Source organism: Alteromonas sp., assembly GCF_984505615.1.
On sequence record NZ_CFHOXV010000010.1, the window covers coordinates 1 to 109996 of the forward strand.

General features: G+C 48.4%; 91 protein-coding genes and 1 tRNA gene. 59 read left to right on the top strand and 33 right to left on the bottom strand.

What is annotated here, in order from left to right; genetic code table 11:
* Positions 1-187 precede the first annotated feature (187 nt).
* The 6 genes from AC4PME_RS08280 to AC4PME_RS08305 all read left to right on the top strand — a co-directional run bounded on the left by AC4PME_RS08280 (position 188) and on the right by AC4PME_RS08305 (position 6794).
* On the top strand, positions 188-1315 hold the full coding sequence (locus AC4PME_RS08280; RefSeq protein WP_491045381.1) for a M14 family metallopeptidase: 1128 nt from the start codon (positions 188-190) through the stop codon (positions 1313-1315).
* Positions 1316-1359: 44 nt separating this feature from the next.
* Positions 1360-3024, top strand: a complete 1665-nt coding sequence (locus tag AC4PME_RS08285) for an alanine/glycine:cation symporter family protein (RefSeq protein WP_491045380.1) — start codon at positions 1360-1362, stop codon at positions 3022-3024.
* Between the two features lie 144 nt (positions 3025-3168).
* Positions 3169-3498 (top strand): hypothetical protein, encoded by a 330-nt coding sequence (locus AC4PME_RS08290; protein ID WP_119501104.1) that lies wholly within the window; start codon positions 3169-3171, stop codon positions 3496-3498.
* Positions 3495-3785, top strand: coding sequence for a YeaC family protein (locus AC4PME_RS08295; RefSeq protein ID WP_491045379.1), 291 nt, complete (start codon positions 3495-3497; stop codon positions 3783-3785). Before AC4PME_RS08290 ends, AC4PME_RS08295 begins: the two co-directional genes overlap by 4 nt.
* Positions 3775-6573: a DUF349 domain-containing protein gene (locus AC4PME_RS08300; RefSeq protein WP_491045378.1), complete on the top strand. Its 2799-nt coding sequence runs from the start codon at positions 3775-3777 to the stop codon at positions 6571-6573. The genes AC4PME_RS08295 and AC4PME_RS08300 overlap by 11 nt, the downstream gene beginning before the upstream one ends.
* The gene (locus tag AC4PME_RS08305) at positions 6573-6794 is read left to right on the top strand and encodes a hypothetical protein (protein WP_491045377.1); all 222 of its coding nucleotides are present in this window, start codon (positions 6573-6575) and stop codon (positions 6792-6794) included. Before AC4PME_RS08300 ends, AC4PME_RS08305 begins: the two co-directional genes overlap by 1 nt.
* A gap of 88 nt (positions 6795-6882) precedes the next feature.
* Here AC4PME_RS08305 and AC4PME_RS08310 read toward each other — a convergent pair whose 3' ends face one another.
* Positions 6883-7719: a DUF2797 domain-containing protein gene (locus AC4PME_RS08310; RefSeq protein WP_303574262.1), complete on the bottom strand. Its 837-nt coding sequence runs from the start codon at positions 7717-7719 to the stop codon at positions 6883-6885.
* 13 nt (positions 7720-7732) lie between these two features.
* Entirely contained in the window at positions 7733-8740 is a 1008-nt protein-coding gene (gene ansA, locus AC4PME_RS08315) for an asparaginase (protein ID WP_119501109.1), read from the bottom strand.
* Between the two features lie 260 nt (positions 8741-9000).
* Here ansA and AC4PME_RS08320 point away from each other — a divergent pair, with 260 nt between their 5' ends.
* The 3 genes from AC4PME_RS08320 to AC4PME_RS08330 are packed head-to-tail and all read left to right on the top strand — an operon-like array spanning position 9001 to position 11765.
* Positions 9001-9807 carry an SAM-dependent methyltransferase gene (locus AC4PME_RS08320; RefSeq protein WP_491045376.1) on the top strand — a complete coding sequence of 269 codons (807 nt, stop codon included), beginning with the start codon at positions 9001-9003 and terminating at the stop codon, positions 9805-9807.
* Positions 9804-10016 (top strand): hypothetical protein, encoded by a 213-nt coding sequence (locus AC4PME_RS08325; protein WP_491045375.1) that lies wholly within the window; start codon positions 9804-9806, stop codon positions 10014-10016. The genes AC4PME_RS08320 and AC4PME_RS08325 overlap by 4 nt, the downstream gene beginning before the upstream one ends.
* 39 nt (positions 10017-10055) lie before the next feature.
* Positions 10056-11765 (top strand): GGDEF domain-containing protein, encoded by a 1710-nt coding sequence (locus tag AC4PME_RS08330; RefSeq protein WP_491045374.1) that lies wholly within the window; start codon positions 10056-10058, stop codon positions 11763-11765.
* Positions 11766-11809: 44 nt separating this feature from the next.
* Here AC4PME_RS08330 and lipA read toward each other — a convergent pair whose 3' ends face one another.
* The 13 genes from lipA to AC4PME_RS08395 all read right to left on the bottom strand — a co-directional run bounded on the left by lipA (position 11810) and on the right by AC4PME_RS08395 (position 24827).
* Positions 11810-12772, bottom strand: coding sequence for a lipoyl synthase (lipA, locus tag AC4PME_RS08335; RefSeq protein ID WP_119501113.1), 963 nt, complete (start codon positions 12770-12772; stop codon positions 11810-11812).
* Positions 12765-13349 carry a lipoyl(octanoyl) transferase LipB gene (lipB, locus tag AC4PME_RS08340; protein ID WP_491045387.1) on the bottom strand — a complete coding sequence of 195 codons (585 nt, stop codon included), beginning with the start codon at positions 13347-13349 and terminating at the stop codon, positions 12765-12767. The genes lipA and lipB overlap by 8 nt, the downstream gene beginning before the upstream one ends.
* A 72-nt stretch (positions 13350-13421) precedes the next feature.
* A complete protein-coding gene (ybeD, locus tag AC4PME_RS08345; protein ID WP_491045373.1) occupies positions 13422-13685 on the bottom strand; it encodes a DUF493 family protein YbeD in 264 nt (87 codons plus the stop codon).
* 82 nt (positions 13686-13767) lie between these two features.
* The gene (locus AC4PME_RS08350) at positions 13768-14916 is read right to left on the bottom strand and encodes a D-alanyl-D-alanine carboxypeptidase family protein (RefSeq protein ID WP_232373553.1); all 1149 of its coding nucleotides are present in this window, start codon (positions 14914-14916) and stop codon (positions 13768-13770) included.
* Between the two features lie 247 nt (positions 14917-15163).
* On the bottom strand, positions 15164-16018 hold the full coding sequence (locus tag AC4PME_RS08355) for a septal ring lytic transglycosylase RlpA family protein (protein ID WP_491045372.1): 855 nt from the start codon (positions 16016-16018) through the stop codon (positions 15164-15166).
* A 6-nt stretch (positions 16019-16024) separates the two neighbouring features.
* Positions 16025-17140 carry a rod shape-determining protein RodA gene (gene rodA, locus AC4PME_RS08360; protein ID WP_119501118.1) on the bottom strand — a complete coding sequence of 372 codons (1116 nt, stop codon included), beginning with the start codon at positions 17138-17140 and terminating at the stop codon, positions 16025-16027.
* On the bottom strand, positions 17137-19050 hold the full coding sequence (gene mrdA / locus AC4PME_RS08365) for a penicillin-binding protein 2 (RefSeq protein ID WP_491045371.1): 1914 nt from the start codon (positions 19048-19050) through the stop codon (positions 17137-17139). The genes rodA and mrdA overlap by 4 nt, the downstream gene beginning before the upstream one ends.
* Positions 19051-19052: 2 nt before the next feature.
* Entirely contained in the window at positions 19053-19523 is a 471-nt protein-coding gene (gene rlmH / locus AC4PME_RS08370; RefSeq protein WP_303574249.1) for a 23S rRNA (pseudouridine(1915)-N(3))-methyltransferase RlmH, read from the bottom strand.
* 93 nt (positions 19524-19616) lie between these two features.
* Entirely contained in the window at positions 19617-19934 is a 318-nt protein-coding gene (rsfS, locus tag AC4PME_RS08375; protein WP_119501121.1) for a ribosome silencing factor, read from the bottom strand.
* 79 nt (positions 19935-20013) lie between these two features.
* Entirely contained in the window at positions 20014-21048 is a 1035-nt protein-coding gene (gene holA, locus AC4PME_RS08380) for a DNA polymerase III subunit delta (protein WP_491045370.1), read from the bottom strand.
* A gap of 9 nt (positions 21049-21057) precedes the next feature.
* A complete protein-coding gene (locus tag AC4PME_RS08385; RefSeq protein WP_491045369.1) occupies positions 21058-21576 on the bottom strand; it encodes an LPS-assembly lipoprotein LptE in 519 nt (172 codons plus the stop codon).
* Positions 21576-24182: a leucine--tRNA ligase gene (leuS, locus tag AC4PME_RS08390; RefSeq protein ID WP_491045386.1), complete on the bottom strand. Its 2607-nt coding sequence runs from the start codon at positions 24180-24182 to the stop codon at positions 21576-21578. The genes AC4PME_RS08385 and leuS overlap by 1 nt, the downstream gene beginning before the upstream one ends.
* Positions 24183-24299: 117 nt before the next feature.
* Positions 24300-24827 carry an SRPBCC family protein gene (locus AC4PME_RS08395; RefSeq protein ID WP_491045368.1) on the bottom strand — a complete coding sequence of 176 codons (528 nt, stop codon included), beginning with the start codon at positions 24825-24827 and terminating at the stop codon, positions 24300-24302.
* Between the two features lie 231 nt (positions 24828-25058).
* On the opposite strand from AC4PME_RS08395, the gene AC4PME_RS08400 reads away from it, so the two are divergent.
* Positions 25059-27464, top strand: coding sequence for a Lon protease family protein (locus tag AC4PME_RS08400; RefSeq protein WP_474845781.1), 2406 nt, complete (start codon positions 25059-25061; stop codon positions 27462-27464).
* Between the two features lie 37 nt (positions 27465-27501).
* On the top strand, positions 27502-28629 hold the full coding sequence (locus tag AC4PME_RS08405; protein ID WP_491045367.1) for a DUF2891 domain-containing protein: 1128 nt from the start codon (positions 27502-27504) through the stop codon (positions 28627-28629).
* 5 nt (positions 28630-28634) lie between these two features.
* Here AC4PME_RS08405 and AC4PME_RS08410 read toward each other — a convergent pair whose 3' ends face one another.
* Both AC4PME_RS08410 and yhbY read right to left on the bottom strand, forming a co-directional pair.
* Positions 28635-29426 carry an SDR family NAD(P)-dependent oxidoreductase gene (locus AC4PME_RS08410; protein WP_491045366.1) on the bottom strand — a complete coding sequence of 264 codons (792 nt, stop codon included), beginning with the start codon at positions 29424-29426 and terminating at the stop codon, positions 28635-28637.
* Between the two features lie 92 nt (positions 29427-29518).
* The gene (gene yhbY, locus AC4PME_RS08415; RefSeq protein WP_119501126.1) at positions 29519-29815 is read right to left on the bottom strand and encodes a ribosome assembly RNA-binding protein YhbY; all 297 of its coding nucleotides are present in this window, start codon (positions 29813-29815) and stop codon (positions 29519-29521) included.
* A gap of 457 nt (positions 29816-30272) precedes the next feature.
* Between yhbY and ftsH the strand changes: the two genes are divergently transcribed.
* From ftsH to AC4PME_RS08450, 7 genes are all read left to right on the top strand, one after another.
* On the top strand, positions 30273-32222 hold the full coding sequence (gene ftsH / locus AC4PME_RS08420) for an ATP-dependent zinc metalloprotease FtsH (RefSeq protein ID WP_119501127.1): 1950 nt from the start codon (positions 30273-30275) through the stop codon (positions 32220-32222).
* A gap of 91 nt (positions 32223-32313) precedes the next feature.
* Positions 32314-33156 (top strand): dihydropteroate synthase, encoded by an 843-nt coding sequence (gene folP / locus AC4PME_RS08425; RefSeq protein WP_491045365.1) that lies wholly within the window; start codon positions 32314-32316, stop codon positions 33154-33156.
* A 1-nt stretch (position 33157) separates the two neighbouring features.
* Positions 33158-34501 carry a phosphoglucosamine mutase gene (gene glmM / locus AC4PME_RS08430; protein ID WP_119501129.1) on the top strand — a complete coding sequence of 448 codons (1344 nt, stop codon included), beginning with the start codon at positions 33158-33160 and terminating at the stop codon, positions 34499-34501.
* Positions 34502-34595: 94 nt separating this feature from the next.
* Positions 34596-35342, top strand: a complete 747-nt coding sequence (gene tpiA / locus AC4PME_RS08435) for a triose-phosphate isomerase (RefSeq protein ID WP_491045364.1) — start codon at positions 34596-34598, stop codon at positions 35340-35342.
* A 10-nt stretch (positions 35343-35352) separates the two neighbouring features.
* A complete protein-coding gene (secG, locus tag AC4PME_RS08440) occupies positions 35353-35739 on the top strand; it encodes a preprotein translocase subunit SecG (RefSeq protein WP_119501131.1) in 387 nt (128 codons plus the stop codon).
* A 7-nt stretch (positions 35740-35746) separates the two neighbouring features.
* A tRNA-Leu gene (locus tag AC4PME_RS08445) sits at positions 35747-35831 on the top strand.
* A gap of 184 nt (positions 35832-36015) precedes the next feature.
* A complete protein-coding gene (locus tag AC4PME_RS08450; RefSeq protein ID WP_119501215.1) occupies positions 36016-36174 on the top strand; it encodes a YqaE/Pmp3 family membrane protein in 159 nt (52 codons plus the stop codon).
* Positions 36175-36176: 2 nt separating this feature from the next.
* On the opposite strand, the gene AC4PME_RS08455 is transcribed toward AC4PME_RS08450, so the two are convergent.
* A complete protein-coding gene (locus AC4PME_RS08455; RefSeq protein WP_491045363.1) occupies positions 36177-37481 on the bottom strand; it encodes a DUF2254 domain-containing protein in 1305 nt (434 codons plus the stop codon).
* A gap of 29 nt (positions 37482-37510) precedes the next feature.
* A complete protein-coding gene (locus tag AC4PME_RS08460; RefSeq protein WP_491045362.1) occupies positions 37511-39130 on the bottom strand; it encodes a diacylglycerol kinase family protein in 1620 nt (539 codons plus the stop codon).
* 148 nt (positions 39131-39278) lie between these two features.
* Here AC4PME_RS08460 and AC4PME_RS08465 point away from each other — a divergent pair, with 148 nt between their 5' ends.
* Positions 39279-39803, top strand: coding sequence for a DUF2878 domain-containing protein (locus AC4PME_RS08465; RefSeq protein WP_491045361.1), 525 nt, complete (start codon positions 39279-39281; stop codon positions 39801-39803).
* 64 nt (positions 39804-39867) lie between these two features.
* On the opposite strand, the gene AC4PME_RS08470 is transcribed toward AC4PME_RS08465, so the two are convergent.
* Positions 39868-40419, bottom strand: coding sequence for a hypothetical protein (locus AC4PME_RS08470; RefSeq protein WP_491045360.1), 552 nt, complete (start codon positions 40417-40419; stop codon positions 39868-39870).
* A 402-nt stretch (positions 40420-40821) separates the two neighbouring features.
* Between AC4PME_RS08470 and AC4PME_RS08475 the strand changes: the two genes are divergently transcribed.
* The 5 genes from AC4PME_RS08475 to AC4PME_RS08495 all read left to right on the top strand — a co-directional run bounded on the left by AC4PME_RS08475 (position 40822) and on the right by AC4PME_RS08495 (position 47031).
* On the top strand, positions 40822-41820 hold the full coding sequence (locus tag AC4PME_RS08475) for a DNA topoisomerase IB (RefSeq protein WP_491045359.1): 999 nt from the start codon (positions 40822-40824) through the stop codon (positions 41818-41820).
* A gap of 345 nt (positions 41821-42165) precedes the next feature.
* Positions 42166-43665 carry a sodium/proline symporter PutP gene (gene putP, locus AC4PME_RS08480; protein WP_491045358.1) on the top strand — a complete coding sequence of 500 codons (1500 nt, stop codon included), beginning with the start codon at positions 42166-42168 and terminating at the stop codon, positions 43663-43665.
* Positions 43666-43679: 14 nt separating this feature from the next.
* The gene (proB, locus tag AC4PME_RS08485) at positions 43680-44789 is read left to right on the top strand and encodes a glutamate 5-kinase (RefSeq protein ID WP_119501222.1); all 1110 of its coding nucleotides are present in this window, start codon (positions 43680-43682) and stop codon (positions 44787-44789) included.
* A complete protein-coding gene (locus AC4PME_RS08490; protein WP_491045357.1) occupies positions 44786-46033 on the top strand; it encodes a glutamate-5-semialdehyde dehydrogenase in 1248 nt (415 codons plus the stop codon). Before proB ends, AC4PME_RS08490 begins: the two co-directional genes overlap by 4 nt.
* A gap of 110 nt (positions 46034-46143) precedes the next feature.
* Entirely contained in the window at positions 46144-47031 is an 888-nt protein-coding gene (locus AC4PME_RS08495) for a mechanosensitive ion channel family protein (protein WP_442858461.1), read from the top strand.
* 2 nt (positions 47032-47033) lie between these two features.
* Here AC4PME_RS08495 and AC4PME_RS08500 read toward each other — a convergent pair whose 3' ends face one another.
* Positions 47034-47588 carry an HNH endonuclease gene (locus AC4PME_RS08500; protein WP_491045356.1) on the bottom strand — a complete coding sequence of 185 codons (555 nt, stop codon included), beginning with the start codon at positions 47586-47588 and terminating at the stop codon, positions 47034-47036.
* 261 nt (positions 47589-47849) lie between these two features.
* On the opposite strand from AC4PME_RS08500, the gene pnp reads away from it, so the two are divergent.
* Together pnp and AC4PME_RS08510 are read left to right on the top strand one after the other, a co-directional pair.
* Positions 47850-49970: a polyribonucleotide nucleotidyltransferase gene (gene pnp / locus AC4PME_RS08505; protein ID WP_119501226.1), complete on the top strand. Its 2121-nt coding sequence runs from the start codon at positions 47850-47852 to the stop codon at positions 49968-49970.
* Between the two features lie 107 nt (positions 49971-50077).
* A complete protein-coding gene (locus tag AC4PME_RS08510) occupies positions 50078-50368 on the top strand; it encodes a DUF1244 domain-containing protein (RefSeq protein WP_119501227.1) in 291 nt (96 codons plus the stop codon).
* A gap of 23 nt (positions 50369-50391) precedes the next feature.
* On the opposite strand, the gene cdd is transcribed toward AC4PME_RS08510, so the two are convergent.
* Complete coding sequence (cdd, locus tag AC4PME_RS08515) at positions 50392-50835, bottom strand: cytidine deaminase (RefSeq protein ID WP_491045385.1); 444 nt, start codon at positions 50833-50835, stop codon at positions 50392-50394.
* A gap of 109 nt (positions 50836-50944) precedes the next feature.
* Between cdd and nlpI the strand changes: the two genes are divergently transcribed.
* Both nlpI and AC4PME_RS08525 read left to right on the top strand, forming a co-directional pair.
* Positions 50945-51835: a lipoprotein NlpI gene (gene nlpI / locus AC4PME_RS08520; protein WP_119501229.1), complete on the top strand. Its 891-nt coding sequence runs from the start codon at positions 50945-50947 to the stop codon at positions 51833-51835.
* A gap of 12 nt (positions 51836-51847) precedes the next feature.
* Complete coding sequence (locus tag AC4PME_RS08525) at positions 51848-53332, top strand: SEL1-like repeat protein (RefSeq protein WP_491045355.1); 1485 nt, start codon at positions 51848-51850, stop codon at positions 53330-53332.
* A gap of 8 nt (positions 53333-53340) precedes the next feature.
* Here the strand turns inward: AC4PME_RS08525 and cysZ are convergent, their stop codons facing one another.
* Positions 53341-54084, bottom strand: a complete 744-nt coding sequence (gene cysZ, locus AC4PME_RS08530; RefSeq protein ID WP_491045354.1) for a sulfate transporter CysZ — start codon at positions 54082-54084, stop codon at positions 53341-53343.
* A gap of 260 nt (positions 54085-54344) precedes the next feature.
* Between cysZ and smc the strand changes: the two genes are divergently transcribed.
* The 4 genes from smc to ligA are packed head-to-tail and all read left to right on the top strand — an operon-like array spanning position 54345 to position 61092.
* Positions 54345-57428, top strand: a complete 3084-nt coding sequence (gene smc / locus AC4PME_RS08535) for a chromosome segregation protein SMC (RefSeq protein WP_491529559.1) — start codon at positions 54345-54347, stop codon at positions 57426-57428.
* 28 nt (positions 57429-57456) lie between these two features.
* Positions 57457-57798 carry a hypothetical protein gene (locus AC4PME_RS08540; protein ID WP_491529560.1) on the top strand — a complete coding sequence of 114 codons (342 nt, stop codon included), beginning with the start codon at positions 57457-57459 and terminating at the stop codon, positions 57796-57798.
* A 19-nt stretch (positions 57799-57817) separates the two neighbouring features.
* Entirely contained in the window at positions 57818-58996 is a 1179-nt protein-coding gene (zipA, locus tag AC4PME_RS08545; protein WP_491045352.1) for a cell division protein ZipA, read from the top strand.
* A gap of 50 nt (positions 58997-59046) precedes the next feature.
* Entirely contained in the window at positions 59047-61092 is a 2046-nt protein-coding gene (ligA, locus tag AC4PME_RS08550; protein ID WP_491045351.1) for an NAD-dependent DNA ligase LigA, read from the top strand.
* Between the two features lie 111 nt (positions 61093-61203).
* Here the strand turns inward: ligA and AC4PME_RS08555 are convergent, their stop codons facing one another.
* On the bottom strand, positions 61204-61737 hold the full coding sequence (locus tag AC4PME_RS08555) for a DUF2062 domain-containing protein (protein ID WP_119501235.1): 534 nt from the start codon (positions 61735-61737) through the stop codon (positions 61204-61206).
* Between the two features lie 35 nt (positions 61738-61772).
* On the opposite strand from AC4PME_RS08555, the gene AC4PME_RS08560 reads away from it, so the two are divergent.
* From AC4PME_RS08560 to AC4PME_RS08590, 7 genes are all read left to right on the top strand, one after another.
* A complete protein-coding gene (locus tag AC4PME_RS08560; RefSeq protein ID WP_491045350.1) occupies positions 61773-64148 on the top strand; it encodes a DNA internalization-related competence protein ComEC/Rec2 in 2376 nt (791 codons plus the stop codon).
* A 110-nt stretch (positions 64149-64258) separates the two neighbouring features.
* Positions 64259-66007: a lipid A export permease/ATP-binding protein MsbA gene (gene msbA, locus AC4PME_RS08565; RefSeq protein ID WP_491045349.1), complete on the top strand. Its 1749-nt coding sequence runs from the start codon at positions 64259-64261 to the stop codon at positions 66005-66007.
* 2 nt (positions 66008-66009) lie between these two features.
* Entirely contained in the window at positions 66010-67026 is a 1017-nt protein-coding gene (gene lpxK / locus AC4PME_RS08570; RefSeq protein ID WP_491045348.1) for a tetraacyldisaccharide 4'-kinase, read from the top strand.
* Positions 67016-67210: a Trm112 family protein gene (locus AC4PME_RS08575; protein ID WP_491045347.1), complete on the top strand. Its 195-nt coding sequence runs from the start codon at positions 67016-67018 to the stop codon at positions 67208-67210. The genes lpxK and AC4PME_RS08575 overlap by 11 nt, the downstream gene beginning before the upstream one ends.
* The gene (gene kdsB / locus AC4PME_RS08580) at positions 67210-67968 is read left to right on the top strand and encodes a 3-deoxy-manno-octulosonate cytidylyltransferase (protein ID WP_491045346.1); all 759 of its coding nucleotides are present in this window, start codon (positions 67210-67212) and stop codon (positions 67966-67968) included. The genes AC4PME_RS08575 and kdsB overlap by 1 nt, the downstream gene beginning before the upstream one ends.
* Before the next feature lie 3 nt (positions 67969-67971).
* A complete protein-coding gene (locus AC4PME_RS08585; RefSeq protein ID WP_119501241.1) occupies positions 67972-68631 on the top strand; it encodes an SDR family oxidoreductase in 660 nt (219 codons plus the stop codon).
* Positions 68628-69623 (top strand): Kelch repeat-containing protein, encoded by a 996-nt coding sequence (locus AC4PME_RS08590; RefSeq protein ID WP_491045384.1) that lies wholly within the window; start codon positions 68628-68630, stop codon positions 69621-69623. The genes AC4PME_RS08585 and AC4PME_RS08590 overlap by 4 nt, the downstream gene beginning before the upstream one ends.
* Positions 69624-69640: 17 nt before the next feature.
* Here AC4PME_RS08590 and rimO read toward each other — a convergent pair whose 3' ends face one another.
* Positions 69641-71086: a 30S ribosomal protein S12 methylthiotransferase RimO gene (rimO, locus tag AC4PME_RS08595; protein ID WP_491045345.1), complete on the bottom strand. Its 1446-nt coding sequence runs from the start codon at positions 71084-71086 to the stop codon at positions 69641-69643.
* A gap of 174 nt (positions 71087-71260) precedes the next feature.
* Between rimO and AC4PME_RS08600 the strand changes: the two genes are divergently transcribed.
* Positions 71261-71806, top strand: coding sequence for a DUF2919 family protein (locus tag AC4PME_RS08600; protein WP_491045344.1), 546 nt, complete (start codon positions 71261-71263; stop codon positions 71804-71806).
* Here the strand turns inward: AC4PME_RS08600 and AC4PME_RS08605 are convergent.
* On the bottom strand, positions 71757-72164 hold the full coding sequence (locus AC4PME_RS08605; protein ID WP_119501245.1) for a hypothetical protein: 408 nt from the start codon (positions 72162-72164) through the stop codon (positions 71757-71759). The two genes, AC4PME_RS08600 and AC4PME_RS08605, sit on opposite strands and share 50 nt — an antisense overlap.
* Positions 72165-72210: 46 nt before the next feature.
* Positions 72211-72984, bottom strand: coding sequence for a tRNA cyclic N6-threonylcarbamoyladenosine(37) synthase TcdA (gene tcdA, locus AC4PME_RS08610; protein ID WP_119501246.1), 774 nt, complete (start codon positions 72982-72984; stop codon positions 72211-72213).
* 211 nt (positions 72985-73195) lie between these two features.
* Here tcdA and AC4PME_RS08615 point away from each other — a divergent pair, with 211 nt between their 5' ends.
* From AC4PME_RS08615 to AC4PME_RS08630, 4 genes are all read left to right on the top strand, one after another.
* The gene (locus tag AC4PME_RS08615; protein WP_491045343.1) at positions 73196-74155 is read left to right on the top strand and encodes a glutathione S-transferase family protein; all 960 of its coding nucleotides are present in this window, start codon (positions 73196-73198) and stop codon (positions 74153-74155) included.
* Positions 74155-74988: a pirin family protein gene (locus AC4PME_RS08620; protein WP_491045342.1), complete on the top strand. Its 834-nt coding sequence runs from the start codon at positions 74155-74157 to the stop codon at positions 74986-74988. The genes AC4PME_RS08615 and AC4PME_RS08620 overlap by 1 nt, the downstream gene beginning before the upstream one ends.
* Positions 74989-75142: 154 nt before the next feature.
* Positions 75143-76564, top strand: coding sequence for a mannose-1-phosphate guanylyltransferase/mannose-6-phosphate isomerase (locus AC4PME_RS08625; protein WP_349586044.1), 1422 nt, complete (start codon positions 75143-75145; stop codon positions 76562-76564).
* The gene (locus tag AC4PME_RS08630; protein ID WP_119501250.1) at positions 76561-78021 is read left to right on the top strand and encodes a phosphohexomutase domain-containing protein; all 1461 of its coding nucleotides are present in this window, start codon (positions 76561-76563) and stop codon (positions 78019-78021) included. The genes AC4PME_RS08625 and AC4PME_RS08630 overlap by 4 nt, the downstream gene beginning before the upstream one ends.
* A gap of 63 nt (positions 78022-78084) precedes the next feature.
* On the opposite strand, the gene AC4PME_RS08635 is transcribed toward AC4PME_RS08630, so the two are convergent.
* Positions 78085-78504, bottom strand: a complete 420-nt coding sequence (locus AC4PME_RS08635) for a DUF3429 domain-containing protein (protein WP_491045341.1) — start codon at positions 78502-78504, stop codon at positions 78085-78087.
* A 60-nt stretch (positions 78505-78564) separates the two neighbouring features.
* Positions 78565-79845, bottom strand: coding sequence for a citrate synthase (locus AC4PME_RS08640; protein WP_119501252.1), 1281 nt, complete (start codon positions 79843-79845; stop codon positions 78565-78567).
* A gap of 667 nt (positions 79846-80512) precedes the next feature.
* Between AC4PME_RS08640 and sdhC the strand changes: the two genes are divergently transcribed.
* From sdhC to AC4PME_RS08710, 14 genes are all read left to right on the top strand, one after another.
* Positions 80513-80887: a succinate dehydrogenase, cytochrome b556 subunit gene (gene sdhC, locus AC4PME_RS08645; RefSeq protein WP_119501253.1), complete on the top strand. Its 375-nt coding sequence runs from the start codon at positions 80513-80515 to the stop codon at positions 80885-80887.
* Complete coding sequence (sdhD, locus tag AC4PME_RS08650) at positions 80881-81228, top strand: succinate dehydrogenase, hydrophobic membrane anchor protein (RefSeq protein ID WP_119501254.1); 348 nt, start codon at positions 80881-80883, stop codon at positions 81226-81228. The genes sdhC and sdhD overlap by 7 nt, the downstream gene beginning before the upstream one ends.
* 1 nt (position 81229) lies before the next feature.
* The gene (gene sdhA / locus AC4PME_RS08655) at positions 81230-83002 is read left to right on the top strand and encodes a succinate dehydrogenase flavoprotein subunit (RefSeq protein ID WP_119501255.1); all 1773 of its coding nucleotides are present in this window, start codon (positions 81230-81232) and stop codon (positions 83000-83002) included.
* Between the two features lie 14 nt (positions 83003-83016).
* Positions 83017-83727, top strand: coding sequence for a succinate dehydrogenase iron-sulfur subunit (locus AC4PME_RS08660; protein ID WP_119501256.1), 711 nt, complete (start codon positions 83017-83019; stop codon positions 83725-83727).
* Positions 83728-83929: 202 nt separating this feature from the next.
* Positions 83930-86752, top strand: coding sequence for a 2-oxoglutarate dehydrogenase E1 component (locus tag AC4PME_RS08665; RefSeq protein WP_491045340.1), 2823 nt, complete (start codon positions 83930-83932; stop codon positions 86750-86752).
* 10 nt (positions 86753-86762) lie between these two features.
* Entirely contained in the window at positions 86763-88265 is a 1503-nt protein-coding gene (gene odhB, locus AC4PME_RS08670) for a 2-oxoglutarate dehydrogenase complex dihydrolipoyllysine-residue succinyltransferase (protein WP_474845852.1), read from the top strand.
* A gap of 136 nt (positions 88266-88401) precedes the next feature.
* Entirely contained in the window at positions 88402-89568 is a 1167-nt protein-coding gene (gene sucC, locus AC4PME_RS08675; RefSeq protein WP_119501259.1) for an ADP-forming succinate--CoA ligase subunit beta, read from the top strand.
* Positions 89568-90440: a succinate--CoA ligase subunit alpha gene (gene sucD / locus AC4PME_RS08680; RefSeq protein ID WP_491045339.1), complete on the top strand. Its 873-nt coding sequence runs from the start codon at positions 89568-89570 to the stop codon at positions 90438-90440. Before sucC ends, sucD begins: the two co-directional genes overlap by 1 nt.
* A 139-nt stretch (positions 90441-90579) precedes the next feature.
* The gene (locus tag AC4PME_RS08685) at positions 90580-92577 is read left to right on the top strand and encodes a methyl-accepting chemotaxis protein (RefSeq protein ID WP_491529563.1); all 1998 of its coding nucleotides are present in this window, start codon (positions 90580-90582) and stop codon (positions 92575-92577) included.
* Between the two features lie 425 nt (positions 92578-93002).
* A complete protein-coding gene (locus AC4PME_RS08690) occupies positions 93003-95807 on the top strand; it encodes a TonB-dependent receptor (protein WP_119501261.1) in 2805 nt (934 codons plus the stop codon).
* A gap of 303 nt (positions 95808-96110) precedes the next feature.
* On the top strand, positions 96111-96950 hold the full coding sequence (locus AC4PME_RS08695; protein WP_491045383.1) for a patatin-like phospholipase family protein: 840 nt from the start codon (positions 96111-96113) through the stop codon (positions 96948-96950).
* An 81-nt stretch (positions 96951-97031) separates the two neighbouring features.
* Positions 97032-97544 carry an RNA methyltransferase gene (locus AC4PME_RS08700; RefSeq protein ID WP_491045337.1) on the top strand — a complete coding sequence of 171 codons (513 nt, stop codon included), beginning with the start codon at positions 97032-97034 and terminating at the stop codon, positions 97542-97544.
* Between the two features lie 663 nt (positions 97545-98207).
* Positions 98208-99041 (top strand): PEP-CTERM/exosortase system-associated acyltransferase, encoded by an 834-nt coding sequence (locus tag AC4PME_RS08705; protein WP_119501263.1) that lies wholly within the window; start codon positions 98208-98210, stop codon positions 99039-99041.
* Positions 99042-99219: 178 nt separating this feature from the next.
* Positions 99220-101016, top strand: a complete 1797-nt coding sequence (locus AC4PME_RS08710) for an alpha-amylase family protein (protein ID WP_491045336.1) — start codon at positions 99220-99222, stop codon at positions 101014-101016.
* Positions 101017-101111: 95 nt separating this feature from the next.
* On the opposite strand, the gene AC4PME_RS08715 is transcribed toward AC4PME_RS08710, so the two are convergent.
* The 4 genes from AC4PME_RS08715 to AC4PME_RS08730 all read right to left on the bottom strand — a co-directional run bounded on the left by AC4PME_RS08715 (position 101112) and on the right by AC4PME_RS08730 (position 109185).
* Complete coding sequence (locus tag AC4PME_RS08715; protein ID WP_491045335.1) at positions 101112-103112, bottom strand: glycoside hydrolase family 97 protein; 2001 nt, start codon at positions 103110-103112, stop codon at positions 101112-101114.
* 20 nt (positions 103113-103132) lie between these two features.
* Positions 103133-104656, bottom strand: a complete 1524-nt coding sequence (locus tag AC4PME_RS08720) for a tryptophan halogenase family protein (protein WP_491045334.1) — start codon at positions 104654-104656, stop codon at positions 103133-103135.
* A complete protein-coding gene (locus AC4PME_RS08725; RefSeq protein WP_491045333.1) occupies positions 104656-106143 on the bottom strand; it encodes a tryptophan halogenase family protein in 1488 nt (495 codons plus the stop codon). The genes AC4PME_RS08720 and AC4PME_RS08725 overlap by 1 nt, the downstream gene beginning before the upstream one ends.
* A 126-nt stretch (positions 106144-106269) precedes the next feature.
* The gene (locus AC4PME_RS08730; protein ID WP_491045332.1) at positions 106270-109185 is read right to left on the bottom strand and encodes a TonB-dependent receptor; all 2916 of its coding nucleotides are present in this window, start codon (positions 109183-109185) and stop codon (positions 106270-106272) included.
* Between the two features lie 403 nt (positions 109186-109588).
* On the opposite strand from AC4PME_RS08730, the gene AC4PME_RS08735 reads away from it, so the two are divergent.
* Positions 109589-109996, top strand: a 408-nt coding sequence (locus AC4PME_RS08735) for a cyclomaltodextrinase N-terminal domain-containing protein (protein WP_491529564.1), incomplete at its 3' end; no start/stop codon positions are given.

Consider the following 109996-nt stretch of genomic DNA (forward strand, 5'->3'; position numbering starts at 1 on the left):
CCAACCCCGTTATCGACATTTACTGTTGCAATAACGAGGCGGACCATACATTTTTATGTCTGCAGAAATGTAAACCTTCGTACTGTTCATTTCCCGGGCATAACCACCGGACGGATGTGTTAAACATGGTATTTACATTCCCGACTATGTTAAATTAGCGGCAAAAATAGAAGGACACGACAGATCCATGCATATCTCAGCACAGTTTGACAGCGGAAATATCCGTGTCATCGAAGCCGCCTCTCCGCAAAAAATCGTTCTTGGCATCAACAAAGACAATCAGTCAGATTTTTATCAGTGGTTCCATTTCCGTTTATTCGGGGAAGTATTCGAAACCCATCACATCACGCTCACTGATTTGGCTAAATCTGCGTATCCCGATGGGTGGAAAGATTACAATGTACTGGCTTCTTATGACCGCCAGAACTGGTTTCGCGTAGACAGCGAATTTGATGGTGATAATCTTTCATTCAGCTTCACACCGGAACAGCCAGCCGTCTATTTTGCCTATTTCATCCCTTACAGCTATGAACGGCATCTGGATCTGGTTCACGATGCACAAATGTCTCTGCGCTGCGAACACCGCCTGTTAGGCGAAACGCTGGACGGTCGTGACATTAACCTGTTAGTTATCGGTGATGAAGAGCCGGCTAAAAAGAAAATCTGGATCACTGCCAGACAACACCCCGGCGAAACCATGGCCGAATGGTGTGCTGAAGGACTGCTTTACCGCCTGCTGGATGAACAGGACGGTCTGTCCAGACAGTTACTGGAAGACGCTGTTTTCTATATTGTGCCGAACATGAATCCGGATGGTGCGGCACGGGGCCATTTACGAACGAACGCGGCAGGTACTAACCTGAACCGTGAGTGGGCAGAACCCAGCGCAGAGAAAAGCCCGGAAGTCTTGCATGTATTAAATGCCATGACAGACACCGGTGTAGACATGTATCTTGATATTCACGGTGACGAAGCATTACCGTACAATTTTGTCGCAGGCAGCGAGGGGATCCCTTGTTATTCTGCACGCCTGAAAGATCTGGAGGACACGTTCAAAGCAGCATTACTGTCTGCAACGCCGGAATTTCAGGACGAATATGGCTATCCTAAGGACAAGCCGGGTGAAGCAAACCTGACTGTGGCATCCAATGCTGTTGGTCAGAAATTTGATTGCCTTGCCTACACGCTGGAAATGCCGTTTAAAGATAATAATAATTTACCTGATCCTGTGTATGGATGGTCAGTGCAACGCTGCCGCCAGCTGGGAGAAGACCTTTTGATTGCCGTGCGTGCGGTAGTGTCAAAACTACGATAATAAAAACACGCAAAATAACAACAAAGTATTGAGGGGAACTCGTCTTGGAAGGCTTGTATAATTTTCTTGTGTCAATAGATGGCATGCTCGGGGGAGCACCTTGGTTCCCCTTCGTTCTGCTGGGTGTCGGTTTGTTCTTCACCGTGTACCTTAAATTTCCGCAAATCCGCTTCTTTAAGCATGCCTGGCTGGTCGTCACCGGTAAGTATGACAAAGAAGGCGAGGAAGGAGATACCACTCACTTCCGCGCGTTAACCACTGCACTTTCCGGCACAGTAGGTACAGGTAATATCAGTGGTGTTGCTTTTGCAATCTTTCTTGGCGGTCCGGCGGCGTTATTCTGGATGTGGGCAACAGCCTTTCTGGGTATGACCACTAAATTTGTAGAAGTGACACTTTCACACAAGTACCGTGTTAAAACGGAAGACGGCACCATGGCCGGTGGTCCCATGTACTACATGGACCGTCGTCTGAACATGAAATGGTTAGCCGTAGCCTTTGCTATTGCCACGGTGATCAGTTCATTCGGTACCGGGAACTTGCCACAAAGCAATGGTATTGCACAGAGTATCGAAGCCACTTTCGGTATTGATCCGGTTATCGTCGGTAGCGTGCTGGGTATTCTGCTGGCACTGGTTATCTTAGGCGGTATTCAACGTATTGCAGCATTTACGGCCAGAATTGTTCCTATTATGGCAATGGTGTATCTGATTGGTGCGCTGGCGGTAATTTTTGCTAACCTGGAAAATATCGGGCCGTCATTCGCTGCTGTTATCGGAGATGCATTTACCGGTTCCGCTGCTGCAGGCGGATTCCTTGGTGCATCACTGGCTTATGCATTTAACCGTGGTGTAAACCGGGGCCTGTTCTCTAACGAAGCTGGTCAGGGTTCTGCACCAATTGCTCACGCCGCTGCGAAAACCAGTGAACCGGCATCTGAGGGCATGGTATCTCTGCTTGAACCTTTCATCGACACCATCTTGATTTGTACAGTAACCGGTCTGGTTATCCTGTCTTCAGGTGTATGGAAAGAAAAGCATGAAAACGTGTTTGACCGCGCAGATATGTATTTTGTACAGGGCGTATATTCTGATGAACAGCCGCAGGATCGTGAAGCACTTTACAAATACTTAAACGGTGTCGACGGCAGTGGCGTTGAGGCTTATACCGGCCCGATTTCAGTGGTTAACGGTACGGCAGTCAGTGAGGGCTTCACCCTGATTAACTCCCGTTCTATTGCGGAAGACGTAACCTATTCACTGGGTGACGACGACGCTTACACCGGCACGCTGCAAATTAAGAATGGTAAACCGGTTAAAGACAACCTGGAAGTGCAGGGCAAGTCGCTGGTGCATTCTGCCGCACTGACGACCATTGCTTTCACCCGTGGCTATTTCGGTGACTTCGGGCAGTACATTGTATCTATTGGTCTGATGTTATTCGCTTTCTCCACCGCTATTGCCTGGTCGTATTACGGTGACAGGGCAATGACATATTTGTTAGGTCCCCGTTCTGTTATGCCTTACCGGGTGATTTACGTGGCTGGTTTTATCTGGGCTTCGTTTTCAGATACCACGCTGGTGTGGGCTTTATCGGCGGTCGCAATAGTTGTTATGACACTGCCTAACCTGTTTGGTATTATGATGCTGAGCAAGGAAATGAAGCAGACGGTGAACGAGTACTGGGCCAAAGTCCGGGACGATAAGTAAACCGTCAGCGTATTCCGGCTGACACTTATGTCAGCCGTCGAATTGAAAAGGACACATTGGTGTCCTTTTTTGTATAAGCGGGCCACATGCAGGGTTCCGCAATGAAACTTATTTAAGTACCAGTAAAACAATCCGGGAGCAATAATGGCATTAACAGATTGTCCGTCATGCAATAAAAAAATATCCGATAAGTCTGAAGAGTGCCCCCATTGCCAGTTCAGAGTGGGTGATGCTTCAGCTGAAGATGTGTTGAGAAAGCAGAGTTTGCAGCGCTACAAGAAAAAACAAAGTATACAGAATCAGTCACTGCTGGCTGTGCTGTTGTTTGTTGCCGGTTTCGGCTTTATGTACTGGGGCGGCACAAAGCCCGGTGATATTCAGCATAACCTGGCGATTTTAGCCGCTGTGGCCGGCTTTATGTGGTATGTTGTGAACCGTGTCAGATTAGTCATTATTAAACGTTTTTCCTCATGAATATAGATGCATTACTTGCCGCTATGACGCCGGATGTGTACGCACGTCTGCGTCAGGCAGTTGAAACCGGCAAATGGCCTGATGGCACTGTACTGTCTGAAGAGCAGCGGGACAGTTGCATGCAGGCGGTATTGTTGTACCAGTCCAAAATCGAAAAATCCTCCGAGCACATGACAATAAATGCGCAGGGAGAGATCGTGCAAAAAAATAAAAGAGAATTCCGTGATGCGTTGCAGGCGGAACAGGATGAAAACACCATAGCGCGGTTCAAACAGGATGATATTTAGTCGATTTTTTTCCCCGGCGCACACCAGTTCAGACCCGCAAAAACGACTTCAGGCCATTGCCGGATTATCGGTAAGTAAACCAGCAGAACGCTCGGCGTTGCATGAACTGGCTTTCAACGACAGTAACAGCGACGTGAGTCTGGCCGCACTGGAAAAACTGGATTCCTTTCCCTTGTGGATGAAAATGTCACAGACAGCCCGTGATGAAAAAATCCGGCGCCGTGCGGTTGCACGGGTGGAATCCGCCATTATTGATGCTGACAGTGCGGATATTTCTGCTGATGACCAGTATGAGTATGTACTGAAGCAGGCTCCTGCTGAACTGGCACGGAAGTTATTGGAATCTCCCCGCCGGGAAACGCTGACGGACGCTCAAATTTTTGCGTTACTGGAAAAAATCGGCCGCAGTGACTACACACGGGAGTTCTTTGGTGTATTTGCATCTGTGCCCATGCAAATGCGTATCGCAGAACAATGCGATGATGCAGTATTGCTGGGCCGTTTATTGAAAAAGACGGACGATGCGCAGGTACAGACGTTTATTCAGGATAAGCTGAGCGCCTTACAGGAAGCGGCAGAAAAGCCGGCCAGAACTGAGCAGGCTTATACGCTGGTGTTGTCAAAGCTGCAGGCAGTCACTGACCGTTTTGATTATGAAGATGTGGATGCACGTTTGCAGGCCTGTGCTGAAGAGTTAGATGCGCTGTCAGCGGATTTACCGGTTCTCGCTGAAAATGTTGTTGCAACGATCACTGAAAAGCAAACCCGTTTACTTGCACGCGCGGAGCAACACCGTGATCGTCTGAAGGTCGACTGGGATGCGCAACAAGCAGAAAGGGCATTGCAGCAGGAGTGGTTGTCATTCAAGGCTGCATTGTCTGCAGCGGAAGAAAAGGTTGCCTGGCTGTTTAATGAGCGTTTGTCAGAAGCAACACTCTCTGATGTTGAATCTGTCAATGATGCGGTAAGGGAACTGGAAGGCAAAGCTGACAGCTTCGCACAGTTAAAGCCTGCCGGGGAACGACAGGCACTGGCAGATACAATTAATGAGCTTGCCGGTAAACTGGATGCATTCTCAGCACAACAACAAATCGCCATACGGCTCAATGCGGTTATCAGTGATGCTGAGCGTGCCGCCGCGGATGCCGGTGGCGCAGAAAACATCGACGATGAAATGTGGCGTTCGCTGGCAGGCCGCTGGGCAGAACACAAAGAGTTATTGTTCCCTGTCGCGGATGCGTTAAAGCAACGCTGGAATGTACTGTCGAAAGCGAAGAAGCGTGAACAGACTCAGCGTCGTGTGGCTCAGGATAATACGCTTAAGCAGGTCCGGAGATTATCATCTGTTGTCAGTAATCTTATTGAAACCGGACGTTTCAGAGCTGCCATGGCGCGGTTCACGGAACTTCAGGCTTTATATGATGCACTCGGTGAGACCAACCGGCTCTCCGTTGAGCGCAAATACGGGCAGCTCACTGAAGAGATAGCCCGTCTTGAGGGCTGGCAAACCTATCTGGCTGCGCCGCGCAAACCGGCCATGCTGGAAGAAGCACGACAGCTCGCAGCTACAGCTCCGTCTGATATTGCTGCCAGAGCGGCAGCTATCAAACAACTGCGTAAACAATGGCAGTCGCTGGCAACCTCTCAGGATAAGGATGAAGCAGACATCGCCTTTGACGAAGCGCTGGAACAGGCTTTTGCGCCGTGTCGTGCCCACTATGCTGAACAGGAACAGCAGCGACTCGCTGCCCAGCAAAAGCGGGAAGGGTTGATCAGCGAGTTATCATCACTCACACCGGCTTGTAATGACCCCGCGTCACTGGCTAAACAGCTGGATAAATTGCGTCAGCGCTGGCGCGATGCCGGTGCTGTAGACAAGCCCGTGTATGAGGCGCTCAAGAAACGTTGGGATACTGCGCTGGCGCCACTCAGTGACAGCGTCAATCAGTGGTTTAATGACAACCGCGTGCGCAAGCAGGCCATTATTGAACAGGCCCGTTCTCTGGCGTCTCAGGAAGACAGTGCTTCTGTGTCTGAACAGGCTAAAGCTCTGCAAGTAGAATGGAAAAATACCGGTCATGCCGGCAAGCGTCATGAAAGTCGTTTGTGGCAAACCTTTAAAAGCATCAATGATGAGCTGTTCGCCCGAGTCAAAGAGCAGCGGGAGGCCGTTGCGCAGGAAGAAAATGCACAGCTGAATACATTGCTTGAACAGGTTAAAGTAGCTGGCAAATCAGTGAAACAACACCCGGAAGAAATGGATGCGGCACTGGTACCTGTGGTCGAAGCGATGCAGACCCTTGACGCAAAGAAACAGGCGGTGGTGCAGCAGCGTATTGACCGGCTTCGCAAAAACGCGCAGCAGCAGGTTCAGGAGCAGGCGCTGGATGATCGTAAAACAGCCATGTTGTCATTGCATGATGTGCTGAAAAGCTGGCTGGCGAATGATGCTCTACCGGTGGATAGTGATGCCTGGGCTTCATTACCAAAAGCATGGCGTAATGCACTGACAGGTCAGTCTGTTGCAGATAAATCCCGCGACTGGTACACCCATGTGCTTGAGCTTAAATTAAATATTGATGCAGCACCGTCTTTGCAGGCGGAGCGTCGTAACGTGCAGCTTGCGCTGATGACAGCGAAGCTGGAAAAGGGCGATGATATCAGTTTCAGTGAGGCCCTTTGTGCATGGCTTGGTCACGGAAAACCCGGTGATGCTGAGTTCCGGCGGTTACTGAATATCATCGGTAAGGTGCAGGAAAATGCCGTGTTACTGAAAGAGGTCGTGTAGTGCAGGTGCAACTGGAATTTGTGTTCGATACGGAACCGGACGCTTACCGTTTCTTAAATACAGCGAAGCATTTTGCTGCAAAAGATCTCATCGTTAAACGGGGCAGGTCTTCACAGCATGTGTTGATCCGCTACCGTTATGCTGACGGAGAATTTGATGATACGGCAGCAAAGCTTGACGATTTGGCCCGTGACATGGGCGGTGAAGAGTTTTCCGGCTGATAAAGTACCCGGATAAAACAGGGAGCCGGATTTTCCGGCTCCCTTTTATCTTAATACGTTTTCTTACCTGCCAGCTTGCCGGCAAGCATTAAAAAGATAATGTTGCCCGGTAACCCGCATATTTGCGGATGTTTATGACCCTGTCACCATCGAGCATAAGATACTGGCCCTTAATGCCATGCAACGTGCCCGTGAATGCAGGGGTTTTGTCCAGATTAATTGATTTGATTTTTACCGGATAGTTATCCACCGGATAGTGGATAGAGACCGCTTCTGCAGTGGTTTCGCTTACCGCATCAAGCCCGTGTTCACGGCGTATATCTTCCAGACCATCAGCGATTTTCTCCATCAGACTGGCTTTCAGAGCCGGTAAATCTGCCGCTTCCGCTTCGCCTTTCAGCATTGTCCGCCAGTTGGTTTTATCCCCGATGTGGGCTTTACATAAGGTTTCCACCAGACCACTGGTCAGGCGGTCTTTGACACGAAGAAAAACCATAGCCTGACTGGCGCCCTGGTCCATCCAGCGGCTGGACACCTGATCAGATACATGACGGGTAATGCCAACCTTCAGATTGCCGGTATTCGCCAGATAAACAAAGTGGTCACTCAGACAATGGCTTTCTCCCCATTCCGGCTCCCTGCAGGTGCCTTCTTTGTAATGGCAAAGTTCAGGTTTGATAATACAACTGTCGCATTGAGCCAGGGTGATCAGGCAACGGTAGCAGTAACCCTGATTGAAACTTTTTTTGGTTTTCGCATCACAATGAACACAGCGGATTTCACCTTCTGTGGTCAGCGTAATTTCTTTCCCGATGAGACTGTTCATATCTACCGTCTCATCACCCAGCGGTAATGTGTAGTGGACAAGATGACTGGTATTAACGGTTACCTTCATCTTGCCAAGTGCGCCTGTAAATGATTGCATGTTTACTCTTTTTTTATTCGCTTAGCTCACCACGTAAACTGGTCGTCAGCTTTGATTTAATCTCTTCATAACTTAATGACTGGCTGAGCAGATAGTGCAATTTGGCAAGGGCTGCTTCCGGCGTCATGTCACTGCCGGACAGTACGCCGGCTTCTTTTAAACTGTTGCCCGTTGCATAGCCACCCATATTCACCCGCCCCCGGAGACACTGTGTGCAGTTAAGTACAACGATTTCCCGGTCTGCCGCGTACTTGAGTTGTTGTAACAGAGCAGGCTGTTGTGGTGCGTTGCCTACGCCGTAACTTAACAGAATGAGTGCATTAACCGGCTGCTGCAGCGTGTTTTTAATTACTTCCGGTGAAATCCCGGGGTACAGGCTCACCAGACCGATGGGTTGTGATTTAACACGGCAGACTTTCAGTGGTGTTGCTGCCGGTTTGGCCAGTTCTCCGGCTTTGACACGGATATTAATACCGGCTTCCAGTAACGGCGGGAAGTTCGGTGAGTCAAACGCATTAAAACCGTCAGCATCGACTTTACGGCTCCGGTTTCCTCTTAAAAGGCGGTTGTTGAAGAACAGGCTGACTTCCGCAATGGGATAGTTCGCCGCGACGTAAAGGGCATTGAGCAGATTAACCTGACCGTCAGAGCGCAGTTCTGCCAGCGGAATTTGTGAGCCGGTAACGATAACCGGTTTACTCAGATCCTCCAGCATAAAGCTGAGGGCAGATGCCGTGTAAGCCATGGTATCCGTACCGTGGAGAATAATGAATCCGTCATATTTATCGTAATTATCTGCGATATCATCAGCGATACGCTGCCAGTCTGACGGATTCATATCAGAAGAATCAATCAGGTTGTCATACTCATGCAGAGTATATAAAGGCATTTCAGGACGATGAAACTCAGGCATGTTGGCGAGGGTGTTGCCAAGGAATCCCGCTGCGGGCACATAGCCTTGTCTGGAAGGTTTCATCCCGATAGTACCGCCGGTATAGGCAATGTAAATATGTTTTCTCATAGGGACTCCTGTTTTTAGCGGCGTATTGTAACAGGCTGGCAGGGCAAGTCATCATGTGCCGCCGCGAATAGAGGCGGCCAGGGTGATTGATTTGTCTCACATGTCTGATTAATAAAGGTAAGACGGACATAATTCATGCTTGCTCCGCAAAATTATCAGGGCATAATTAGAATAGATCGCTCAGACAATATACAGCCTTTAACGGGCCGGTCTGAAACCGTTTATAAAATCATAAAAAATACAGCAGTACGGTTATTACTATGCAAAGTAACACAGGAAGTTTGGTCTGCGTGGGGCCGGGAATGACCCTTGGTGCTCATATGCCGCTGCGCTGCCGCAGTCACATCGAAAACGCTGATGTGGTCTTTACCAATTGTCACCCTCTGATGGAGCAATGGGTCAGCACCATGAACAAAGATACCCGTTCTTTACAGCCACTTTATGCGGAAGGTAAAGATCGCCGTGACACTTATCGCGAAATGGTCGCAGCGATGATGGCGGAAGTGACTTCGGGCAAACGGGTGTGCGGTGTCTTCTACGGGCATCCGGGGGTATTTGCTCAGGTGCCGCATACGGCTATCGCTCAGGCAAAGCAGGCAGGCTTTCGTGCGCACATGGAGCCGGGCATTTCTGCTGAAGACTGCCTGTATGCTGATATGGGCATCGATCCCGGTGCCTATGGCAGTCAGCATTTTGAAACCACTCAATTCATGATGTTCTCACGTAATATCGATACTACCGCGTATCTCTTCCTCTGGCAGGTCGGTCTGGCAGGGGACTTATCCATCACAAAAAAATCAACGTCGGTGGCTCAGCGAAAAGTACTTACTGATCTGTTAATTGATGATTATGGCTATCCGCCGGAGCACCGTGTTGCGTTGTATGAATGTCCTGTGGTGATAACGGATAAAACCAGAATTGAATGGCTGCCTTTGAATACGTTACACGAAGCCGCGTTGTCCTTGATTACCACCCTGGTGATACCACCATGCAAGCGATTAATTAAAAACGAAAAGATACTAAATAAACTCAACTCACTCTCATCTGACAAGGAAGCAACATCATGAATAAGACCATAGAAATACTCGCTGCACTGGCAGAGGATGTCACCCGTTCTGTAGATCAGTTATCACCGGAAGAAATGGCAGATATCGCACGTTTAAAAGCAGAAACTGTTAGAATGAACCCGCTGATGGCTATCGTGGAGCCTACTGATCCCGACGAGCCTTCACGGGAACCGGAGCGTGAGCCCGACAGAAACCCGATTGTGGCGTAACTGCTGCAACGGATAGTTGTTTAATACTGAGATTGCTGAATGCGCTGTTATCTTTTCATTTTGTTGTTTTTTCCTTTCGTCTGCACAGCAGCGGATGATCATGAAAGACTGCAGCGCATAGAATCCCTCGCTTTGTCTGACTGGGATACGGCAAAAATCCTCCTGAAAGAAGTTAACCCGGAGGTGCTTGCACCGGCAGACAAACATTTTTACCGCTATTTATCCATTTATCTTTCTACGAAAGATACGCCTCTTGAAACTGTTGTCGGTCAGTACAAAGGGCTTTACCGCACGCTGCCGGATGAGGCGGTAAAAGTTAAAGTCGCTAAATCACTGCTGGCACTGGAAGCCTACCTGAACGAATGGGACCATGCGTTCGGCCTGGCAAAAGATCTTGAAGCACAAATCAGCCGGCTTAATGACGTACAGAGTAATTTGTCCGCCTGGAAGGGTATGGTGGTGTTTTACAGCCAGGCCGGTTTGTATGATATGGCGTCTGATATGGTGGGGAAAATCCTTGCAACAAAAGAGGCTGGAGATGATTTGCGTTGTTTCGCACTGTCGCTGGGTGAAGAAATAAACCTCCATAACAACACGGCGTCTGAAAAAGGCTTTAATCATGCGATTGATGTCTGCAGACGGGCAGGGCAAAACTACTACATCGCTTTCAATTACGTCCATCTGCTTGATTTATATGTAAAGGAAGAGGCTTTTAACAAAGCACGCATTATTGAGAAGGAAGCTACCTGGCGGGTAAACGAGAGTCAGTTTCATCATTTGATGGCCGGTTTCAGTTTATCGCTGGCAGAGATGCGCCTAAGCGAAGGTAAAGTAGAAGATGCTGAAGCACTGGCACTGGGTGTGATTCAAAAGGATATCCGTGAGGAATTTAAAGAGGCTCTGCGGGATGCATACCGTATCCTCGTCGGGATAGCCGTTGAAAAGCAGCAATATCAGAAAGCGTTTGATTACATCAGCAATAAACAACGCATGGAAGACGCGTTGCATTCAGAACAAAGCATTAAAGAGCTGGCATTTCAGAAAGCCATGTTTGATTTATCCAGTAAAGAAAACGAAATTCTCCTGCTGGACAAACAAAACAAGTTACTTCAGGCGGAAGCGAAATACAGCAGCCAGAAAATGAAGACCACGGTACTGGCCCTCTCGCTGGTGTCAGTAATGGGTGTTGCTTTGCTACTGTGGAGCTACCGCAGCCGCAGGCTTGCCAGACGCCTGCGCTACCTGGCAACCCGCGACAGTCTTACAGGTGTTTATAACCGGGGTTACTTCACTGACCTTGCTGCAGAAATACTAAAACGCTGCCAGAAAAATGAAACGTCTGTGGTGATGTTACTGCTGGATCTGGATTTATTTAAAGGTCTTAACGACACCTACGGTCATCAGGTGGGAGACTGGGTTTTGCGGGAAGTGGCCCGTGTTCTTAAAAATTGCTGTCCGGAGAAAGGTCTGGTCACCCGCATGGGCGGAGAAGAATTTGGAATTCTGGCCGAAGGAATGACAACAGAGCAGGGATTCGAACTGGCGGAACGCTGCAGGCAGGCCATTGAAGAAATTGATTCCGGGATATCCGGTCATAAGTTTACTGTATCAGCCAGTTTCGGGGTCAGCAGTTCATCGCAGGTAGGATATGGTCTGGATAACCTGTTTTCGGCTTCGGATCTTGCGCTTTATCAGTCTAAACGCTTCGGCCGCAATCAGGTTTATGAGTACAGTCATTCAATGAATTAAAAAACCCGGCATTTGCCGGGTTTTATATAATACTTAGCTGAGAGTTACTTCACTTCTTTACCGGCTGCCTGCTGGTCTGCATGGTAGCTTGAGCGAACCATAGGACCGCATGCTGCGTGCACGAAGCCGATATCTTTCGCGTAGTCGCCAAGAGCATCAAATTCGTTCGGGTGCACATAACGTTTCACCGGATAATGGTGACGGGAAGGCTGCAGGTATTGACCCAGAGTCAGCATGTCCACATCGTGAGCACGTAAATCACGCAATACGCCTTCAATCTCTTCGTTCTCTTCACCCATGCCCATCATCAGGCCGGACTTGGTTTTCACGTCAGGGTGCTGAGCTTTAAACTTCTTCAGCAGATCCAGAGACCACTGATAGTTCGCGCCCGGACGGCATTCGCGGTAAAGGCGTGGAATGGTTTCAAGGTTATGGTTGAATACATCCGGTACACCGCTTTTGAAAATCTCCAGTGCACGATCCATACGGCCACGGAAATCCGGTACCAGTACTTCAATGGTGGTTGACGGACTGTGTTCACGTATTGCATTAATACAATCAACAAAGTGCTGAGCACCACCGTCTCTGAGATCATCACGGTCTACTGAAGTAATCACCACGTATTTCAACTTCATTTCCGCAATGGTCTTAGCCAGTTTTTCCGGTTCTTCGGCACTGGGCGGTAATGGTTTTCCGTGAGCGACATCGCAGAAAGGGCAACGACGGGTACAAATATCACCTAAAATCATGAAGGTGGCAGTTCCGTGGTTAAAACACTCAGCCAGGTTAGGGCAGGAGGCTTCTTCACATACGGAATGCAGTTTGTTTTTACGCAGCGTCTGTTTGATTTCGTCAATACGATCAGTTGTACGGGGAAGCTTAATCTTGATCCATGACGGTTTACGAAGCATCTCCTCTTTTTCGGTAGGGACGATCGTAATCGGAATATGTTTTACTTTCTCATCATCGCGGAGTTTTACCCCGGCTTTAGGACGTGCGTTACTCATCAAAACCTTCTTTGTTTATGACTTCCTGAATATTTAGAATATTCAGAAGGTGTTGCGTGAGAGCCGGGCCTGCAATTTCCAGCGAATCAGGCCCTGCTAACCGCGCAGTATCAATCATCTCCATGCCGGCATAGCCGCAGGGATTAATCCGGTTGAACGGAGCTAAGTCCATATTAACATTGAGTGCGAGTCCATGGAATGAACAACCTTTACGGATCCGTAATCCTAAAGAACACACCTTCCGTTCATCAACATACACACCGGGGGCATCTTTCTTAGCACGGGCTTCTACACCGAAGTCTGCCAGTAATGCAATCACGGCATCTTCCATCGCCGTCACCAGTTCCCGCACACCCAGTTTTCGGCGCTTAATATTCAGCATCAGGTAAATAACCTGCTGACCGGGACCGTGGTAGGTAACCTGACCGCCTCGGTCTACATTGACCACAGGAATATCTCCCGGCATCAATATGTGTTCGGCTTTACCTGCCTGACCCTGGGTAAACACAGCGTCATGCTCTACCAGCCAGATTTCATCGGTTGTGTCTGCGTCACGCTCATCGGTGAACGACTGCATTTTTTGCCACACCGGCAAATAAGACTGGCGGGCTAACTGACGGACTATTACGGGATGATGTGTTGCGGTCACTTACAATACAACCCTGACCAGTTCAATTTTAGCCAGCTCGGTATAAATGGTTTCCATGTGCTCTTTACTGGTCACACGGACACTCACCGACACAGAATGGTAATTACCTTTAGCACTGGGCTTAACGGTAGGCGTGTAATCTCCCGGCGAATGCTGCTGCAGACAGGTAATTACCTGCTGCGGTAAATCTTCATGGGCTACACCCATTACTTTAAATGTCTGGAAACAGGGAAAATCCAGCAACTCATCGAAACGGGTATCCATTACGATATCCTTACTTCTTTATATAAACAAAACGGCCAGATTATAACAATCTGGCCGCTGATCAACTAGCACTACTGACCGGTTATTCGTCCCAGCCAAGCTGCAGCATGACATAATCAACCATACGATCGAAGAAACCACCTTCATTCACTTCCTGCAAAGCAACAAGGGGATAGTTGGCAACGTCTTCGCCGTCCAGTTGCAGGTAAAGTGTGCCAACCACCTGGCCTTTTGCCAGTGGCGCTTCCAGTTTCTTATCTAACTCAAAGCTGGCTTCCAGGTTACCTGCCTGGCCACGGGGAATGGTAATGGGGGTAGATTGATTAATTCCAAGGTCTACAGTTTCACGGTCACCCATATAAATGCGGTGAGCAACGAAGCTTTCACCGGCTTTATAAGGGGTTACAGTTTCATAGAAACGGAAACCGTAACGTAATAATTTTTTGTTTTCTTCTTTTCGGGCGCGTTCACTGTCTGTGCCCATCACTACAGAAATTAAACGCATATCACCTTGTTTGGCCGAGGTAATGAGGCTGTAGCCGGCATCAGAAGTGTGACCGGTTTTAATGCCATCCACATTCAGGCTCTGATCCCACAGCAAGCTGTTACGGTTGTACTGTTTGATACCGTTGTAGGTGTACTCTTTTTCGCTGTAAATCGCGTAGATTTCCGGCGTCTCAGCGACCAGCGCCTGAGACAACAGTGCCATATCCCGTGGTGTTACATAGTGATCGGGGTCGTGCAGGCCGTGGCTGTTCACAAAATGTGAAGAAGACATACCCAGTGCCTGCGCGTGGGCATTCATCATGCTGGCAAAAGCACTTTCAGAACCGGCAATATGTTCAGCCATAGCAACACAGGCATCGTTACCGGACTGAATGATGATACCGCGAACCAGGTCGGCCACTTTTACCTGTGTACCCACTTCAATGAACATTTTTGATGATTCCGGAAAATTCTTTGCCCATGCATTCTCAGAAATGGTTACTTCATCGTCCATGCTGATATTGCCGGCTTCCAGCTCTTTTCCGATGACATACGTCGTCATCATTTTAGTCAGACTCGCAGGCGGCAACTGCATGTCTGCATTTTTCTCTGCGATAACCTGGCCCGTTTCGTTATCCATCAGCACGAAGCCTTCAGCGGCAACACTTGGCGGCGGCGGGATCACGACGTTGGCGTGGACTTTGGCAACATAAGACATGCACATCATGATAAACATGGTGAGCATGAAAGACGGTTTAGCGCGATTTATAATTTTATGCATGGGAATATCAATTACCGTTTTTTATTTAAGACAAACTGTTTTGAATTTTAACGTAAGCAACAAGCATGGACCAGAGTCAGTGCAGCTTTGTTCCTTATATAAAGAGCAAAGTGATTCAGATGCTGATTTGTACCTTAAAAGTCTACCGGATTACAGTGTTGCTGACCGATTTACCCGGCAAATCCACAAGTTCGGCAGATGAATGCCATATTTACAGGTTGCCGCCCACAGTATAAGCACCGGGATAGCCATTTTTCTGCAAATCATCTAACAGCATTTTTGCCTGAAAGCGGTCAGCCAGCGGGCCCAGCCGTAATTTGTAGATATTATTAATCAGCGGTATTTCAGCAGGCACCTGATAAAGTTGGGACAGGACGGTAGATACTGATTTTGCACGTTCAGGATCACTTACTGCGGCGACCTGAATATAAAGCCCGTTGTCATCTGCAGAAACCGGCTCAGCTTCCGGCTCTTCAGGCAGTGGAACAATACCGGCATATTGTTCATAGCTGACAGTAGGCTGATTGCCCACCGTCACCTGATTGTTCTCATCAAAATGAATGACTTCCAGCTTCACCTTTGCCGTGCCGTGCTGCTGGTAATCCAGCTTTTTCGCTGCGGCATAAGACAAGTCGATAATCCGGCTGGAATGAAAGGGACCACGATCATTTACCCGCACAATGGCTGTTTTGCCATTACTCAGGTTAGTCACTTTAACAAATGAGGGCAGCGGCAAGGTTTTATGTGCCGCTGTCATTGCAAACATATTGTAGGTTTCACCGTTAGAAGTGAGGTGCCCGTGAAACTTCTGGCCGTACCAGGAAGCCAGCCCGGTTTCCACAAAACCTTTACCGGATTGCAACGGAAAATATCGTTTACCCAATACTTCGTAGGGGCGGCTGTTCCATTCACGGTAAGGTTCGTATTGCGGATCTGCGTCTGTGTAATCCGGCTCGTCATACACAAACGTGGGGGCTGAATCGCTATGCTGGGCATAGCGACCTGAAGACTGGCAGCCGCATAACACGACTGCACATAGCAGTAAGATACAGTATTTAGCGCACATAACCGGTTATCGGGATAAGAATCTTTTTTGTGTTCCGATTGCCATCAGAATGCCAAAACCTGCCATCAATGTCACCATTGACGTACCGCCAAAACTAACCAGTGGCAGTGGCACTCCTACTACGGGCAGTAAGCCTGACACCATACCCATATTTACAAACACGTAAACAAAGAAGGTCAGGGTTATCGAACCCGCCAGTAACTTACTGTAGGCGTCCTGAGCACGGTTGGCAATGATCAGGCCGCGAATAATGATAAACAGGTAAATCGCGAGCAATCCTATGACGCCGGTCAGACCGAATTCTTCACTGAAAACTGCAAAAATAAAATCGGTGTGACGTTCCGGCAGAAACTCAAGCTGTGACTGGGTTCCCTGCAACCAGCCTTTGCCCTGAAGGCCGCCGGAACCAATGGCAATTTTAGACTGGATAATGTGATATCCGGCGCCCAGAGGATCGGATTCAGGGTTTAGAAATGTGATTACCCGCTGTTTCTGATATTCCTGCATCAGAAAAAACCACATTACCGGTGCAAACGCACCACCCATGGCGGCAACAATACCAATAAGACGCCAGCTCATGCCTGCCAGAAAAATAGCAAAAATACCCGAACTGGCAATGAGTAGTGACGTCCCTAAATCCGGTTGTTTAGCGATGAGGATTGTGGGTACGATAACCAGAGTAAAGCCGATACCAATCTGAATAAGACGGGGGGGCAGGGTAAATTTACTGATATACCACGCCACCATCATGGGCACGGCAAGCTTCATCAGTTCCGATGGCTGAAAACGAACAAATTTGAGGTCAAGCCACCGCTGGGCGCCTTTACCCACGTCGCCGAATAAAAGCACAGCAATCAGCATCAGTAAGCCTGCAATGTACGCATAAGTGGATAACCGCCGGTAGGCCATAGGCGGCACCTGCGCCATAACGCACATTACACCCATGGCAATACCGAGACGGGCAAACTGCCGTTCCATCTGGCCGGGATCCTGACCGGAGGCCGAATAAAGGGTATACAGGCCGACCACCATTAAAACCAGCAATCCCAACAACAGCCAGCCGTCAATATGAAGCCGTTCGAGCAGAGTAGACTGATTTTGCTTTATCGTTGTACGTTTCATTCAGCCTGTTCCTTTGACGCTTGCTCCGGCGGTACGTAATCAGGCTGCATAAAGTCCCGTTCGCGGAAGAAAAAGTCCATAACCTGACGGGCTACCGGCGCGGCATTGGAACTGCCGCCACCGGCATTCTCAACCACAACCGCCACAGAGACTTCAGGTTGCTCGTAAGGGGCGAATGCCACATACATGGCATTATCACGAAGATGTTCAGAAACCTCTTCTTCATTGTAAGATTCGTTCTGGCCAACTGAAAAAAGTTGTGCTGTACCGGATTTACCTCCGGACTGGTAAGGGGCATCAGAGAACGACTTACGGCCGGTACCTTCATCGGAATGATTAACATCGTGCATGGCACTGAGCATTAGATCCCAGTTTTTTCTTTCTTTCACCATAATCGGACGCATGGTTTTTAAAGGCTCCTGCGTGACCTCGCCATTTTCATTCATGAATCCCATCATAATTTGCGGAACAAACCGTTCGCCGTGGTTTATCAGTGTATTTATTGCCTGATTCAGCTGGATCGGTGTCGCGGTCCAGTAACTCTGGCCAATCCCTACAGGAATCGTATCACCGATGTACCAGGGCTGATTAAAACGGGCACGTTTCCAGCCCCGGCTTGGCATATTGGCGTCGGATTCTTCGTATAAGTCTACGCCGGTGTAATCGCCGAAACCGAATTCAGACATCGCATCACTGATGCGGTCAATGCCGAGCTTGTAGGCAAGGTCGTAGTAGAAAGTATCGCAGGACATCATAATGGCCCGCTCAACATTCACTTTCCCGTGCCCCCATTTTTTCCAGTCTCGCCATACATGGCTTACGTTGGGGAGCTTGTAACGTCCGGTGTCATTAATCGTGGTCTTCGGTGTAATGACACCGTCCTCAAGGCCCACCAGACCAAGCAGAGGCTTGATAGTGGAAGCCGGCGGATACTGTCCCTGCGTAGCGCGGTTAATCAGAGGGCGGTCAGGGGAATTCAGTAAGGCACTGTAGTTCTTGCTGCTGATCCCGTGGACAAACAGGTTAGGGTCGTAACTCGGACTGGAATACATGGCCAGTACACCGCCGGTATCAGGCGCAGAAACGACCACAGTGCCCCGCTTACCATCCAGCGCTTTTTTTGCAGCCAGCTGCAGGGCAAGATCAATATTCAGCACAATGTCTTTACCGGGCACTGGCGGATCAACACTCAACGTACGGATTATCCGTCCCTGACTGTTCACTTCTACCTGCTGATAACCGACCTGGCCGTGTAATTCTTCTTCATGGTATTTTTCGATACCCAATTTACCGATGTCGTAGGTCGCAGCGTAGTTATCTTCCTGACCGGCTTCCTGCAATTTCTGTAAATCTTTCTTATTAATTTTTGCTACGTAACCAAGTACGTGAGTCAGCGTTTCACCGTAGGGATAGTAGCGCGAAAGACGGGCTTCCACAGAAACACCCGGAAAACGGTGTTGCTGAGCAGAAAACAATGCCACTTCTTCTTCGTTTAGCTGGGTGCGCAGAGCGATGGGCTTAAACCGTCGTTGTCCGCGGTATATTTTAAGAAAGTTGTCACGCTCTTCCTGCGTGATCCCCATGAGATCAGACAGGCTGTCCAGGGTGTCGTCCAGACTGTCGACTTCTTCAGGAATAACTTCCAGGCTGAATACCGGCCGGTTTTCAGCCAGCAAAATACCGTTGCGGTCGTAAATCAATCCCCGGTTAGGCGCAATGGGCAGTACTTTAATGCGGTTACCGTTGGAGCGGGTCTGATAAGCATCGTGCTGTTCCACTTGCAGTACGTAGAGGTTACTCACCACGATACCGAGCATGGCAAACACAATAAGCAGTGAAACAGCGGCGCGGCGGGCAAACAGGTTCGCTTCCGCTGTATGGTCACGAATCGCCTGACGTTTACGGGCCATGACTATTCCCGGTGATACGGATGGTTCTGGGTAACAGACCAGGCGCGATATAAGCTTTCCGCCACAATAATGCGCACCAGAGGGTGGGGTAATGTAAGATTAGAAAGTGACCAGCGCTGTTCCGATGCGGCAATACACTCAGGGGCGAGTCCTTCCGGGCCCCCGATGAGTAAACTTACGTCACGCCCGTCCATCTTCCAGGCATCAAGTTGTCTGGCAAGTTGGGGCGTGTCCCAGGGCTTACCGGTAACTTCCAGTGTGACAATGCGGTTTCCCTTCGGGATTGCCGCCAGCGTTGCTTCTCCTTCCTTTTGAAGGATGCGCGGAATATCTGCATTTTTGCCACGCTTTCCCGCGGCAATTTCAGTAAAGCTGACAGGCATGTCAGCGGGAAAACGGCGCACAAACTCATCAACACCTCTGGCAACCCAGTCAGGCATTTTAGTTCCTACCGCAACGATTTGAATTTTCACCGTTTTACAACTTCCCGGTTGAGCGATTTGAAGTGATAAGTCTTGCCGGAACGCCGCTGACAGGCAACGCCGTGGCATACTGATGGCTGATGTTCAGCCCCAGAGCTTTTCAAGCTGATAGAAATCTCTGGCTTCATCCTGCATGACGTGCACGATGATGTCACCGAGATCAACAAGAACCCATTCACCGGTCTCTTTGCCTTCAATGCTCAGAGGCGGATGTCCGGCCTGTTTCATTTCTACATGCAGATTATCCGCGATAGACACCACGTGTCGCTTGGAATTTCCCGAGCAGATAATCATCAGGTCAGTAATTGTCGACTTACCTTTAACGTCCAGTTGAATGACATCACGGGCTTTCATGTCGTCGATTTTATCTAACACGAATTGTTTGAACTGGTTACTGTCCAAAAGTTCTCCTCAAATACACAAAAAATTAACGTACAACATTTTAACTATAGCGAATTTTACCGCAATTCCCACACCAGTGTCAGTGCAGGTCCGGCATCAAAGTTAATCCGTTAAGCTCTATGCCCATGAACAACATACAAAGGTGTGCAAGCTTGATATAAGGCCTTTCCACCGTATTTTGTTTAAAAGCAAAGTCGGCCTGTTCCAGCGCCTCTCTGATATGGTCAAGTTGGGCAGCGCTGAGCCGGCTCAGTGCAGACTGATAACAGCCCTGACGATTCTTCCAGATCCCGAACTTCATCCACTGGACAGGTTGTCCGGAAGACCTGACTTCATGTAACTGGCTTAAGGTCTGCCATTCACGAATTAATGCCCAGATCAGGATATTGGGTTCAATGCCTTCACTTTCCAGACGGTACAACATACGGATACAGCGCTGCCGGTCTCCGTTCAGCATGACATCAACCAGTTGAAATACATTGAATCTGGATTGATCGACAATGGCCGCTTCTACCTGTTCCGGTGTAATGGCCTGTCCGGCATAAACCAGTGATAACTTCTGGATTTCCTGATGAGCGGCCAGCATATTGCCCTCACACATATCAGCAATCATCCGGACACAGGCTGTATCGCCGTTAAGTCCGGCTTTTTGCATAGTCTGCTGGATCCATGTGTGAAGATTATTACCTTCCAGTGCATAGCAAATGGAATGAATGCCGGTATCGTCAAGAACCTTAAACCATTTGGCTTTTTGCACATCTTTACCAATACGGGGACCGTGGATCAGTAGCAGAATGTCGTTACCCAGATTCGCTGCTACCGATTGCAGGGTCTGACTACCATCAGTACCGGGTTTACCGGTAGGTAGTTCCAGTTCAATGATTTGTTGCGAAGCAAATAAAGACAGAGATTGAGTGGCCTCAATTAACTGACTCCAGTTAAAACCGCTGTCGGCAACAAATACTTTCCGCTCGGTGAAACCCTGAGCTCTGGCTTTTTCCCGCACCGCTTCGATCATGGAAAATTTTTGCTGTGGCTCATCACCAAACAGCAAATAACAAGGCTTAAGGCCTTTATCAAGTTCCGCTTCAAAACGGTTCGGATAGATTTGCATGGCAGTTGTTTATTCCGCCACTGCCTGAGAAGACTGGCTGGCTATACGACGGATAATTTTGTCTGCCGCTTCATCCCGCATTTCGCTGAGAACCAGTTCCAGTTCCCGGGATTTAGCCAGCACCTGTTCAGGATCATCCTGATAATCCCGCAATACTTCAAAATACGCGGGCAGGGGAGCCTTGTCAGGGAAGGTCACTGTATAACGGACACCGTAAATCAGCTCGTATTCAGCTACCTGACCGGTAGAAAACACGGACAGTAAACGCCGTTCCAGTTGCTCCGGCTGAATGTTGATAAGAACTGACATGTCCGGAGACGGGCTGTCTGCCAGTGTACCACCGCGCAGATCGTACACTGCCAGTTTTTTCTTCAATGCTCTGGCCAGGGGCGCATGGGCCTGAGCTGACGTAACCGCAACGTAATTAACCGAGGGCGGCAACGCTTCATTACCGCGCAAATGAAAGCCGCAACCGGTAAGAACCAGTGCGGCTGCGCCTGCTGTTAACAGCCGGAAGAACGTCTTCATCAGTTAGCTACAATGTTAACCAGCTTACCGGGTACAACGATGATTTTGCGCACCGTTTTACCTTCGATAAACTGTTGAACATTGGCCTGGGCAAGGGCGTCTGCTTCGACGGCTTCTTTCGCCGCATCTGCTGCCACGGTCATTTTAGCGCGCACTTTACCGTTAACCTGCACCACAATCAGCTTCTCATCTTCTACCAGGGCTGCAGGATCAGCTTCCGGCCAGCCGGCATATTCTACCGGTGTATCATGGCCAAGTGCCTGCCACAGGTGATGACAGATATGCGGCGTGATGGGGTTTAGCAAACGCAGCACGCCTTCAACCGCTTCACGCATAATAGCGTGGTCGGTTTCAGACTCCTGAGGTGCCTTTTGCAGATGATTCAGCAATTCCATTACCGCAGCTACGGCAGTGTTGAAGGTCTGACGACGACCCAGGTCATCACTGACCTTGGCAATTGTCTTATGCACTTCACGACGTAAGGCTTGCTGATCTTTATTCAGTGCTTTTGCATCAACCTTGCCCGGTGTGCCGGAAACATCAATGTGCTCACTGACCAGTTTCCAGATACGTTTCAGGAAGCGGTTTGCCCCTTCCACGCCGGAATCAACCCACTCAAGGGTTTGTTCAGGTGGCGCGGCGAACATTGTAAACAGGCGTACAGTATCTGCACCGTACTGATCGATAACCGCCTGAGGATCGATACCATTATTTTTCGACTTTGACATTTTAGTCATGCCGCCGTGTTCCACCGGCGTACCGTCGCTGGTCAGCCAGGCTTTCGTGATCCGGCCTTTATCGTCTTTCTCAGTGGAAACAGCCAGCGGCGAATACCAGGTTTTCTTGCCGTTTTCATCTTCACTGAAATAGGAATCTGCCAGCACCATACCCTGACATAACAGGCGTTTAAACGGCTCATCTGACTCTACCAGACCTTCATCACGCAGCAATTTGTGGAAGAAACGGGAGTAGAGCAGGTGAAGAATGGCGTGTTCAATACCGCCGATGTACTGATCTACCGGCAGCCAGTAATTCGCCTGAGATGGATCAAGCATGGCATCGCCATTTTGTGCGCAGCTGTAACGGGCATAATACCAGGAAGATTCCATAAAGGTATCGAAGGTGTCGGTCTCACGCAGGGCCGGTTCACCGTTAAAGGTCGTTTTTGCCCATTCAGGATCAGCTTTGATTGGCGAAGTTACACCATTCATTTCCACGTCTTCCGGTAACACTACCGGTAATTCACTGGCGGGAACCGGCACAGACTCGCCGTTTTCCAGATTCAGCATTGGAATAGGAGCGCCCCAGTAACGCTGACGGCTTACGCCCCAGTCACGAAGACGGTAATTAACTTTCTTAGTACCCACACCTGCGGCAGATAATTTTTCTGCTATTGCATTGAAAGCGACGTCGAAGGCTAAGCCATCAAACTCACCGGAATTAATTAAGGTGCCTTTTTCAGTATACGCAGACGCAGTTAAGTCACAGGCTTCACTGTTACCATCTGCAGGTGTAATGACCTGCTTAACCGGCAAATTGTATTTGGTAGCAAATTCCCAGTCACGCTGGTCATGGCCGGGGACGGCCATCACAGCACCGGAGCCATAGCCCATCAATACGAAATTGGCAGCCCAAACCGGTACTTCCTCGCCGGTGAGCGGGTGAATCGCTGTTAATCCGGTATCACACCCTTTCTTTTCCATGGTGGCCAGTTCTGCTTCAGCCACTTTCGTGTTCTTACATTCTTCGATAAAAGTTGCAAGAGCAGGGTTATGTCTGGCAGCAAATTCTGCCACAGGATGCTGGGCAGCAACGCCCAGGTATGTAACCCCAAAGAATGTATCAGGGCGTGTGGTGTAGACGGTCAGGGTTTCCACATCACCGGCAGGTGTTTTCAGTTTAAAGGTAATATCTACACCTTCTGAACGGCCAATCCAGTTTGCCTGCATGGCGCGAACCTGATCAGGCCAGTCTTCCAGCTGATCCAGGTCAGATAACAATTCTTCAGCGTAGTCAGTAATTTTAATAAACCACTGAGGGATTTCTTTTTGTTCTACCAGCGCACCAGATCGCCAGCCACGACCGTCGATAACCTGTTCGTTGGCCAGTACTGTCTGGTCCACCGGATCCCAGTTAACGGTGGCGTTTTTCTTATAAACCAGCCCTTTTTCGTACATGCGGGTGAAAAACCACTGTTCCCAGCGATAATAGTCAGGTTTGCAGGTAGCAACTTCCCGATCCCAGTCATAACCGAAACCCAGCGACTTCAACTGTCCTTTCATATATTCAATGTTTGAATAAGTCCAGTTTGCCGGAGCCGTATTGTTATTGATGGCTGCGTTCTCAGCAGGTAACCCGAATGCGTCCCAACCCATTGGCTGCAGAACATTTTTACCCTGCATGCGCTGGAAACGGCTGATTACGTCACCGATGGTGTAGTTACGTACGTGTCCCATATGGAGACGGCCGCTGGGGTAAGGGAACATTGAAAGGCAGTAGAATTTTTCTTTAGACGCGTCTTCTTCTGCTTTGAAAGACTGATTGGATTCCCAGTACTGCTGGACATCCTGCTCGATTTGTTTCGGGTTGTACTGATTTTCGGCCATCGTGAATAAGGCTTCCGCGTTGGTATTAATTACTTCGTGATTAGCCGCATAGAATACCCCGGCGCGCAGTGCACTCACAATAGGCGGGGGCTACTTTTATCCTTATCTGGCGGGATTTTAGTCAGTTTTGGCAGTGGTTAAAAAATCTGCCAGTGCTTTAAGTTGTAATCCCTGGACATGGTCGACAACAGGCGCGAGGTCTTTGTATCCGCTTTCACTGTATCCCTGAACGTGATACCGAAGCGATATTCTTGTATCTGCGCCGGTTTGTTCCAGTTGCCAGTCCAGAGCGCCGGTCATGCCCATGGCTTGTAACGGCCCCAGTCCGCCCGTCATGACCAGCTGCTTTGCAGGGTCAACAAAACTTATCCGCATGTGTTCAGCACTACGCTCACCGGCCCGTTCGCAAAAGCATCCGCCGGCACGGGCATCAATACTGAAGGTGCCCGTCCACCATGAGTGATCTTTGGGCCACCACTGGTCAACGTCGTTTACCAGCGCTTGCCAGACAGTGTCAGCCGCTGCGTTCACCGAAACGGTATTAAGAACAATAAAGCCGCCGTTACCACTGCTTTCCACTTTGGCGGAGGTGTTAAAGGATAAAATTAAACTCAGGAGGGCGAGTGCAGCAGTGGTTTTAGTCATGGACGCTCATAATCCTTAAAATTTTGCTGGCAATACGGTTAATAATGCCCATTAAACCGTAATGTGGTGCTTTTTGATACAATTTATCAAAACAAGTGGAGAAAAATGGCTGATACAGCCTTTTTATGGTTTGACAGTGGGAATTTTTCGCGTTTCACTTGATCTTATCTCCACAAAATCAAACCTGCCGGCTAACGGAGCAGTTTGATGATATAAGGTAAACAGGCAGTTATGACCGACCTTTCCGTTCTGCGCGCTAAATATGCTCTATCTCCCGCAGCACTGACACCGTCGCTGAACCGGCGGCAAATAAACCAGGCTTTAAAAGATGAAGAAGCCGTTAATGCGACCTTTATTGGCCAGGAGCGTGCCCGTGAAGCATTGTCATTTGGCCTTGGCGTACGCAACCGCGGATATAACCTCTATGTGATGGGGGAACCGGCCACCGGACGGTTCTCGCTGGTAAAAGATTACATTGAGCGTCAGGTAGCATCATTGCCATCACCGGAAGACTGGGTCTATCTGAATAACTTTGATGAAGAACGTGAACCCTTTGTACTGCGCATGGCGCCGGGTGAAGGCAAAGATCTGGTTAAAGATATAAACGGTCTGATTGACGACTTGCTTGATACATTTCCTGCTGCTTTTGACAACCCGGGCTATCAGCGTCAGAAGTCAGCCATTTCCAGAGAATTTGAGCGCCGTTATGATGAAGCCATTGATGCAGTGGAACGCTACGCGCAGGCTCATGATGTAGCGCTTTATGATGAATCTAACGCCATTACCTTCGCCCCGATAGTAAACGGTAAACCCGTTACCGATGAAGAATTTGCCGTACTCGATGATGACAAGCGTCAGTATTTTTATGACTTGATTGCTGAACTTGAAAACCGTCTCAGTGAAAGTTTACTCGGGCTGCCGGTATGGAAACGTGAAAGTTCTGAGCGTATCAGGCAACTGAATAAGAAAACCGCAGAGCAGGGGATCAGACCCTTACTTAAAGTACTGGAACATAAATATGCCGGCCATCTCGGCGTACTGAAAACCCTGCGGCGCATGCGTTCCCATCTGGTAGACACCATCGTGTCACTGCTGGCAGAGGAGTCAAAAGAGGACAAGCCCGACGAACTCGACAGACGGCTTTATCTGGAAGAACTTTACTTGCCTAATGTGCTGGTGGGTCATCAGTTACAGGACGGCGCGCCGGTGGTGTATGAGCCGAACCCTACTTATCAGAACCTGTTTGGTAAAATTGAGTACACCAACCTGCACGGCAGTGTGTATACCAATTACAGAATGATAAGAGCAGGGGCTTTGCACCGTGCTAACGGTGGCTATCTGTTACTGGATGTTGATCAGGTCATAGAGCAGCCCTTCGTGTGGGATGCACTGAAACTGGCGATAAAATCCGGTTCATTGAAAATGGATCTTCCCCAGCAGGATGTGGGTATGGTGAACGCCATCACATTAAACCCGCAACCGGTGGACCTGGATGTGAAAGTGATACTGCTGGGCTCACGGGATCTCTATTATACCCTGCAGGATTATGATGATGAATTTGACGAACTGTTCAGAGTGCTGGTGGATTTCGATTACGAAATACCGGTAACCCGTCAGTCTACTTTTGATTTTACGGGAAAGGTGCGTCATCACCTCAGCGAATGCGGCTTAAGCGGGATTTCCTCTAAAGCCATGCAGCGGCTAGTGGAATATTCCCTGCGGATGGCTGAACATCAGCAAAAGTTCTCAGCTCATTTTGCCGAAGTCATAGAGCTTATCAATGAGGCCCGGTATTTTGCGGCTCAGCAACAAAGCACTCACCTTGAACTGGAGCACATAGAAATTGCTCTGAGTGCGAAAAAACGCCGCACCGGCCGGGTGAGTCATGCACTGCTGAACGACATTAAAGAAGGTCATGTCCTTATCGCTACAGAGGGTAAATCGGTGGGCACCGTTAATGGCCTGACCGTACTGGAAGTCGGGGGGACGGCATTCGGTACGCCGGCCCGAATTACTTCTACCGTGTATGCCGGTGCCAATGGCGTGGTGGATATTGAACGGGAAGTTGAACTGGGACAACCCATTCACTCTAAAGGAGTTATGCTGTTAACCGGTTATCTTGGAAACAAATATGCCCAGCATTTCCCGTTAACCTTATCAGCCAACATAGCGCTGGAACAATCCTATGGACACATTGATGGTGACAGTGCCTCGCTGGCAGAACTTATTGCACTGATATCTGCATTGACGGAAATTCCTGCTACTCAGTCTCTGGCAGTCACCGGCTCTATTAACCAGTACGGTGAGGTACAGGCAGTAGGCGGCGTGAACGAAAAAATTGAAGGCTTTTTCGATTTATGCCAGCACCGCGGGCTTACCGGCAGTCAGGGGGTGATTATCCCCAAATCCAATGCTATTAACCTGGTACTGGATAAAGCTGTCATTGATGCAGTGAAAAAAGGGCTTTTCCATATTTACACTGCTGAAACCGTGGATGATGCCATTTCACTGCTGATGGAAAAAGAAGCCGGCAACATGACGTCCCGCGGGCGTTATCCGAAAAATTCGGTGAACTATCATGCCGTGAACCGCCTTTATAACATTGCACTGATTGTTAACGGAGGCGACGATGAATAAACACATAATAAGAAAACGTCAAAAGGTGGCAGAAAAGATGAAAAAGTTATTTGCGGGGAGTGTAATTACCGGAATGGTAGCGGGCAGAAAACTAACAGCTTTAGTTGCTCTTACGCTATTCAGCACGGGCGCATTCAGTGCACCTGAAACTCCGGAGTTATCTCTGCAGGAGGCTGAGCGGTTGTCAGAGATGCCGCTGCATTGTGTAACGACAGAGTACCCGAATAAGTTAAATCAAACGTTATCCGGGCCACAGGATTTGCAGGGACCGGCTTCACTGCACCCCGCCTTTTACGGGTGTTTTGACTGGCACTCCAGCGTACACGGTCACTGGATGCTGGTAAATCTGCTCCGCCATTTTCCTGATCTGGCCAAAGCGACAGAAATCAAAGCAAAACTTAAGGAAGACCTGACCACTGATAAAATTCTTCAGGAAGTGGCATATTTTGAAAAACCACAAAATGCCAGTTTTGAACGCACTTATGGCTGGGCGTGGTTACTGGCTCTGGCCGCAGAACTGAAACTGTGGGATGATCCCCTGGCTGCTGAACTAAGTCAGAACCTGTCTCCCCTGACTGAACTGATTGTCGGAAAATATCATCAGTTCTTACCAAAACTGGTGTATCCGGTTCGCACCGGCGAGCATCCAAATACGGCTTTCGGTATGTCGATGGCAATGGATTATGCCCTGATTGCTGAGGACAAAGCATTGCAGTCGCTTATTACAGACCGTGCTGTGCACTGGTTTGGCGGCGATAAACAGTGTCCGCTCTCATGGGAGCCAAACGGCTTCGATTTTCTTTCTCCTTGTTTTGAAGAACTGGATCTGATGCGAAAAGTGATGGATAAGAAGTCCTTTATGCATTGGGCAAAAAGTTTTCTGCCGGCGTTAGACAATGCTGACTTTCACATTGATGTGGCACGGGTAAGTGATCGCACTGACGGAAAACTGGTGCATCTGGACGGGCTAAATTTCAGCCGTGCCTGGGTGATGTATGGCCTTGCAGCAGAATATCCCGACGAATTTGGTCACCTGCGGGCGCTGGCAGACACACACGTGACCCATTCATTGCCTGCCATCGTTGATGAAAATTATGAAGGTACACACTGGCTGGGCAGCTTTGCTGTTTATGCGTTACAACAACGTGCCCGCGCCGGAGAGTAAATCATTTATTTAGGTGGCATACGGAGTGCGCCATCAAGACGGATGGTCTCACCGTTTATATAGGTGTTAAGTGCAATGTGCGCCACCAGTGCTGCAAATTCCTCTGGAAGACCAAGTCGTTTAGGGAAGGGCACGTTGGCGCTTAATGCTGCCTGAACGTGCTCCGGCATGGCCAGTAACATGGGAGTGCCCATTACGCCGGGCGCAATGGCATTAACACGGATACCCACTGCGGCCAGGTCCCTGGCCATGGGCAGTGTCATACCGATAATGCCCGCCTTACTGGCTGCGTAGGCCGTCTGTCCCGTCTGCCCCTCGTAGCCGGCAATAGATGCGGTATTAATAATCACACCCCGTTCACCGTTTTCATCTGCTTGTTGTGCGGCCATGGTCTGAGCAGCAAGCCGGCTGACGTTAAAGGTACCGTTCAGATTGATATCGGTTACTTTACGGAACTGTTCAAAAGAGGCTGCATTACCTGTTTTATCAAGCGTTCTCGCAGCCGGTGCAATTCCTGCGCAGGAAACACAAAGGTTAATACGTCCGGCTTTCTCCCGGAAAGCTTGCAATGCATCAGAAACCTCGTCTTCACTGCAAACATCGACGGGGTAAAAATGTGCATTTCCACCCGCCTCACGGACAGCCTTTTCCCCTTTTTCACGGTCTATATCAAAAAGAGCAAGGGTCGCGCCACGCTGCAACAGATGCTGCGCGGTAGCAAAACCCAGTCCTGAACTGCCACCGGTAATGACGGCTGTGATGGAGGAAAGCGGAAGTGTGGTTTGTTCTGACATCATTCTCTGCCCGTTATCAGGTTTACGTTAACGTAAGTGTAACGTGGCAGAGATTGTTAACAAAGTGATTACATAAATGAAGATGTAAAAAGACTTTATTGTTTTGGCAACTGAATTTTACGCTCTTCGGAAGGGCGGAAGATGATCAGTGTGTGTCCGATGGACTGTACTTTTACAGATTCGGTTTCCCGCACAATAGCATCCATGATCAGTGTTTTTTCTTCACGATCATCGGTAGGCACCTTTACTTTAATCAGTTCGTGGTGTGCCAGTGCGCTGTCAATTTCAGATACAACACCCTCTGTGAGGCCGTTTGCACCTAATTGCACAACGGGTTTCAAAGAGTGGGCCAGGCCCTTAAGGAATTGTTTCTGTTTATTGGAAAGTTTCATTTCGTCGTTTTTCTTTACTATTGATAAATTTGTTTAACCTAAACGCCGGGCCACGTGGTCATTGACTGAACGTAAAACCAATTATTTTAAGTTAATGCCTTGAAATGCTATATTCTAACGCCATCTTCGTAACAATCCTAACGACATTATGTGTGAATGACAAAAAAGTCGCATGATGCCACCAATTATATAAGCAATACTGAACAGAACTGCACACTTGCACGTAAAACGTTACAAGGCGTTAATTTACGTGGTAGCGGGAACGTGTATTGGTGGCTACGGTCTATAATTTGTAGTAGGCTGTAATTTGACGAAGTAAGGATCGCATTTCGTACGGAAACAATGGGAGCGGAGCATGTTCCGGACGCCGGTTTCACCTTAGTGAGCGGTAAATGAACATGTTGGCAGTAAATTGTCATCAATCCCGGATGTTCCGGTATTTTTAGAGGTTAGTAGCTTGAGCGATATGGCAAAAAATTTAATCTTATGGTTGGTTATCGCCGTTGTGTTGATGTCGGTGTTCCAGAGCTTTTCACCTGGTGAATCGACACGTGCACAAACGGATTACACAACATTCCTGAAAGAAGCGAATCAGGGCAATGTCCGCGAAGTTCGCATTGACAGTGAGTCCCGCGAAATCCGCGGCACAAAACGTAACGGCGAAACATTCGTTACCTATATTCCCTATTTTGATGACCAGCTCATTTCAGATTTGGTGAAGAAGGATGTGCGTGTATTAGGTGAGCCGCCTGAGAAGCCGTCTATCCTGACGTCTATCTTCATTTCATGGTTCCCCATGCTGCTGTTGATTGCAGTCTGGATCTTCTTCATGCGTCAAATGCAGGGTGGCGGTGGCCGCGGAGCCATGTCATTCGGCAAAAGCAAAGCCCGTTTATTGGGTGAAGATCAGATTAAAACCACTTTCGCCGACGTTGCCGGTTGTGACGAAGCGAAAGAGGATGTCGTAGAACTGGTAGACTTCCTGCGCGATCCTTCAAAATTCCAGAAGCTTGGCGGTAAAATTCCAAAAGGCGTTCTGATGGTGGGCCCGCCGGGTACAGGTAAAACATTGCTGGCTAAAGCCATTGCCGGCGAAGCAAAAGTACCGTTCTTTACAATTTCAGGTTCCGACTTTGTTGAAATGTTTGTGGGTGTGGGTGCATCCCGTGTCCGTGATATGTTCGAGCAAGCCAAAAAGGCTGCGCCTTGCATTATCTTTATCGATGAGATTGATGCCGTAGGTCGTCAGCGTGGTGCTGGTCTTGGTGGTGGTCACGATGAACGTGAACAGACACTTAACCAGATGCTGGTAGAAATGGATGGTTTTGAAGGTCACGAAGGTATTATCGTTATTGCAGCGACTAACCGTCCTGATGTACTCGACCCGGCACTGTTACGTCCCGGTCGTTTTGACCGTCAGGTTATCGTAGGTCTGCCTGATATCCGTGGTCGTGAGCAAATTCTGAAAGTCCACATGCGCAAAGTACCGGTTGGTGACAACGTGGAAGCTTCTGTGATTGCCCGTGGTACGCCCGGCTTCTCCGGTGCTGATCTTGCAAACCTGGTTAACGAAGCTGCCCTGTTTGCCGCCCGTGCTAACAAGCGTCTTGTGTCGATGGAAGAGTTCGATAAAGCCAAAGACAAGATCATGATGGGTGCTGAGCGTAAGTCTATGGTGATGTCGGAAAACGAGAAAGCCATGACAGCGTACCACGAGGCCGGTCACGCAATCGTTGGCCGTCTTGTTCCTGAACATGATCCGGTTTACAAGGTGTCGATCATTCCCCGTGGCCGTGCACTGGGTGTTACCATGTATCTGCCGGAACAGGATCGTGTGAGCCATTCCAAGCAACATCTTGAAAGTATGATTTCAAGTCTGTTTGGTGGCCGTATTGCTGAACAAATCATTTACGGCGACGATATGGTGACCACCGGCGCGTCTAATGACATTGAACGTGCTACTGAGATTGCCCGTAAGATGGTCACGCAATGGGGCTTGTCCAGTAAAATGGGTCCGATGTTGTACGCAGAAGACGAAGGCGAAGTGTTCCTGGGCAAATCCATGTCTAAAGCCTCGCACATGTCTGACGACACTGCCCGCGCCATCGATGCAGAGATCAAATCGTTTATCGATGCGAACTATGACCGTGCTTATAAAATTCTTGAAGAGAATATTGATATTCTGCATTCGATGAAAGATGCCCTGATGAAGTACGAGACCATTGATGCGAAGCAAATTGATGATCTGATGGCACGCCGTGACGTGCGTCCGCCTGCGGACTGGGACGATCGTGCGCCAAAAGGTGGAGACAATCCTCCCGGCGGCAAGCCTGCACGTGAGGGCGAAATTACCGACGATGGTTTGGATAAGCCACCGGTAGGTAAACCCGGCGACCTTCCGGGCTAAAATTTCCAGGCGCCAGTTTCAACTGGCGCTTTTTGTTTGTGCTTTATAAAGCCAGCTTTCCTCTTCATATTCATAAAGACAGATATACGTTATGCATTTCAAACATACCGAAATCGACCTCAATCAGGCCCGCGTTATGGGTATACTCAATGTCACACCGGATTCCTTCTCAGATGGCGGAGCCCACAACACGGTAGATAAAGCCGTTGAACATGCCATGCGGATGATAGAGGCCGGCGCGACATTTATCGATATAGGCGGAGAATCAACCCGTCCGGGGGCGCCGGAAGTGTCTGAACAGGAAGAGTTAGACCGCGTGGTGCCGGTGGTAGAGAAACTGGCCGGTCTGGAAGGTATAGTACTCTCCGTGGATACTAGTAAGGCCGCTGTAATGCGGGAAAGCGTGAAGGCAGGAGCGGGTTTAATTAATGATGTCCGCGCCTTGCAGGAACCGGGGGCACTGGAGGCCGCAGCAGAAGCAAAGGTACCTGTGTGTCTGATGCACATGAAAGGTCAGCCACGAACCATGCAGGCCAGCCCTGAGTATGATGATGTGGCAGACGAAGTGATTAATTTTTTGTTGTCACGCATAGATGCCTGTAAGCATGCCGGTATTGATGACAGCAGCATTCTTCTGGATCCGGGCTTTGGTTTTGGTAAGAGCCTGGACCACAATTATCAACTGCTGGTTGAAATGGGAAGGGTGCAACATCTCGGTTATCCGCTACTGGTCGGTATGTCGAGAAAATCTATGATTGGCCAACTGCTGGATAAACCGGTATCAGAGCGGTTGGCGGGCAGCATTGCTCTTGCCACTATTGCGGCGCAAATGGGCGCAAAAGTGATCCGTGTTCACGATGTGGCAGAAACAATGGATGCGATGAAAATCGTGAATAAGATTCAACAAATAAAAGACAATATTCAAGGAGCCTGAAATGGGTCAGCGCAAGTATTTTGGTACAGACGGCATCAGAGGGAAAGTAGGTGAAAGCGCTATTAATCCCGAGTTTGTCACCAAGTTGGGCTGGGCAGCCGGTAAAGTGCTGGCAGGCCATGGTACAAATAAAGTACTGATAGGAAAAGATACGCGGATTTCAGGTTATATGCTTGAGTCTGCATTGGAAGCTGGCTTATCTGCAGCCGGTATTAATATCGGTTTGTTAGGTCCGATGCCCACACCGGCGATTGCTTATCTTACCAAAACATTCCGCTCAGAAGCCGGTATTGTGATTTCTGCGTCTCATAATCCTTATTATGATAATGGCATTAAGTTCTTTTCATCCGATGGTTTCAAACTGGATGACGATATCGAAATTGCCATTGAGTCCATGCTTGATAAGCCAATGACATGCGTTGCTTCCAATAAGTTGGGTAAGGCAACCCGTATCAACGACGCGGCCGGACGTTACATTGAGTTCTGTAAAGGCACGTTCCCGTCAGATCTGTCGTTAAAAGGCATGAAGATTGTTGTCGACTGTGCCCACGGGGCGACGTATCACATAGCACCGAATGTGTTGTCAGAACTTGGCGCAGAAGTTATCGAAATCGGTACTAAGCCTGACGGCCTGAACATTAACGACAAAGTCGGTGCCACGTCAATGAACGCCATCGTGGAAAAAGTGCTTGAGACAGGCGCTGACATGGGCTTTGCTCTGGACGGTGACGGCGACCGTATCATGCTGGTTGATCACCTGGGTAACGTGCTGGATGGTGATCAGATTTTATATATTATCGCCCGCGATGCGCTTAAATCAGGTCGTTTATCCGGTGGTGTAGTGGGTACACTCATGAGTAATCTTGGTCTGGAAGTGGCTTTGGGCAAATTATCTATTCCATTTGCCCGCAGTGCTGTAGGCGACCGTTACGTTATGGAGTTACTGCAGCAGAAAGGCTGGGCTATCGGTGGTGAAAATAGTGGTCACGTGCTGAATTTGAATGTGGCATCTACCGGAGACGGTATTGTCGCCGGCCTGCAGGTCATCACTGCTATGTTGCGTTCGGGCATGGATTTGCACGATTTGAGCGGCGGGTTTGATAAATTTCCGCAAAAACTGATTAATGTCCGTTATGATGAGTCCTCAGATAATCCGTTAGCCATGTCTGCTGTTACAGATGCAGTGAAAGAAGCTGAAAGTTCACTGGGTAAAACAGGACGGGTATTACTGCGTAAAAGCGGTACAGAACCGTTGATCCGGGTGATGGTAGAATCCGACGATGAAATGCAGTCTCTGAAATGGGCTGAGTTTATCGCCGATGCTGTACGCAAAGTGGCCAATTGATTGATTCGTCATAAATATTATCATTTTTAGGCTTGTATAATAGGGCGGATATCGTTAATATCACGCCCGCTTCAGGACAGGGCAGGGATAAATTGTGGATACAGTGAGTCGTAAGCTTCTGGTTGCCGGAAACTGGAAGATGAACGGAAGCCGTTCATTGGTAGAAGAATTTGCAGCGTCTTTTGATAAGACTGCAGCAGAAAACATTGATGTTGTGATTTGTCCGCCATCAATTCTTATTCCAGCTTTCTCAGGTAAAGGTATCGCCACCGGAGCTCAGGATGTGAGTGCATGTGATAATGGCGCACATACCGGCGATTTATCCGTCACAATGCTGAAAGAGTTTGACTGCAAATATTGTATAGTCGGACATTCAGAGCGTCGTGATGACCATGGAGAATCCAGCCAGCTAGTTGCTGAGAAGGCCCTGAAGCTGATTGAAGCAGGAATTACACCGGTAATTTGTTGTGGTGAACCTCTTTCAGTAAGAGAAGCCGGACAAGTTAACGAGTTTGTTGAAGCACAGTTGAAAGCCGTATTCGATTTGATTCCGGTGTCTTCACTGAAAAATGCCGTTATTGCTTACGAGCCAATCTGGGCAATCGGGACGGGTGTTACAGCGTCGCCGCAGGAAGCTCAGGATGTCCATAAGTTCATTCGTGAGTTCATTGCTTCATATGACGGTTCACTTGCTGCTTCAATGCAGATATTATACGGCGGCAGTGTGAAGCCGGATAACGCAAAAGAATTGTTCGGCCAGCCTGATATTGATGGCGGCTTAATTGGCGGAGCAAGTCTTAAAGCGTCAGATTTTAACGCAATCTGCCAGGCGGCAAATTGACGAGGTAATTATGTTATACGAAGTGCTTTTAGTCGCTTATTTGATTGTAGCGTTGATGCTTATTGGTTTTGTACTTATCCAGCAGGGTAAAGGGGCAAACATGGGCGCTTCGTTCGGTAGCGGTGGTTCTAATACCGTATTCGGTTCTTCGGGTTCTGGTAATTTTATGACCAAAACCACGTCTGTACTGGCTACCTTATTTTTTGTATTGAGTTTATTTTTAGGTAACATCACAGCGAACACAGAAAAAGCCGAAGACGGCTGGCAGGATCTTGAAGTTCCTGTAGAGCAACAGGAATTACCTGCTGCTGATGATGTTCCTGCTGCGGATGCATCTGATGTTCCGGTTTCTGACGTGCCGGCAACAGATTCAGCAGAAGGTGATATTCCTAACTAAAAGTTTTGCGGAAGTGGTGGAATTGGTAGACACGCCATCTTGAGGGGGTGGTGACTTCGGTCGTGCGGGTTCAAGTCCCGCTTTCCGCACCAAACTGAAAGCCCCGGCTTAAACGCCGGGGTTTTTTTATGCCTGCAATATTTGTCCTTCTTTGCGGTTAGCCGGAGGTAACACCCAGCCGACATTCCGGTTTTTTAAATCTGACCTCATCATTCTGGCATCATTCTGGCTTTATCCCTTGTAACCGTATTTATTAGTCAACAGAAAGGGAAAACTATGGATATTCTTCGCATATTACTGTCAATTTTACTGCCTCCGCTGGGTGTATTTTTACAGGTAGGCATCGGGGTACAGTTCTGGATTAATATTCTGCTGACGTTACTGGGTTACATCCCGGGAATCGTTCACGCAGTGTATATCATCGCAACCCGTTAGGTTCAGACCGTTGCGGCTGCATTCACGGCAGCCGCAACATCTTTCCTGTCTTTTTCGCAATGCAGATGTGGCCCAGCAAGGTCATTGACAGCCTCAACCTGCTTTTGAATTGTCCCTTTGTATTCTTCCGGCAACTTTTCTTTCAATGTTTTGAGACAGCCAAGAAGATGCAACATTACATCTACATGAGATGAGCCCGCCTGCCTTATCTGGTCAAACGCAGTGTTAAGAACAGACTCAAAGGTGTAAGTCCTTCGTTGCATCCACACATCGACATCACTGTTCATCACCGTGTCACAGGGAAATTCACATTCAGACATCAGTAAGCAAACGGCTGTGAGACGGTCTGCACAGGTCATTGCTGTTATCGGATCATTAATACCGGGCGACAGTGCCCTGAGTGCCACTTCCACAAGTTGCGTCAATGAAAACTCCGGGTCCTGCAATGATGTTCTGCGCTTACCCGGCACAAAACACGAAAGATAAAAATCACGGCTGTCGTTGCTAAGCTTTTCACTGCTGTGCACAGTGATAATCGTTTCTCCGGGCACCACATAATCACCGGCACGAACATACACTTTCACGCCGTCAATACCTTCACCGGACAACAAACTGAGATAGTCTATGGTTTGAATATAACCGGCTTCGTCCAGCGAGAGATGCGTGGTTACAGGACTATCGCTGATAAGGGCCGGTGCAAGGTGATGGTGGCCCTTCTCCTCGTCGGTCAGAGCAAATAAATTTTTCAGGTTGTCAGTGCACTCGCGGTAACAGCGGTTAATGATTTCATCCACCTGAATAAATCTGGCGATATGGTGAATGTAATAAATTAATACCAGCGTGTCAGCAATACCGATGGCAAGGACAATCAGCGAGAGCACTGAAGATATAACCATATCGGTGTCACTGACACTGATGCGGTGGAGTGCGCTTAAGCAAAAGATAAAGGTGGAGGTGAGGATCCCCAGCACGCACTGTGTACCGCGGTCGTCCATAAATGTTTGCAGCAGTCTGGGCCCGAACTGTGAAGATGCCATGGTCAGAGCGACCAGTGTCATTGAGAACGCAATACTCGTGGCGGTAATGATAGACGTTGCAATTGCAGAGATAAGATCACTGGCTTCTTCGGCAGGTACCGGAGGGATCAGGTTTTTGAATACCGCTTCTGACACTACCTCCGGCGTATAGTAAATCAGAGTATAACCCAGCAAAAATGCACTAAACATCATGCATACCGGAATGAACCAGTAGCTGGCCCGTATTCCTTCCCATCTTGCTCTGGCAAAGCTGGTGACAGGTTTTATCATAGTCAGGCGTTCCCTTTTCCTGTTTTGTATTAATCGCGGGCCGTCAGTACAGTGAGGTTGCCGGGTATCGCTTGTACTTCCAGCTTATCTGCTTCACGTATTTCTCCGTCGATGGCATAGCTTGCCTGCTCAGGAAGGGTGACGGTGATACTTTTTACCTGTCTGTGTTTTATTCGCCCTGAATTTTGCTTACTGGTTTTAGTCGTGAAGATAAGTTCGGCCAGCGAGAGAAACTGTGTTTCACTGTCCTCCTGTGAGGTCAGCCAGGTAATGTCCAGTTTTCCGTCGGTTACGTCCGGTTCGTCGCCGCCCTGTGCAAGTGCTGTGGTCACCGGTGCAGCATTCGCTATCACGAAGCTTGGGGTGGTAATGGTCTCGGTTTCACCATTATCGAAACTGACTTCCAGTTTCATATCGGTGTTTGCAGATATTGCCTGCCATAAACCGCGCAAATAAGCCATCTGTCCGCCTTCGTTCTTCTCTTCACGGTCAGCAGACGCAATCATTTCCTGTTCAAAGCCTACTGCGGCAACCAGCAACATCAGTTCGCCGTTGCACATTGCAGTGTCGACAGCCCGGGTGTGTCCGTCGATAATGACATCACAGGCCGTCTGAATGGGCATGAGTTTGCTGATGTAACCATGGAATACCTGACTGAGGGCATTTGCCGTGCCAAGAGGAATAACACCCAGCACCGCGCGGTTATCTGTGCATACACTGGCAACTTCGGTAACTGTTCCGTCACCGCCACAGGCGACAATGATATCCGTACCCTCATTGAGCGCCTTCTCAGCAAGCTCCGTTGCTGAGCATTCCGGGGTGGTTTCATTTACCGTTACCCTGAAATGGGGGTTTAGTTCTGAAAGAATATGTTCTTTTTCCTGTTCCCATTTGCCGCCACCGGCCACCGGATTGGCTATGAGGCACAATGTACGCGTCAATTTGAGCCGGCCTCCGGATTTAACACTCTTTAGTGCCGCCAGTTGCTTTTTGTTTAATCTGGCCGTTTCTCTGACAGACTGGATTTGATTCATGGCATCCATTACTGAGAGTGTTTGATCTTTTGCAAGCAACCAGGCTGCAACTGTCAGTACTGAACGTCCCCGTCCCAGTGCACAATGTACAACGACTTTTTTTCCTGCTGACGTTTGCTGCTGGATCCAGTTTATGGCAGTGGTAAGTTGTTCCGGTGTCGGACTGGTATGATCAAGAACAGGGATATTCAGATAAGCACAATCATATTGGTACGCAGACCAGTCAAGGCCATCAAATTCAGCCGTTACATCCAGAATTGCATCCACGCCTTCTTCTTTCAACGCCGCGACATCACTTCCAGACAACCTGCAGGCAAGATATAACTGAGGCTCAATTTTTTGGATAGGAGGTACTTTATCGTATTTTCTTGCCCATGCGTTGTAGGCTCCCGTACCGAGCAAAAAGGGGATAAATATCCACCTGATGTAGAAGGGGATAGACCCGTCTTCACGTTTACGGAAAAGAGCAGGGTAGTTTGCGACGTATGCCAGTGAAACAGCTGCCAGTGAAAATCCGCTCCACCATAAAACAACCACTGCAGGCCACCAGGGAACAAGAAAACCCAGTGCAAATGCTAATATCGCGCCAGCCAGATAATACTTCACCATTTTCACAAAGTGTCTCCTTTCCTGTATTGAACTATGCTGCTGTCATTACGTAATGAAATACTAAAACGGTTAAAAATCCTGTTAGCAACAGGGGAAATATATTCGCTACTGTCACTTTCATTTTATCTTTAACCTGATTACCTGAAGGAAACCTATGCCGGCGTCTGCGTTAAGAAAAGTGTTGTACTTTGTCTGGTTTCAGATTATCTGGTTTCTGGCTATTCTCTTCACTTCGGAATACCTCACCATCATCGGGCTGCTTATTGCCGCGTTTTTCATCCTGTCTCCCCGTAAAAAAACGGATCTGATAATGGCTGCAGGGATTGCCATTTATGGCTGTGTCATTGATGGCGCGCTGCTCTGGTCAGGATTTTTTGCGTTTAGTGATCACGAAGGTTGGTTGATACCTATATGGCTTATTTCGTTGTGGATTGCCTTTGGCTTAATGTTGCGTGTCAGCCTCGATTACTTGCAGGGCAGATATGTTCTTGCTGCAGTGTTGGGCGCCGTGTCAGGTCCGCTGAGCTATTACGCCGGTGCACAGGCAGGCGCCGTTGTATTTCCGGCTGATACGGTATTAACCCTCGGCATACTCAGCGCGATATGGGCCGTTACGGTTCCGCTTTGTCTCTACGCAGATGCCTTTCTCACCGGCCGGGAAGGCAAAAAACGCTGCTGAGAGCTGACTGCAGCCGGGACGACAGGGTAATCAGTCCAGACATCCGTCAGCTCAGTCATCCGTATTACTGAATTGCTTCAGTGACCTTGTGTCCCCGTGAACCCAGTAGCGTTTTTATGTTGTTTACCTGTTGACCCTTTTTCAGGTTCACAACAAGTGCGTACTTCCTGCGCTTTATGGCCGATCTGACAGTTTCTATAATTTCGTGCCGGTCAGGACGTAATCCTGTCAGTCCTGCGATGAACAGCCCGATGAACAGTCCCGGACTGATTAGCGCGATGTACGTGAATAAGGGATTGTTTTTAGTGAGTGCAGGTCCGAACTGGACGAGCAGAGCCGCGACAATCAAGCCGGCGACAAGCCCGGCAAAACCCAGCTTCAGGTGAGACGACCATAATGTTTTGCCTATTTTACTACTGGCTCTTTCCAGTTTCTCACTGAAATGAGGATCCATAGGGTTTATCAAAGTAATCTGATCTTTTTCAACTGCGGTTTCAGCGATAACAGACTCTATCGAATTTAGCGCATCCTGCTGTGAATCATAGACAGCGGCTACCTGAATGTGTTCAGCATGTACAATCGCATGAATGTCAGTCAATGTAGCTTTGTTACTCATATTTCTTACCTTTACGTTCCTTTCAGAGCGGACAACACGTATCACGCTTAAACTATTTCTTAACACCGGACCTGATCAACATACTCAAATAATTATGTTCAGACAGATATATTCAAACTTTATTCCTTTTTGCAGGTTGTTGTTTTTATTGTACTTACTTAAGTGTTAAAGAGGTGAATATAAGATTTTCATGGTTTCGTCTGAATAATTTTCGTAACCACTGAAAATTATTCAGACTCATCAACCAGTGTTTCCGGCCGCAAAAAAACCTGTGCGCCAGCGACATAAGTTGCCTGCAAGCATCACGAAGGGCTCTGGCTTTTTATTTGCTTAGTTTTGTTTGATGAGTGTCGTTAAAGGGCGCAACAGAACATCCATCTTTTTTTATGGCCGGACTGTAACATGGAAAAAAGTGAATTGAATATTGTGCGTCAGCGCAGAGGTAAGGGCTTCAGTTATTGCTACGAGAGTGGCAGGCAACTGCAGGATAAGCGCAAGCTTAATCGCATCCGCAAAATGGTAATTCCTCCTAACTGGCGTGATGTACACATTGCGGGTGACGCTTCCGCACCTCTGCAGGCAACCGGTATCGATGCAAAGGGTCGCAAACAATATATTTATCATGATAACTGGCATAAACAGCGTCAGCAGGAAAAATTTTCGAAACTCAGCGACTTTGCAGACGCTTTACCGGAATTCCGGCAATTCTGCTGGCGTGCTGTAGACACTAAAGGGTGGTCCCGCGAAAAGAGTCTGGCCCTTGTTTGCCTGATGTTAGACCACACTGGCTTGAGGGCAGGTAATAAGGTCTATTCTCAGCAAAACAGTACCTTCGGATTAACCACATTACGCAGGCAGCATCTTGAGAAAGAGGGTAAAGCGGTGTCGCTGAGTTTTACCGGAAAGCACGGAAAGGAGCGTCATGTAGATATCTCAGATCCGAAATTAGCCAGCCTGGTGTGTGACAGTGCGCAGGCGCAGGGCTACGCAATTTTTCGTTACACCGGTGATGACGGCCGCTGGCAGGACGTTGACAGTGGTGACGTAAATGCCTTTATTCACTCCCGTCTTGGCGATGATTTTTCCTGCAAAGATTTCAGAACCTGGGGGGCATCCCGTTTCGGTCTGTTGTCACTGCCGGATGTGGAGAATTTGTATCTGCAAAACCAGCGCCGGCGCTGGGATACGACTTTTGTTAAGCACATTGCTTCCATGCTCGGCAATACGCCCTCAGTATGCCGCCAATATTACATTCACCCGAAACTAATTTCTTTGTGTGAAGAGGAAGAAAATCGTCAGCAGACACTGATGGAGATCGAAAAGATATTGGAAAAGAATAAACCCGGCAACAAGCTCACTTCGGCTATTGAACAGCGTCTTGCTCAAATTATTGTGTCATAAAACTGTCAACTTGCTGAACAGGGTAGTTTTAATCTGAAAAACAATTTTTAGCGTATAACTGGCATGAATTGCCGTGTCTGATAGCTACGCTAAATTATTTTACTGTTGCTTATGTGTTCTAAAACAATGAGTTATATTTTGTTTTTTTGCTGGAGTGCTGCTGAATTCAGTAATGATGAAATTGGCAATAAGGAGCCGGAAAGTCAGAGTTTCTAATAATTAGACTTGAAGGTAATTGTGTTTTTTTGTTATAGTTAGAACTCAAATTAATTAGTCAGATAAACAAAACGGCGCATCCGGCGCCGTTTTGTTTATCTATTTAAAGTAAGGAGCTGAATACCGGTTATGCAATTTGAAGGCTACATCTCTTTAGCCCTGTATTTTCTGGCAATGCTGGGAATTGGTTTGTTTGCGTACAGGCAATCTACCAGCGATATCTCAGGTTATATACTCGGCGGCCGGCAGGTCAGCCCTCAGGTTACAGCGTTATCAGCAGGCGCCTCAGACATGAGCGGCTGGATGTTAATGGGATTACCGGGGGCGATGTACTTATCGGGATTTGATGCGCTTTACATTGCTATCGGTCTGGTTGCCGGTGCACTGGCTAATTACCTGTTGGTGGCACCCAAACTGCGGGTTTATACAGAAGTAGCAGATGATTCGCTGACTGTACCCGAATTTTTCGCGAAACGGTTCGGTAAATCCGATGCAAGAGTACGAATTGTTTCTGCAGCCATCATCGTGATGTTTTTCACGCTTTATACGTCTGCTGGTCTGGTAGCCGGGGGCAAGCTGTTTGAAAGTGCTTTTGACGTACAGTACCAGTGGGGATTATTAATCACGCTGGGTGTGGTTGTGTCCTATACTCTGCTTGGTGGTTTTTTAGCCGTCAGCATGACCGATTTCGTTCAGGGATGCATTATGTTTGTCGCTCTGGTACTCGTACCGGTTGTTGCATTCACTGAGTTTGACAGTATTGCACAGATGAATAATGCAGCTTATGAGTCGATACCTGGTCTGGCCGCATCGTGGGAAAGCGTCACTTTGATTGGACTGGTGTCCAGTCTGGCGTGGGGGCTTGGATATTTTGGTCAGCCGCACATTATTGTACGGTTCATGGCAATCCGGTCAGTGAAGGCAATTTCTACCGCCCGGAATATTGGTATGTCGTGGATGCTGGTAACCATCGCCGGTGCGCTGGGAACGGGGTTTGTCGGTATTGCTTATGCTAATCAGTTTGGCCTTGCGATTGATGATCCGGAAACAATATTTATCGTGTTTTCTCAATTATTGTTTCATCCGTTAATCAGCGGCTTTTTGATGGCGGCAATTCTGGCTGCCATTATGAGTACGATTTCATCGCAGTTACTGGTATCGGCGAGTTCACTGACTGAAGACATTTATCGTGTGGTCAGTAAGAAACAGGTCAGTGAATCAGACACCGTAATGATTGGACGTTTTGGTGTAGCAGGTGTTGCGATAGCAGCGTTGCTGCTGGCACTGGACTCGTCGAATACAATTTTGTCTCTGGTGAGCAATGCGTGGGCAGGTTTTGGTGCAGCCTTCGGACCACTGGTATTGTTTTGTTTGTATAAACGTGACCTGACACACAATGCAGCGTTGGCAGGCATTATCAGTGGTGCGGCAACGGTATTGTTCTGGATTTATGTTCCTGTCCTCGAAGACGGGAAAACACTGAGTAGTGCTGTTTACGAAATTATTCCCGGGTTTGCTGTAAGTACAGTAACACTGTGGTTGTTCTCCGCTATGGGTAAGGCCCCGTCGTCTGAAGTATCGGCCATGTTCAGCGAAGCGAACCGGGAACTGGCGAATCAACAATCTTAAGGTAAATTGATATTATGATACGTAAAAATTGGAATCGCATTGTCATTAAAGTCGGTAGTGCTTTAATTTCACCGAACCGCAAAGGCTGCAGCAGTCACTATCTGCTCAGTATTGCACAGTTCATTGTGAAATGCCGTGCGATGGGAACACAGGTTGTGCTGGTATCTTCAGGCTCAGTAGCCGCAGGTGCACATCAGTTCCCTGATGGAGAACGTACCGATATTACTGTGAAGAAGGCGATGGCTGCAGCGGGTCAGACTGAAATGATGGCTACCTGGGACCGGTTATTTGACTTTCCTTCAGCACAGATGTTGCTGACACATGCTGATTTACGTGACCGTGAGCGTTACGTGAGCATACGGGACACGATTTTCAGTCTGCTTGATCACAACATACTTCCTATCGTTAATGAAAACGATACGGTAACAACAGATAAGTTGAAAGTTGGCGATAATGATAACTTGTCTGCGATGGTAGCAGCAGCCGCTGATGCGGATGCATTAATTATTTGTTCTGATGTGGATGGTCTTTATGATAAAAATCCGCATACCAATGATGATGCATCTTTACTGTCAGAAGTTGAGCATATCGACCAGCGAATTTATGACATGGCTGGTGGCGCTGTTGAAGGTGGTGTGGGCACCGGCGGCATGCGCACGAAAATTGAAGCAGCAGAGAAAGCGGTATCGCATGGTATAGATACTTTCATTATTAATGGTTTTACTGAGCTTTCGTTTAATATGCTGCTGGACGGCAAAAATCCGGGTACTCACTTCATTGCTCATGAGAAGCCGATGGCAGAAAACGAGCACTGGATGAGACATACAACCCGTGCGCAGGGTGAGGTGATCGTAGAAAGTGAATTTGCGCCGATCCTGTCTGAAGATGCAGAATCGCTGACCAGCAAAGAAATTGTGGACGTTAAAGGTGAGTTCTCGGTGGGAGACACCATCATCGTCAGAAAAGATGACGGGACCAAACTGGTGAAGGCACGCTCGAATTACAGCAGTTGCCTGCTTAACTTTATCGCCAATCAGGAAAATGATGAGTTTGCGTCGGAGTTTGAAGAAAAAACCGGCCCCATCATTTCGAAAAAGAATTTAGCAAATCTGGAGAAAGAATGAGTTTAATTACGACATTAGCAAAAAATGCCAAACAAGCCGCACAGAAATTAGCGGTATTGGATGAAAGCACGAAGAATGCCGTGCTTAAAGACATGGCAGCGGCTCTCCGTGCTAATACAGCGTCAATTAAACAGGTCAATACCGAAGAAGTTGCACGGGCTAAAGAGAATGGTCTGGATGCAGCTATGATTGACCGTCTGACGTTGAATGATGAACGCATCGAAGCCATGGCGGAAGGCATAGAAGTGATTATTTCGCTTGACGATCCTGTCGGACAGGAGCGTGTTATCGGTACCCGTCCGAATGGCATTGAAATTAAGAAAATGCGTATCCCGTTAGGCGTCGTGTGCATGATTTATGAAGCCCGGCCTAATGTGACGGCTGACGCCGGTGCACTGTGTTTTAAATCCGGTAACGGGGTTATCCTGCGTGGCGGTAAAGAAGCACTGGATACCAGTCTGGCAATTGCCGGCTTGCTGCAGGATGTACTTGAAAAGCACGGGTTACCGAAAGAGCTGATCAGTGTGGTTCCTGATCCGGACCGCGCGTTAATGCAGGAGTTGATGGAGCAGCGTCATTACATCGACGTGATTATTCCGCGTGGTGGTGAAGGGCTCATCAACTACGTCACAGACAATTCTAAAGTGCCGGTAATCCAGCACTTTAAAGGCGTGTGTCACTTATACGTAGATAAAGATGCTGATCTTGATAAAGCCATGGCGCTGCTGCTGAACGGTAAAACACAGCGTACCGGTGTGTGTAATGCACTGGAAGGTCTGGTGGTGCATCAGGCTGTTGCCGGTGACTTTTTACCTCAGGTAGCGAAAGCCTTTGAAGAGCACAATGTGAAAGTGCATGTAAATGACAAAGGTGCGCAGTACTTCGATAATGCAGATGTTATTGCTGATGATGCCTTTGGCGAAGAGTACCTTGGACTGGAAATCGCCGTCCGTGTGGTTGAAGACTTTGATGCCGCTATTCAGCATATTGCTGACTTCGGCAGTAACCACACCGAAGTTATTTGTACCGAAAATGCTGATGCAGCGAACTACTTCCAGCGTGCGGTAGACGCCTCAGTTGTGATGGTAAACGCATCGTCACGTTTTTCTGACGGCAGTCAGCTTGGGCTGGGAGCAGAAATTGGTATCGCAACCACTAAATTGCATGCCTATGGCCCGATGGGTCTGGAATCGCTGACCGCTGAGAAATTCCTCGTTAACGGAACAGGGCAGGTGAGATCGTAACTTTTCACTGGTCCGCATTGTACTTACAGTACTGAATTGCGATAATCCAAAGCACCGGGCAACAGCCCGGTGTTTTTTTATGTTAATCCGGTTCTTACGTAGGTTTTATGATAGACATCAGCGTTGATTTTCAAGCCTGGTGGCAACAGGTTGCCGATTTTTCCCAGTCCCACAAACTGCCGGCGTCTGCAGTCCTGATCATTGTTTTTTTGCTGACCAAACGTGCCATTTTACGTTTGCTTAAAAAACGCAGTAAAAAAACCGGCGAAGACAGACGTCATTCCATCAACATCATTGAACAGTTGGGCAACGCAACCTTACTGGTGTTGTTGATCATGGTATGGTCCACCGAAATCCAGAACCTCGCAATCTCCATTGCTGCTTTTATGGTGGCCATTGTTTTTGCTACCCGCGAATTCATACAGTGTTTTATGGGATTTATTTATTACCTCGGCGCCCGGCCGTTTCGCGTGGGCGACTGGATTGAGATGAATAATATTCGTGGTGAAGTGGTGGAAATGGACTGGGCTAAAACCGCGCTGCTGGAAGTCGATCCCGAATCCCATACCTACACCGGTAAGCATTTGTATATTCCGAACAGCCAGCTGGTTACCCAGCCAATCAGAAATCTTAACTTCCTGCGGCGCTACACCCTGCACAGTTTTACTCTGGTCATGGAGCCGGAGACGAATCCATATGCAATTCTGCCTGCTTTTAAAACCCGGACGCTGAAGCATTGCGAACATTTCCGTGAAGTCGCCGGACGTTATAAAAGTTTAATCGAACGCCATATGGAAGCGGAGTTTATTGATATCGATCCGGATATCGCAATTGAAACCAATCAGTTTGCGAAACTGCGCATCACCGTGTCTTTGTTCTGCCCCATTGATGAAGCCCATACGTTGCAGCAAAAGATATCAGAAGACTGGATGGCGTTGTGGCACAGTGAAATTGCCACAGCCAATCGCCCGTCCGGCAAAACGGTAGCAGAAGAATAGCGCTATACGCCATCCTGCCAGTTACGCTGTCGTGAAAAGTGACTGCTCAGAAAGGCCATCTGGTCAGCCAGAATACGCCGGTTCATCAGGTAGAAACGTTCATAAAGATTTGGCCTGAAAGGAACGGCAAGTAACGGCATGTTAGCTTCTTCCGGTGTACGGGCTCCCTTGGCGTGATTACAGCGCCCGCAGGCCGTGGCGACATTCGTCCATTTATCCTGACCACCACGGGATCGTGGAATGATATGGTCGCGGGTGAGCTGGCCGGGGCTGAAGCGCTGACCGCAATACAGGCATAAATGATCATCCCGGCGGAAAAGATAACGGTTACATAATGCAATTTTTCCGCTTACATCAGTCACATTTCCGTCGCAGGCAATAATGCTGGATAACGTCAGTTCGCTCCGGATTCCGGCATTATTCCAGCCACCGTGCAGGGTACAGGCGGTCGCACCAAGTTCGAACAACACTTTGTCCTGACAATAAAGCCTTGCAGCCTCTTCGGGCAAAACCCATTCCTGTGGCATACCCGCTTTGTTGAGTCTTAATACCAGCATCAGGGACATCTCCTCATGTGTGACTCTTATAGCATACTGCTTTATATTTCAATATGATGAAAAAGTAATCAATTGCCAAGTTTTTTTGTTGTTTAATTCGCCTGCAAACAGCAAATCAAAAAATCTTTGCAGTTTAAGGAGATAAATCCGGCAGTCAGCGGCTTTCAGGCATTTGATAATGGCATTAGGTAATTATCGCGGCTATACTATGCGCCGCGTTCAAAAGCGAATATATATATTAAAGAAAATAAAGGACAAATAGTGACTCCTATTACTCATTCTTTTCAGTATGGTCAGCATACTGTAACTCTGGAAACTGGCGTTATCGCACGTCAGGCAACTGCAGCCGTCATCGCCAGCATGGACGATACCTCTGTGATGGTAACTGTAGTTGGTAAAAAAGAAGCGAAAGCCGATCAGGATTTCTTCCCGTTAACGGTTAACTATCAGGAAAAAGCTTACGCTGCCGGTAAAATCCCGGGTGGCTTTTTCAAGCGTGAAGGCCGTCCTTCAGAAGGCGAAACACTGACAGCCCGTCTGATTGACCGTCCAATCCGTCCACTGTTCCCGGAAGGTTTTTTCAATGAAGTACAGGTTGTTGTTACCGTACTTTCTGCGAACCCTGAAATCCCGACTGACATCATTTCACTGATTGGTACGTCTGCGGCACTGGCTATCTCCGGTATTCCATTCAACGGTCCTGTTGGTGCAGCCCGTGTAGGTTACAAAGATGGCGAGTACATCCTGAATACACGTTTCTCTGAGCAGCCTGAAAGCCAGCTTGACCTGGTGGTTGCCGGTACTGAAAGTGCGGTTCTGATGGTTGAATCTGAAGCCAGCGTACTGTCTGAAGACGTGATGCTGGGTGCGGTAATGTTCGGTCACGAACAGTCGCAAGCAGTTGTGGAAGCGGTTAAGTCTTTCGCTGCTGAAGTAAATACTCCGGCATGGGACTGGGCGCCTAAAGCTGAAAACACCGAACTGAAAGCGAAAGTAAAAGAACTGGCTGAAAGCGGCATGACTGCGGCTTACCAGATCTCTGACAAGCTTGAGCGTAAAGACGCAGTAACAAAAGTTACTGAAGAAGCACTGGCAAAAATTCTGGAAGAAAATCCAGAGCAAGATGCTAAAGAAGCTTCTGATCTGCTGCACGACCTGGAAAGTGATGTAGTACGTTCACGCATCCTGGCTGGTGAGCCACGTATTGACGGTCGTGATCCTGCTATGGTTCGTGCCCTTGACGTTGCGACTGGCGTATTGCCACGTACTCACGGTTCTGCTGTTTTCACCCGTGGTGAGACTCAGGCTCTGGTTGTTGCCACTCTAGGTACAGAACGTGACGCACAGATGATTGATGAACTGCAGGGCAAGCGTGACAGCAAGTTCATGCTGCACTACAACTTCCCTCCATACTGTGTGGGTGAAACCGGTATGATCGGTTCGCCTAAGCGTCGTGAAATCGGCCACGGTCGTCTGGCGAAACGTGGTATTCAGGCGGTTATGCCTTCTGATGAAGAATTCCCGTATGTAGTGCGTGTGGTTTCTGAAATCACTGAATCTAACGGTTCATCTTCTATGGCGTCTGTATGTGGTACTTCTCTGGCGCTGATGGATGCCGGTGTACCAATTAAAGCGTCTGTTGCGGGTATTGCAATGGGACTGGTTAAGAGCGACGAAAACTTCGTGGTTCTGTCTGACATTCTGGGTGACGAAGATCATCTGGGTGACATGGACTTTAAAGTAGCCGGTACTACCGAAGGTATCACTGCACTGCAGATGGATATTAAGATCGAAGGTATCACCAAAGAAATTATGCAGATTGCACTTAAGCAGGCAAAAGAAGCCCGTTTACACATTCTCAGCGTAATGGATAAGGCGATCACCGGTCACCGTGAAGAGCTGAGCGAATTTGCTCCACGCATCTACACCATGAAGATTGATCAGGACAAGATCCGTGACGTAATCGGTAAAGGTGGCGCGATGATTCGCTCTATCACTGAAGCGTCTGATACCAACATCGAAATCGAAGATGACGGTACTATCAAGATCTTCGCCACTGAGCGTGCTAAAGCAGATATCGCGATCGGTATGATTGAAGGCGTAACGGCTGAAATCGAAGTAGGCAAAACCTACAACGGTAAGATCACCCGTATCGTAGACTTCGGTGCATTCGTAGAAGTGCTGCCTGGTAAGGAAGGTCTGGTTCACATTTCACAAATTGCTCACGAGCGTGTGAACAAAGTGACCGACTACCTGAAAGAAGGCGAAATGGTTGACGTGAAAGTCATGGAAATTGACCGTCAGAACCGTGTACGTCTGAGCATCAAAGAGCTGCTTGAAAAGCCGGCTCCTGCAGAAGCTAAAGAAGATAAAGGCGAATAAGCTTTTATTTTCACCTTGTTGAAAAGGGCGCTTCTGGCGCCCTTTTTGTTTTTTACCTGTCCGTTGCCGGCTCGCCGTTGCACACGGATAATGATCAGGAGTGGAATATGACCAGCGATGAACAGACCAGAATTGAAGCAGCAACCTTCCGCCGGTTACTGAAACATCTGGATGATAATAAACAGGTGCAGAATATCGACCTGATGATCCTTGCGGATTTCTGTCGTAACTGTCTGGCTAAATGGTACAGCAAGGCAGCGGCAGATGAAGGTGTTGACGTAGATTACGAGGCGGCCAGGGAAGCGGTTTACGGTATGCCTTACAGCGAGTGGAAGGAAAAACACCAGTTGCCGGCTACTGCTGAGCAGCTCGCAGCCATGGAAGCGAAGAAAAAATAGAAAACGGCCGGCAGGCCGTTTTTTTATGCGTGTTCTTTATCAGCCTGTAAATTACTGAAACGAAAAGCATGGGGCAGTAAATCGCCAACTGTATAGGTTTCTGTTTTACCGTTGTCAGTCACCAGAATCACCGGTGTGTCATCACCTGCAAACTCAGCTATTTTTTGCCTGCATCCGCCGCAGGGGAAGCAGAAACTGTCATTGGGACTGGCTATTACAATGGCCTTAATTTGTCGGGCGCCTCCTGCAATCATTGCTCCGATGGCTGTGGCTTCTGCACACTGGCCAAGCGGATAAGCCGCGTTCTCAACATTGCAGCCGGCAAAGATACTGTCACCGGTGGTGAGCACGGCGGCACCTACATGAAAACCGGAGTAGGGGGCATGGGCATGTTGCTTTGCTGCCTGGGCTGTTTCTTTCAGTTGTGTTATTCTTTTATTTTCCATTACATCTCTCTGGTGGCTCAGGCTTTACTTTTTTTACCAAATCGGCGATGGTGTCAGCCATCGGATGACTGTCAGGAAGACAGTTTGCCCGCGCCACGTCATTTTCATAGCGAGTGAATCCATTTTTAACATGCGTAAAGTCATTAGTCTCATCTTTTTTTCTTATCTGGCGGTCTCTGTGTCCGGCTGTGCCAGTTCACAACAAGCGCAACCCAAAGGAGAAATGGGGAATCTGTTACTCGCAGAACCAGCGCCGGTTAATCCACGCTCTCAAATGGCAATTGCGCGGTACAATCAGGTACTGGCGAATGCGACTATTCCCGACGGGGATCGTGCAGAGTTACTTTATCAGCGCGGTATGTTGTACGACAGTGTCGGCCTGGCAGGTCTGGCGCAGTATGATTACACGCAGGCTTTGCAACTCAAGCCGGACATGGCGGAAGCGTATAATTCAATCGGAATTCATTTTGTGCAGCAGCTGGATTTTATTCAGGCATACGAAGCATTTGATTCTACCCTTGATATCGATCCGGAATATGACTTCGCATTTTTAAACCGTGGTATTGCACTGTACTACGGCGGTCGCGCTGATTTGGCCATCGACGATCTCACCACTTTTCAGACCAAAGACGAAACAGACCCTTTCAGGGTTTTGTGGACATTCTTTGCCAAACACGATATCGATCCGGTTGATGCTAAGGCTTGGCTGGTCGCCGTGCGGCCGGGGCTTAATCCCGGACACTGGGCGGTGAAACTGGTTGATTTGTTTTTAGGCACATCCAGTGAAACGGCATTACTCAATTCGCTTATCGAAGGCATCTCCAGCCAGAAAGAGCTGACAGATCGTCTTTGTGAGGCTTATTTCTATCTCGGTAAATACCATAGCGCGCTGGGAAACAAGGGTATCGCTTCAAATTATTTCAAGCTGGCTCTCAGTACCAATGTGTATGATTATGTGGAGCACCGTTATGCCAGAATTGAGCTGAACCGTTTGCGCCATCCCGCTGACGATACTGAATAACCCGAATCCTGTATGCGTGGATTTATCGTAGCACTGCTGGCTATATTGCTGGTAGGGTCTGACTCAGGTCGTGATACCCGTCAACTCCTTCACAATGCAGAGTCCGCATCGAACCCTGCTTCACTGTTATGGCTGGCAGCCTCAAACGGCAGCGGTGTAGCAGAAGACCGCCTTGTAGCCTGGGCCACTATGCAGGGGTCAGCGTTCTGGCTTAATAAGCTGGTTGCTCTGGATAACGCCGATGCGGCCTGGGCACTGTATCAACTGGTCGGCGATGATGCGAAAAGTGACCGGTTGATGAGCCTGGCAGCTATCGGCAATGTGCCCGAAGCTCAGCTGGCCTTTGCCATGACAACGGATGACCCGGTAAAACGGGAAACCTGGCTTAAACGGGCCGCCGGACAAGGTTATTTGCCGGGTCAGGCGGCACTTGCCGACTGGTACTTACTGCATGCCCAACCGGAAGAAGCCAGACCCTGGCTTCGTGTAACCGCTAATGATTATCCGCAAAGTGCTTTTCAGTATGGCAGATTGCTGTGGGCAGACGGTAAACGTAAGGCTGCCGGTAAATGGATTGCTCAGGCTGCTGACAGCGGTCATGAAATGGCGGGGAAGGTCAGACGTATTCTGTCAACCTATTCACCCTACAGCGCAGCCTCAGTGCCGGCTAAAGCCAGAACGGATGAAAGTTGCAGCCAGAAAATAGGTCTGTTTGCTACTTCGTTATCGACCATTGTAAAAGCCGATGAAATCGTAACAGAATTCCGCAAAGACAAACGCCTGCAGTCACTGGCAATTTGTCTGGATGCGCCGGTGTGGCTGACGGATGACAGTCTGAACTGTGGTGGCGACTGGAAAGGACAGGGACGCCTCGGTTGTGATGTAAGGCCCCTTGCCAACGCGGTGGAAAAGCGGGGATTAACCCATGCTGTGATTATTGCAGAGCAGGGTAAAGCCAACGTAAATAACGGTGTAATGTTTCTCGACCTGATTGACTCCTATGCGGTTTTTGTTCATGAGCTGGCGCACTTTGCCGGATTTGTTGATGAATATGCGCTGGGGAAAAATGCCGCCAAACGGTACTGCGGCAGTGGGGATGCCCCAAATCTGATTTTCGACGGCAAAATTACCTATTCACCTCTCTCCACACTGGATAACTGGCAGGCATTGCAACCCGGTGTCGGGATCTGGCCGGCACAAAGTTGCGCCCGTTCCGATATCCGTGCCTATAAACCTTCCGGGCATATTACCTTTCTTGAACACCATGACAGCGGGGATATTCCACCAATCTACATGGCTTTGTGGCGTCAGCAACTTTCACGCCCTGAAGCCCAGCGTCCGGTATTCATGAATTTGTTTCAGTCTTTTCAAAAGGCAGGGCAAACCCGCAAGGCCGGAAAATGGCTGGATAAATACAATGCCTTTCTCGGAGCAGGAAAGGGAGACCCGGAAGAAACGGTTCCTGAAGAAGACGACGAGGAACCGTTACCGTTTTAAAACTGTTTTCAGCGGCTTTGTAAACCGGGCTTCAGACGTTCAACCCACATGGCGGTGGCACCACAAATAGCCACCGGCATAACGATAAAGTTCACCAGCGGAATAAGGGAAAATAAGCTCACGCCCACGCCGAAAGAGAAACACAGTGTCTTATGTTTTCCCAGGTGCGCCCGCATCACCTTAAACGGTACTTTATGGTTGTCGTAGGGATAGTCACAATACTGAATGGCCATCATCCACGCATTGAACATAAACCATAACACCTGGCCGATGACAGGGATAAGAAGAAACAGGATTAAAAACACAATGGCTCTGGGGATGTACCAGATTAACTTGGCGAATTCTCTTCCCAGCATCCGTGGTACATCTTTAATTAAGTCCAGCAGACCGTCATCGCCGATTGACTGACCAGTGAGGTGACGCTCAACTTTTTCGGCCAGAATGCCGTTAAAAGGAGCCGCTATCCAGTTAGCCAGGGTACCGAAAACCAATGCAAAAATCAGCAGCACTGACAGGACTGCAAGAGGCCAGAGGAAAAAGCTGATCACACCACGAAGCCAGTCCAGCCATTGCGGGATTAAGCTCATCAGCCAGCTAATGCCTTCTCCTATTTCGCCGAACAGAAAGTAAAATGCCACGGAAAAAAGCAGCAAATTAACCGTCAGCGGGATGAATACAAACCGTTTCAGGCCCTTTGTTTTAATCAGTGAAAAGCCGGTCATAAAATAACTGAGTCCGCTTTTATTTTGCATTACGTCTCCTGAAGCTGCACTTGAAAATGGGTTCTGATCCGGATTCAAATTGCCGGGCCAGTATGCACATGCAGTATACCTGTATCCGCATGCGGTGAGAAAACCCAATTGTTACAGCGTGTGAGTTTTGATAGAGTCAGCGGATAACAATAATTTTCCTATGCGCTGATCACCGGTAACCCGTTATTTATGCTGCAATTTCAGGCATTCTTCAGCTTGGCTGATGGCAACTTGAATCTCCTTTTCTCTGAGAGGTTTTTGTGCGCCTGAAAAAAATTAAGCTGGCCGGGTTTAAGTCCTTTGTCGATCCTACCACCATTCCTTTTCCCGGCGATATGACAGCTATAGTCGGGCCGAACGGCTGCGGTAAATCCAATGTGATTGATGCGGTACGCTGGGTGCTGGGGGAAAGTTCAGCAAAGAACCTCCGTGGCGACGCCATGACGGATGTCATATTCAACGGCTCCTCAGCGCGAAAACCTGTCGGTCAGTGTTCAGTTGAACTGGTTTTCGATAACAGCAGCGGTCGCATTGGTGGTGAATTCGCTCAGTATAATGAACTGGCCGTGAAACGGCTGGTAACCCGCGATGCCCAGTCTCTGTATTTTCTTAACGGCACCCGTTGCCGACGCCGGGATGTGACCGATTTGTTTCTGGGAACCGGTCTCGGCCCCCGCAGTTATGCCATTATCGAACAGGGCATGATTTCCCGTTTGATTGAGTCAAAGCCGCAGGAGTTGCGGGTATTTATAGAAGAAGCTGCCGGCATATCAAAATACAAAGAGCGCCGCAGGGAGACTGAAAACCGTATCCGGCACACACAGGACAATCTTGAACGGCTGGAAGACGTGCGGGGTGAACTTGGCCGGCAACTGGAAAAGCTGCAACGTCAGGCGGCTGCCGCTCAACGCTATAAGGCCCTGAAGGCCAGTGAACGGAAACTGAAAGGTGAACTGTCTGCCATCCGCTGGCTCAAACACACGCAGCATATAGAAAAGATTGAAGGTGAACTGGCAAAAGAACAAAATGAGCTGGATGCACTGATTGCACAGCAGCGTGGTGATGAGGCCGGTATCGAGAAATACCGCACGCAGTCTGAAGACATTAAAACGGCACTGGATGACGTACAGCAGGCTGTGTTCACTATTTCCACACAAATTACCCGCATTGAACAGAACACCCTTCACAGCCAGCAGCGTGACAATCAGATTTCAGCTGAACTGGAAGATCTTCATCAGCGCCGTGAACTGTTAGCGGCGTCGCTTCAGGAAGCTGAGCAGGCACTTGAGAAGGCAGATATGTCTCTTGAACAGTCTGAGCCTGAACTGCTGATGTTAGAAGAAACGATCTTCCAGGCTGAAGAGCGGGCTGAATCTGCAGAATCTGCGTTAAGGGACTACAACCGCAAGCGTCGTGAACAGGAACAACACTATCATTCTCTTAAGCAAAAGGTGCAGGGATTACACAGCCAGATCCAGTCGGTGACCAGTATGCAACTGCGCACAACACAGCGCATCGGTGAATTGAATGATGAGCTGACGGCACTGGATGATGACACGTTGAGTGAGCGTCTCGAAGAGGCGCAGGCTGAGCAGGAGCTGGCCGCAGAAAAATCCGCTATAGCTGAAGATGAAGTGATTATCAGTAAAGATGCGCTTAATGCCGCATCAGAACTATATCAGACGGCAACCGCTGCGCAGGCAGGTTGTCAGCGGGAACTGGACCAGGCGGCTTCCCGTTTTGCAGCCCTTGAAGCGTTGCAGGAACTGGCGGAAGCTGAAGCAGGTGAACTCCCTGAGGGTGTCGCATTACTGTGGAAAAGTATCAACGTAAAGCCGGGATTTGAGGCGCTGATTGAAAAAGTCACTGTGTGGTTAAACAACCCGCTGGTGGCAGCAGAGTTTCCAGTGGAAACCCTCATAGCGTCTGCAGAACATTTTCCGCAGGGGCACAGGATTTTGCCTCTTCATACAGACAGACCACCTGCAGAAGGCACACTGGCGTCATGTTTGAATGACGGCTACATCCCGTCATTGTTTTACCGTATCCGTCTTGTCGCTGACCTGGCGGCAGCGCGCACGTTATTGCCGGCGCTGGCTGCCGGTGAATCGGTAGTCACTGAAACCGGAGAATGGTTATCTGCAGACTGGCTGTTAAGAGGAACCGTGCAGGAAGACAGTGCAGGTGCACTGCAGCGTCATGCGCAAATGGCGCAATTGCAGAGCGAAATTGACAGCCTGAGCGAACAGCTTGCAGAACTTCAGTTTCAGGCAGACAGTGCCGCAGAGGAAAAAACACGGGCGGAAGAGCATCTTGAAATCACCAGGCAGGCGCAGGTGCGCTCTGCTCAGCAACAACAGCAGGCTGCACATCAGGTAGCCATGCTGAAGCAGGAAGTTGCCCAGTTAGCCTTACGGCAGCAAAAAATCCGCGATGAACTTACCCGACAAAAGCAGACTCTGGCCGGGGATGATGAACAACTTGATACATTGACGGCTCAGCTTGAAGTGCTGGAAATGCAGTTGATGGATGCGGAGGAAGAGGAGCAGAATGCGTCGTCAGAGCGGGAAAGGTTCGAGCACGAACAGCAGGATGCGAGGCAGTCTGCAGAGCAGCAGAAATCCCGTAAACATCAGCTTGAACTGTCTGTACAGCAGCAGCGAAATCAGCAGCAATTATACCGCGAACAGGTAACGCGTAACCAAGCGCAGCTGGCTGAATACCGTCAGCGTGAAGACGCGTTAACACAGGAAAAACAGTCCCTTAGTCAACCTATGGCGATGCATGAAGCACAACTTGCGCAATTACTCGACGACCGCGAAGTGCAGGAAGCGTTGCGTATAGAAAAGCAGAATGCGTTAAGCGATGTTGAAGCCCTGCTGAGGGAAGCGCAGCAGGGGCATCATGGCGTAGCTGTAAAAATTCAGCAGCGGAACACCGTTATTGACGGGTTAAAAATTGATATCGAAGGCGCCCGTGTAAGGGCCATGTCGGTACTCGAATTATTGCAGGAAACCGGTCAGTCTCTGAAAGAAATCTTACCTGACCTGGATGACACCGCGGATGAAAAGAGCTGGCAACAAGAACTGGAAAAAACCACCGCAGCGGTTGCCCGTCTGGGGGCGGTGAATCTGGCGGCCGTGGAAGAATATGAGACGCAGGCGGAACGAAAACAGCATCTCGATACGCAGTTTGATGACCTGGTATCTGCGCTGGATACGCTGCAAAGCGCTATCCGTAAAATAGACAAAGAAACCAAAACCCGTTTCTCAGCAACCTTTGAACAGGTGAATGAGGATTTGAAACAACTCTTTCCTAAGGTATTTGGCGGCGCTGACAGATGATGATCTGCTTGAGACCGGTGTGACAATTATGGCCCGGCCGCCCGGTAAGAAAAATAGTACAATTCACCTTTTAAGCGGTGGAGAAAAAGCGTTAACCGCTTTATCATTGGTGTTTGCAATTTTCCGGTTGAATCCGGCGCCCTTCTGTTTACTTGACGAAGTGGATGCGCCGCTGGACGATGCCAACGTGGGGCGTTTCTGTAAACTGGTATCAGAAATGTCAAAGTCGGTGCAATTTATCTATATCACCCACAATAAGATTGCGATGGAAATGGCAACGCACCTCACTGGTGTCACTATGGCAGAGCCAGGGGTTTCCCGCATGGTTGCTGTAGATGTTGATGAAGCCATGGCCTTCGTCGAAGCATAACAAAGGGCGAACGAATTAAATGGATGAACTACGTTTATCACTCCTTATCCTGGGTACCTGTTTTATTATTGGCGTGCTCGCCCATGGTATCTGGAAAATCAGAAAAAATAACAATGCGACCAAGAAAGAGCGTATTGAACCCGGCCAGTGGCAGGATGACAATTCAGAAGAACAGGACGACTGGTCTGCAGAGCAGGGCGACGATCATAAAGGTTATGATGATTTAGGTCTGGGAGCGGTAAGAGTGGTTTCCTCTGCTAAACCTGTAGCAGACACCGGCGATGATGAAGAATCTGAGCCGTCAATCTCCCGTCCGGTTAATGAAGACACGGGCGAAGAGACAGTTTCGAAGCCGGAACCTCAGACGCAGGCAACCAAGCTGTATGGTTCAGTGGTGACTAACCCTAAACCTCATATGCAGGGTAACCGGCATGTTTCGCCGGAGCAGCCAGATGACGATCCCATCCCGGATCCGCCTGAGTTTCTTATTCGTAAAGAGCAAAAAGCCGTCGCAGATGAACCGCAGGCTGATGATTTTACGCTGGATGCCCAGCAAGTTGAGCCGGCAGTTAAAGGCAATGCGTCTGACGAACAAAGCTCAGACCATGACATCGATACTGACAGCAAGAAAGTTGCTAAGAAGCGGGGTTTGCTGCGTCGTCGTCAGGAACCGAATTTCGGTGATGACCAGATGAGAATTGATTTCGACGACAGTCAGAGCCAGCCGGCTGCAGAGTCCGGCGCTGCGCCTTCAGAGGATGTGGAGCAGGAGGTGCTCGTTGTTAACGTACGGGCTCAGGACGACACACCTATTTCAGGTGCCGCATTATTGCCTTTATTACTCACATTAGGGTTTAAGTTCGGTGATCAGGATATTTTCCACCGTCATGTGAATTCAAATGGTAAGGGACCAGTACTCTTCAGTCTGGCCAATATGTTCAAGCCGGGGGTTTTCGATATTGATAACCTGGAGAACTTTACCACTCAGGGTGTGTCATTATTCATGATCCTGCCCATCGACGGGGTTGATGCCCATCAGGTTTTCAACATGATGCATAATGCAGCCCGGAAAATTGCTGACGAATTCAATGCGCAAATTCTGGACGGTCGCCGCAGTGTACTGACCAAACAGGGATTGCAGCAATACATGGAAAAAATCCGCGAATTTGAACGCAAGCGAATGATTACCCGCCACTGATCCATCAGCGCTGTTACCCTGCTGTAGCAGCGCTTTGCAAGAGACACTTTATGTCAACAGATAAAGCCTCCGTTGCCAGTCGTATAGAGACGCTGCGCGACACTATCACCCGTTATAATACCCAGTACTATGTGGAAGATGCTCCTTCTGTACCTGACGCTGAATACGACCGGCTCATGCAGGAGCTTAAATCACTGGAAGCCGCCCATCCGGACCTGCTGACAGCGGATTCGCCGTCTCAGAAAGTAGGTGGTGCGCCCCTTGCCGCCTTTGAGCAGGTCACCCACGAAGTTCCTATGCTATCGCTGGATAATGCCTTTGATGAAGCTTCACTGAACGCCTTTGAAAAACGTATTGGTGACCGCCTGAAAGACCATTCTGCTTTAATGTTCAGTTGTGAGCCTAAACTGGATGGCCTGGCTGTCAGTATTCTGTATGAAGACGGTGTGCTTGTACAGGCTGCAACACGGGGTGACGGGCAGACAGGGGAAAATATCACGCAGAACGTTAAGACCATCGGCAATGTGCCCCTTCGCCTTAAAGGTAACGATTTGCCCGCCCGTATCGAAGTGCGTGGTGAAGTGTTTATGCCAAAGGCCGGCTTTGATGCGCTTAATGAACGCCAGCGAGAAAAAGGCGATAAAGTATTTGCCAATCCCCGTAATGCCGCTGCTGGCAGTCTGAGGCAACTGGACAGCCGTATTACTGCAAAACGGCCACTGATGTTTTACGCCTACTCACTGGGTGTCGTTTCACCACAGGATTTCGGACTGGAAGATACTCACAGCGCGCGGCTTAAAACGCTGGGTAGCTGGGGCCTGCCGTTGTGCCCTGAGGTTGATGTGGCTGAAGGTGCGAAGGGTTGTCTGGCTTATTATCAGCGTATTCTTGAGCAGCGTGAGCAGTTACCTTACGACATCGATGGTGTGGTATTCAAAGTTGACCGCATAGACTTGCAGCAAACACTGGGGTTTGTCGCCCGCGCTCCCCGCTGGGCAATTGCACAGAAGTTTCCTGCACAGGAAGAAATGACACGCTTACTGGATGTGGAGTTTCAGGTTGGCCGGACCGGTGCCATTACGCCTGTGGCACGTCTGGAACCTGTGTTTGTGGGTGGTGTTACGGTATCTAACGCTACGCTTCATAATCAGGATGAGATCCAACGTCTGGGTGTCAAAGTGGGTGATGTTGTGGTTATCCGCAGAGCCGGTGATGTGATACCACAGGTTGTTTCTGTGGTTGAGGCAAAGCGGCCTGAGGATGCTACGGATATTATATTCCCTGCCAATTGCCCCGTGTGTGATTCTCATGTTGAGAAAGCTGAGGGCGAAGCTGTAGCACGATGTACCGGCGGACTGGTATGTGCTGCACAACGCAAACAGGCACTTAAACATTTTGCTTCACGCAAAGCTTTCGATATTGACGGCCTGGGCGATAAGCTGGTTGATCAACTGGTGGATGCCGGACTGGTGAAGAGTCCTGCTGAATTCTTTCATTTATCGTTAGGCGATCTGGTCAGTCTTGAACGTATGGCAGAAAAGTCAGCTTCGAATTTGCTTACTTCACTGGAAAAGGCTAAAACCACCACCTTGCCCAGATTTCTTTATGCTCTGGGGATCAGGGAAGTAGGCGAAGCGACAGCGTCGAATCTGGCCACACATTTTAAAGATCTGGATGCGTTGTTTGCCGCAGACATTGAAGCCCTGAAAGAAGTGCCGGATGTGGGTGAAGTGGTGGCGACACACATTTACCATTTTGTGCACGAAGAGCATAACCGTGCCATTATCGATGATCTCGTTGCTGCAGGTGTGAACTGGCCGGCTATTCAGGTTGCAGATGCAGGGGATTTGCCTCTGGAAGGCCAGACCTGCGTACTGACCGGTACCATGACGGCCATGGGACGCAATGAGGCAAAAGCATTGCTGCAGCAGTTGGGGGCGAAAGTTGCCGGCTCAGTGTCAGCGAAAACCCACTTCCTTGTAGCAGGAGAAAAAGCCGGCTCAAAACTGACCAAAGCGCAGGATTTAGGCGTTGATGTGTGGGATGAAGAAAAGCTGCTCAGTTTTCTTCGCGAACATAATCTTTCAGGCGAATAAATTAAAATCTGCCATCAGTTTGCCGGTGCTGTGATACCGGCAAGCTTTTTGTGCAGAAGTAATTTGCTGGGATATTTTGTCAAAAGATCAGCGAAGACCGTTAAATCCGGTTTAAACTTTTGAGGCCCGTTGTTTACGGGCTTCTTTACGTGCATTCCATGATTTTCTCACAGAGAAACGCCATATCCAGTTCAGTCCGAAATACCCCAGCAAACCAAATATGACTGAACAGATCCCGCAGCCGACGAGGAAGGCCGGGCCGATGGTGCTGATACTTTCAATTATCCATTTCCAGCTGAACTGCAATTCAAAGTGTCTGGGCTCTGTACCCAGTACCGTTGTACCTACCTTGTAAGCACCGTAAAAAATTGGCGGCATGGTAAACGGGTTCGTGATCCACACGGTTGCTACAGAGAGGGGGAGATTTGCACGGAAGGGAATAGCAGTGGCGGCAGACAACCACATTTGAAACGGAACAGGCCAGAAAGCGAAAAACAAACCAATACCAAACGCGTTAGCTGCTGAACGACGGTTCAGATGCCACAGGTTCGGCTCATGCAAAACTGTGCCGAAGATCCGTAGCGCACGATTGTGCTTTATCGTTTGATGATCTGGTAAAAAACGTCGTATAAATTTTTTTGGCATAAACCGTATTTCATTTCATCCGAAGTAACCAATCCATGCATCAACACGCTGCGCTATGGCTGCTGGCATTCTGCCTGACTTCGCTGTCTGCGAGGTTCTGGCCGGTATTGCCGGGAAAAATCTGGATTGTACTTCTTGCCTGTATCGTCTCCATTATCCACACACACAATGTCAAAATGCACATCCGCACCGCCCTGAAAGCAGGGTGTCGTTTATGTGGTGTTACAAACTGGTACGTGCGCAGTAAAAAACAGTTTAGTGTACTGCCGTATTTACTCAGCGGGATAATGTCCGGATTGATTTGGATGGCAAGTGTAGGGCATTGCTACCTGGCTTGGCAACTCCCTGCCGGCAAAATTCAACAAGATGTCATAGTTACGGGGCAGATAACGTTTACGCAGAGAAATGACAATGGTCAGTGGTTGCATGTTGCTCTTTCGACACTGGGTGACAGGCATTATTTCTTCCGTCCGGTCATCGGTGTTCAATTGCCACAAAATATGGGTGAGCTGGCTGTTCATCAACAGGTGAAGTTAACGGTTAATCTGAAGCCGGCTTCGCCGTTAATGAACCCTGACGGCGATAGCCGGGCAAAAATGGTCAGCATGAAAATGATTGCCACGGGTTCAGTCAAAGCGTTCGGTAACGGTTCTCTTGTTTCTCCGGCTGACAGTCTGCATTACCGGGCAAGTCAGCGTTTGCAGAAAGCGGGTTACTCCCGCTGGCTGGTGGCTTTAATGACTGGCGACCGTTCTTTGCTGACAGACAATGACTGGCAGTTGCTGCAAAAAACCGGAACAGGGCACCTGTTTTCAATTTCGGGTCTGCATGCAGGTATGGTGGCTTTATGGTCTGCCTTACTGACCAGCGTTGTGTTCAGTTGTTTTGCCCGTCTAATCAGTGCCGGGCACAACGGCATGAATATACGGCTTACAGTTGCTGTGGCAACACTCCTCATGACAGCTCTCTATGCGGCGCTGGCCAACTGGCAGGTACCGGTAACCCGCGCGTGGCTGCTTATTTTATTGTTCACATTGCTGCTTACTTTTAAAGTCTGCTGGAGCTGGCGGCACCGGCTGCTTGTGATGGTGTTTCTGTGTATTCTGGTTTCTCCCTTAAGTGTATTCAGTAACAGCTTTTATCTGAGTGCCGGTGCGGTATGCGTTTTAATATTCATTGGCTGGCGGTGGAAACCTTCATCGTATTCATACTTTCACCGCATCATGTTTGTTATTCGCGCCCAGTGCCTGATTTCATTATTGTTAATGCCGTTTACGCTGATATTTTTCGGTTCAGTGTCTTTGCTGACGGCAGGCGTTAATCTCATCGCAATTCCTGTGATCACACTGCTGATGCCCGCTGGCCTGGCAGGGCTGGTACTGAACTATAACGATGGTCTCACAAACACGTTGCTGGATTTGGCTGATACCATCCTGCTATGGATGACGCAGCAACTCAGCGTGATTTCCCCGTATATGGCGGCCTTTGATAATACAGGCGTTAGCGGTCAGGCTGCATTCTGTCTGCTCCTGTCAATGCTGCTGTTGTCATTACCGTTGTTTCGCTACCGGAAGCGCAGTGCCATGATGCTGGCGGTGCCGGCGATCAGTTTCTGGTTCCCGCTCAGTACAGATGCCTGGCAACTGCACGTATTTGATGTGGGCCAGGGCACGGCACTGGCAGTTTCCAGGGGAAACCGTGCAGTCATCATTGATACCGGTCCCTCATGGGAGACAGGCAACGCACTGACAAGTACGGTACTGCCGGCACTGAAGGCGGCCGGTATTCATCACGTTGATCAACTGATAGTTTCTCACGGCGATGATGATCATGCCGGCGGTGTTTCTGCCTGGTTAGATCGCAGGGCTGATCATCCGCTGGAGCTCAACCGGAGTTTGATATCAAATACAAATGGCTGTCAGAGCGGAAAACGATGGCGGTGGCAAGGATTACAGTTTCGTGCCATGTGGCCGGAAAACGGCAACACGGAAGACAGCAACCGGTTATCCTGTGTCTTGCTGGTATCCGGCAATGGTTATTCAGTGTTGCTTCCGGGCGATATAAACCGCAGTGCCGAATACGCACTTTTATATAATAATGCCGCCCTTAACGCTGACATATTACTGGCACCCCATCATGGCAGCAGCACTTCATCATCAATGGCTTTCATAAAAGCAGTGTCACCTTCGTTCACCGTATTTACGTCCGGCTTTTATCATCGCTGGAAATTACCTGAAGACGTCGTTGAATCCCGTTACCGGGAAGCCGGTTCAGTTATTCTGCTGACTGCCCTGAACGGCTACATACAATTCACCCTGGCTGATGAGGGGATCGGCGTAACACGCTACAACAGAGATATCAGCCGCCGCTGGTACGACTTACGGACACAGGTATCTCTGCCTCAGCATTGAAAATACAGGCGTTAATGACCATAACAGAGGCCGGCATTAACACCGCGCATTGGGAATTTAGCCGATTCCAGTTACAATGGGCCGGTTATTCGAATAAGTGATGAAAATAAATGCAAAATTCCGACCCGGCGGCCAGTAACCAACGCCGCTTTTTTACGTATCTGCGAAACTATAAACTCGCTTTTTTCGTGGCCGTAATCGGTATGATTGGGTATTCCGCGCTGGATACCTACGTAATATCCAATCTTAAACCTCTGATAGATGACTCCCTTGGTAACGGTGACAGTGACTTTCTGCGTATAGCGGCTATTGCCATCGTACCACTGTTTATCCTTCGCGGTATTTTCAATTTTATGGGCACCTACACCCTCAGCTGGATTGGCTCACAGGTTGTAATGACCATGCGCCAGCAGTTGTTCGAAAAGTACATGCACTTACCTGTGTCATTCCATGATCAGCAGGCCGTCGGGGCACTCATCAGTAAAGTGACCTACGACACTGAACAGGTGGCTAATGCGGCCAGCAAGGCGTTGCTGACCATCGTTCGTGAGGGGGCGCTGGTTATTGGTTTGTTAGTCGTCATGCTGTATCAGTCCTGGCAGTTGTCTCTTATTTTTCTCATTATCGGCCCGCTGGTGGCAATCATTGTTGCAGTGGTCAGCAAACGGTTCAGGAAGGTCAGCCGCAATATACAACAGTCAATGGGAAGTGTGACGGCGTCGGTTGAGCAGGCAGTAAAAGGCCATAAAGTTATCCTTATGTTCGGGGGCCAGGACTTCGAACGTAACCGATTTGCACAGAAAAATAACCACAACCGTCAGCAAACAATGAAGCTGGCAGTGACGCAAATTTTGAGTGTGTCGTCTATCCAGGTCATTGCCTCCGTCGCCCTGGCTGTGGTGTTGTTCATGGCAAGTCTGCCGGGCATTATGGCGAATCTGACCGCGGGTACGTTTATCAGCGTTGTGTTTTACATGGTGATGTTACTTAAGCCACTTAAACAGCTGACCACCGTGAATAATGAATACCAGCGCGGCATGGCTGCCTGTAACAGTATTTTTGAAATACTGGATGAAGAGATTGAAGTGAATACCGGCACTAAAAAAGTGGAACGTGCGCAAGGTAACATCGCTTTTAATCATGTGACTTTCACTTATCCCGGCAAAGAACGTCCGGCTCTGACCGACATCAGTTTCTCAGCCAGACCGGGGGAAACCATTGCGCTGGTCGGTAAGTCCGGCAGCGGTAAATCTACCATTTCTTCTCTTCTCACCCGCTTTTACCTGCCTCAGCAGGGGGAAGTGCAGTTGGACGGTATGAATATTAATGACATTGAGCTGCGTTCGCTGCGCAAACAGTTTGCCACTGTTTCCCAACATGTCACCTTGTTCAATGATTCCATCGCCAACAACATTGCATACGGCGTAACGGATAAAGTATCGCGGGAAGATATCGAAAAAGCGGCAAAGATGGCCCATGTTACCGAGTTTGTGGGTCAGCTCGACGAAGGCCTGGATACTGTCATCGGTGAAAATGGTCTGATGCTCTCGGGTGGTCAGCGTCAGCGTATTGCCATTGCCCGTGCAATTCTCGCCAGAGCGCCGGTACTGATTTTAGATGAAGCAACGTCGGCGCTGGATACGGAATCAGAAAAACTGATTCAGGATGCACTGGAACAGCTGCAAAAGTCCTGTACATCCCTGGTTGTGGCACACCGCTTGTCAACAATTGAAAAGGCAGACCAGATCATCGTCATCGATCAGGGGCGTATTCTTGAGCAGGGACGTCACAGCGAATTGCTGGCGAAAAAAGGCCATTATGCTCAGTTGCATGCATTACAGTTTGGTGAAACTCACTGAGCATGGATATCAACAAGCTGTGGTACCAGAAATCAAAGCGGGTATGGCTGTTGTGGCCACTGGCTTTGTTATTTGCCTTTGTCAGTGCCTGCCGTCGATGGTTGTTTAAAGCCGGTTTAAAAAAGCGTTCTCATCCCGGAGCGTTTGTTATTGTTGTGGGCAACATTTCTGTTGGCGGCAATGGCAAAACGCCGGTGGTGCTGGCCATCACAGAACATTTTAAAAGAAAAGGATTGAAACCCGGTGTACTCAGCCGTGGTTATGGCGGCACGATGCAGCATCATCCGTATCGTGTTATGCCCGGCGACGATGCAGCTGTTTGTGGTGATGAGCCTGCGTTAATTGCAGGACGTACCGGCGTGCCGGTTGTTATAGACCCGGTACGTGCTCGCGGGGCTAAAATGCTGGCGGAAGAATTACACTGTGATGTCATTATCTGCGATGACGGGCTGCAACATTATGCGTTGGAACGGGATCTTGAGCTGGTAGTCATGGACAGCAGGGGAACCGGAAACGGTCATTTGCTGCCCATGGGCCCACTACGGGAGAAGCCCTGGCGACTGGCGTCTGTGGACGGAATAATATTGAATGGCAACGCTGATCTAACGGCTTTGCAACAACAACTTACTTTACCGCCTGCATTTAATCTGACTCTTGAGGGGCGTTACTTTTGTAATGTCCTGGAGCCCGCACGCAAGACGGGGATTCAGGATGTTTGCGCAAAATCCGGTATTCATGCCCTGGCGGGGATTGGTCATCCCGATCGTTTCTTCCGTCAGTTAGAGATGTACGGAATAACGTTATCATCAACACAACCGCTTCCCGATCATCATCATTTCACCGCCGCAGATATTCCCCCGGACACGGTGGTCATGACTGAGAAAGACGCAGTGAAGGCAAGGGCATTTGCCCATGAAGATTGTTGGTATTTGCCGGTGGATGCTGTATTACCTGAAGAATTTTATGACTTACTGGATACCCGGTTTGAAGCCGGAAGAAGGATAAACAATGAGCTTTGACATTAAATTATTGGATGTACTTGCATGCCCTGTATGCAAAGGTAAATTGATCCTGTCACAGGATAAGCAGGCCTTGTTGTGTCGTTTTGACCGCCTCAGTTATCCGGTGAAACACGGTATTCCCGTGTTAATGGAAGTGAACGCCACAAAGTTATCAGTAGACGACATGGATGCGGCCCGCTGATGGACTTTACCGTTATCATTCCTGCCAGATACGGCTCTTCCCGGTTTCCGGGTAAACCCCTTGCTGATATCAATGGGAAGCCAATGATTCAGCATGTGACCGAGAGGGCGGCAGAAGCGGGCGCATCGGCTGTGATTGTCGCTACCGACGATAGCCGTATAGCGGCTGTAGCGGAGGGCTTCGCACGGGTGGTGATGACGTCGGACAAACATGAATCCGGCACTGAGCGTCTTGCGGAAGTCATTCAGAAAGAGAACCTTGCGGATGATACCCTTATCGTAAACGTGCAGGGCGATGAACCTTTCGTACCTGCTGCCAACATCCGTCAGGTTGTGGAAAACCTGTCACAGCGCTCTGATGTGGCCATGACCACACTGGGCACTGAAATGCACAGTGCAGATGATGTGCTTAACCCGAATATGGTGAAAGTTGTACGAAACGTCAAAGGTGAAGCGCTCTATTTTTCCCGTTCGGCGATCCCTTTTGAGCGTAGCAGCATGATGACCGATCCGGGCAGAACTGATCCCTCCCTTTATCTTCGCCATATTGGTTTATATGCTTACCGTGCAGGTTATGTGAATCAGTATGTCAGTTACACGCCCAGTTCGCTGGAACATACAGAGTCACTGGAGCAGTTACGGGCTTTGTGGTACGGCGATAAAATCCATGTTGACGTGGCATCCGAACCACCGCCTGTGGGTATTGATACACCGCATGATCTGACACGACTTCTGGCACTGCTGAATGACGGAGAATGATTTATGAATGTGGTAATTACCGGTGGTAACCGCGGGATTGGACTGGCGCTGACCAAAGCGTGTCTTGCCAGAGGCGATAACGTTTACGTTGCCTGCCGTAACAGTTCTGACGCGCTGAATGCTTCCGGAGCAACGGTGTTGACCGGCGTGGATGTCTCTAACCCGGATGCGTTACCGGCGGCACTTGCACCTCTGCTCGATATTCACATTGACCTTCTCATCAATAATGCCGGCGTACTGGCCAGGGAAACGCTGGATGAACAGGAACCGCATACTATTGATTATCAGTTCAGAGTTAATGCTCTGGGGCCTTTGCTGGTATCGCAAATCCTGCTCCCGGCCATGGGTGAAGGCAGCAAAATCGGCCTTGTGACCAGCCGGATGGGCTCTATGGCGGATAACACATCAGGTGGATATTACGGTTACCGGATGTCAAAAGCAGCATTGAACGCTGCCGGTGTCTCTATGGCCAACGATTTGCGTACCAGAGGCATTGCAGTGGCATTACTACACCCGGGCTTTGTGCAGACGGAAATGGTGAATAATGCCGGTGATGTTGATGCAGATACAGCCGCTGCCGGTCTGTTGAAGCAACTTGATAGTCTTTCAATGGAGAACACCGGTAGCTTTGTTCATGCAAACGGGGAGTCACTGCCTTGGTGATTTGCCGTTCTGCAGTACTTGCACTCCTTTTTTGCGCAGGTAATGCCGTCGCAGAAACTAATTATCACTGGCAACACGGCCCGTCATTACCAGCACCGGTGCAGGAAATTTACCCGGCAGTTCACAAAGACAGTATTTATGTGGCTGGTGGCCTGACATCCGGAACCCCGAATTTCACCGTATCAGACCAGGTTTTTCGTTTTCAGCAGGGCAGCAAAAACTGGCAAACAATGCCGCCTTTTCCTGTTCCTGTGCATCACGCTATGCTTGTGTCAGCGGGTGATAAATTATGGTCCTTCGGTGGTTTCACAGAAAACGAAAACGGGCAGTGGATCAATTCCTCTGCGGTTTGGGAATTTAATGAAAGTGACGGCAGCTGGATAAAGCGTAATCCCATGCCGGTTAAATTGTCTGAAAGCATTTCTGCCGTCATAAACGGTAAAGTACACCTCGCCGGCGGACGGACTACGACGAAAGATAACTATCACTGGCAGCATCATATGGATTCAGACTGGCACGGCGTGTTTGATCCGGAAACGTCGGTGTGGCAGTCAGCAACGCCAATTCCAACCCCGCGCAACAGTGCATGCAGTGTGGTGTATGACGATAAGTGGCATGTGATTGGTGGCCGCACAGTGGACAACGGTAACACTGCTGTGCATGAAGTATTTGATGCAGCAAAAGATATCTGGATAACCGGAAAACCTATGCCGGAAGCAGAAGCCGGGATTGGTTGCGCGGTGCTTCACGGCAGTATTTATGTTTTTGGCGGCGAATATTTTGACGATGCCGGAGGTGGTGTATTCCAGAAGGTCTGGCGATACGAAATTAATCGTAAGCGCTGGTCTGAAGCTACGGTCATGCCAGTGCCGCGACACGGGCTGGGTGCGGTGAGCTTTGAGGATGCCATCTGGTTAATTGGCGGGGCAGGTGAGGCAGGTGCGAAAGACACCCGCCATATCGTCAGTCAGTTTACGGTTGCCACTGACTGAAACTGACGGCTTGTGGATCAGGCCGTTTCCATCTCTTCGTCATCGTCAGGGCTCAAAACGCCCCAGACATCGTGCTCATCAGCATGAATGATTTCTGCCCAAACACGTTCACCCGGTTTCACATCGTGCACACCATTGAGGTGAACGACGCCGTCGACTTCCGGGGCGTCCGCATAGGTACGGCCAACGGCACCTTCGGCGTCAACACTGTCAATGACCACCAGATATTCTTTACCGATACGTGACTTCAGGCGTTGTGCACTGATTTCGCTTTGTACTGCCATAAAGCGTGCAAGCCGGTCCTGCTTAACGTCTTCCGGCACCGGGTCAGGCAAATCATTGGCCTTTGCGCCTTCAACCGGACTGTAAGCAAAGCAGCCAACGCGGTCCAGCTGTGCTTCGCGAAGGAAAGTCAGCAATTCTTCAAATTCTTCTTCCGTTTCTCCCGGGAAACCAACAATAAAGGTGGAGCGGATAATGAGCTCAGGACAAGCTTCACGCCAGGCTTTGACCCGCTCGATGGTGCGTTCTGCACTGCCCGGACGCTTCATCAGACGCAGGATACGTTTGCTGGCATGCTGAAAAGGGATATCAAGATACGGCAGAATACGACCTTCATTCATTAGCGGAATAAGATCATCCACATGAGGGTAGGGATAAACGTAGTGCAGACGCACCCACATATCCAGTTCACCGAGTTTTTCACACAACTGCTGCATATGTGCCTTAACCGGCATTCCATTCCAGAAACCGGTGCGGTGTTTGATATCTACACCGTATGCACTGGTATCCTGGGAAATGACCAGTAATTCGCTGACACCTGCTGATTTCAGGCGCTTTGCTTCATCAAGTATTTCACCCACCGGACGGCTGACCAGGTCTCCCCGCATAGATGGAATAATGCAGAATGTACAGCGGTGGTTACAGCCCTCGGAGATTTTGAGATAGGCGTAATGTCTCGGTGTCAGTTTAATGCCATGATCCGGTACAAGGTGCTCGAACGGATTGTGAACCGGCTTCGGCAGATGACTGTGAACCTGTTCCACCACGCTTTCATAAGCATGGGGGCCGGTGATCGCGAGCACATTCGGATGCACCTCGCGGATTTCATCTTCTTTGATCCCGAGACAACCGGTCACAATCACCTTCCCGTTTTCTGTCAGTGCTTCACCAATCGTATCTAAAGATTCCTGCACAGCAGAATCGATAAAACCGCATGTGTTGACGATGACGAGATCGGCATCGTTGTAAGTAGGGACAACATCGTACCCTTCGGTGCGAAGCTGGGTGAGGATCCTTTCTGAATCCACGAGGTTTTTCGGGCAGCCTAAACTGACAAAGCCAATTTTCGCAATGGGATTTTCCACGGTGGATGCCGGGCTGTCGCTACGCTGTGACTCAAGTACTTTGACCGGAGTACTGAGTGTGGTGGTCGCGTTCGGGGTGTATTTCTCTACGGACATGAACTTCTACTGTTAACACATTATCGGCACATTATATCAGGCTTATTGCAGAGTAATAAGATTAGCCTTCGTTCCGGCAGCGATTTCCTCTTTTTTCATTCACCTGTTAGACTGCCGCACCTGAATAATCCTGTGTGTCCGGGCGTTACCCGGAGGAAAAAGCGTTCACTCCCCATGTTATTGCCGTTACATTGCTATGATGAAGCCGGTCGCATTAAACCGCCACTCTGGCTTTACTGGATGCTGTTAATACTTTGCAGTGACTGGATTGCATTAGTCTTTTCACTGGTCACGTTTGGTCAGACATCAGAACTACTTTCCGTACTTTATGCTGATAAAACAGTACTCGGCTGGCGCTTGCTTGCCACCTGGCCTTTCTTAACAGTCATTTTGCTGATGGGTAACCGGGAACGGTTGTGGAAGAAGGAATTGACCGGCTGGCGACTGGGGATCATGCCGCTTATCTGGACGGGAAATATCGTTAGTATCGCAGCACAAATGCAGACCGTGCTGCACGACCAGTGGGATTTCCACTGGACGCCGGCTTGTTTTATTCTGGTCAATGTTCTGGTGTTCGTCACTGTCATGCGCAGCCGGCACATCCGGTTGATGGTCAGTGACTGGCGTGATCCGGCCACCGGAGACAGTGGCGGCACAGAAGATAAAAAAGTTACTGACGCTGGCGGGACAAAGCCTGATCAAAATACATCGCTACACTGACATTGCTGTCGTTTACCAGGCGTTCGTAACAAATACCGGCAAACGCGTAGGAATACTCCCCTGCGTCAAGTACAACAAAGGGCGCTTCGGGATTTGAATCGTCATATCGCCAGTCGCCGCCGGCAATCTTTCTGTAGGTCTCACCCAGATACGCACCGTAGACGTTACAAATGGTAAAGACGGCGGAGTCTTCCAGCGCTTTGTCGTGGTACTTGTCCAGAAAAGAAAGCAGTATGTCGTCAACGCTCTTTGTGCTTTCAGGGCTGTAATCCAGTTCAATAGCGAATTCATCCCGGGCCGCCCGGACAGCGTCGGCAGAGCATTCTTCCATTAATTTTTCGAGTTCAGCTTGTTGCATCGTGTTCTCCTTTTTCTTTTATTGTGCGCGTTGTAGCACGATGTGTCTATTTCGCCGTGATTTTATTAATCACACTGGCCGCTGCAAACATGCCAAATGTTGCGGTTACCGTAACCACTGCACCAAAACCGCCGGCGCAATCGAGTCGCGTACCGCCTTCAAGTGCAGATTTACTGTGACACACTGAACCGTCCGGTTGGGGGTAGCGTAACTGTTCCGTAGAATAGATGCACTCCACACCAAACCGGCGTTTCGGATTTTTCGTGAAGTTATAAAAGCGTCTTAATTCACTGCGAACCTTTGCCGCCAGCGGATCCTGAATAGTTCTGGCGAGATCGCCCCGTGTTATCTGCGTGGGATCAATTTGTCCGCCGGCACCACCAACGGTCACAACATGGCACTTGTTACGCTTGCACCAGGCAATGATAGCCGCTTTGGCCTTCACACTGTCGGTGGCTTCAATCACACTGTCCATATCAGTATGCAACACTTCACGGACATTCTCAGGTGTCACAAAGTCTTCTACCGTAATCACCCTGCAGGCCGGATTAATTAACTTAATGCGTTCAGCCAGCACGTCGACTTTAGCCTGACCTACCGTGTTGTCCAGAGCATGGATCTGACGGTTGATGTTGGTCGTACACACATCATCAAGGTCAATCAGGGTAATCGTACCCACACCGCTGCGTGCCAGTGCTTCAGCACTCCACGCGCCAACGCCCCCTACACCTGTTACACAAACGTGGGCTGCTGCCAGTTTTTCAGTGCCATCAACGCCGTACAGCCGGCTTATTCCGCCAAATCTTTGTTTTTCGCTCATAGTTCCTGCTGATTTAATGTAAAACCTGCGTCGCTGACGGTAATTCAGGCGACCGGCAGTATTTTACAGGGAATTTCTTGTTAATGCAGTGCGCAGTGCGGATTTGACGGGGATTATTCTAATTATCCGGATAATCAATCCTTGAATTGCCAAAATACGTTAAACGAAAGGTGTGGTTAAATTTCTAAATCCAATTTTACAGGAGCTTTCCATGGGACTACTGGTAGACGGAAAATGGCAGGACAAATGGTACGATACTGACGGCAACGGCGGGAAATTCAAACGGGAACAGTCTGTGTTCCGTCATCATGTTGAGAATTCAGATAACGCGAAATTCCCTCCTGAAAGCGGGCGATATCACCTTTATGTGTCGCTTGCCTGTCCGTGGGCACACAGAACCCTGATTTTCCGGAAAATTAAAGGACTGGAACCGCACATCAGTGTTTCCGTTGTATCGCCGGATATGCTGGATAACGGCTGGACCTTTGATAAATCCGCAGGCAGCAGCGGCGATGATCTTTTTGATTTTGATTTCATGCATCAGCTATACACTAAAGCTGAGCCGGGCGTAACAACGCGGGTTACGGTTCCTGTACTCTGGGATAAGAAAACCGCATCTATTGTCAGCAACGAATCGGCGGATATTATCAGAATGTTCAATACGGCATTCAATGACATAACCGTTGATAGGACGGACTATTATCCCCCGGCGTTACGGGAAGACATCGACAATATCAATGAACTGGTTTATCACAACATCAACAACGGTGTGTATAAATGTGGTTTTGCTACTACCCAGAGTGCTTACGAAGAGTCATTTGAAGCCCTGTTTAACGCCATGGACTCTGTCGAATCCAGATTGAGTCATCAACGATATTTGTGCGGTGACAAACTTACTGAAGCAGACTGGCGTTTGTTTACCACGCTTATCCGCTTTGATCCTGTCTATCACGGTCATTTTAAATGCAATCATAAACGGGTCACGGATTATCCCAATTTGTACGATTATATGCGGGAGCTGTATCAGTTTCCCGGTGTGGCTGACACAGTGGATTTTGCGCATATCAAACGCCATTACTACTACAGTCATACCATGATTAATCCGACACAGGTTGTGCCGGCCGGTCCGGCACAGCAACTGGATGTGCCCCATACCAGAGAGAACAAATAATGAGCACTAAAACTGTATTGTCACTTCATCAGGGAAAACCCACGCAAGATGGTGCAGGCGTGTCGCTGACCCGCATAATCGGACAGCCGTCACTTCCCCGTCTGGACCCCTTTCTGATGCTGGATTTTTTCGGTTCTGATAATCCGGGGGAATACATCGCCGGTTTTCCTCCCCATCCGCACAGGGGATTTCAAACGGTGACTTATATGCTGGCGGGTAAAATGCGTCACCGGGATTCCGTAGGCAATGAAGGTGTCATTGAGGCTGGTGGCATCCAGTGGATGAACGCGGGCAGGGGACTCATTCATGAAGAAATGCCGGAGCAGGAATCGGGGTTATTGCAAGGCTTTCAGTTGTGGGTGAATTTACCGGCAAAAGAAAAAATGTCAGCGCCGGGATATGAAGATATCCATCCTGATGCCGTGCCGGATGTTGCAATAGGGCAACAGGTCAGGGTGAAAATACTGGCTGGTGAATTTAATGGCGTCAGTGGTCCGGTTAAAAGTCATTCTGTCGATCCGCTGTTTATTGACGTACAAAGCGCTGCTGAAGAGGAAGTGACGTTGCCGCTGGCGGATGAACATAATACATTTGTTTACTGCTACGAAGGTGGCCTGCAAATTGCTGAACAACCGGTAAGTCATGGAAAGTTGGCTGTACTCAGTAAGGGGACAGCATTAACGATGACAATGCAGGCCGGCACAAAATGCATTATTGTCAGCGGTGCGCCTATTCATGAACCTGTGGTGCAGTACGGACCATTTGTGATGAACACCGAAGCTGAAATTCATCAGGCCATTAAAGACTATCAGAACGGGAGTTTTGCTGGTTAAACAGGCATTTTTAAGCTGCTTTGTGTCGAAATTGTTAAAATTACATGGTTTTGATGACTTTCCACTGACAAACAATTGAACCAAAGCAGCCACTCGCTTAGTATTCAGTGAGGCAGGAAAAAGAATTAGCCGTACTTATAAAACAGGAAAGTCAATGAAACCAGTTATCTTAGCCGGTGGGACAGGGAGTCGATTATGGCCCAAATCCCGCGCAGCACTTCCAAAGCAATTTCTCGCGCTCACGTCAGAACAAACTATGTTGCAGGAAACGGTTACCCGTCTGAAAGGGACCGATTCCGAAAGCCCCATTTTTATTTGTAATGACGCCCATCGTTTTCTGGTTGCAGAACAGTTACGCATACAGAACATTGCCCATGACGGAATTTTGCTTGAGCCGGTAGGGCGCAACACTGCCCCGGCGATTGCGCTGGCTGCGTTGCATGCAACCAAAAATGGTGAAGATCCTATTTTACTGGTGCTGGCAGCAGACCATCTGATTAAAGATACGCCGGCTTTCCATCTCGCCATCGAAAAGGCGGAAATCCTGGCACGAACAGGTAAGCTGGTAACCTTCGGGATTGTACCGGACCAGCCGCATACCGGTTACGGTTACATCAAAGCCGGAGACGGAATTGATAACGGATTTGTGGTTGATGAATTCGTAGAAAAGCCGGATCTCGCCACTGCGGAAAGTTATGTATCTTCCGGTAAGTATTTCTGGAACAGCGGCATGTTCATGTTTAAAGCAAGCCGTTATCTGGAAGAGTTAGAAAAATTCAATCCTGACATTCTGTCAGTTTGTCGTGATGCCATTGATACAGAGTCTGCTGATCTGGACTTTATCCGTGTTGACGCAGATGTATTTGCATCCTGCCCGGACGATTCAATCGATTATGCGGTGATGGAAAAAACCGACAGTGCGGCAATGGTACCACTCGACGCTGGCTGGTCTGATGTTGGCAGCTGGTCATCCTTGTGGGAAACCGCTGAGAAAGACACCCGTGGCAATGTTATTGTCGGTGATGCCATTCTGGAAGGCGTTAACAACAGTTATATTAATGCCGAGCAGCGTTTGATTTCTGTTATCGGACTGGATGATGTTGTTGTTGTTGAAACAAAAGATGCCATCATGGTTGCGCATAAAGATAAAGTGCAAAACATCAAAAATGTGGTAAACCGTCTGAAAGCAGAAAAACGCCCTGAATTCGAATTCCACCGGGAAGTATTCAGACCCTGGGGCAGCTATGATTCCATTGATAACGGTGCACGTTTCCAGGTGAAGCGTATTACGGTTAAGCCGGGTGAAAAATTATCAGTACAAATGCACCATCACAGAGCTGAGCACTGGATTGTAGTAAGCGGCACAGCCAATGTTACCATCGGAGAAAAAACGCAGCTGGTGACAGAGAATGAGTCGACCTATATTCCAATCGGTGAAGTTCATGCGCTGGAAAACCCGGGCAAGATCCCGCTGGAGCTGATTGAAGTGCAATCCGGTGGTTATCTGGGTGAAGACGATATCATCCGTTTCTCTGACCGTTATGGCAGAACAGAAAAAAAGGATGGTAAAGCGTGAGTCAGCCAATTACCTGTTTTAAAGCCTATGACATCCGCGGAGAGCTGAACAAGCAGCTTTCCGAGGAAGTGGCTTACCGCATAGGCCGCGCTTTTGCTGAAGAACTGAACGCGAAAACTGTGGTTGTCGGTGGTGATGTGCGCCTTACTTCTACACCATTAAAACTGGCTTTGTCAGCGGGCCTGATAGATGGCGGTGCAAAAGTTTATGATTTAGGTGACACCGGCACGGAAGAGATTTATTTTGCCACTAAGCACCTGGGTGTCGATGGTGGTATTGAAGTAACTGCCAGCCATAATCCGATTAACTACAACGGTATGAAGCTGGTTAAAGCCGGCTCTGTTCCTATCAGTGGTGATACCGGCTTAAATGCGATTAAAGCACTTGCTGAGACATTCGATGACGAAGCGGTTGCAAGCCGTCTGGCATTTTATTGCAATGGTGCCAGTATTGATGCTGAAGCGTTCTTCAACGGCCACAGTCATATTGATATTGCGAAGCTTAAGGCTTCCGGTGCCTACGAAGAAAAAGACTGCCTTACAGATTATGCACGCCACGTTGTCTCATACATTGATACAGCTAACCTGACGCCTCTGAAAATTGTCGCGAATGCGGGTAATGGTGCAGCCGGTAAGGCGTTGGATGCCATTGAAGCGGTATTCGCTGAAACAGGTGTGCCAGTGGAGTTCATCAAAGTTCACCATCAGCCTGACGGTACATTCCCTAACGGGATCCCCAATCCGCTTCTGCCTGAAAACCGTGCGGATACGGCAAAAGCGGTTATTGCCCATAACGCTGATTTCGGCATCGCCTGGGACGGTGATTTTGACCGCTGTTTCCTGTTTGATGCGAAAGGGGAGTTTATTGAAGGCTATTACATTGTAGGTTTACTTGCTCAGGCGTTCATCGACAAGGAAGATAACGCCAAAATTATCTACGATCCCCGCGTGTTCTGGAACACCGAAGATATTGTGAAAACATCTGGTGGGACGCCGGTTAAATCCAAAACCGGTCATGCGTTCATCAAAGAGCGTATGCGCAAAGAAGACGCTGTGTACGGCGGTGAAATGAGTGCTCACCACTATTTTCGCGACTTTGCTTATTGCGATTCAGGTATGATCCCCTGGTTGCTGGTGGCAGAATTGCTCTGCACAAAGCAAACATCGCTGGCTGATATGGTGGCAGCACGGATTGAAGCGTTTCCGTCCTCAGGGGAAATTAACAGCGTGCTGAAAGACGCAGATGCTGCGCTGGCGCGGGTTAAAGCAAAATATGAAGCAGACGCTGAAGTTATCGACAATACTGACGGCATCGGTTATGAATTTGCTGAGTGGCGCTTTAATTTGCGTAAATCGAATACGGAGCCGGTAATACGCCTGAACGTTGAGTCCCGGGGTAACATTCCGTTGATGGAAGAAAAAACACAGGAATTAATTACGCTTATTCGATCTGAATAATAGTCATTCCTTAAATGTCTAAAGCCTCGTTCTAACGAGGCTTTTTCGTTTGTATAACCTGATTCAGAACAGGAAAATCAACCAGGCATGGGACAAAACAACCACCGTTGTTAAAGCCATCCGCAAGGTGATGTAGCTGACAATCGCTGATTTATCTAATGCGAGTACCTGCTTGTCATAAAATAATACTGCCAGATAAGCCACCGACAGCACACCCAGCGTAGACAGGTTGCCTGCAAATACAAGACATAACCAGCCAGTAATCGTGGGCAGCATGGCAATCAACAGTTGCGGACCATACGCTTTTTTATTCAGGGCATCCCACCAGTAAATACCACCAAAAAATGACAGCAGGACGGCAGAATACTGGGTGAAATAACGGGCACTTTCATGCAACGGCAGCAGGTTAAAGACTACTGCAAGAGGCAAAAATAAAAAAGGGATCAGTCCGGCAACCCCTAATAGCACAACCTGATAGGGCATATTCACTCCTTAAAACAAAAATAGCGCCATAAGGCGCTATTTTAACTCATCGTGAAAAAATTACTTTTCCAGCGGTGAGAATTTACGTTGGTTGTGACCTGTATACATCTGACGTGGACGACCGATTTTTTGCTTCGGATCGCTCATCATTTCATGCCAGTGTGAAATCCAGCCAACTGTACGGGACAGGGCGAAGATACACGTGAACATGTTGGTAGGAATACCAATCGCTTTTAAGATAATACCTGAGTAGAAGTCAACGTTCGGGAACAGTTTCTTCTCAGCGAAGTACGGGTCGTTAAGGGCGATTTTTTCCAATTCCATTGCTACATCGAGTAATGGATCCTGTACATTCAGCTCTTTCAGTACTTCGTGACAGCTTTCACGCATTACTGTAGCGCGGGGGTCGTGGTTTTTGTAAACACGGTGACCGAAGCCCATCAGACGGAAAGGATCGCTCTTATCTTTCGCACGTGCGATAAACTCAGGAATACGGTCCACGCTGCCGATTTCTTCCAGCATTGTCAGACATGCTTCGTTTGCACCACCGTGCGCAGGGCCCCACAGAGATGCTACACCGGCAGCGATACACGCATAAGGGTTAGCACCTGAAGAACCTGCCAGACGTACAGTAGACGTAGAAGCGTTTTGTTCGTGGTCAGCGTGAAGCGTGAAGATACGGTCCATAGCCAGTTCAACGGCAGGACTGATTTTGTATTCTTCAGCAGGTACTGAGAACATCATATTCAGGAAGTTTGCAGCGTAGCTTAAGTCGTTACGTGGATAAACAAACGGTTGACCGATGTTGTACTTGTAACACATAGCTACCAGCGTAGGCATTTTCGCGATTAAGCGGTGTGCACTGCGCATACGCTCTTCAGGGTTAGAAACGTCCAGGTCACTGTGGTAGAAAGAAGACATCGCACCTACAGTGCCGCAAAGCATGGCCATCGGGTGGGCATCATTGCGGAAACCGTGGAAGAACATGTTGATTTGTTCATGAACCATTGTGTGACGGGTAATTGTCGCACGGAAATCTTCATATTCTTCTTTAGTTGGTGCTTCGCCGTTTAACAGCATGTAGCACACTTCGAGGTAGGACGCATCACGTGCCAGCTCTTCGATAGGGTAACCACGGTGCAGTAATACACCAGCCGCGCCATCGATATACGTAATTGCAGACTCGCAAGAGCCTGTCGCCATGAAACCGGGGTCGAACGTGAAATATCCGTGTGCACCCAGTGAACGTACATCAATTACATCTTGACCCTCGGTGCCGGACAAAATCGGTAGTTCGATCTCTTTATCACCGGCTTTCAGAATGGCCTTCTGATCTGCCATAAATGCTCTCCTCAGAATGGTTCTTTGGCAACGTTCTCGCTTAAAAACTAAACGAGTTAGTTGGAAAAAGTGGCGTAGTTTTACTTTATTATGCAGCTAAAAGTCAATTTAATTGCAAAATTGTATAATAAATATTCCAAGTTATTAAAAGTTATATCGAAACTGTATTACAACTTATGTTTATTTTATTTACGCACTAAAAAATAAGTTGTAATTGAAGTGAAAAGAAATGGTTTCTTCATGACAGATTAACAATCATGTGAAATGTCCATGGATTACATCTGTTTCATCTAAATGCATAGAATTTCAGGTGTGTTATATTAATACGCGACGCCATAGGTGTTGAGTGTAGATTGCCTGCTGCACTTGCGCTTGCTTCGATAAGCAAAAGTAACGCTCTCATCATACACCCCGCCATGCAGTGTTCAGAAGTTATACGACTAAAGTCCTAATAGGGTACAAAAAATTGTAATTGTACAATGCGCTGGATATACTCAGGCGTGCTTGAAACGAGGCACTACTGCCTTGTTAATAAAGCAATAAATACTTCACAAATTGTTAACAACTCATTGGACGAGACTATTAACAGGTAAACAACCGAATTACTCTGTCAGGACATAAAAACAGCGGGTAATTCATATCCCTACGGATTAAACAGGCATAAATTGTGAAAAAGCAAAGACCAGTAAATTTAGACCTCAAGACAATTAAATTTCCTCCCTCTGCTGTTTCTTCAATTCTCCACCGCGTCACCGGCGTAGCCATGTTTTTCGCACTTTTATTTGTTATCTGGGCATGGGCAGTTTCTGTTTCATCACCAGACGGCTTTGCTAACGTGCAAACAATCATGGACGGAGTAATTGGAAAACTGATTGCTATCGGTACAGCTTCCGCACTTACGTATCACATTCTTGGCGGTATCCGTCACGTTATTATGGATATGGGTCACTGGGAAGAATTAGAGTCAGGTAATAACAGCGCCCGTGCAATCATTGCACTGTGGGTTGTTCTTACTGTCGTTTTGGGAGTCGCACTATGGTAACTAACCAGGCAAGCATTAAGCGCGACGGTGTACAAGATTACGTTACACTGCGCACAACCGCCGCAATCATCACCGCATTTTCATTTTTCATGGTGTGGTTCTTCATCACCACCGATGAACTCAGCTATGAAATCTGGCGTGGTCTGTTTACTGGCTTAGGCATGAAGGTCTTCACATTTGCAACACTGGTTGCTGTTATGTTTCACGTTCGTGTTGGTCTGTGGCAAGTTCTTACCGATTACGTTAAAGCGCCCGGCCTGCGTGCTGTTATCCAGTTCGTATTGAACCTGATCGCGTTTGTATACGTTCTTGTTGGCCTGTTTGTTTTGTGGAGTATCTGATATGAATCTACCAGTACATGAATTTGACGCCGTTGTAATCGGCGCAGGCGGTGCGGGTATGCGTGCCGCATTGCAAATTTCTCAGTCAGGTAAATCCTGCGCCTTATTATCTAAGGTTTTTCCTACACGTTCTCACACCGTATCTGCGCAGGGTGGCATCACCGTAGCGCTGGGTAACTCCCATGAAGATAACTGGGAATGGCACATGTATGACACGGTAAAAGGTTCCGATTATATCGGTGACCAGGACGCCATTGAATATATGTGTAAAACCGGTCCTGAAGCCATTATTGAAATGGAAAACATGGGTCTGCCTTTCTCACGTTTCGAGAATGGTAAAATTTATCAGCGTCCTTTCGGTGGTCAGTCGAAAAACTTCGGTGGCGAGCAGGGCGCACGTACAGCGGCTGCTGCAGACCGTACCGGTCACGCGCTGCTTCACCTTCTGTATCAACAGAACGTGAAAAACAAAACGAAAGTATTTTCTGAGTGGTACGCACTGGATCTGGTTAAGAATCAGGACGGTGATGTAGTAGGTTGTACTGCAATCGACATCGAAACCGGTGAAGTGGTTTACTTTAAGTCACGTGCTGTTGTACTGGCTACCGGTGGTGCAGGTCGTATTTACGCTTCTACGACTAATGCTCACATCAATACCGGTGACGGTGTTGGTATGGCACTGCGTGCCGGTGTTTCCGTACAGGATATGGAAATGTGGCAGTTCCACCCGACAGGTATTGCCGGTGCCGGTACGCTGGTAACCGAAGGTTGTCGTGGTGAAGGTGGTTATCTGCTGAATAAAGACGGCGAACGTTTCATGGAGCGTTATGCTCCTAACGCGAAAGACCTTGCCGGTCGTGACGTTGTTGCCCGTTCAATGATGACGGAAATCCGCGAAGGTCGTGGTTGTGAAGGCCCCTGGGGTACTCACATTAAATTGAAGCTGGACCACCTGGGTAAAGACGTACTTGAGTCACGTCTGCCTGGTATCCTTGAGCTGTCACGTACATTTGCTCACGTTGATCCGGTTAAAGAACCTATTCCGGTAATCCCGACTTGTCACTATATGATGGGTGGTATTCCAACCAACGTTCATGGCCAGTGTCTGACTGTTGATGAAAACGGTAACGACTCCGTAGTAAATGGTTTATTCGCCTGTGGTGAGATTGCTTGTGTATCTGTACACGGTGCAAACCGTCTGGGTGGTAACTCACTGCTTGACCTGGTGGTATTCGGTCGTGCGACCGGTCTGCACCTGGGTGAAAAACTGTCTGAAATCGCACCTACCCGTGACGCTTCTCAATCTGATCTTGATGCGGCTATGGCCCGCTTCAATCGATGGGAGTCTTCTGAAAAAGGTAAGGGTGAAGATCCGGTTCAAATTAAAAAGGACCTGCAGCAATGTATGCAACTTAACTTCTCGGTATTCCGTGAAGGTGATGCAATGGCTGAAGGTTTACAACAACTTAAAGAAATCAGAGAACGCCTGCAACACGCCCGTCTTGATGATAAGAGTTCTGACTTTAATACCCAGCGTATTGAGTGTCTTGAGCTTGATAACCTCATGGAGACAGCATACAGCACTGCAGTGGCTGCGAACTTCCGTACGGAAAGTCGTGGTGCACACAGCCGTTTCGACTTCCCGGACCGTGACGATGAAAACTGGTTATGCCACAGCATCTATCGCCCGCAAACCGAGTCTATGTTGAAACGTGACGTCAATATGGCGCCAAAGTTACGGGAAGCATTCCCGCCTAAAGTGCGTTCGTATTAAGAGAGGCAAGTATCATGCAATTACATTTTTCAGTTTATCGCTACAACCCTGACGTAGACGACGCACCTAAAATGCAAGACTACAAAATGGAAGTGGAAGAAGGCCAGGATATGATGGTGCTGGATGCACTGCTGCTTCTTAAAGAACAGGATCCTACGCTGTCTTTCCGCCGCTCATGCCGTGAAGGTGTATGTGGTTCAGATGGTATGAACATGAATGGCAAGAATGGCCTGGCATGTATCACACCATTATCTGCACTGGGTAAGGGTAAAATTGTTATCCGTCCACTGCCTGGCTTGCCGGTAGTGCGTGACCTGGTTGTTGACATGACGCAGTTCTACAACCAGTACGAGAAAATTAAACCGTTCCTGATTAACGACAGTAAGCAGCCGCCTGCACGTGAACATCTGCAGTCGCCTGAAGACCGTGCAAAACTGGATGGCCTGTACGAGTGTATTCTATGTGCTTGTTGTTCAACGTCTTGTCCGTCGTTCTGGTGGAACCCTGACAAGTTCATCGGTCCTGCTGGTCTGCTTCATGCTTATCGTTTCTTAATCGATAGCCGTGACACCGCTACCGAAGAGCGACTCAACGACCTGGATGATGCATTCAGCGTCTTCCGCTGCCACGGTATCATGAACTGTGTCAGTGTATGTCCGAAAGGATTGAACCCGACAAAAGCTATCGGCCAGATTAAGTCGATGCTTTTACAACGGGCTGTTTAGTACAAATTTCTGTCACTTTTTTAGTTTCAGATTGTAATTAGCTAAATGGCCATCCATCGAGGATGGCTATTTTTTTATATATACGGCATAAACGGTTGGTTTTTATTCACAATATGATCATAACTATTGGTTCTTATGAAAATAACCGTCATAATATAACACCGTGTTAAAGAATATTTCCTAAACGTAGCAAGGCACAATAATGCAAGAAAGCGTGATGAAAGCGTGGTGGGATTCCTCGCATATGGCGGGCGCCAATGCTGCCTATGTGGAAGAGCTGTACGAAATGTACATCGACAATCCACAAAGCGTTTCAGATACATGGCGTCAAGTGTTCGATACCCTACCGAAAGTTGACGGCGTAGAACTGGAAAGCAACCATACGTCAATTCGTAATCAATTCAGGCAGCTCGCTGCCCTTAGACCAACAGCCAGGATGTCTTCATCTGCCAGTCAGGAAGGCTCCGCTCCTTCAGATGACCGTCAGGTTAAAGTTCTTCAGCTGATTAACGCGTATCGTTTTCGTGGTCACCAGAATGCAAATCTCGACCCGCTTGGACTTTGGAAACAAACTAAAGCCCGCGATTTGGATCTCTCTCATCACTCTCTGACAGATGCAGACCTCGACGTTAACTTTAATGTCGGTTCTTATGCTATCGGTCAGGACAGCATGTCGCTACGTGACCTGTTCAAATCTCTTAACCGTACTTACTGCGAATCTATCGGTGCAGAATACATGCACATTACCGATACCGAGCAGAAGCGCTGGTTACAACAACGCATCGAATCTGTAGAAGCCAGCCCGCAAATCTCTAAAGAAGAGAAGCTTGCTATCCTTAAAGGGCTGACAGCTGCTGATGGTATGGAAAAATACCTGGGTGCAAAATTCCCGGGTGCCAAGCGCTTCTCACTGGAAGGTGGTGATGCACTGGTTCCTATGCTTAAAGGCCTTATTACTGAAGCCGGAACCGTTGGCACTAAAGAAGTGGTAATCGGTATGGCTCACCGTGGCCGTCTGAACGTACTTATTAATGTGCTGGGTAAAAACCCGTCTGTATTGTTCGACGAGTTCTCCGGAAAACATGACAACACGTTAGGTTCCGGTGACGTTAAGTATCACGCAGGTTTCTCTTCAGACTTCGCAACGCCCGGCGGTAATGTTCACCTGGCGCTGGCGTTTAACCCGTCTCACCTTGAAATTGTTAACCCGGTAGTTATGGGCTCTGTACGTGCACGTATTGACCGCCGCAACGACGATTTCAATAAAGTGCTGCCAATTACCATTCACGGTGACTCTGCGATTGCCGGTCAGGGTGTTGTGCAGGAAACCTTTAACATGTCTCAGACACGTGGTTTCGCTGTTGGCGGTACAGTGCGTATCGTAATCAACAACCAGGTTGGTTTCACAACGTCCAAGACTGAAGATACCCGTTCGACTCAGTATTGTACTGACATCGCGAAGATGGTTCAGGCGCCTATTTTCCACGTGAATTCTGACGATCCTGAAGCGGTGATGTTTGTGACTAAACTGGCCCTTGAGTATCGTAATAAATTCAAAAAAGACGTGGTTATCGATCTGGTTTGTTACCGTCGTCATGGTCACAATGAGTCTGATGAGCCTAACGCGACTCAGCCATTGATGTATCAAAAAATTAAAAAGCATCCTGTTCCCCGTCAGATCTATGCTGACCAATTAATTGCTGAGGGTACAATTGAAAGTCGTGATGCTGAACGTTTCATTGAAGAATACCGTGCAGCATTAGATCATGGTGCTTGTGTGGTAGAAGAATGGCGTCCGATGACAGAGCATTCTGTAGACTGGACTCCGTATATTGGTCACGATTGGGATGCACCTTACGATGGCAGTTTGTCTATCGAAAAACTGAAGTCTCTTGCTGAAAGCATCAGTAGTTTTCCGGAAGACTTCAAACTGCATTCACGTGTAAATAAAGTCTATCAGGACCGTAAAGCCATGGCATCCGGTGAAAAACCTCTTGATTGGGGTATGGCCGAGAACCTGGCGTATGCATCGATTGTTGATGATGGTAGCAGCATCCGTATGACTGGTCAGGACTCAGGTCGTGGTACCTTCTTCCACCGTCATGCTGTACTGCACAACCAAACTGACGCTTCAACCTATATGCCTTTACAGAATATCCGTGAAGGTCAGGGTGAAATCGAAATCTTCGATTCTGTATTATCAGAAGAAGCGGTTATGGCGTTCGAATACGGCTTTGCTACTGCGGAACCAGGTACGCTGACTATCTGGGAAGCGCAATTCGGTGACTTTGCTAACGGCGCTCAGGTTGTCTTTGACCAGTTCTTAAGCTCCGGTGAAGCGAAGTGGGGCCGTCTGTGTGGTCTGACTGTGTTACTTCCACACGGTTACGAAGGGCAGGGACCAGAACACAGTTCTGCACGTCTCGAACGTTTCCTGCAATTATGTGCTGACCACAACTGGCAGGTATGTATCCCGTCTACGCCGGCTCAGGTGTTCAATATGATTCGTCGTCAGGTTGTACGTCCAATGCGTAAACCTCTGATTGTCATGTCACCTAAGTCATTACTGCGTCACCCGCTGGCTATTTCCTCTTTAGAAGAACTGTCAGAAGGCGTGTTTAAGAACGTTATCGGTGAGATTGATGATATCGATCCGGCTGGCGTGAAACGCGTGGTGATGTGTTCAGGTAAAGTGTACTACGATCTGCTTGACCAGCGTCGTAAGAATGAACAGACCGATGTGGCTATCATCCGTCTTGAACAGTTGTATCCGTTCCCTCAGGAAGAAGCAGCAAAAATCGTTGCCGAATACAGCCATGTTAAAGATTGGGTATGGTGTCAGGAAGAGCCTCAAAATCAGGGCGCCTGGTACAGCAGCCAGCATCACTTCTGGCAAGCCATCCCTGATGGTGCAAAATTATCATATGCGGGACGTGAAGCATCGGCTTCTCCTGCCGTAGGCTATCTATCCGTTCACAACCAGCAACAGAAAGCCCTGGTTGAAGACGCACTCACGATTAAATAAAGGAACAGTGATGACAATTGAGATAAAAGTTCCGGTTCTGCCTGAATCAGTTGCCGATGCGACCATTGCAACTTGGCATGTTAAAGCCGGTGATGCAGTTAAGCGCGATCAAAACCTGGTTGATATTGAGACCGATAAAGTGGTTCTGGAAGTGGTAGCACCCGCAGACGGTGTTATCGGTGAAATCCTGAACGAAGAAGGCGCGACTGTATTAGGTGAGCAAGTGATTGCGAAGCTGAGCGAAGGCGGTGAAGCACCGGCTAAATCAGAAAGCAAATCTTCTGAAGCTAAAGCTGAATCTAAAGAAGCCGCACCAGCAGCTTCCGGCAAAACCAGCGATGTAAAAGTACCCGTACTGCCTGAGTCAGTTGCTGATGCAACCATTGCTACATGGCATGTTGCTGTGGGTGAAGCAGTAAGTCGCGACCAGAACCTGGTTGACATCGAAACCGATAAAGTGGTTCTTGAAGTTGTTGCACCTGCAGATGGTTCTCTGGCAGAAATTCTGGCAGAAGAAGGTGCTACAGTAACGGCTGAAGAAGTGATTGCTAAGTTTGTTGAAGGTGCAGCTTCCGGTAAAGCGGCTCCTGCAGCGGCTGAAGAAGCTGACGACAGCGATGATGGCGATGCGTTAAGCCCGTCTGTACGTCGTTTACTTGCTGAAAAAGGCGTTGATGCGTCTAAAGTAAAAGGTACCGGCAAAAACGGTCGTATCACCAAAGAAGACGTTGAACAGTATCTGAAAGGCGGTAGTGCAGCACCTAAAGCAGCAGCTACAGCGGCTGAACCGGCAGCTAACCTGCCTGTTGGTGACCGCAGCGAAAAACGTGTTCCTATGACACGTCTTCGTAAAACAATCGCTACCCGTCTGCTGGAAGCGAAAAACTCGACTGCGATGCTGACAACCTTCAACGAAGTGAACATGAAGCCAATCATGGATCTGCGTAAGCAGTATCAGGACAGCTTCGAGAAGCGTCACGGCATTCGTCTTGGTTTCATGTCTTTCTACGTGAAAGCAGTCACTGAAGCGCTGAAACGTTTCCCTGAAGTAAATGCATCTCTTGACGGTGATGACATTTGTTACCACAACTATTTTGATATCTCTATCGCGGTTTCTACCCCGCGTGGTCTGGTAACGCCAGTGCTGAAAGACACTGACAATCTGGGCATGGCAGGTATCGAAAAAGGCATCAAAGATCTGGCTCTGAAAGGTCGTGACGGTAAACTGTCAATGGCTGATCTGCAGGGCGGTAACTTCACCATTACTAACGGTGGTGTGTTCGGTTCTCTGTTGTCTACGCCAATCATCAACCCGCCACAAAGCGCGATTCTGGGTATGCACAAAATCCAGGAACGTCCAATGGCAGTGAATGGCAAAGTAGAAATTCTTCCTATGATGTACCTGGCCCTGTCTTATGACCATCGTATTATCGATGGTAAAGAGTCAGTTGGCTTCCTGGTTACTGTGAAGGAAATGCTTGAAGATCCAACACGTCTGTTACTGGACGTCTAAGTTTTCAGGTAGTCATTGTGTGCAGGCAGCAACCCGTTGCTGTCTGTCACAGCGCTGGTTTCGAAGAATGAGGCCGGTCATACTAATCAAGTCGCATAAGCGACTTTTGTCTTACTAAAAATCGGATAGAAACACCATGAATTTGCATGAATACCAAGGTAAGCAGCTATTCAAAGAATACGGTTTACCTGTTTCTGAAGGATACGCATCAGACACACCAGAAGGTGCTGTAGAAGCGGCCGACCGCATCGGCGGTGACGAGTGGGTTGTGAAATGTCAGGTACATGCCGGTGGTCGCGGTAAAGCGGGCGGCGTTAAACTTGTAAAAGATAAAGAAGACATTCGCGCATTTGCAGAGAAGTGGCTTGGCAAGAACCTGGTAACTTTCCAAACTGATGAGAAAGGTCAGCCAGTAAGCAAAATCTTAGTTGAATCTTGCACTGATATCGCAAACGAATTGTACTTAGGCGCGGTTGTTGACCGTGGTACACGTCGCGTTGTTTTCATGGCATCTACTGAAGGCGGTGTTGAAATCGAGACCGTTGCAGAAGAAACGCCTGAAAAAATCCTGAAAGCTGAAATCGACCCAATCGTTGGTCCTCAGCCTTATCAGGCACGTGAAATGGCATTTAAACTGGGTCTGGAAGGCGTTCAAGTAAAACAATTTACGCAAATCTTCCTGGGTCTGGCGAAAATGTTCGAAGACCTTGACCTGGCGCTGATCGAAATCAACCCGCTGGTAATCAAGACCGACGGTAACCTGCACTGCCTTGACGCCAAACTGGGCGTAGACGGTAACGCACTGTATCGTCAGAAGAAAGTGAAAGAAATGCACGATCCTTCACAGGAAGATGCCCGTGAAGCACACGCTGCCTCTTTCGAGCTGAACTACGTTGCACTTGACGGTAACGTTGGCTGTATGGTTAACGGTGCAGGTCTGGCCATGGGTACCATGGACATCGTAAACCTGCACGGCGGTAAGCCTGCAAACTTCCTGGATGTAGGTGGCGGCGCGACTAAAGAGCGTGTAGCTGAAGCATTCAAAATCATTCTGTCTGACAGCAATGTTAAAGCAGTACTGGTAAACATCTTCGGTGGTATCGTGCGTTGTGACATGATCGCTGAAGGTATCATCGGCGCAGTAAAAGAAGTAGGCGTTGAAGTACCGGTTGTTGTACGTCTTGAAGGTACAAATGCTGATCTTGGCCGTGAAGTTCTTGCTAACTCAGGTCTGGATATCATCGCTGCTGAATCGCTGACTGATGCAGCAGAAAAAGTTGTTGCTGCAGCGGAGGGCAAATAATGTCAGTTTTAATTAATAAAGACACCAAAGTAATCTGTCAGGGTTTCACTGGTGGTCAGGGTACTTTCCACTCTGAACAGGCTCTTGCTTACGGTACGCAAATGGTTGGCGGTGTAACGCCGGGCAAAGGCGGTACTGAGCACTTAGGTCTGCCAGTATTCAATACTGTACGTGACGCGGTAGAAGCGACGGGTGCGACTGCATCTGTTATCTACGTACCGGCTCCTTTCTGTAAAGATTCAATCGTTGAAGCGGCTGATGCTGGCATCGAGCTGATTGTTTGTATCACTGAAGGTATCCCTACGCTGGACATGCTTTACGTTAAAGAATACGTAAATGCGAAAGGCGTTCGCATGATCGGTCCTAACTGTCCGGGTGTTATCACTCCGGGTGAGTGTAAGATTGGTATCATGCCTGGTCACATCCACAAGCCTGGTAAAGTAGGTATCGTTTCCCGCTCTGGTACACTGACGTACGAAGCGGTTAAACAAACTACTGACGAAGGTTTCGGCCAGTCTACCTGTGTTGGTATCGGTGGTGACCCAATCCCTGGTTCTAACTTCATCGACATCCTGAAAATGTTCCAGGACGATCCACAGACTGAAGCGATTGTTATGATCGGTGAAATCGGTGGTACTGCAGAAGAAGAAGCGGCAGCGTTTATCAAAGAAAACGTAACCAAGCCGGTTGTTTCTTACATCGCGGGTGTTACTGCTCCTCCGGGTAAACGCATGGGCCACGCCGGTGCAATTATCGCAGGTGGTAAAGGTACTGCAGACGACAAATTCGCAGCCCTTGAAGCAGCAGGCGTTAAGACTGTTCGCTCACTGGCTGACATCGGTAAAGCACTGCGCGAGCAGACTGGCTGGTAAGCCTTGCTTTTTGATGATTATAAAGCCCGCTAATAGCGGGCTTTTTTAATATAAATCAATGGTTACTCTTTCTGATCCTGTATCGTGAACTATAGTTATCGCTATATCCAGCCTGTTCATGATGAATTGAAGGATGCCTATGTTTTTTGGAAAGAAGAAAACCACTACTACTCAGGTTACTTCGTCAGTACTGACCCGTTCAAAAAGTCTGCAAAGTAATCAAATTTCTGAATCATTTCTCAGAGAGCTGGCATTCGATGAAGGCACGGCGCTGATTATTGCTTTTGTCTCTCCTCACCTTGATTTTGCATCTGTAAGCAGACAGATAACCCAAACCGCCAGCTTCTGTAAACATGTCATCTCAATCATGACTTCAGGTGAGTTAGGTGGCGGCACGACACTTTACCATCCTGCTCCGGCGCGGTGGGACAACATTGTTATCCATAGTTTTTCTTCTGCACTGATAAGTCAAATCAGTATTCACGGCGTGCCTTTATACAGTGATGATATTAAGAAGGGTAAGCCGGTAAAGCCACCTGCTGAGCGGGTTAAACGCATCGCATCAGAGTTAACCAAAGTAAACGTACCTTTTGATATAGGTAGCAGGGACACCTTTGCCTTGACCTATTTTGACGGCATAACTGCCAGTGAGGATTTTTTCACTCAGGCTTTGTACAAAGTGAAACGGTTCCCCTGTTTCTTCATAGGTGGCAGTGCAGGGGGAAAGCTGGATTTTAAACAGGCTGACATTGCCCTTAACGGAGAAATAAAATCAAATCAGGTTTTACTCACATTTTGTAAGTTATCCCGAAACTACCGTTACGGGATCATGAAAAGCCATAACTTTGTGACCACGGGTACGGGTTTTACCGTGGCCAAATTCGACCCGCTTACCCGAACCCTGCATTCAGTACTTGATAAAGATATGTCGCTGCGCACACCAGTTGATGCATTAGCGCGGCATTTTAAATGTTCTGCCGGAGAACTGGACAGCAAACTGACCAGTCACTCATTCGGTATTGATATCGACAAGAGTATTTATATCCGCTCTGTAGCTTCAATCAATGATGATGGCAGCATCCGTTTCTTCAGCGATATGGGGTTTGGCGAATACTTACAACTGGTTAAGGCTACAGATTTTAAGCAATCTTTGCAGCGGGACTTTGATAATTTTCTGAGAGGGAAAAACGGAAAACCTGTGGCGCTGATTGCCAATGACTGTATTTTAAGGCGATTAAACAATCCGGATAATTTAAGCGGGATTGGTACATTTGATCAGGTGGTTGTGTCAGGTTTTTCCACATTTGGTGAATATCTGGGCTTACACCAGAATCAGACGGTAACGGCCATCGGTTTCTTCAAACATGATGAGCAACAGTCATATTTTGATGAATATGTTACCAATTTCCCGTTTCACCTGGCTGCATTTTCAAATTATCACATGCAGGCAAAACTTATCAGTATGAGCAATATCAATATGTTGCAGAGCAAGTTAATTGAGCAGACAGAGAAATTCCATCCCTTACTCAAAGAATCTACCGGACAGTTAAAGTTTGTTGCATCTCAGGCCAGTGATTCAGCAAACCGTCAGTTAGAGCTTGGAAAGCAATTTGATTTCTTCATGCAACAAATTGCCCGTCAGGAGCATGAACGTGCTGAATTATCTGGTGGTATGGACAGGCTCCGTGAAAGTGCAGAGAAGATTGTAAACATTATTCAGTCTATCAGCGGTATTGCCGAACAAACTAACTTACTGGCGTTAAATGCAGCGATTGAGGCTGCACGTGCAGGTGAAGCCGGGCGTGGTTTTGCTGTTGTGGCTGACGAAGTCAGAGCGCTCAGTCAGCGTACCCAGTCAAGTCTTAAAGAAACCGGCGATACGATCAATGAAGTCTCTGCGTCTATAGACGGGATATCCTCTGCTATCGACAGTATTAACGGATTGCTACAGGAAATTGAGTCCGGATCGGTAAGTTTAAGCAGCGAATTAGCGGCCTTATCGGAGTCTTCTTCCGGTGCAAGTCAACGTGCTGAAGAAGGCATTAAGCGGGCAGATGCTGCATACAGTCAGATGCAGGAAATTGAAGCCGAAACACAATTGATAGATAAACTGAATCAGCTTGCTAAATCTCAATAGAATAAATGGCCGGTAAATCGATTTTGCCGGCTGTTCCTCTTACAGGCATACCGTTTTTACATCTGTGAAAACAAGTCCTCTCAGTTATCACATTTGCGCCAATAAACTTAATCGATACAGTCCGCTATTTTAAAAGGTTTTGAGAGACAGCTGGTCATCCGGTTGCCACTCCGACAGCATTACTACAATGTTAAGTTATTGTTTTAATTGTTTTATGAATACGTATGCAGATGATTGAGCAATTTTTATCTTCCCGATAGGATGCACGCGACACAGAGAATTGTCATTTAACGGTAATAAAAATAACTAATGGCGTTCTCAGGAACTGTTTCGCGGCGGGCCCCAACCAGTGTACCGGCAGCCCATTCTGGCGGTATGTTACCGCCGCGATAACAGATTGCCCGCATAACCTTAGGGAAAGATTGATGACACAATTTAAACCAAATTTAATTCAAATGGCGATGATCGCCACCGGATTATCCCTTACCTCTGTACCCGTATTCGCACAATCTGATGACACTCAGGCGGAAGATAATGTAGAAGTTATTCAGGTTTCAGGGATCCGCGGAAGCCTTCAGCGTGCTCAGGCTATCAAGATGGACAGCACCTCTATCGTTGAAGCGTTGTCAGCAGAAGATATCGGTAAACTGCCTGACACCAGTATTGCAGAATCATTGTCCCGTTTGCCCGGTCTTGCGGGTGAACGTCGTAACGGACGTACCAGCGGTATTTCAGTCCGCGGTTTTAACGAGAACTATGTAGGTACATCTCTTAACGGTCGTGAACTGTTAGGTATGGGTGACAACCGTGGTGTTGAATTCGACCTTTATCCTACAGAAATCATTTCTAACATTCTGGTGTATAAAACACCTGAAGCCGGCATGACTACGCAAAACATTGGCGGTTCTATTGATTTGCAAACCGTTAAGCCGTTATCTGCAGAAAGTACTGTTACCCTCAACGGTACATTAGAAAAGAACAAGGAAGATGCCGCTAACCCTGACTTTGATAATCAGGGACACCGTTTGTCTTTTAACTTCGTTGATCAATTTCTTGATAATACGTTAGGTGTGGCGCTTACGGTTGCGACCATGGAATCTCCACGTCAGGAACAACAGTTCCGTGGCTGGGGTTATGCTGATGCGAATCCGGATAAAGCGGCCAGCGGTGTTGATGTGCCGGAAGGAACACTGGTTCTTGGCGGTCATGACTCCTTTGCCCGTTCTGCCATGATGAACCGTGATTCTGTCGCTGCTGTAATTCAATGGGCTCCGCAGGATCAATTAAATATTCAGTTCGACGCCCTGTATATCGACTTCCTCGAAGATGATGCCCGTCGCGGTGTTGAAGAAGGTGGCGCAGAGTGGGGAACCGGTGACTACACGATTACCGGCGTTGAAGATGGCCTGGTGTCTTCGGGCTATTACGATGGCTTCTACAGTGTGGTACGCAACGATGTACGCCGGCAGGAAGCTGAGCTGAAAACCTTTGGTTTAAATGTTGAGTACATGCTCAATAATGACTGGAGCATCACAGCAGATATTTCAACCGGCAGTGTCGATAAAACCATTACAGACGTAGAAAGTTACTCCGGTGTGGGCCGTACCGGTATTGACGGACGTCCCATGACAGCACGTTCGTGGGAAATGACATCCACCGGCGTAATGTATTCAGATCATCCTGAAATTGCGCCGGTTGATTTAACCGACGCCAGCCTGATCACACTGGCAGGACCGCAGACATGGGGTGCTCCCATTGTTGGTGGTGACGCCCAGGATGGCTTTGTTAACCAGCCTGTATTTGAAGAGAGCCTGGATTCCTTCCGTCTTTCTACTGAAGGTTTTGTGGAATGGGGAATTTTCTCCGGTCTGGAAGTCGGCATGGTGTATTCTGACCGTGAAAAATCTAAGGTAAATAACGGCGCTTATCTGACAGCTCCGTCTTATCCTGATGATGCAGCTATTCCTGAAGTACTTGGTGTTGTCTCCCTTGATTTCATAGGCATCAATGGTGTGCTGGCGTACGATTCTATTGGCTTGTATGACAGCGGATATTACATTGCCACAGACGCAAAACTGGTTGATGCCGGTCGTCTGGGTGATACATACACCGTGAATGAAAAACTCACCACATTGTACGGAAAACTGGATATTGATACCTCTGTAGACGATATCTACATCCGCGGTAATGTGGGTGTTCAGGTTGTGCGTGCCGATCAAAGTTCTCAGGGCTTCAGTACTTCCGTTAATCAGGATGGCCTGGTGGAAGCTGTGCCTGTTACGGGCGGGACCGATTACACCGATGTATTGCCGACTCTGAACCTCAGCGCAGAATTTGCCGAAGGCCAATTTCTGAGAATGGGATTAAGTAAAGTTCTGACCCGTCCGCGTATGGATGATATGCGTCCGAATACTCAGGTGACTTTCTCTTATAACAACACCAATATTCTTTCCAATAATGTTGAGAACGGTCCTTGGGGTGGCAGCTCCGGAAACCCTGAGTTGCGTCCTTACGAAGCAAATCAGTTCGACTTGTCCTACGAGAATTATTTTGCTGATACTGGTTACGTAGCCTTGTCTTATTTCTTTAAAGACATTAAGAACTGGCATCGCGAGAACGGATTATTGTCTGACTTTACTCAGGACTACATTCCGGAAATTCACCATACCCAGGATGAAGCCGCATTAGCTCCGGTGTTGTTCGAAGGCTATAAAACCAAGCCTCAGGACGGCTTTGAAGGTCTGGTCCGCGGTTATGAGATCCAGATGAGTCTGCCGGGTGATCTTATTGCTGATGCACTGTCCGGATTTGGTGTGTTTGCCAGTGCTACATTCATGGACGGTCATGCTGACGCCGCCGGTGAGGGTGGTGAAACACGGATCCCGGGATTATCCGATGAAAACTACAGCCTGACTGTTTTCTACGAAAACAGTGGTTTCGAAGTGCGGGTAGCCGGTACCAAACGTTCTGATTATCTTACAGAAGCCCGTGGTCTGAGTCTGGCACTGTCTGATACCACCAATCAGGGTGGTACCTTCATCGACGCGCAGATTGGCTATGACTTCAGTGAGTCTGGAATTGAATCGCTGGAAGGGCTGCGCGTCACATTACAGGCTCAAAACCTGACCGACGAAGACGATATTCAGACATCGGGAACTGACAGCCGTCAGGTCCTGCTGTATCAGGCTTACGGTGCTAACTATCTGTTAGGATTCAATTACACCTTCTAATCAGCTTCTTAGCCGATAACCTCTGATTAAACCGTCTGTACGTGAGTGCAGACGGTTTTTTTAATTACAGCCATCGATTTTTCCCGTCTGCAAAATTTACCCTGCCCGGATAATATTTCCCTATTAACGGGGGAGACATCACATACTGGTGCACATCCCGCTAGCGTTTTAATCTGCAGTTTTCTTATTAAGCTTCTGTTTTAGTTATTCATTTCATTAGTCATGGAACCGCTGCACGATTGGTACAATATATGCTGGTCATACCAGATAGAGAGTGAAAGACAGGAATAAAAAATGAGCGGGATTAAATCAGCACTGGTAGTCGAAGGCGGGGCAATGCGCGGGATCTTTGCCGCAGGTGTGCTCGACAAATTCATGGAAGAAAAACACTACGGATTTGATTTCGCCATCGGTGTTTCCGCAGGTGCAACAAACCTTTCTACCTATGTGTCCGGTGCACAGGGTCTGAGTAAGAAAATCATCACTGAGTTTGCAACGAAAGCCGAATTTTTCAGCCCCCTTCGTTTTATCAAAGGGGGTCATATGACAGATGTCCACTGGTTATGGCATCACGCGAAAACGGTTTTAGGCATACCTGTACCGGGTGAACAGAGTGCAATTCCCCTCTACGTAGGTGTGACAAATACACAAACCGGCAAATGTGAATATCACCTGGCCACACCGGACACCGTTGACACACTGATGGTAGCATCATGTGCCATACCTACAGCGTTCAGGGAACAACCGGTTATCGATGGCGTACCTTATGTAGACGGTGGAGTAGGAGATTCAATACCGGTTAAACATGCCTACGGGATGGGAGCCAGAGACATTACCGTGGTGCTGTCACAGCCTGCGGGATTTTCCAAGCCTGAAGTGAAAAACGCCTGGTTACTGACTAAGCTCTACGGTCATCAGCCTGCTTTGCTCGAAACCATGCTTCAGCGGGCGCGCATGTATAATGAAACGCTGGCCTTTCTGAATAATCCTCCTGACGATTGTAAAATCACCGTTATTGCACCGGATGCAGGATTTTGTGTAAAACGACTCACGATGGATAAGCGTAAGCTATTACTTGGCTATGCGCAGGGAAGAAGGATGGCCAGACGGCTGTTATCCTCCCGTAAAAAGCTCGCAGCATAACAGTAAATATTTTTTCTTTGCCTGCTGGTTAAGCGGATTGCTTTTTGCGATACTGCCGCGGTTTTTCCAGCGGGGTACTTAATGTCATCGTCAAAACTTTCATATATCGGTCTGGTTAACCCGAAAAGTCCGGTGAATGTGGCCTCAGTGCTCCGTGGCGCGGGTTGTTTTAATGCCAGCGCTGTGTATTACACCGGTGAACGGTATACCCGGGCCAGAGAGTTCTATGCGGACACCAAAGACATACATAAACAAATACCCGTTGAGGCTGTTCCTGATTTGCAACAGGTCATCCCCGAAGGCACAAAAGTTGTTGTAATTGAACTGGTTGAAGGGGCAATTCCGCTACCTGAATATCAGCATCCGGCTAACGCATTTTATATATTCGGGCCCGAGGACGGTTCCGTGCCTGCCAGTCTGGTTGCGCGGGCCGATGATGTTGTTTATGTGCCAACGACAGGTTGTATGAATCTGGCTGCGACAGCGAATGTCGTGCTTTATGACCGGCTTGCAAAAAGTCAGTATCAGCATGGTGACGAGCTAATAAGAGCTTCGCGGGACCGTAATAACCAGTTACGGACTGGGAAATCCTGAGGTCTTGTAAAACGGTGTTTCCATATGGCTACACCCTGATAACCATATCTTTGAAAGTGTCAGAGTTTTTTACGATCTTACGCTCAGATCCGGATCTTGTGACACGGGATCTAAAAATATCTCACCCTCAATTAAATTAATTTATGCTTATAAATTTGCCTGAGCTGAACGAAATTTCGGCAGGTTTTTCATAGGTTTAGATTCGCCGGTTACAATTAATAACAAATTAAATCATACAGTTATGAAATTAGTTTTCATTTTGCGTTAAAAAACTGAAGTTTAAGTCTTACTTAAAAATATTATTAATACTCTTTGATAGTATTGCGGGTTCATAACTATTTTCGGTGATCCTGATAAAGTGGTCTGAAACTTGTTTAAGAAAGTACGCAATGGGTTTATACAAAAAATACAAAAACCTATAGAAGTTGACGCTGTAAGTATGCATTTGAGTTGTGGCATTAATAATTATAATCCGTTATTCAACTGATCTCACAGGGTGACTCTCACACCTCACGGGTGTGGTTTGTTTGGTTAGTCACGGAAGCACCAAGTAAGACTCATTAATAGAATAAAAAATCCTCTTTCGAATCGTTGGGAGTCAGAGTGAAACGTCGCTTGTTAAACGCTTTTAAAAAAGTGCATCAAGTACCTGGTGTCAAACATATGGTGAAGCCTCTTGTCAGGCGCCAGATGAACAAAGCCATAGATGCAGCCGCCAATCACTTCTTTGAGCACTTTACCCTTGTTGTGGCAAATGAAGAAAAAGATCAGAGAGCCTGTTTTCGTACACGCCATCAGGTGTACTGCGAGGAAATGGGGTTTGAGGAAGTGCGTCAAACCAAAATGGAGTTTGACGAATTCGATGAATATGCGATCAGCTGTTATATACAGCACAAGGCCACCGGAGATTGCGCTGGTACTATCCGCGTGGTTATGCCTCAGCACAGTGGACAGGTACTGCCGATAGAGCAAAATTGTGCAGATGCCATCCGGATGGATGAAAACAGTCCGTCCCGCTTGCCTCGCCACTCGGTGTGTGAAATTTCCCGCCTGGCGATTCCAAAACGCTTTCGCCGTCGCGAAACAGATACAAATCTTTCTCCGGTGACGGGTAAGTCACTCGACAAAGGTTTTAAAAGAACCAAACCCGATCGAAATTTCCCTTATCTCACACTGGCACTGTATTTCTTTGCAGCAACAATTTGTGTGCTGAGGGATGTAGAAAATGTATACGTTATGATGGAGCCGAAACTGGCCAGAAGTCTGCGTATGCTGGGCATCGAATTCAATCAGCTTGGTCAGGTTATTGAATATCATGGTAAGCGTGCAGCGTACCGCTTATCTCCGGAAGAGTTTTTCCATCAAATCTCACCGTCGCTGCATCGTTTCTACCGAAAAATTATGAAAGAGCTGGAAGATGTACCGAACTTTGGTTCAATCCACAAACCAGTACCTTCCACATTGACAGGAAAAGGGCAAAAAACACGCGCTGCTTAATTATGAATACGTATGTTTGTTGCTGAAAAAGACCGGGTCGTTATGCTCGGTTTTTTTATGCATGGAGTTTGCTGTCGTGCCTGCCACTTTACTTTCTTTCCGGCTTCCCGCCATACTGATATGTGTTATTACTTCCAGTTTATTTGTTGTTGCCTGTCAAACAGAACCTGAGGCCCCGATGACAACAACCCCGTTAAAGTCCAACGATACAAAAATAGATACCGCTGAAAAGCTGGTAATCTATCAGGTGTTCACCCGATTGTTCGGTAACACCAATACGACCAACAAGCCCTGGGGAACCATTGAAGAAAACGGGTCGGGCAAATTCAGTGATTTTTCGGAAAAGGCGCTGGATGAAATCAGCGCGCTTGGCGCAAACTGGATATGGTATACCGGTGTTCCCCATCACGCTTCTGTGACAGATTATTCTGCTTACGGCATTGCAGGGGACGATCCTGATGTGGTCAAAGGAAGAGCCGGTTCGCCTTACGCAGTGCGGGATTATTACAATGTGGACCCGGATCTTGCAGATGATCCGGCCAGCCGGCTTGAGGAGTTTGAAGCACTGATCTCCCGTACTCACGCAGCCGGCCTCAAGGTCATGATTGACATTGTGCCTAACCATGTTGCCAGACAGTACTATTCAGTAGTGAGACCACAGAGCAGCTTTGGCGCCAGTGACAACACATCGGTCAGCTACAGTAAAAACAATAATTTTTACTATATCCCGGGAGAACCTTTTGAGGTCCCGGATTTCACCCCGGCAACAAAACCGTTAGGTGGTGCAGCACATCCTCTGGCAGACGGTCATTTTGATGAATCACCGGCCCGCTGGACAGGTAATGGTTCCCGTAATGCTAAACCTGATGTCAACGACTGGTATGAAACCGTTAAAATTAACTACGGTGTTACGCCGTCGGGTGACCATGAATTCCCTGATGTACCGGAAGAGCTGCGTTTTGCGCCGGCTCAGGCTCACTATCAGTACTGGTCTGACAAAGTTGTACCGGATTCGTGGGTAAAGTTTAAAGATATCACACAGTACTGGCTGGATAAGGGCGTAGACGGTTTTCGCTATGACATGGCTGAAATGGTGCCGGTTGCGTTCTGGTCATATTTGAACAGTCACATTAAGCACACTTCCGCGGATGCGGTATTGCTTGCTGAAGTCTATCAGCCAGCGCTTTACCGTGACTATTTGCAGTTGGGTAAAATGGATTACCTGTATGACAAGGTGGATTTTTATGACTCACTTAAAGATGTTATGCAGGATAATGGCGATGTCGCAAAACTGGCTGAAATTCAGAAACAATACGGAGATATCCGTCAGCATCTTCTTCATTTTCTTGAAAACCATGATGAACAACGAATAGCCAGCCCAGAGTTTGCCGGTAATGCTGAGTCAGGCAAACCTGCTCTGGTTGTGTCTGCGCTTATCAGTGAGTCTCCGGTTTTGATTTACTTTGGTCAGGAAAATGGCGAAGACGGTAGTGAAGTCGCGGGATTCGGCCAGCCGTCCAGGACGTCTATTTTTGATTACATCGGGGTGCCGGCTCACCAGCGTTGGATGAATAACGGTAAATTTGATGGTGGACAATCAACCGGAGCAGAGCAGGCACTGCGCGATTATTATAAAACCGTACTGAATATCGCCGTTTCAACCCCGGCAGTGATATCCGGTAACTACCAGTCTTTACACCAGTCGTTAAAGGTAAACGGCCAGCTTTCCGACGCAAAAGTATTTGCTTTTGCGCGCTGGAACAATGATGACATTTTGATAAGTGTCAGTAATTTTTACAGTGAAAAAGAGGTGCTGGCAGAACTGGATTTGTCTGAATTACCCGCAGAATTTTCTGACTTAAGGGAGTTAGAAGATAAGTTGACCGGGGCCAGAGTGAAATCTGAAGGTAAGGACAGCAAACGAAGCATATCCTTTAAATTAACTCCGAATCAATCGGTTATATTAACCAGGTGAGGGTTATGCGTAACCTTTGTCTGGCCGGTACAAGGCGGACTGCTTTATCAGCCGCCATGTTTTCATGCCATCTCAGCGCATGCCGGGAAGAATGGTCATAAAGGAACAAACTGGAGTGCTGCACCACCACCGGGCGCAAGGTTCAGTTGTAATGTGTCTCCGCCTTTCAGCCGCTGACTCTTCATTTGCCAGGCTGAAGGGTTGGTTCGCCAGTGTGAATCTGCTGCATCCTCATAGCGTGTAACGAGGTATTCTTTACCCGGGACCAGAAAGTGCGTGGAAACAGTTAACTGTCTTTCTTCATGGTTTGTCACCGCGCCCAGATACCAGTTCTCAGAATGCCGGTCCTGTCTTGCAGTAACGAGAAATTCACCAATTTCTCCGTCCAGCGCCACAGAGGATTGCCAGTCGACGGGAACGTCTTCAATCCATTTAAATGCCGGATGGCCTTCATAGTTTTCCGGTAAATCAGCGGCCATCTGAAGCGGGCTGTACAGTACGACATACAATGCCAGTTGCTTTGCCAGCGTGCTGGGCACACGGTTATGAGGCCGGTGCTTCTGATAATCAAAATTGAAGATGCCGGGAGTAAAATCTATGGGGCCGGCCAGTCCCCTGGTGAAAGGAATGATCACCGTATGAGAGGGTAAATTACCGGTATCCGGACTGCCGCCGTTATATTCCATCCCCCGCACAGACTCCCGCGTCATGATATTTGGCCATGTCCGGCTTAAGCCGGTACCTTTGATGGTTTCATGGGCGTTCACCATCACGCCGTGCTCAGCGGCTGTTCGTACAACACGGTTAAAATGCCGCACCATAAACTGACCATGATGCCATTCTTTCCCTTCCAGCCGTGTACCCACATAACCCATTTTCACTGAACCGATCCCCAGGTCCCGGTAATACGCGAAAGCGTCCTCCATCTGGTTTTCATACCAGCTTATTCCTGCGGCGGTTTCATGATGGCCGGTAATAGTCACGCCTTTTGATGCGGCATAACGGGTGACTTCCTGTAAATCAAACCCCTCTACCGGTGTGGTAAAACTGAAGGTAGGTTTTCTTTGCCACCATTCACCTTCCCAGCCTTTATTCCAACCCTCAATCAGCACACTGTCAATGTGATGGGCGGCGGCAAAATCGATGTATGTCTTAGCCCGCTCTGTGGTTGCTCCCTGATTTTCTCCCGGTGACCAGCTTTTTTCTCCGGTGTGCATTTCCCACCAGATCCCCATGTATTTGCCGGGTTTGATATAACTGGTATTGGTGTCCGGTGCGGGCGGCGCATTCAGGTTAAGTAAAATATCCGAATTCAGTAAATCTGCCGCTTTTGTGCCAACCTGAATAACCCGCCATGGCGTGAAAAAAGGTGTTTGCACGTAGGCTTTATCACCGTTTGCCCAGGGAACCAGGTCGGCATTAAAAATGATTTGATTGTCATCGATATTTTTCAGCACCATGGACGGGTAATCAATTAATGCCGCTTCATGAATTGCCATCACCACATCGTCGTCTTCCAGCGTCAGTGGTGTATGAACCACATCAGCACTGCTCAGAGCGGATTCACTGTACTGGTATTCATAACGCTGATTACGGTATGCCGGTATCCACCAGGCGCGGAAATTTCTGTCAAAGGCGAATGTGGTATGCTCTTTAGTAATCGTCAACCGGTTGAGATCCTGTTGCTGCGGGATAAAATAACGGAAAGCGATGCCGTCGTTCCACGCTTTGAAGATAATGGAGAACCGGCGCTCAGAAGTACCTGTCTCTTTCACGTTAACGGTCAGTGCGTTGTGTTTGTCATCAATAAACCTGCGCTCACCCCACACGGTCTCCCATTGTTCATCATAACTGTCTGTTTCTGTGGATTCTGTAGTCAGGTTCATAGCCAGAGAAGCCTGGTGTTTAAATGAGAACCCCAGACTGGAAGGCCGGATCAACGGGCTTCCGTCTGATGACAGGGCATACGACACACCTTTCTCATCAACAGACACCGTTACCAGCAGCTTATTATCCGGTGAACGTAACTCATGCGTCTGAGCGGCCAGTGTGTTACTGCAAAGAAGCAGGAGCAGAACGAGTACAGATTTAGACATAGGTGTGCACCGTGAGTGATTTATACCAGTGGGTGAGCAGGGGATCTGCGTGCAATGTCTTTAAGATACGCACTGTGATCGGGGAAATTTAACAGACAGCCTTTAAAGAATGCCTCAGTGTCATTGTCCTTGTAGAGATCACCCCGTCCGGGCTGCTGTTTAGTCAGCGGAGGAAAGATGCCATATCCGGCGAGCAGGCAGTGCCATGATGTAATGCCAAAGTGAGACTGAATGTTCTGCCGTTGAATTTCTGCCGGGAAATCGCCTTTGCGGTACCAGACATCAAGCAGTTGCAACAGGGATTCAGACAAAGCCATATTATTACGGTTTTCCCGCCAGTATGCCGAGTCGTCGCGGGTATTGAGTTTGTAATGGGCGACAATGTAATCCCTTACTCCTGAAAACCTTTCAGTGACGTCTTTATTAAACTTGTCCTGTAAAGCGGGACTGAAGTTACCCTGTTCATAATCTTCTATGAAAAATTCAACGGATAACTGCACCAGATGCAAAGCTGTGGCTTCAAGGGGTTCAATAAATCCCTGCGCCAGCCCCAGTGCCAGACAATTCTTGTGCCAGTGCTTTTCAACCTGACCAACACGCATAGACAGGAACCGCACGTCACCTTCGTTGTCCTGCACGGAAAGGTGCCGGCGAAGTTCAGCCTCTGCTTTATCATCGGTGAGATGAGCTGAAGAAAAGACATAACCGTTTCCGGTACGGCTGCTTAACGGGATAGACCACGCCCAGCCGTTGCTGAGCGCTGTAGACGTTGTTTCCACCGGCAGTTGCGCCTGCGCCGGTGTAGCCAGTACCGCAGCCCTGTCGTTAAACAGGTTTTCGCCGAACGGATTAAAGCGGATATCCAGTGTCTGTTGTAACAACAAAGAACGGAAGCCGGTACAGTCGATGAAAAAATCACCTTCAACCATCTCGCCGGATTGCAATTTCAGCGATGTAATATGGCCTGAAAGACTGGTAATGACATCGTCAATTTTCCCTTCAATGTGATTTACACCCAGGCAGACGGCATGGCGTTTCAGATACCGGCCCAGCAAGGCGGAATCAAAATGGTAACCATATTCGATACGAAAAGGGAACGAGGGCGGCGTTACCGGGGCTTTACCTGCCCCGGACAGCCACCCGTTCAGCAGAAATTGTTCAGGGGTAACGTTCACGTCCAGGCCCAGCCGGCGGTTGTGGCAATTCACATGAAAGGGGCGCTCTGTGAATGCATCCGGTTGTGAGATGAACGGATGACTGTAACTGTCAGGCCCGTTTTGGGGACTCCAGCCTTTAAACCGGATATTCACCTTATACGTGGCGTTGCAGGCTGGCATCCAGTCACTTTCTGCAATGTTAAGGTCACTGAAAAAGCGTTTCAGTGTAGGAGTTGAACCTTCTCCCACGCCCACGGTGGCAATATCAGCCGATTCCACCAGCGTAATGCTTACCGGCTTATCACGCCAGTGGTGCGCCATGAGGCAGGCAGCAATCCAGCCGGCGGTGCCGCCACCGGCGATAACAATACGATGAGGCGCTGACATTATTGAGTAAACCGTTTGAGAAATTCATCATGGGGAAGCATCTGTGTAAGAGGCTGCTGTTTTGCCTGTAATACTTTTCCCATGACATCGAGTAATTGGGGGACGGTTTGTGTATTGGCTGCAGGATGATGATCCCGCGGCATTATCCCCTGGCCCGCCATGACCTGAAGCCAGGAGGCATCACGGAAGATATCGTTCTGTTCGTTAAAGATGGTGGCGGTATCTTTAAACGCGTTGATTTTCTGCTCCAGTCTCGCAGGAATGGACATGGTTTGCATATCCCGCCAGAATTCAGAGTCATCACGTTCGTTTACCACATAATGCAAAATGATAAAGTCGCGGATGGTTTCAAATTCTTCCTTCGATTCCGCGTTATACATGGTCTCCATCGAAGGATTAATTTCCTTATGCGGAAACATCTTCAGTAACCTCACCAAGCCGCTTTGGATAAGATGAATGCTGGTCGATTCCAGAGGTTCAAGGAACCCGCTGGACAAACCGATCCCGATCACATTTTTTGACCATTGCTTTACGGTCCGGCCAGTGCGGAAACTGATTTTCCGGGGTTCATCCAGTGCCGGCGTATCCAGGTTTGTCATCAGCAACTCCCTGGCTTTGTCATCGTCCATATATTTTGAACTGTACACCAGTCCATTACCGTTACGATGGGTGAGGGGGATACGCCATTGCCAGCCCGTTGAACGTGCTATGCTGCGGGTGAACGGAGCGGTATGCTCATGCCTTTGTGACGGCACTGCCCACGCCCGGTCTGCACATAACCAGTGAGACCAGTCCTCGTATTCTGTACCAAGCGTCTTTTGTAAAAGCAGACCGCGCATACCGGTGCAATCCAAAAATAAATCGCCGGCAATCTGCTCACCACTTTTTAACTGCAGTGCTTCCACAAAGCCCGTGGTTGCATTCTGCTTCACATATTCAATAGTGCCTTCTGCGCGTTTTACGCCGGCGTTTTCTGCCATGCGTCTTAAGAACTGACCATACAGGGTGGCATCGAAATGATAGGCATAAGGTAATTGATACACCGGATTATCAGTCTGAATTTTATTAAACTTTCCTTCCAGACAAGCCAGGTAATTCAGATCGAAATCCCACAATGACTGTGTCAGCCCGTTTTGTGCCGCCCGTAACCAGTAGTGCTGGAAGCCGACAAAGCCCAGTGTGGCGCCAGGTGCACCGAATGTGTGGTAATAGCTGCTGCCTTCCTGCTTCCAGTTTTCAAAGCGGATAGCCAGCTTTATGCTGGCGTGGGTTTCTTTAAGAAACGCTTTTTCATCCAGACCAAGATATTGATTAAAGGTTTGAATAGGGGGAATGGTTGCTTCACCGACACCGATGATGCCAATATCTTCTGATTCAATCAGCTCTACTTCGATGTTGTCTGCGAGGACTTTCTTAAACAGAGCGGCTGCCATCCAGCCTGCGGTGCCTCCGCCGGCAATGACTAATTTGCGCACACCTGAGGTCATTCAGTAATCCGTTGATGTTATTGATATTAAATTTACTATAAACACTTTCGTAACCGTTTTTGTAGTAAAAGCTGCTACGAAAATATTTAAAAAGAAGGGCGGCAGTAAAGCTGCCGCCCGGATTGATTAATAGAAGGAGTAGTTGAAGTTCAGCATATAAGAAGGTCCGAACTCCCGTCTCAGGGTGACGAAACCATTCGAATCGCGGGTCTCTTCTTTTTCATCGGTCAGGTTCGTTCCCTGCAGAGATATACGCAATCCTTCGAGGTATTCAATACCACTGCCTTCGAAGTCATAGCTGATTTGCGCATCCACCTGGGTAACCGCATCCCGTGTCGCACCTTCAATTTTGTTTGAACCGCCGCGCTGGTAGGTGAAGAATTCACCCCGGTCTGTCGCAGCAACACGCACTTCAAAGCCATTCATTTCGTAATAGGCAGTCAAAGACGTAACTCTTTCTGACTGACCGGGCACCGGTGAGTCATCTTCCAGAGTCGCATCAATGTATGTATAAGAAGCGGCGATACCAAAACCGTCCAGTACGTCACTCACCATACGCAGGGGTATCTGAGCGGTAACCTCAGCACCTTTTACGCTGCCGGTCAGACCATCTTCGAAGAATGAGAATGTACCTGTATCCGGTGGAGTGATGTAAGTGCCGGGCGCATAGACCGTGCCGTCCGGACCTACCAGCCCGTCGGCACCTACGGTTCTGTCATGGAATCCGGGAATGAAGTAATCTGCGCCATCATTGGTGGGATCGTTGGTGAAATCTATAGTCAGGTTACCGTCACGTGTCCAGTTAACCAGGTCTTTATAGAATAACGCCACAGACACATAACCCTCATCTTCAAAGTAGTTCTCGAAAGACAGGTCATAGTTATTCGCTTCCAAAGGACGAAGACGGGGGTTACCCTGGAACTTGGACCATGGTGTACCGTACTCGTCTACTGCCGCTTGTGTATTTGGAATAGCAATCAGGTTAATGTTCTGGTCGAATTTCACAAAGCCCGATGCTTTCATTTGATCGATACGGGCACGGCTGATGGTTTTATTGGCCGCAAAGCGGACAAACTGATTATCGCCCACTTCAACAGAAACGTTCAGGCTGGGCAGGAAGTGATTGTAATCGTCAGAAATATCCTGCTCACAATCTGCGTCGATCACGCCGTTATCATCGCCGTCACACACTTTGAAGTTTGCGCCGACAACACCGATATAGCCGGTCGAGCGCTGATCGGTCTGAACATACTGCCCACCGAAATTACCGGTGACAGGGAAATCACCGATTTCTGTTTCAAAATCAAATTTGGCAAACAGTGTGGTGACTTCTTCATACACTTTGTAGGTGTCGCCTAAACGGTCCGGCTCGAGCAGACCGGCATCATTTAATTCATACTCGCCATCGTTATATGGCGCAAAACCATCGTACGCTATCACATAGCCCATACCAGCCCAGGTAAGATCTGCCAGACCGTTGTACAGGTATGAAGACGGGATTGATTCTGAATTCGGATAGCTTGAAGCAGTAGCAAAGAAGCCTTTGTTATCCTTCGATTTGTAGCGGTCGCTGTATGCAACACCCACGTTTACCTTGTTTACAATGCCCCATTCAACAAAGCCCTCTGTTTCAAGACGAACCGTTGTCAGTTCCTCTTCAAAATCTGCATAGTTCAGGAAGCCATCCTGCGCGTTAATGAAGGTATAAGGTGTACCGTCTGCACGAAGAACGTCAGTATCGAACTGATCGGCAAGCGCCGCCATGCCGCCACCCCATTGCTGCGGACCGGTAAGTTGTAACAGGTTAGGATCGGAGAATGCATTCAGGCCGGTTGAACCGGTAAAGTAAATACCGTCAGGTCCCATCACAAAGTCACGGGTACGTTGATCGCCGGCAGCAATTTCAGCTCCGCTACGGGCAAGACCGGCATAAGATTCACCGCGCAGATCACGTTTACTGGAGCTGCTGTCAGCCACATCCAGTTTCACTGACCATTCATCATTCAACTGATAATCGATGTTCAGGCCCACTGTCGTCAGTTCACCGTCTTTCTGTGCAGGGTCAGTACGCAAAACCGGATTCGCGTTTGTCTGGGTACCGGTAGAATTTGCACCACTTCCGTTTAAAGAGCTGGCATCCAGTTCGAAGGGTTCGATGAAACCGCGGATCACACCGGAATCAGAGTAATCAATGCTAAGTACGTCTACCACAATGTCCAGATTGTCTGTGGGGCGCCACTGGAAGATTGCAGAAACGGTATCACGTTCCAGTACGCGGCTGATTGCCTGACTATCAAGACCGAAGGGCAGGGAAGCACCGTTGTTATCTCCGTAACCCCATACGCCGTATTTTCTCTCGTTACGGGGAGACTCCGTGGTGGCCAGAGCGACAGCAACACCGACCGTGTCATCGGCGAATTTTTCTACAAAAGACAAGGCATAGCGTTTGCCTGTATTGTCGAATTCAGGGTTATCAGAGTCATTGCCACCCATTTCATATACACCGGTGAAGGTGAGTGTTTCCTGTGCGGCCAGCGGTCTGACTGTTTGTAAATCAACAGTACCACCAATACCCTGAACCAGAAGGGATGCATCGGTGGTTTTATAAATGGTGGCACCGGTCATGATTTCAGAAGGGTATAAATCGTATTCAACACCACGGTTGTCACCGATACCAATTAACTCGCGGCCATTTAGCGACGTACCGACGAAATCTTCTTTAAAGCCCCGTACGGAAATACCGGACGTACGGCCACCTACACGCTCACCGGCCATACCGGGTAACCTTGCCAACGATTCAGCAATGGATGAATCCGGCAGCTTACCAATGTCTTCAGCAGAAATAGCTTCCACAATAGACGAGTTGTCCATTTTGATGGCCTGCGCACGCATCAGAGAGCCGCGAATACCTTTTACCGCGATAACCTCAACATCCTTAGCTTCTTCGTTATCTGTTTGTTGTGCCTGGATGACACCGGGGAAAAGTGCAGAGCTGACTGCGAGGGTCAGAAGTGCAGGTTTAAATAACTGTTTTTTGGTCATTTTTGTGTGCCCTTTCTCATTAACATGAATGTGCGTATGTGCAACATTAAATTAACAATAGTTTGGTTTTTACAGAACATCAAGTGAAAAACACAAAAATACTTAATCAATTAAGATTAGTGGGGCTTAAGAAATATTTGCAATCCTGTCCGGAAGTTAAAACCCGCTTAATTGATTCAGCGAAGCGCCGGATGCTGATATCTCAACCATGTCGCTGCCTGCAAGCACAACACAGCGTTCTGACATTCTGAAAGTTAGCAGCACTTTAAAAAGCATAGACGCTTTTTGGTGAAATGCGCTGAATACGTATGCAGAACATTGGCGCAGTCCGGGCATCCGGTTACTATCCCGAAAAGTTTAACGAAACATTAACAGCGCTTGTTAAAAAGCCGGAAGTATTACAATGAAAAAAGCAGCAACGGTGTACGGAGCCGTACTGGCAGCAAACTTACTCTGTGTACCTGCTTACGGTGTATCAGTGTCACCACCGGACTGGTGGGTGAACATGGCAGACTCCCGTTTACAACTGATGATCCGGGATAAGGATCTGGGCAAAGCAAATGTAAAAACCAGTTACCCGGGCGTTCACATTGATGATGTCCACCGGCCTTCAAATGCAGATTATATTTTTGTCGATCTCACGTTGTCAGACAACGTAAGACCGGGCGTCATTCCGTTTGAAATCACCAAAGAAAACGGCGGACGGGTGTCTTTCTCCTATGTGTTGCATGAACGTAAAAAAGGTTCAGCACAACGACAGGGCTATTCCGGAAAAGACACGATTTATCTGCTCACTCCTGACCGGTTCGCT

Bases quoted from the DNA above. Each gene is read 5' to 3' on its own strand.
- AC4PME_RS08715 (WP_491045335.1), bottom strand. From the start codon at position 103,112: ATGTCTAAATCTGTACTCGTTCTGCTCCTGCTTCTTTGCAGTAACACA.
- AC4PME_RS08400 (WP_474845781.1), top strand. From the start codon at position 25,059: ATGACCGACCTTTCCGTTCTGCGCGCTAAATATGCTCTATCTCCCGCA.
- tcdA (WP_119501246.1), bottom strand. From the start codon at position 72,984: ATGAGCGAAAAACAAAGATTTGGCGGAATAAGCCGGCTGTACGGCGTT.
- rimO (WP_491045345.1), bottom strand. From the start codon at position 71,086: ATGTCCGTAGAGAAATACACCCCGAACGCGACCACCACACTCAGTACT.
- AC4PME_RS08455 (WP_491045363.1), bottom strand. From the start codon at position 37,481: ATGATAAAACCTGTCACCAGCTTTGCCAGAGCAAGATGGGAAGGAATA.
- AC4PME_RS08600 (WP_491045344.1), top strand. From the start codon at position 71,261: ATGTTATTGCCGTTACATTGCTATGATGAAGCCGGTCGCATTAAACCG.
- AC4PME_RS08310 (WP_303574262.1), bottom strand. From the start codon at position 7,719: ATGCAATCATTTACAGGCGCACTTGGCAAGATGAAGGTAACCGTTAAT.
- AC4PME_RS08330 (WP_491045374.1), top strand. From the start codon at position 10,056: ATGCGCTGTTATCTTTTCATTTTGTTGTTTTTTCCTTTCGTCTGCACA.
- AC4PME_RS08470 (WP_491045360.1), bottom strand. From the start codon at position 40,419: ATGAGTAACAAAGCTACATTGACTGACATTCATGCGATTGTACATGCT.
- AC4PME_RS08560 (WP_491045350.1), top strand. From the start codon at position 61,773: ATGCATCAACACGCTGCGCTATGGCTGCTGGCATTCTGCCTGACTTCG.
- proB (WP_119501222.1), top strand. From the start codon at position 43,680: ATGATACGTAAAAATTGGAATCGCATTGTCATTAAAGTCGGTAGTGCT.
- AC4PME_RS08280 (WP_491045381.1), top strand. From the start codon at position 188: ATGCATATCTCAGCACAGTTTGACAGCGGAAATATCCGTGTCATCGAA.
- AC4PME_RS08705 (WP_119501263.1), top strand. From the start codon at position 98,208: ATGGTGAAGCCTCTTGTCAGGCGCCAGATGAACAAAGCCATAGATGCA.
- AC4PME_RS08500 (WP_491045356.1), bottom strand. From the start codon at position 47,588: ATGCTGGTATTAAGACTCAACAAAGCGGGTATGCCACAGGAATGGGTT.
- leuS (WP_491045386.1), bottom strand. From the start codon at position 24,182: ATGGCCGAAAATCAGTACAACCCGAAACAAATCGAGCAGGATGTCCAG.
- AC4PME_RS08385 (WP_491045369.1), bottom strand. From the start codon at position 21,576: ATGAAGACGTTCTTCCGGCTGTTAACAGCAGGCGCAGCCGCACTGGTT.
- AC4PME_RS08700 (WP_491045337.1), top strand. From the start codon at position 97,032: ATGTCATCGTCAAAACTTTCATATATCGGTCTGGTTAACCCGAAAAGT.
- lipA (WP_119501113.1), bottom strand. From the start codon at position 12,772: ATGAGTAACGCACGTCCTAAAGCCGGGGTAAAACTCCGCGATGATGAG.
- AC4PME_RS08605 (WP_119501245.1), bottom strand. From the start codon at position 72,164: ATGCAACAAGCTGAACTCGAAAAATTAATGGAAGAATGCTCTGCCGAC.
- sucC (WP_119501259.1), top strand. From the start codon at position 88,402: ATGAATTTGCATGAATACCAAGGTAAGCAGCTATTCAAAGAATACGGT.
- AC4PME_RS08685 (WP_491529563.1), top strand. From the start codon at position 90,580: ATGTTTTTTGGAAAGAAGAAAACCACTACTACTCAGGTTACTTCGTCA.
- holA (WP_491045370.1), bottom strand. From the start codon at position 21,048: ATGCAAATCTATCCGAACCGTTTTGAAGCGGAACTTGATAAAGGCCTT.
- AC4PME_RS08350 (WP_232373553.1), bottom strand. From the start codon at position 14,916: ATGCTCACCATGTTTATCATGATGTGCATGTCTTATGTTGCCAAAGTC.
- mrdA (WP_491045371.1), bottom strand. From the start codon at position 19,050: ATGGCCCGTAAACGTCAGGCGATTCGTGACCATACAGCGGAAGCGAAC.
- AC4PME_RS08730 (WP_491045332.1), bottom strand. From the start codon at position 109,185: ATGACCAAAAAACAGTTATTTAAACCTGCACTTCTGACCCTCGCAGTC.
- cysZ (WP_491045354.1), bottom strand. From the start codon at position 54,084: ATGCAAAATAAAAGCGGACTCAGTTATTTTATGACCGGCTTTTCACTG.
- AC4PME_RS08575 (WP_491045347.1), top strand. From the start codon at position 67,016: ATGAGCTTTGACATTAAATTATTGGATGTACTTGCATGCCCTGTATGC.
- AC4PME_RS08290 (WP_119501104.1), top strand. From the start codon at position 3,169: ATGGCATTAACAGATTGTCCGTCATGCAATAAAAAAATATCCGATAAG.
- AC4PME_RS08725 (WP_491045333.1), bottom strand. From the start codon at position 106,143: ATGACCTCAGGTGTGCGCAAATTAGTCATTGCCGGCGGAGGCACCGCA.
- AC4PME_RS08620 (WP_491045342.1), top strand. From the start codon at position 74,155: ATGAGCACTAAAACTGTATTGTCACTTCATCAGGGAAAACCCACGCAA.
- AC4PME_RS08540 (WP_491529560.1), top strand. From the start codon at position 57,457: ATGGCCCGGCCGCCCGGTAAGAAAAATAGTACAATTCACCTTTTAAGC.
- AC4PME_RS08635 (WP_491045341.1), bottom strand. From the start codon at position 78,504: ATGCCCTATCAGGTTGTGCTATTAGGGGTTGCCGGACTGATCCCTTTT.
- AC4PME_RS08585 (WP_119501241.1), top strand. From the start codon at position 67,972: ATGAATGTGGTAATTACCGGTGGTAACCGCGGGATTGGACTGGCGCTG.
- msbA (WP_491045349.1), top strand. From the start codon at position 64,259: ATGCAAAATTCCGACCCGGCGGCCAGTAACCAACGCCGCTTTTTTACG.
- AC4PME_RS08525 (WP_491045355.1), top strand. From the start codon at position 51,848: ATGCGTGGATTTATCGTAGCACTGCTGGCTATATTGCTGGTAGGGTCT.
- AC4PME_RS08720 (WP_491045334.1), bottom strand. From the start codon at position 104,656: ATGTCAGCGCCTCATCGTATTGTTATCGCCGGTGGCGGCACCGCCGGC.
- AC4PME_RS08475 (WP_491045359.1), top strand. From the start codon at position 40,822: ATGGAAAAAAGTGAATTGAATATTGTGCGTCAGCGCAGAGGTAAGGGC.
- AC4PME_RS08510 (WP_119501227.1), top strand. From the start codon at position 50,078: ATGACCAGCGATGAACAGACCAGAATTGAAGCAGCAACCTTCCGCCGG.
- AC4PME_RS08625 (WP_349586044.1), top strand. From the start codon at position 75,143: ATGAAACCAGTTATCTTAGCCGGTGGGACAGGGAGTCGATTATGGCCC.
- zipA (WP_491045352.1), top strand. From the start codon at position 57,818: ATGGATGAACTACGTTTATCACTCCTTATCCTGGGTACCTGTTTTATT.
- AC4PME_RS08490 (WP_491045357.1), top strand. From the start codon at position 44,786: ATGAGTTTAATTACGACATTAGCAAAAAATGCCAAACAAGCCGCACAG.
- lipB (WP_491045387.1), bottom strand. From the start codon at position 13,349: ATGCAGTCGTTCACCGATGAGCGTGACGCAGACACAACCGATGAAATC.
- yhbY (WP_119501126.1), bottom strand. From the start codon at position 29,815: ATGAAACTTTCCAATAAACAGAAACAATTCCTTAAGGGCCTGGCCCAC.
- AC4PME_RS08555 (WP_119501235.1), bottom strand. From the start codon at position 61,737: ATGCCAAAAAAATTTATACGACGTTTTTTACCAGATCATCAAACGATA.
- glmM (WP_119501129.1), top strand. From the start codon at position 33,158: ATGGGTCAGCGCAAGTATTTTGGTACAGACGGCATCAGAGGGAAAGTA.
- AC4PME_RS08355 (WP_491045372.1), bottom strand. From the start codon at position 16,018: ATGTGCGCTAAATACTGTATCTTACTGCTATGTGCAGTCGTGTTATGC.
- folP (WP_491045365.1), top strand. From the start codon at position 32,314: ATGCATTTCAAACATACCGAAATCGACCTCAATCAGGCCCGCGTTATG.
- ligA (WP_491045351.1), top strand. From the start codon at position 59,047: ATGTCAACAGATAAAGCCTCCGTTGCCAGTCGTATAGAGACGCTGCGC.
- AC4PME_RS08405 (WP_491045367.1), top strand. From the start codon at position 27,502: ATGAAAAAGTTATTTGCGGGGAGTGTAATTACCGGAATGGTAGCGGGC.
- AC4PME_RS08450 (WP_119501215.1), top strand. From the start codon at position 36,016: ATGGATATTCTTCGCATATTACTGTCAATTTTACTGCCTCCGCTGGGT.
- ansA (WP_119501109.1), bottom strand. From the start codon at position 8,740: ATGAGAAAACATATTTACATTGCCTATACCGGCGGTACTATCGGGATG.
- sucD (WP_491045339.1), top strand. From the start codon at position 89,568: ATGTCAGTTTTAATTAATAAAGACACCAAAGTAATCTGTCAGGGTTTC.
- odhB (WP_474845852.1), top strand. From the start codon at position 86,763: ATGACAATTGAGATAAAAGTTCCGGTTCTGCCTGAATCAGTTGCCGAT.
- sdhD (WP_119501254.1), top strand. From the start codon at position 80,881: ATGGTAACTAACCAGGCAAGCATTAAGCGCGACGGTGTACAAGATTAC.
- kdsB (WP_491045346.1), top strand. From the start codon at position 67,210: ATGGACTTTACCGTTATCATTCCTGCCAGATACGGCTCTTCCCGGTTT.
- AC4PME_RS08395 (WP_491045368.1), bottom strand. From the start codon at position 24,827: ATGACTAAAACCACTGCTGCACTCGCCCTCCTGAGTTTAATTTTATCC.
- AC4PME_RS08325 (WP_491045375.1), top strand. From the start codon at position 9,804: ATGAATAAGACCATAGAAATACTCGCTGCACTGGCAGAGGATGTCACC.
- AC4PME_RS08615 (WP_491045343.1), top strand. From the start codon at position 73,196: ATGGGACTACTGGTAGACGGAAAATGGCAGGACAAATGGTACGATACT.
- AC4PME_RS08465 (WP_491045361.1), top strand. From the start codon at position 39,279: ATGCCGGCGTCTGCGTTAAGAAAAGTGTTGTACTTTGTCTGGTTTCAG.
- nlpI (WP_119501229.1), top strand. From the start codon at position 50,945: ATGCGTAAAGTCATTAGTCTCATCTTTTTTTCTTATCTGGCGGTCTCT.
- AC4PME_RS08300 (WP_491045378.1), top strand. From the start codon at position 3,775: ATGATATTTAGTCGATTTTTTTCCCCGGCGCACACCAGTTCAGACCCG.
- AC4PME_RS08640 (WP_119501252.1), bottom strand. From the start codon at position 79,845: ATGGCAGATCAGAAGGCCATTCTGAAAGCCGGTGATAAAGAGATCGAA.
- rodA (WP_119501118.1), bottom strand. From the start codon at position 17,140: ATGAAACGTACAACGATAAAGCAAAATCAGTCTACTCTGCTCGAACGG.
- AC4PME_RS08665 (WP_491045340.1), top strand. From the start codon at position 83,930: ATGCAAGAAAGCGTGATGAAAGCGTGGTGGGATTCCTCGCATATGGCG.
- AC4PME_RS08320 (WP_491045376.1), top strand. From the start codon at position 9,001: ATGCAAAGTAACACAGGAAGTTTGGTCTGCGTGGGGCCGGGAATGACC.
- AC4PME_RS08660 (WP_119501256.1), top strand. From the start codon at position 83,017: ATGCAATTACATTTTTCAGTTTATCGCTACAACCCTGACGTAGACGAC.
- AC4PME_RS08410 (WP_491045366.1), bottom strand. From the start codon at position 29,426: ATGATGTCAGAACAAACCACACTTCCGCTTTCCTCCATCACAGCCGTC.
- AC4PME_RS08295 (WP_491045379.1), top strand. From the start codon at position 3,495: ATGAATATAGATGCATTACTTGCCGCTATGACGCCGGATGTGTACGCA.
- ybeD (WP_491045373.1), bottom strand. From the start codon at position 13,685: ATGGATACCCGTTTCGATGAGTTGCTGGATTTTCCCTGTTTCCAGACA.
- AC4PME_RS08710 (WP_491045336.1), top strand. From the start codon at position 99,220: ATGACAACAACCCCGTTAAAGTCCAACGATACAAAAATAGATACCGCT.
- putP (WP_491045358.1), top strand. From the start codon at position 42,166: ATGCAATTTGAAGGCTACATCTCTTTAGCCCTGTATTTTCTGGCAATG.
- lpxK (WP_491045348.1), top strand. From the start codon at position 66,010: ATGGATATCAACAAGCTGTGGTACCAGAAATCAAAGCGGGTATGGCTG.
- sdhA (WP_119501255.1), top strand. From the start codon at position 81,230: ATGAATCTACCAGTACATGAATTTGACGCCGTTGTAATCGGCGCAGGC.
- AC4PME_RS08690 (WP_119501261.1), top strand. From the start codon at position 93,003: ATGACACAATTTAAACCAAATTTAATTCAAATGGCGATGATCGCCACC.
- secG (WP_119501131.1), top strand. From the start codon at position 35,353: ATGTTATACGAAGTGCTTTTAGTCGCTTATTTGATTGTAGCGTTGATG.